Genomic DNA, 115,343 nt, shown 5'->3' with positions numbered 1-115,343 from the left:
GGCTATTCGCTATGGCAAAGGGCTGCTGGGGTGCGCGTTTGTATTCGCCCTCCTGGCCCTGCTGGTCCACTGGATCGGCATCAATACGATTGAACACTACCGCGACGATTTATTGTTTTATTTGCAAGCTCATCTGATTCTCGTCCTCGCTTCCATGCTGGCCGCCCTCCTTGTAGGCATCCCCGCCGGTATTTTGCTCAGCCGACCGAATAGGGTCGCTCGTGCTGAACGCTTCATGCAGATCTTCAACATCGGCAACACCGTTCCACCTCTCGCCGTACTGGCCATCGCCCTGGGGTTTCTCGGGATTGGCAGCGGCCCGGCGATCTTCGCCCTGTTCCTCGCCTCGCTGTTGCCCATCGTGCGCAACACCTACGAAGGCCTGAAAAACGTCCAAGGTTCACTCAAGGAAGCGGCCGTCGGCATCGGCATGACCCCGGGCCAAGTGCTCTGGCGGGTCGAATTGCCCAACGCCATGCCGATCATCATCGGTGGCGTACGAGTCGCACTGGCGATCAACGTCGGTACCGCGCCACTGGCGTTCCTGATCGGTGCCAACAGTCTGGGCAGCCTGATTTTCCCTGGCATTGCCCTGAACAATCAGCCGCAACTGCTCCTCGGCGCGGCTTGCACCGCCCTGCTGGCACTGCTGCTCGACGGCCTGGTGACACTCGCCAGCCGCCTCTGGCTCGAACGCGGTCTGCGCCCGTCTTAAGCCTGAGCAAAGGAATATTTATGAAAAGAACAAGCTTATTACTAGGCTGCATCCTGCTGTTCGCAGGAATTGCCCAAGCCGCTGAAAAACCGCTGATCCGCATCGGCGCTCGGGGTTTCACCGAGCAAACCCTGCTGGCGGAAATCACTTCCCAATACCTGCGCATCAAGGGTTATGACGCCCAGATCACGGGTGGCCTGGGCAGTAGTCTGGCCCGTAGCGCTCAGGAAAGTGGCCAACTGGATCTGATATGGGAATACACCGGCGTTTCGCTGGTGGCTTACAACCACGTCACAGACAAACTCGACAGCGCTCAGTCCTACGCCCGAGTGAAAGATCTCGACGCGCAAAAAGGCCTGGTCTGGCTCACTCCGTCGAAGTTCAGCAATACCTACGCCCTGGCGCTGCCGGAAAACACCGCGAAGGCTTACCCGCAGATCAACACCATCAGCCAGCTGAACAGCGTGCTGCAGGCTGAGGCGAAGACCAATCACCTGCTGGCCCTGGACACCGAGTTCGCCAACCGTTCCGACGGTCTGGACGGCATGGTCAAGCTGTATGACATGAACCTGACCCGCAAAAACATCCGCCAGATGGATGCCGGGCTGGTCTATACCGCCCTGCGCAATGGTCAGGTGTTTGCCGGTCTGGTCTACACCACTGACGGTCGATTGAACGCCTTCAAGCTCAAACTGCTGGAAGACGACATGCATTACTTCCCGGACTACACCGCAGCGCCTGTGGTGCGTCAGGTCTACCTCGATGCGCACCCGAAACTTGCGCAAGAACTCAAGCCGCTGGCCGAACTGTTCGACGACGCAACCATGCGCCAGCTCAATGCGCGGGTCGATGTCGATCACGAAAGCCCTTCATCTGTTGCCGCAGATTTCCTGCGCCAGCATCCCTTGAACTAAGGAGGAGAAGACATGGAATTTCTGAACGCCTTTTCCCACCTGGACTGGCCGCTAGTCCTGCAACTGACGGGGCAGCACATCACCCTGGTCGGGATTGCCGTGACCCTGGCTATTGTTGTTGGCGTGCCGCTGGGCATTTTGATGACACGCTTCCCGACCCTGGCCGGTCCGCTGCAAGCCAGTGCCACAGTGCTGCTGACCGTTCCGTCGATCGCGCTGTTCGGTCTGCTGTTGCCGTTTTACTCGAAATTCGGCCAGGGCCTGGGGCCGATGCCGGCGATCACCGCAGTGTTTCTCTATTCGCTACTGCCGATCATGCGTAACACCTACCTCGCCCTGACCGGCGTCGACCCGGGCATCCGTGAAGCCGCCCGGGGCATCGGCATGACCTTCGGCCAGCGCCTGCGCATGGTCGAACTGCCGATTGCCGTGCCGGTGATTCTTGCCGGGGTGCGCACCGCCGTGGTCATGAACATTGGTGTCATGACCATCGCCGCGACCATCGGCGCCGGTGGCCTCGGTGTACTTATTCTCGCTTCAATCAGCCGCAGCGATATGTCGATGCTGATTGTCGGCGCCGTGCTGGTCAGTCTCCTGGCCATCTTCGCCGACCTGCTTCTGCAATGGCTGCAACGCACGCTGACTCCAAAAGGATTACTCAAATGATCGAACTTCAAAACCTCAGCAAGACCTTCCAAAGCAACGGCAAAGATGTGAAAGCCGTGGATTCGGTGAGCCTGACCGTCAATGAAGGCGAAATCTGCGTGTTCCTCGGACCATCGGGCTGCGGCAAAAGCACCACGCTGAAGATGATCAATCGCCTGATCAAACCGACTTCAGGGAAAATTCTGATCAACGGTGAAGACACCACCGACCTCGACGCCGTGACGTTGCGCCGCAACATCGGCTATGTGATCCAGCAGATCGGTCTGTTCCCGAACATGACCATCGAGGAAAACATCACCATCGTTCCGCGCCTGCTCGGTTGGGACAAGCAGAAATGCCACGACCGCGCCCGCGAACTGATGAGCATGATCAAGCTCGAACCCAAGCAGTACCTGAACCGCTATCCTCGTGAATTGTCCGGTGGCCAGCAACAGCGGATCGGTGTGATTCGTGCCCTGGCGGCCGATGCTCCGCTGTTGTTGATGGATGAACCGTTCGGCGCGGTCGACCCGATCAACCGCGAAATGATTCAGAACGAGTTCTTCGAAATGCAGCGGGCGCTGGGCAAGACCGTGATCATGGTCAGCCACGACATCGACGAAGCGATCAAGCTCGGCGACAAGATCGCGATCTTCCGTGGTGGCAAGCTGATTCAGTTCGATCATCCGGACACGCTGCTGGCACACCCGGCGGATGACTTCGTCAGCAACTTCGTCGGCCAGGACAGCACCCTCAAGCGTCTGCTGCTGGTCAAAGCTGAAGACGCCGCGGACAACGCGCCGTCGGTCAGCCCGGAAACCCCGGTGGCCGAAGCCCTGGAATTGATGGACGAACTGGACCGTCGTCACGTGGTAGTCACCTGCGCCGACAACAAAGCCCTGGGCTACGTGCGCCGCCGCGACCTGCACCGCCAGACCGGCACTTGCGCGCAATACCTGCGTGAATTCAATGCCACCGCGGCGTTCGACGAACATTTGCGCATCCTGCTGTCGCGAATGTACGAGTTCAACTGTTCGTGGTTGCCGGTGATGGATGCCGAGCGGGTGTTCCTCGGTGAGGTGACCCAGGAATCGATTGCCGAGTACCTCAGCTCCGGCCGTTCGCGCGGTGGCAAGACCAGCATTGTTTCGCCGGCCGAGACTGCGGCGGCCTGATCAACTGTTTATCGGGCCGCGTGCTACCCAAGGTCACACGCGACCTGATTACTCTTAAATTCGTCGCCCCCACCAACATCTTATAAAAAACACCCTACTTATTGCGCTTAAATATTTAAAACTGTTATTTCTAACAGTTCCAAAACCTGCTGCTTCCGCACATCATCCACTCGCACTTAGAACCGATTAATTCACAAAAAATCCGAGTGAGAATCAACCATGGAATACGATCCATCTACTTACACCGAGACATCTCGAATAATTCCAGATCAAGGAGCAAAAGTACCAAATGAAGTCAGATTAAGCGTACCTGGCAAATTAATCATAACCAGAGGAAATAATCTCAACACATCTGTCGCAGCAGCCGTACTCGGCCCCAATGGCGCTAGCTATCCCAACGAAGCTGTCGACTGGCTAGTCTCCACCGATCCTGTAAGGTCGGCAGAGATAACCGGAATTCAAATTCAAAATGCAACCGTAAAGGCCGCGAACGTACAGTCCAACTTTACAGTAACTGTGACTGTAACTGTGCGCAGTAATCCAGCACTTCACACAAGCAATCATTTTGATGTCCAAGTCTTTTAATCCACGCAATGCAGAAACAATTCACTAAAAACATCAACCCCAACTTATATCAGCCTTTATCCAAAGGCTGATTGGCGTGGCAAAACGACCCAATGTATCGGGGAAACTTGCTCCGACTTCAAACGTGGGAGAATGCGATCTAGCGGTTGCTATCGAGTTGCCAAGTCAGGTGCCGATTCGCCGGCCGGGGGGGAGCTACATTCGCCACAGAGCGGTTCATATTCCTCTGCAAAAATCCCGATCCGGGGAACATCACACTGTCATGCAGGTCGGTTACATCAGTAGCTGTCCGGGACCGCACGACGGACGCGTGTAAAAACGCGACATTTTTTGTTGATCTCAAGCCTCTCACGTCCTAAAGTTCGCGCCGAACGTCCATGCTGGAAACGATCCATCCGGCTCAAGTACTGACGACGAGACAGCAAGGCCAAGGGAAGCACCGCCTCCCATGACCTTTTTTGCTTTCGGCGACATGCCTTGGGAAGTAGGCGAACCAAAGTGGGGATACGGAGGACGTTCATTTGCACCCATTGATAATTTCAGTTTGCCAGTAGGGAGTTCCCAGCATGTCGATCAAGGTCGAAGATTATTACGCACGCGAAACCTTCGATAAAATGAAGGCCTTCGCCGACAAGCAAGAAACTCCATTCGTGGTCATCGACACCGCGATGATCAGCCAGGCCTACGATGACCTGCGCGCCGGCTTCGACTTCGCCAAGGTTTATTACGCGGTCAAGGCCAACCCGGCCGTTGAAATCATCGACCTGCTCAAAGAAAAAGGCTCGAACTTCGATATCGCTTCGATCTACGAGCTGGATAAAGTGCTGAACCAGGGCGTCAGCGCCGATCGCATCAGCTACGGCAACACCATCAAGAAATCCAGGGACATCCGCTACTTCTACGAGAAGGGCGTGCGTCTGTACTCCACCGACTCGGAAGCCGACCTGCGCAACATCGCCAAGGCCGCGCCAGGTTCTAAAGTCTATGTACGGATCCTCACCGAAGGCTCGACCACGGCTGACTGGCCGTTGTCGCGCAAATTCGGCTGCCAGACCGACATGGCCATGGACCTGCTGATCCTCGCTCGCGACCTGGGCCTGGTGCCTTACGGCATCTCCTTCCACGTCGGTTCGCAACAGCGCGACATCAGCGTCTGGGACGCGGCGATCGCCAAGGTCAAGGTGATCTTTGAACGCCTGAAGGAAGAAGACGGCATCGAGCTGAAACTGATCAACATGGGCGGTGGTTTCCCGGCCAACTACATCACCCGCACCAACAGCCTGGAAACCTACGCAGAAGAAATCATCCGTTTCCTCAAGGAAGACTTCGGTGATGACCTGCCGGAAATCATCCTCGAGCCAGGCCGTTCGTTGATCGCCAACGCCGGGATCCTGGTCAGCGAAGTGGTACTGGTGGCCCGTAAATCCCGTACCGCCGTCGAGCGTTGGGTCTACACCGATGTGGGCAAATTCTCCGGTTTGATCGAAACCATGGACGAAGCCATCAAGTTCCCGATCTGGACCGAGAAGAAAGGCGAGATGGAAGAAGTGGTCATCGCCGGCCCGACCTGCGACAGCGCCGACATCATGTACGAGAACTACAAGTACGGCCTGCCGTTGAACCTGGCCATCGGTGATCGCCTGTACTGGCTGTCCACCGGCGCCTACACCACCAGCTACAGCGCTGTAGAGTTCAATGGTTTCCCGCCGCTGAAGTCGTTCTACCTGTAAACGCTGCTCGCTGAATCAAAAAAGCCCATGACTTGTCATGGGCTTTTTGCATTGTGGTGCTCAATCATTCGGCTTGAAGCATTACCGATCTTCGCGCACGTGCCACAGTCGCAGAATGTAGAGCGTGGAGTTCTGGATCTCGTACCGCATCTCGTAATGACCGACCAGAAGCCGTCGCACGTCTCGAGGCTCGAACTCTTCAAGCCGCTCACCGATACGCGGGTTACTCAACAAGGCTAGTGGAGCCTGAGAAAGTGACTGCACCGTGCGCGCAGCCGCGGGGCGATTTACTACTGCCAGGAATTCGAAGAGTCGAGCCAGATCCGATAACGCTTTACTCGTCCACTTCAACTCCATCAATGCGGCACCGGCAACGGATTGTCGGTACTCAAACTATCTGCCCATGCCTGAACAGCCTGCTGGTCGATCACTCGCCCGGCATCAACATCCGCCATAGCCTCACGAGTAAGTCGGCTTCGCTCCTCTTCCTGATCCACCCAATCAACAAGGGCCTGCTTGACGATCCAGCCACGTGAACGCTCCATTCGAGTCGCCATTTGATCGATTTTGTTGGCGAGAGCCATCGGTACATGAGCTGTAAGTACTTTGGTTTCGGCCATGATTTTCGCCTCTACAAGCAGTTTGCGTCGAAATGATGAGAAGTGATTAAATTTCAATCATAGTGATTTAACCACAGCAGCGAGCTCTGGCGCATCCCGCTTATCGCCCAACTGCTTCGCTCGATAGCGATAATCCCTCGCCAAGCCGCGAATCTCGGGATGAGTGGCATTTAACAGAGTCTTGCAAGCAACCCGCAGGAAATTCAGATTCCCCCCCACCAGCGCTTTGCGCAGCCACACCAACGCCTCTTCAACTCTCCCGTCATCGGCCAGAACAGTCGCATAACTGAACTGCCCGCGAAAATCCCCACCCTCGGCCGAACGCCGATACCACTGGACAGCCGTCACCGGATCAGCCGGACAAAATCGTCCTTCTTCCAGATAACGCCCGAGCAGGTTCATCGATTTCGCATGCCCCAGTGCAGCGGCGCGTTGATAGCAGGCCAGCGCTTGCGCCTGATCTTCGGTGACTCCGCGACCGGTGGCGAGCAGGTTGGCGTAGTTGTACAAGGCCCAATCCAGTCCGGCATCAGCAGCCTGACGATAGTGCGACGCCGCGACAACAGCGTTGGCCGTACACCCCCAAGCATGCTCATGACAACGACCGAGCATGTTGCGCGCCATCTGGTGGCCGCCGTGGGCCGCAATCTCGAACCAGCGCACCGCCAAAGCCTGATCCTTTTCGATCCCCTGCCCTTCGAGCAGGATCTGCCCCAGCAAGGCCTGGGCATCGAGGACACCTTCCTTGGCCGCCAACAGGATCGCCTGGGCCGCGCGGGCCGGACTTTCTTCGAGCATGGCCTTGAGCCGGTCGCCATCGAGGACTTCCTCGCGACGCAAACGCAAGTCCGACACTTACACCTCGACCCAGCGACGCAACAGGTTGTGATAGGTGCCGGTGAGGCGGATCAGCGAAGGGTGATCGGGCATATCACCCGTCAGTTGCTGGATGGCACCGTCCATTTCAAACAGCAGCGCGCGCTGGCTGTCTTCGCGTACCAGGCTTTGCGTCCAGAAGAACGAGGCGTAGCGGGCGCCGCGGGTAACGGGGTTGACCTTGTGCAAGCTGGTGCCCGGGTAGAGCACCATATCGCCCGCCGGCAACTTGACCTGACGGGTGCCGAAGGTGTCCTGGATTTCCAGCTCGCCGCCGTCATATTCGTCCGGGTCGCTGAAGAACAGCGTGGACGACAAATCGGTACGCACGCGTTCGGCGCTGCCGTTGGGCTGGCGCACCGCGTTGTCGATATGAAAATCAAAACTGCCGCCGGCGGTGTAGCAGTTGAGCAGCGGCGGGAAGACTTTGTGCGGTAACGCCGCCGACATGAACAACGGATTTTTCCACAGCCGCTCAAGCATCGCCGTGCCGATTTCCTGCGCCAGCGGGTGCCCTTGGGGCAACTGCAAATTGTGCTTGGCCTTGGCCGACTGGTAGCCGGCGGTGATTTTGCCGTCCGCCCAGTCCGCCTGCTCCAGGGCTTCGCGGACGCGCAACACTTCTTCACGGGAGAACAAGCCGGGAATATGCAGCAGCATGGGAGCGATACCTGAGAGCGAAAGGATCGCAATGGTATTGATTCTTATTGTCTTTGTAAAACCCGGAGACGAATGAGCGAATAAAAACCGTAAAGGCAAATTGTAAAGAATGTAAATTCAGTGCAAATAGCAATAAATCGCAATTGATACAAATACGTGTTTACCCTATATTCCGCGGCCTCAAATCCTTGGGGAGGGGAATTCACATGTCACGCCAACCATCACAGTTACCTGTCAGCTCACCGCGCCTGCTCGCGTCTGCAATTGGCGTGGCCATCACCGCCACCTCCGCAGCCCATATGGCTTACGCGGCGGAAAATACCGACGAAAAGGCCCCGCGTAACGAGATTTCGCTGGATGCCACCAGCGTCGTTGGCGAACAGGACGACACGTCCTACAAGACCGACACCTCCGCCTCCAGGAAATTTACCGCGCCACTGCGTGACACACCCAAAAGCGTCACCGTCATCCCGCAGCAGGTTATCCGCGATACCGGCGCTACCAGCCTGGTCGACGCGCTGCGCACCACTCCGGGCATCACCTTCGGTGCAGGCGAAGGCGGCAACCCGGCCGGTGACCGCCCGATCATCCGCGGCTTCAACGCAGAGAGCGACGTGTTCATCGACGGCATGCGTGACCCCGCTTCGCAAAGCCGGGAAATCTTCAACGTCGAATCGATTGAAGTCAGCAAGGGCCCTGGCTCCGCGTTCACCGGTGCCGGTTCGACCGGTGGCAGCCTGAACCTGGTGACCAAGTCCGCCAAGCTGGGCAACTCGTACAACGGCGGCTTTACCTATGGTTCCGATCAGACCAAGCGCACCACGCTGGACCTGAATCAGCAAATGACCGATACCTCGGCCTTTCGCCTGAACCTGATGAAACACGAAGCCAACGTGGCCGGTCGCGACGATGTCGACGTCAGCCGCTGGGGCGTTGCTCCGTCCTTCGCCTTTGGCCTGGGCACCGATACTCGTCTCACCGTCGGTTACTACCATGTGGAAACCGATGACATGCCGGACTACGGCATCCCGCTGACGCTGAGCCCGAACCGCAGCAAACACGCGGTCGACAAGCCGGTGAACGTGGACCGCGACAACTTCTACGGCCTGAACAGTCGTGACTATCGCGAGTCCACCAATGACAGTGGCACGATCAAGCTCGAGCACGATCTGAATGACAACCTGACCCTGTCCAACAGCTTCCGCATGTCACGCTCGACCCTCGACTACGTCGTCACCAACCCGGACGACAGCAAAGGCAACGTGGCTAATGGCACGGTGCTTCGCAACACCAAAAACCGTAATTCGACCTCCTCCGGCTGGGTCAACCAGACCGACCTGAGCGCCAGGTTCGACACTGGTTTTATCGAGCACAGCCTGGTTACCGGCATTGAGTTTTCCTATTCGGACACGCATAACCGCCCATACGTTGTCACGTCTGCCGCCGGTACCTCGACCACCTGCTCGCCACGATTGCTGGCCAGTGGCGATTGCACCAGCCTGAACAACCCGAGCCCGGGTGACAGTTGGTCGGGCACCATCACCGAAGGCCTGGCCTTTACCGATACCGACACCAAGACCGCCGCGGCCTACGTGTTCGACACGCTGAAGTTCGACGAGCAATGGTCGCTGAATCTCGGCCTGCGGTATGACAACTACAAGACCACCTCCAGTGGTTTCGCCACCCGCGCTCCAGCCGGTAACTTCTCCCGCGAGAACACTAGCGATCTGGTGAACTACCAGGTGGGTCTGGTCTACAAACCACTGCCTAACGGTAGCGTTTATGCCGCGTATTCGACCTCCAGCAATCCTGGCGGTGAAACCAGCGGCAACGGTAGCCTGGAACTGACCGCGGCCAATAGCGATCTCGATCCGGAACGCAACCGCAACTACGAGATCGGCACCAAGTGGGACTTCTTTGGTGACGACCTGTCGCTGACCGCTGCGCTGTTTCGCACCGAGAAAACCAATGCACGGATCGACGACCCGGATGGCGCCACCACTCAAGTGCTTGATGGAGAGCAACAGGTCAACGGCCTGGAGCTGACCTACGCCGGCAAGATCACCCACAACTGGAGGGTCTACGGCGGCTACACCTACATGGAAAGCGAGGTGGTGAAGACCACCCGGCCAATCGATGAAGGCAACCACATGCCAAGCACTCCGAGAAATAACTTCACCTTCTGGTCGACCTATGACCTGATGCCTGAGTTGACCATCGGCGCTGGTGCCACCTTCGTTGACTCGCAGTTCGGCAACGTCGCCAACTCGGTGGAAATTCCTTCCTACTGGCGGTATGACGCGATGGCGACTTACCGCCTGAGCAAAAACATCGACTTGCAGCTCAACGTACAAAACCTGACCGACGAGCGCTACTTCGACCAGGTCCTGCAGAATCATTACGCCCACGTCGCCGCTGGCCGTACCGCATTGCTGAGTACCAACTTCCACTTCTGATAGAGCGCAAGTTCGCCAAGCCCTGCTCATGGTCATGAGTGGGGCTTTTGTGCGTATTGCCAGAGGGATTGATCAGAGGCCGACGATCCCGCGCCCACACACGGCATAATGCGCGCCGTGACGATTATTTTTGAATGAGTAAGGCGGTCGACGTGTTGAAGAAAACACTGTTCCAGCTGCACTGGTTTTTCGGTATCAGTGCCGGGCTGGTCCTGGCCCTGATGGGCATTACCGGCGCCACGGTGTCGTTTCAGGACGAGATCCTGCGGGCGCTCAACCCTTCTGTGCTGCAAGTCGAGAAGCGCGCTGCCGGTGTCCTGCCGCCTGCCGAGTTGGTGGCAAAGGTCGAGGCCGTCGAAGGCAAGCAGGTCTCGATGCTCTGGGTCGAGACCGACAGCGGCAACGCCGCGCGGGTAATTTTCACCCCACCGCCCGGCGAGCGCCGTGGCCAGATGCGCTACTTCGACCCGTACACCGGCGACTTTATGGGTGATGCCACGGGTCAGGATTTCTTCGGCCTGATGCTGCAGCTGCACCGGTTCCTGGCGATCGGCGACAGCGGTCGGCAAATCACCGGCGCCTGCACGCTGCTGCTGATTTTCTTCTGCCTGTCCGGCCTTTATCTGCGCTGGCCGCGTCAGGTCGCCAGCTGGCGCGCCTGGCTGGCCCTGGACTGGGCAAAAAAAGGTCGCAGCTTCAATTGGGACTTGCACTCGGTAGCGGGGACCTGGTGCCTGGTGTTCTATCTGTTGGCGGCGTTGACCGGCTTGTCCTGGTCCTACGAGTGGTACAACAAAGGTCTGAACAAACTGTTATCCGATTCACCCAATAGCCAGATGCGCAAAGGCGGACGTGGCGCGGCACCTTCGGGCCCGGCACCGAGCGCCGATTACCAGGCCATGTGGAGCAGCATCTACAGCAGCGCCGGCCCGGACTTGAGCGCCTACAACATCCGCATGCCGCCAGTGGCCGGGCAACCCGCCACGGTGTTTTACCTGCTGAAAAGCGCAGCCCACGATCGCGCACTGAACCAGATCATGCTCGATCCGCTCAGCGGCATCGTCAGTAAACATGAGCGGTACGCCGACAAGAGCTTCAAGGCGCAACTGTTGACCAGTATTTATGCGCTGCATGTCGGCAGCTACTTCGGGATCGTCGGGCGGATCCTGGTGACCCTCGCGTCGCTGAGCATGCCGCTGTTCTTCATTACCGGCTGGCTGCTGTACCTGGATCGTCGACGCAAAAAGCGCCAGGTGAAAAATGCCCGCAAAGGATTGGTTCAAAGCAGCAACGATACACCGGCATGGCTGATCGGTTTCGCCAGCCAGAGCGGTTTTGCCGAACAGCTGGCATGGCAGACTGCCGGCCAGTTGCAGGCCGCCGGGGTACCGGTGAAAGTCCAGCCGCTGGCGGATGTCAGCGAGCAGGATTTGCGTGAGTCCAACAACGCACTGTTCGTGGTCAGTACCTTCGGCGACGGCGAAGCGCCGGACAGCGCCCGAGGCTTCGAGCGCAAGGTGCTGGGTCGCGTGTTGGCGCTCGAGAGCCTCAACTATGCAGTGTTAGGTCTTGGCGACCGACAGTATCAGCACTTTTGCGGTTTCGCCCGGCGCCTGCACAATTGGCTGGCCGAGCATGGTGGCAAGACCTTGTTCGCCCCGGTGGAAGTCGACAGCGGCGACCCCTATGCCCTTCGACACTGGCAACAGCAACTCGGGCAACTGACCGGGCACGCTCCGGTGGACACCTGGCAAGCGCCGAGCTTCGACAATTGGACACTGAGCCAGCGCACGCTGCTCAACCCCGACAGCAGTGGGTCCGGCGTGTACTTGCTGGGGCTGACAGCGCCGAACACGAGCAGCTGGTTGGCCGGTGATCTGGTAGAAGTGTTGCCACGCAACTGTCCGTGGGCGATCGAGCATTTCCTCGATGGGCTGGGCATACGCGGTGAGACAAAGGTGCAGCTCAATGGCCTGGAAGAAACCCTCGAACAGGCCCTGGCCAGCCGCCAACTGCCCGAAAACCGAACGCACCTGGTGGGCCTGCACGCGCAAGCGCTGGTGGACGCGCTGATACCCTTGGCCATGCGTGAGTATTCCATCGCCTCGATCGCCGCCGACGGCCTGCTGGAGCTGATCGTGCGTCAGGAACAGCGTGCCGACGGCAGCCTCGGCACGGCTTCCGGCTGGCTGACCGAACACACGCCACTGGGTTCGGCCATTAGCCTGCGGGTGCGGCGCAACAGCGGTTTCCATCTGCCCGCAGAGCCCGCACCAATGATCCTGCTGGGCAACGGCACCGGCCTCGCCGGCCTGCGCAGTTTGCTCAAGGCGCGCATTGCCGACGGCCAGCAACGCAACTGGCTGATATTTGGCGAGCGCAATATCGAGTTCGACTTTCACTGCAAGGACGAGCTGCAGGAATGGCTGACCGGCGGTGATCTGGCACGCCTGGACCTGGCGTTTTCACGGGATCAGGCAGAGAAAATCTACGTGCAGGATCGCCTGCGTGAAGCATCCGGCGAGTTGAAGAAATGGTTGGCGGACGGCGCGGCGATTTATATCTGCGGCAGTTTGCAGGGGATGGCGACGGGCGTGGATCAAGTGCTGAGTGAGGTGCTGGGCGCTGATGAGGTTGAGAGACTGATTGAGCAAGGGCGTTATCGGCGGGATGTTTATTGAAGCGTTGATGTGCCCGCTTCATAACGGCTGCGTGTGGAATGCAGCTTTCGCGGGCAAGCCCGGGCTCTTGTAGGAGCGAGCTTGCTCGCGATGGACGTTAACGATAACGCGTGTTATCTGAATAAACGCGCTGCTCTTGAGTCCATCGCGAGCAAGCTCGCTCCTACAGGCTTCAGGCCTTGACTGGCTCCAGGGTCAACTCGACCTCCTCAGTCCGCTTGATCAGCGCATACGTCACCGCGGTCAGCAAACTCCCGGCAACAATCGCCATCAAGTACAAGAATGCATGGTTGATCGCGTTCGGGATCAGCATCACAAACAGCCCACCGTGAGGTGCCATCAGCTTGCAGCCGAAGTACATCGACAATGCGCCAGTCAACGCACCGCCGGCGATACTCGCCGGGATCACCCGCAAGGGGTCCTTGGCGGCAAACGGAATCGCCCCTTCGGAGATAAAGCACAGGCCGAGCACAAACGCCGCCTTGCCGGCTTCACGCTCGGCCTGGGCGAACTTGCGGCGGGCGATGAAGGTGGCGATGCCCATGCCGATCGGTGGGACCATACCGGCGGCCATGGTCGCGGCCATCGGTGCATAACTTTGCGAGGCCAGCAGGCCGACCGAGAAGGCATAGGCGGCTTTGTTGATCGGTCCGCCGAGGTCGACGCACATCATGCCGCCCAGCAGCACCCCGAGCAGGATTGCATTGGTGGTGCCCATGCTGTCGAGGAAGTGGGTCAGGGCTTCAAGCATCCCGGCCACCGGTTTACCCACCACGTAGATCATCACCAGGCCGGTGAACAGGCTCGCCAGCAACGGAATGATCAGGATCGGCTTCAAGGCTTCGAGACTTTGCGGCAGGCGCACCCAGCGATTAATCGCCTGGACTGCGTAACCGGCGATGAAACCGGCAATGATCCCACCGATAAATCCCGCCCCCAGCGTGCTGGCCAGCAAGCCGCCAATCATCCCCGGCGCCAGGCCTGGACGGTCGGCAATCGAGTAGGCGATGTAACCGGCGAGCAATGGCACCATCAGTTTGAACGCGGTCTCGCCACCGATCTGCATCAGTGCCGCCGCCAGCGTGCCAGGTTCCTTGAACGCGGTGATGCCGAAAACGAACGACAGGGCGATCAGCAAACCGCCGGCCACCACCATCGGCAACATGAACGACACACCGGTCAGCAAGTGCTTGTAGACCCCGGTCTTCTCCGGCTTGGCCGGTCCCTGGCCACCAGTCGCAGCAGCGCTTTCCTGTTGACCCTCGGCCAACGCCTTGTTCAGCGTGGCTTCGGCCTGCTTCAAGGCGATGCCGGTGCCGCAGCGGTAAATCTTCTTGCCGGCAAAACGTTCGGTGGCAACTTCGATATCCGCCGCCAGCAACACCACATCGGCATCGGCAATTGCCGTCGCGCTCAAGGGAGTCCGTGCTCCGACCGAGCCCTGGGTTTCCACTTGCAGCTCATAACCCAGGCGCTTGGCCGCTTGCTGCAAGGCCTCGGCTGCCATAAAGGTATGAGCGACACCGGTCGGGCACGCGGTCACGGCCACCAGCCGCGGCGCGCTTTTGCTGACGGCGACCGGCTCGGCAACCACTTCGGGCGCGACATAGATCTGCGCCTCCTCGGCACCACGGCGCAGCACTGCTTCGACATCCTGCAGCGCCTGAGCCGGAGTGCTCTGGAACACCCGTTTGCCGACAAAGCGTGACATATCCAGCGGCGTGCTGCTGACCACCAGCAGCCACTCGGCGGCTTCGATAGTCGCAGCGGACAACTGGCGTTCCGGGTGCGCGGCGTCATGGACTTCGACACTGGTGCTCCAGCCCTGGCGTTGCGCCGCTGCATCAAGCAATCGCGCGCACAGCACACTGGTGACCATGCCGTTCGGGCAGGCAGTAACAATGGCTAGTTTCATTACAAACCCTCTTATTGTTCTGTCAGGGGGTGAACACGCACCCCCTTTTCGAGCTGCGCCAGTTGCGCGGCATCGCTGATTCCGAAACCGATCTGGGTCACCGCCATGGCGGCAATCGCAGTGGCCGTGCGCAAAGTCTGTTCAGGGGTGTGGGCACTGAGCAATCCGTGGAGCATCCCGGCCAGCAAGGAGTCGCCGGCACCGACGGTACTGGCGACGCTGACCCTGGGCGGCAATGCCTGCAAGGCAGTACCCACGCCGAACCAGTTCACCCCGTCGGCACCGTGGGAAATCACCACATGCTCGACGCCTTGAGCCTGTAGCCGGCTCGCCGCTTCGGCTTGTGCCGCAACCGACACCACCGGGCAGTCCAGCGCCTCGGCCAGCTCTTCGGTGTTGGGCTTGATCAGCCATGGACCGGCCGCGAGCCCTGCGCGCAAGGCTTCGCCGCTGGTGTCCAGGGCGACTTTCAAGCCGAGGTTCTTCAGGCGGATCAGCAGCGCTTGAAACCACTGTGGGCTCACTCCCTGCGGCAGGCTCCCAGCGACCACCACGACATCATGCCCGGCGGCGATCTGCTCGAGACGATCAAGCAACGCTTGTTGAGCGGCTTCACTGACCAGCGGCCCCGGCCCGTTCAGGTCGGTGATACGCCCATTGCCCTCGGCCAGTTTGATATTGCTGCGGGTTTCTCCGGGTACTCGAATAAATTCGTCGACAAATCCGCGCCGGGCAAACAGCGCTTCGAAGGCCTGTAGATTGTCTTCACCGAGGAAACCGCTGACGGTCAATTGATGCCCGAGGTCGGCCAGCACCTGCGCCACGTTCACGCCCTTGCCTGCGGCGTGGGTGTGCATGGCGTCGCTACGGTTGACCTGGCCGGGCGCAAGCTGCGTTAACTGGACGGTGAGGTCCAGCGCCGGGTTCAGGGTCAGGGTCAGAATGCTAGCCATTACAGGGCCTCCACAAGAGCGCGTACTTCATCTGCGCTGCCCACGGCCAAGGCCTGCTGAGCGAGTATTTTTGCCTGGCTCAGGCTGAGTTCGCGAACCCGCGCCTTGACCTCGGGAATGCTGCGCGCCGACACACTCAATTCGTCCACCCCCAGACCGACCAGCACCGGAACGGCCAGCGGGTCCGCCGCCAGCTCTCCGCAGACGCCCACCCATTTGCCATGGGCATGGGCCGCGCGCACGGTGATGTCGATTAACATCAAGACCGCCGGGTGCAAGCCATCGGCCTGGGCCGACAGGGTCGGATGACCACGGTCGATGGCCAGGGTGTATTGGGTCAGGTCATTGGTACCGACGCTGAAGAAGTCGACTTCCTTGGCCAGTACCGGGGCTAGCAGCGCCGCCGACGGCACTTCGATCATGATCCCCAGCTGCAGATCGGCCACCGGGATTTCCAGACGCAGGCGTTCGGTCATGTCCCGGGCCTGACGCCATTCATCGACGCTGCCGACCATCGGGAACATGATCCGCAGCGGCCGGTTGTCAGCGGCGCGCAGCAAGGCGCGCAACTGGGCTTCCATGACGTGCGGGCGTTGCAGGGTCAGACGAATGCCGCGAACGCCGAGGAACGGGTTTTCTTCCTTGGCGATCGGCCAGTAAGGCAGCGGCTTGTCACCGCCGACATCCAGGGTACGGACCACCAGAGGTCGCCCGGCCAGGCCATCGAGTACCCGGCGGTATTCGGTTTCCTGGGTCGCTTCATCCGGCGCTTGCGGATGGGCCATGAAAATCAGTTCGGTGCGCAGCAAGCCTATGCCTTCGGCGCCATGCTCCACTGCACTGGTGACACCGGAGCTTTCGCCGATGTTGGCGAACACTTCAACGGCGTGGCCATCGCGGGTCAGCGCCGGTTCATGACGTCGGGCGGCAGCGGCCTGCAAGCGTTGCTCGCGGGTGTCGCGTTCTTCAATGGCACGCTGCAAGGTCGCGGCGTCGGCGTCCACATGCAGGCGACCGCGTTGGCCGTCGAGCAACAGCGGCGTGCCCGGTGCCAGCAGCAATACTGCGGCGCCAGCACCGACCAGCGCCGGAATGCCCAGGGCCCGGGCGACAATCGCGCTGTGGGCAGTGGCACCACCGCGGGCGGTCAGAATCCCGGCAACCCGTGCCGGATCGAGGCGTGCCACGTCCGATGGGCCGACCTCATCCATCACCAGAATGTAGGCTTGTTCAGGTTCGACCGGGGTTTCGACGCCACACAACTGCGCCAGCACCCGACGTCCGACATCCCGCAAGTCCGCGGCACGTTCGGCCAGCAAGGCATCCTGCAGCGACTCCTGTTGCCGGGCCGCGGCCTCGATCACTGCCATCCAGGCCGCCTCGGCGCTTTCGCCCTGTTTGAGGCGGGTGTCGACTTCGTCGGTCAGCTCCGGATCGTCGAGCATTTCCTGGTGGGTGATGAAAATCTCCCGGATAGCCTTGGCCTTGCTCCGCTGAATCAGCCCTTCGATGTCGCTGCGAACTTCAGTCAGCGCTTGCTTCAGACGCTCGCGCTCGATGGCGGCAGATTCGCCACGCAAGGGGTAATCGATTGGCTGCAGCACTTGAATGTGTGCCGGGCCGATGGCGATCCCCGGCGCGGCGGCGACAGCCTGGACCAGGCTGCCCGAGGCCGGAGCCAGCAGCACCTGAGCGACTTCAGCGATGACTTCACGGGATGCACTGACCGCCGGCAACGGCTCGACTTCTTCGCCGAGCCCCTCTTCGATAGCCGCCAGCAAGGCTGGCAAGGCATCCGCGGCAATGCTCGGTTCAGCGATAAACTCAAGCACCTGACCACGATGGGCACCGAGACCGAGCAACTTGCTCAGGCTCTTCACCGACACCGCACTGTCCTGACCGTCGACAACTCGTACGCGAATCTCGCCTTCAAAACTTTTCGCCAGCTGCGCGAGAATCTTCGCCGGGCGCGCATGCAGACCATGGGCGTTGGCCAAGGCGATGCGGGCACTCGGCCAGTCGGCCGGCACTTCGCCGCCGAGCACTTCCAGCACTGCACGACTGCTGGTGGCACGCCCCAGTTCATGCCCGCGTCCTTCAATCAGCAAGGCACAGAGGCGTTCGAGCAAGGCTTGATGGGCCTCCCCCAGACTGGCCAGGCAAAACAGACCGCTGAGCGGTTGGCCGAGGTAGCGGATCGGCTTGTCCGGCGTGACGAACGCCAGGCCCGGACGCTTGACCGTCTGTTCGCTGTGCAACCACCACAGGCCATCACCCAGCGGCAGCGCATCAACCTGCTGCAACACCGCGGAAAAGCCATTGCTGACGCAGTCAGCCTGGCGCAGCAAACGCGCCCCGCGCCAGACCAGCTCTTCGAAATCATCGGCGGACACGCCCAGCCCGATCATCTGCGCGTCCAGCGCCAGCTCTTGCGGCGCACCTTGCAGCAGCTTCAGCAAGGCCTCGGCGGAACTGGCGCGGCGCAGGGCCTGGCCCAGATCGGTTTCACCGAGGGCACGGGTGAGCAATTGCAGCAGACGCAGGTGTTCATCGGATTTGGCGGCAATGCCGATCGCCAGATAGACGATCTGGCCATCGCCCCAGTCCACCCCATCAGGGAACTGAATCAGACGCACGCCGGTGGTGAACACCTTGTCGCGGGTCTCGGGAGTGCCATGGGGGATCGCAATACCTTGACCGAGAAAGGTCGAGCCCTGGGTTTCTCGCGCCTGCAAGCCGCTGAGGTAACCCTCTTCGACCAGGCCATCAGCGACCAGCTTCTCGGCAAGCAGATGGAGTGCCGCGGACTTATCCACAGCCGACTGGCCCATGGATATCTGCTCTATGGTGAGCTCGAGCATGCTTTCTCCTATTTAGCGCAAGGTAGGCGCTAGGTATTGTTTTGAATGAATCAGCTTAGGCTTATTGTCAGAACAGCCTCGGGCGACTTCTTGGCAGAGCCGGCCCAATTCGTTTACCCCCTGAAAATACGCCTGCTGAAACGTTTAATCTATAATATTTGCCACGTTACTCGATTATCGCTCATCCTTGAAGCCCTACCCGTCGATTGCAGTTGTGACAATGGTCCCCTGCCCGGATCGGTTACGATCGGACAAAATGTCGGGGCAAGCTCCAAAACAACAAGGAAATCCCGGGTTGAAACTCAGTGATATCGCCCAACTGGCCGGTGTGTCGGTCACCACCGCCAGCTACGTCATAAACGGCAAGGCCGAACAACAGCGGATCAGTCGCAGCACCGTCGAGCGTGTGCAGGCGGTGGTCGAACTCCATGGCTTCACGCCTAACCCGCAAGCGGCCGGGCTGCGCAGCCGGCATACGCGCACCCTGGGTTTCATTCTGCCGGACCTGGAAAACCCCAGTTACGCGCGAATCGCCAAACTGCTCGAACAAGGTGCCCGCGCCCGCGGTTATCAATTGCTGATCGCCAGCTCCGACGATGCGCCGGACAGCGAGCGGCAATTGCTGCAACTGTTTCGCGCCCGGCGCTGCGACGCGCTGTTCGTCGCCAGCTGCCTGCCGTCCGATGATGACAGCTATCGCCAGTTACAGGCCAAGGGCCTGCCAATCATCGCCATCGACCGGGTGATGGAGCCTGAGCATTTCTGCTCGGTGATCAGCGATGATCAAGAGGCCAGCCTGCAGCTCACCCGCAGCCTGTTGCAGCCTTTGCCGCGGCAGATTGCGCTGATCGGTGCGCGGCCCGAGCTGAGCATCAGCCAGGAGCGTGCCGCCGGCTTCAAGCAGGCCTTGTCCGGGTTCGACGGCGAGATGCTGATCGAGCACGGCGAAGCGTTCAGCCGCGACTGCGGACGGCAATTGATGGAAGAGTTGCTCCAACGCCTCGGCCACTTGCCGGATGCGCTGGTCACTACTTCCTATGTGCTGCTTCAGGGTGTATTCGATGCCCTGCATGACTACCCGCTCAAATCCCGACCGCTGCGCCTCGGCACCTTCGGCGACACCCAGTTGCTGGACTTCCTGCCGCTGCCGGTGAATGCCATGGCCCAGCAACATCAGCTGATTGCCGACAAAGCCTTGCAGCTGGCCCTGGCAGCGATTGAAGAACAGCATTACCAACCCGGCGTACAGGCCATCGCCCGGACCTTCAAGCAGCGCATTCACGAGGCGTGAACGTGGAGCTGATCGACACTCACACCCATCTGGACTTTCCGGACTTCGACGACGATCGCCAGGCGCTGCTGGCGGACTGCCGCGCCCTGGGGGTACGGCGAATAGTGGTGTTGGGGGTTTATCAGCGAAACTGGCAGCGTGTCTGGGATCTGGTGCAGAGCGATCCGGACCTGTATGCCGCATTCGGCTTGCACCCGGTATACGTCGATGAGCATTGCCCCGCACACCTGACTGAACTCGGCGACTGGCTGACGCGCCTGGCCGGCCATCGCCAAGTGTGCGCGGTGGGCGAGATCGGCCTCGATTATTTTCTCGAACACCTCGACCGAGAGCGCCAACAAGCGCTGCTCGAAGCACAGCTGCAACTGGCGGCCGACTTTCAGCTTCCGGCGCTGTTGCATGTCCGTCGCAGTCACGCGGCCACTATCGCCACCCTCAAGCGGTTTCGCCTCAAGCGCGCGGGCATCATCCACGCCTTCGCCGGCAGCCAGGAAGAGGCCCGCGAATACCTCAAGCTCGGTTTCAAACTCGGACTGGGCGGCGCCGCGACCTGGCCGCAGGCGCTGCGCATGCACAGAGTCCTCAAAGACTTACCGTTGGATGCCGTGGTACTGGAAACCGACTCGCCGGATATGGCGCCCGCCATGTACCCCGGCCAACGCAACAGCCCGCAGCATCTGCCGGCGATTTGTGCGGCGCTGGCCGAGATCATGGCCGTCAGCCCAGAGCAACTGGCCACAGCCAGCACTGCCAATGCCTGCGGCGTGTTCAACTGGCCCCTGGGTCAGGACTAAGCTCAAACCCGGAACGTGCTGATCAGCTGCTTCAACTGCACCACCTGCGCCGACAGCTGCCGACTGGCGTTTTCGGTCTGGTGCGCGCCTTCGGCGGTGCGTTCACCGGCGCGGTTGATCTCGACGATGTTTTGATCGATATCATGAGCCACCGCGGTTTGCTGCTCGACCGCCGCAGCAATCTGCTGGTTCTGGTCGACGATCATCCCGACTGCGCCGAGGATGTTTTCCAGCGCTTGCTGAACCTTTTCCGACTGGCTGACCGTACCGCTGGCCATCTGATGACTGACGCCCATGGCTTTTACCGCCGCGCCCACACCGCTGTGCAGCTTGGCAATCATCTGCTCGATTTCTTCAGTCGATTGCTGAGTACGCTTGGCCAGCGTCCGGACCTCGTCGGCCACCACCGCGAAACCGCGCCCCTGCTCACCGGCCCGCGCCGCCTCGATGGCGGCATTGAGCGCCAACAGGTTGGTCTGCTCGGCGATACTTTTGATCACTTCCAGTACCCGACTGATGGACTGGCTATCGCTGGCCAATTGATTGATCACCAGTACTGACTGGTCAATCTCACTGGCCAACTGGGCAATGCTGCCCTGTTGCGACTCCACCAGGCCACGCCCGTTGATGGTTTCGTCGTTGACGCTGTGGGCGCTGCTGACCGCCGCGGCCGCACTGCGGGCGACTTCCTGGGAGGTCGTCGACATCTGATTCATCGCCGTCGCCACCTGCTCGATCTGGCTGCGCTGCCCGGCCACTGCCTGATTGCTCCGGGCCGATACCGATTCCACCTGACCGGCCTGACGCTCGACTTCACTGACGGTCTTGCCCACCCGTTCGATCAGGTCATGGATCTTCACCACGGTGCCATTGAACACGTTGCCCAATTCACCCAGTTCATCGCGACTTTGAGCGGTAAAGGAGACGGTCATGTCCCCCGCCGCGACCTTGTCCATCACCTCACCCAGAGTCTTGAGCGTGGTTCGGGTCGAATAATAGAAACCGCCGTAGAGATAAACGATCAGCAGGAACACCGCCGCCAGGGCCACCACCAGCAACACCATATGCGTGCGGTTCTGGTGCAGCCGTTGCTGCAACTCCACGCCGAGGAAATTCAACGTGGCCTCATTCAGTTGATAAGTCTGCGCCATCAACCCGCTGACCTGATCGTAAAAGGCTGGCCAGGGGGCATCCAGTGTATCGACCATCACCACTTGTTCTTCGAACAGCTCGCTGCCCTGCTTGAGTGTGCTTCTGCTGGCACTGGCCATTGGCTCCAGAGCCGCGCTGGCGGCCTTGCTCGAGCCCAGCGCATCCTGCAGTTTCAAGCCGTACTCGGCCTGGAGCTTCTCAATTTGTTGTAACAGTTCATCGAAGCGAGTGCTCGAGGACGAGTTGAGAAAACCCTGGCCCAGGGAATAGCTGCCGATGGCCCGGCCTTCGCCGAGGATTTGCGTGACTTGCGGGGTGACACTGGTAATCAGTTCACTCAATTGGCGCATGTCGCTTTGGTTATCGCGGCTCAAGCCGGACTGGCTGGCGATGATCTGGCTGAAAATCTGCGCGCTGCCAAGCAACTTGCCGATCAGCGCGCTTTTGCTTTGCAACGAGGTCACGGCTTGCTGAGCCTTGAACGCCGCAATCACTTCATCGCGTTTTTCATCGAAGACGCTGATCTGCTCCGGGTCGATGGTCACTGCCGCCAACCCCTGCATACGCTCCAGAACACTCTGCTCAAGCGCCGCGATCTTCGACTCGACATCCCCGGCCTTGCCGGACTGACCCAGGGCGACGTTGATCTGTACCAGGTTATTCAGGGTCTCCAGATCGCGCCGCAGCGTCAGGCTGCTTCCCAGCAGGTCAAGGCTTTGCAGTTCAACCTGGGTGCCCTGGAACTCGCGATAGGAGTCGCGGACCAGATAGAAATTGGTCACCAGCATCGGCAGGAAAAACAGAACACTGATCAGGCTGAACTTCATACCGAAGCTCAAGCGGTTCATCAGTGCGACGGCGGGATAGAGCAAGCTCTTCACAAGAAGTCTCCCTTACCTATTATTGTTATGGGCAGTCGCACAATAGCAGCAAAAAGCCACTATTTAGCGCTGATGCTTGTATAACTTAAATCGGCAGAGAGTTGTGTAACTTAAGGTTAACCGGGGGGGGGACGGACCCTTAGAGGAGGTATGAGGTCCCTTTGTGGCGAGGGGGCTTGCCCCCGTTCGGCTGCGAAGCAGTCGTAAAACGGGCTAATGCGCTCTGCCAGATAAAACGCGGTTACCGATTTTTAGGACCGCTTCGCGCTCCAGCGGGGGCAAGCCCCCTCGCCACAACAAGCCCCCTTCCCACAACAAACCACCTTCATCACAATGATGTTCACCACCGTGGCGTCAGAACAACACCGTCCACAACGCAAAACCGGCATACCAGAGCACGGCAGCCCGGAGCAGCAGTTCCCACAACCCGTCCAGACTGCTGATGCCATCAGCACCGACCATAGGCGACGGAATCTCGCCGGCCACCAGGCCGACTTTTTCCACCAGCTGCGCGGCGCTGATATTCCAGTTGAGCAACTCATGCAACATCACTCGGCCGACCGCAACAAAGTTGCCGACCAGCGCGAAACTTGCCGCCAGCAACCGTACCGGCAACCAATCGAAGGCATGGCGCATTTGCGCGGCGGTTTCCACCAGCTGCGGATTTTTCCCGTGCTCGGCGGCCAACGCCAGCAAGCGATAGCTCAACGCCGCGACCGGACCCAGCAGGAAGTACCAGAAAATCACCGCAAAAAAGCCCTGATAGGCCTCCCACAGCAAATACCCTTGAACCCGTCCCAGCAACTGCTCGCCGCTGTCGGCGCAAATATCCAGGTCACGCTTGGCGACATGAGCGGCGGCCTGCAGGTCTTCACGACGCCAGGCATCACGAAACGGCCCCAGGCCGCCCAGCAAATCCCCGCGCCCGAGACTGTAGATCACCACCAGCAAATGAATCGGCAAGGCCAACAAGCCATAGAAAACCGGGTCCAGCACTACCAGCAACAACCCCAGTACGGCAACCGGCAGTAGCACCAACAGCGTCAACACCAGCCAGGGCCGGTTTGCCAGTCGGGGACTAGCCTCCAGTTTGGCCAATTCGCGCAGCCATCCGCTGTCGCGCTGGACCCGATGACGCAAGGCCGAGAACTTCTCGACCCAGACCGCCAGCAGTAACACCAGAAAACTCATTGTTCTTCCCCTTTACCCAAGGCTGCGCGAAAGCGTGCCCAGTCGAATGCCGGCCCCGGATCGGTCTTGCGTCCCGGGGCAATATCGCTATGGCCACAGATGCGCTGCGGTGTGATCGCCGTGAAGGCTTCCCGTAATTGCCGGGTCAAGGCAATCAGCGCCTGATACTGAGCCTCGGTGAAGGGTAGTTCGTCAGTGCCTTCCAGTTCGATGCCCAAGGAAAAATCATTACAGCCCTCGCGCTCACCGAAGCGTGAAACGCCCGCGTGCCAGGCACGCTCAAGACAGGAGACAAACTGAGTGATCGTGCCGTCACGTTCGATCAAGAAATGAGCGGACACCCGAAGGTCGGCTATCCCGGCAAAATAGGGATGCTCAGTAACATCCAGGCGATTCTGGAAAAATTCCTGCACTTTGCCTGTCGCGAACCGGGCCGGCGGCAGACTGATGTTATGGATCACCAGCAGAGAAATCTCACCCGTGGGGCGCCCATTGAAGTTTGGCGACGGGCAATGACGTACCCCCTGAAACCAACCGCTAGCGGGGTCCAACTGCATACAGGTTCCTTCCACGACGACTTTGATGGCCCAGTATGCCGCGATCGGCACCCAGGTTGCGATCACTTGCCACGATTGAGTCGGCGCAGGTTGCCGAGGACCGACTCCAGTGCCCGGTCGAACAACAAGGTGTCATCGAGTTTTCGCACAACACCTCGACGGAACTCCAGAGCCAGCTCGATACGGGTTCGCTCAAGCACTTTCATCCCCGTACGGTTGACGAAAACATAGTTGCCCGTTGACTGGATAATCGCCGCCAGCTTGCACCGCAGCGTGTTGTCATGGTCTTCCTGGAACTCGACCCAACACCCGGGACGCAACTGCTCGACCTGAAGCAGGCCGGCGTCATCCGCGGCCAGACGCCCCGCGGCCACTTCAACAGGCCCCTCATCGGCAGTCTTCAGGACAATCTCCTGGCGCACCTCGATCATCGCCGGGAAACGTGCGTCGCATGCACTGGCCGGGCCCCGCTCCAGCGGCTCGAACACCTGCACATGCAACTTTTCCAACTGACTGAAAAACTCGCCGGTGGCAAAAGGATCGAATGCCGCGCCGCTCAAGCCTTCACGGAGTGCCTTGAGCAGGCCTGGCACCAGATTGAGCAGCTGCAGACCCGCCTCTGCGTCCTCGTGGCGCTGCACGCTCCAGATCAACTCATCCATGGTCTGCAAACCGGCTTGCCACTCGGCCGACTGTTCACCGTGCTTGAGGCAGGCCAGCAACAACACCTTGCTCCAGGCCTCCTGCAAAAAAACCACGACGATTTGCGGCAAGACTTTGCCCAACAACCGCTGATTGAGGGCTTGCTCGACGCACTGACGAGCCTGTTGTGTCTTCGCCCGGCCTTCTTCGGCGTCACGCGTGCGCTGCTCCAGCAGCTCGCTGCGACGGCGCTCGGCGCCAGTGAAGGCGAGAAATTCGACCAGCAGTTCCGAGAAGATCGCTGGGTCATCGGCAAAATCATTCAACAGCCGCTGTACCACCTGTTCGATACGCAGGTACAGGCCGTCGCGCTGGTGATCATCGCACTCGCCCCAGCCCAGGGCTGCGGCGGCGATTTCATTGAGCAGGCGGCGGGCGGGATGACTGCAGCGGCTGAAAAAGCTCTTGTCCAGCACCGCGACTTTGAGCATCGGGATCTGCAGGCGACCGATGAGCGCTTTGAGTGAGTCGGGCAGATTTCGATCATCGAGGATGAACTCGAAGAGCATCGCCATCAGGTTGATCACGTCTTCATCAGCCACGCCGACTACCCGGGATCTGCCACTTTTGACGCTGCCCCGGGTCAGCAGTTGTTCGAGCTGATTACGTAGATCGAAATCATCCTGGGCACTGGGTCCGGGAACGTGCTGTTGCAGATGCGAGAGCAGCCGCAGCAGATCCCGGGTCGAAATGGGCTGAGTCTGCGCACAGGCTTCCAGGGTCGGTGCCAGACTGCCCCTGACGTGAAGCAGCAACGCCTGCAACGCGGCGAAGACTTCCTGCACGCCCTCGTCGATCTGCGCATTGCCGGACCTGGCCATGCCGGGTTCGATTTGCCCGGCACCTGCGCTGATGGCTGCTCGATCCGACGCCCGGCGGGCCGGGGCGGCCTTGAGTCGGGGCAATACACCGGTAGCGATCAACAGTTGATTGGCTTGGGTATAGAGTTGATCAGCCTCACTGAGCACGTACTTATCGAACAGTTTGAGAAGGACCAGCTTGACCTTGATCTCTACCCCCAGATTGCGCCCGGCCTGCAAGAAATACTCGCAGAGCATGGCCGGGCCAACAGGGTTGTGCTGATCCTCGAGACGCTTGCCCAGCAACGCGCTCAAGCGTGCGGTCAATTGACCAAGGGCGAAACCGTCGCGACTGAGCACCCTGGTGACCATGGCATCCAGCGCCACGGATCTTTCAAGTTCATCATCGGGATTGTGCACTGATGGGTCGTAGGTCAGGGCCTGGGGCAACGGCGCTTGCGCCTGATCGTATACAGCGAGGCCGGCAAAGGCCTCGAAGAATTGCTCGAGAAAACCACGCTCGATGCTTTTGCGCTTGAGCCGCACGTCGCGCATGGCTTCGAAGAGGGTGTGCTGATCCACACTGTTGTGAGCTCTGTCAGTCATGTCGAACAAGGCGCCGTCGGCGTTATCGAACAACACCTGCAAACCATGCCTGAGCTGCTGTGCGGCCTTGTCGTGAACCTGAAGCAGAATGACAGGCAGGCGGGCGAGCGGCGAAGAGTTCGCCCGATCAGTACCGGCCCTGCGCAAAGGCACTACATTCCCGTCATTGTGCATCCAGGCCTCCGGTAACGGTGAATCAAGACGTCAAAGCCATGACGTCAATTACAAGGCGAATTATCTGCAAAAGATGCCGCTTGTGCCAGCAGACCTGCATTTCATTTTGAAACAGGCTTGAGCTCAGACACTCGCCCGGGCCAAACGACTCGGATGATGCGACCAAATGCAGACTTCAGCGCGAAGTGAAAGTGTTTGCCGCCTTGGGTTAGCTCGCGGCATGGCCCTATAATCGAGCCACTTTGTTTGTGGAGCCCGTTATGCCGAATCTACATCTCGCCGACCTGACCGCCGAAATCGAAGCCAACGTGCGCCGTGCGTTGCTTGAAGACATTGGCAGCGGCGACATCACCGCACAACTGATCCCGGCCGAACGCCTGGCCAAAGCCACCATCATCACCCGCGATGCAGCCGTCATCTGCGGCACCGCCTGGGTCGATTCGGTATTTCGGCAGCTGGACCCGCGGGTTGCGGTGCATTGGCAGGTAGCTGACGGTGAACGAGTCAGCCCCAATCAAGTGCTGTTTCACCTCGAGGGCCCCGCTCGTTCGCTGCTCAGCGGTGAACGCTGCGCACTGAACTTCCTGCAGTTGCTATCCGGGGTTGCCACCCGGGCGCAGTATTACGCCGACTTCGTCGCCGATACCCAGGTCAAACTGCTGGATACGCGCAAAACGCTGCCTGGGCTGCGTCTGGCGCAGAAGTATGCCGTCACCTGCGGTGGCTGCCACAACCATCGCATCGGCCTGTACGACGCCTTCCTGATCAAGGAAAACCATATCGCCGCCTGCGGTGGCGTTGCGCAGGCAATCAGTGCCGCCCACAAGATCGCCCCGGGCAAGCCGGTGGAAGTCGAAGTGGAGAGTCTTGAGGAATTGAAGGAGGCGCTCGCTGCCGGTGCCGACATCATCATGCTCGACGAACTGAGCCTCGACGACATGCGTGAAGCGGTGCGTCTCAACGCTGGCAAGTCCAAGTTGGAGGCAAGCGGCGGGATCAACGAAAGCAGCTTGCGGCCGATTGCCGAAACCGGAGTGGATTACATCTCTATCGGGGCAATGACCAAGGACGTGAAGGCAGTGGATCTGTCGATGCGACTCAGTATCTGAGGAGCAGCTGCAAGCTTCAAGCTGTAAGCCGCAAGCTGGGTTTAGACACGCAGCTTATGGCTTGCAGCTTGAAGTTGCTATCAAACGACCAGGTTGTTCATCTCGCAGTACTCTTCCCACTCGACGCCCAATACCTCTGCCGCTTGCTTGTGCAGAACCAGGCGCTCGGCCTCGAACTCTTCGGGGCTTGTGGTGTACTTGAGGGTCAGCTCCCACGGCTGCAAGCCCTGGGCTTCTGCCTCGTCCTCGAACGCCCACTGGATCTGGTCTTTCTGATCGTCGGCACTCAGGTCCTTGATCTCTTCCATCAAGTCGGGCGTCTCAAGAACGTACTTCTTGAGGGCTTCTTCGTGTCTGGCTTCTTGTGTCAATTCTTTAACAGTCATGTCGTTCTCGCTGATCTGGGGAATGGAAGATGGATCTGGATCATCAAGGATCTCTCTGACGCAAAAAAACCGTTTGAAGCCCGGTTTATCTGGCCTTCAGAACCATTCGGGATCATCTGAAAACAAAGTATCGCTGGTGCCGGAGACAGGAATCGAACCTGCGACCTTCGCGTTACGAGTGCGCTGCTCTACCGACTGAGCTACACCGGCGCTGGGCTAAACCTAGCACTGACTATGGGGTCAGGCAACCGGAGCAAGCGTCTCAATTTCCTTCAGCCTGGCAATAACTCCCCCGTAGCAGCTGGCGAAGCCTGCGTTCGGCTGCGCAACAGCCGTAAATCCTGCCTACGCGGTCTGCCTGAAACACCGCAACGCCTGATTTTACGACTGCTTCGCAGCCGAACGCAGCCTTCGGCAGCTGCTACGCACAACCCAGCGCAGCCTTCGGCAGCTGCTACGCACAGCCGAACAGGTTTCGCCAGTTGCTAGGCGGGCCGCGATCTTTTGATTTTCCCGCACACAGCAAAACGCCCCGAACCAGTCGGGGCGCTTGCTTGATCAACCGCTAAGCGTGGGGGTAATTAAACGCCCGAAGCCTTGGCTGCTGCTACGTCCTTGATGGACAGCTTGATACGGCCGCGGTTGTCCACGTCCAGTACCAGCACTTCCACTTCCTGGCCTTCTTTCAGGATGTCGGTCACTTTCTCTACGCGAGCGTCGCTCAGCATCGAGATGTGAACCAGACCGTCTTTGCCTGGCAGGATGTTGACGAAGGCACCGAAGTCGACGATGCGCTCAACCTTACCGACGTAGATCTTGCCGATTTCGGCTTCAGCGGTGATACCCAGAACGCGCTGACGAGCCGCTTCAGCCGCTTCCTTGGTTTCGCCGAAGATCTTGATCGAACCGTCGTCTTCGATGTCGATCGAAGCCTTGGTCTCTTCACAGATCGCACGAATGGTCGCGCCGCCTTTACCGATGACATCACGGATTTTGTCGGTGTCGATTTTCATCGCGATCATGGTCGGAGCATTTTCCGACAGCTCGGTGCGGGACTGAGCAAGAATCTGGTTCATCTGGCCGAGGATGTTCAGGCGCGCTTCCAGGGCTTGGCCCAGAGCGATTTCCATGATTTCTTCGGTGATGCCCTTGATCTTGATGTCCATCTGCAGCGCGGTAACACCCTTGGCGGTACCGGCTACTTTGAAGTCCATGTCGCCCAGGTGGTCTTCGTCACCCAGGATGTCGGTCAGGACGGCGAATTTCTCGCCTTCTTTGACCAGCCCCATGGCGATACCGGCAACCGGAGCCTTCATCGGCACACCGGCGTCCATCAGCGCCAGGGAAGCACCGCAGACCGAAGCCATGGAGCTCGAACCGTTGGACTCGGTGATTTCCGATACGATACGAATGGTGTACGGGAACACGTCGGCAGCAGGCAGCATGGCCTGAACCGAACGACGGGCCAGACGGCCGTGACCGATTTCGCGACGACCAGCACCACCCATGCGACCACACTCGCCTACCGAGAACGGAGGGAAGTTGTAGTGCAGCATGAACGGGTCTTTTTTCTCGCCTTCCAGGGTATCCAGCAGCTGCGCGTCACGGGCAGTACCCAGAGTCGCGACTACCAGAGCCTGGGTTTCGCCACGGGTGAACAGTGCCGAACCGTGGGTCTTCGGCAGAACGCCGACTTCGATGTTCAGCGGACGTACGGTGCGGGTGTCACGGCCATCGATACGCGGCTTGCCGTTAACGATGTTTTCGCGAACGGTGCGGTATTCGATTTCACCGAAGGCAGCTTTGACTTCAGCGGAAGTCGGCTGGCCTTCTTCGCCCGACAGCTTGGCAACGATCTGCTCGCGCAGTTCGCCCAGACGTGCATAACGCTCGTGCTTGACGGTGAGGGTGTAAGCCTGGGAGATCGCTTCGCCGAACTCGGAACGAATAGCGCCCAGCAGTGCGGTGGCTTCTGGCTGTGGAGCCCAGGCCCAGGTCGGTTTGGCAGCTTCGGCGGCCAGTTCCTTGACAGCATTGATCACAACCTGGAACTCGTCGTGAGCAAACAGTACGGCGCCCAGCATCTGGTCTTCGGTCAGCTCTTTAGCTTCCGATTCAACCATCAATACCGCTTCCGAAGTACCAGCTACTACCATGTCCAGGCTCGAAGCCTTGAGTTGCTCGTAAGTCGGGTTCAGCAGGTAGCCGGTGCTTTCGTGGAACGCAACGCGGGCAGCGCCGATCGGACCATCGAAAGGAATACCGGAGATTGCCAGCGCAGCGGAAGTACCGATCATTGCAGCAACGTCTGGATCAGTCTTTTTGCTGGTGGACAGAACGGTGCAGACAACCTGCACTTCGTTCATGAAACCTTCCGGGAACAGCGGACGGATCGGACGGTCGATCAGTCGCGAAGTCAGGGTTTCTTTCTCGGAAGGACGGCCTTCGCGCTTGAAGAAACCGCCAGGGATCTTACCGGCAGCGTAAGTCTTTTCCTGGTAGTGAACAGACAGAGGAAAGAAGCCCTTGCCTGGATCAGCTTGTTTGGCACCGACTACAGTCACCAACACGCTGACGTCGTCGTCAACGGTGACCAATACTGCGCCGGAGGCCTGACGGGCGATACGGCCGGTCTCGAGGGTAACGGTCGATTGACCGAACTGGAATTTTTTGATTACCGGGTTCACGGTGTCCTACCTTCTTTGTGGCTCTTGGGGAACTTGTCTTCTTGCGAAATTCTTGGGCAATGTCGGGAATCGGCCCAACGCCTGTCCAGGGTAAAACGACTATCCAGATAAAACTTGAGGCTGGGAGCTTGCCATGCGCCTGCGGGAAACCCGCTGACGCACAGCAAACAACCAACCTCTAGCGCAATCGCTTATTAGCGACGCAGACCCAGGCGAGCGATCAGAGCGCTGTAACGGCTCACGTCCTTGCCTTTCAGGTAGTCCAGCAGCTTACGACGCTGGTTTACCATGCGGATCAGACCACGACGCGAGTGGTGATCTTTACCGTTGGTCTTGAAGTGACCTTGCAGTTTGTTGATGTTGTGGGTCAGCAGTGCAACTTGCACTTCTGGCGAACCAGTGTCACCAACAGCTTGCTGGTAGTCAGCTACGATTTGAGCTTTTTCTTGAACGTCGAGAGCCATGAGGCAATCCTTTTATCAGGAAACTGTTTCAGAAAAACAGCTTCAACAGGCCAGGGACAAATCCCTGTATTCAAAAGTGAGTAGTGACCGTGCCTGTTAACAGCCACCCTCGTTCCAGCCTGCTGTTACACAGGCTGGTTCCGGTCATTCTGACCGAATCAGTCGACGCGGCGCGATGCGCCCGTCTTCGCTCACTTCACCGATACCGATGAAACGACCGTTATGATCCTGTACCCGTACCATGCCGAACTTCGGTGCATCCGGGGCTCGTACCGGCTGGCCGTTAAGCCAGTAGAACGAGCTGTGCTCCGAGAACTGCAACAGCGGCCAATCCAGCAAGCCGCTGTCCGATGGCATCAGGAAGCGATCGACCGCTTCGTTGCCGCCTTCGGCATGGACTGCTTCCAACTCTTCCAGCGTGACCGTCTGGGCCAGCGTGAAAGGCCCGGCCTGGGTACGTCGCAATTCTGCCACGTAAGCGCCACAACCGAGTTGCTCACCGATATCCTCCACCAGGGTGCGGATATAGGTGCCTTTGCTGCAATCCACTGCCAGCCGGGCAGTATCACCCTCGAACGCTAGCAATTCCAAGCGCGCAATAGTAACAGAACGCGGTTCGCGCTCCACCACTTCACCTGCACGGGCCAGCTTGTACAGCGGCTGACCATCGCGCTTGAGGGCCGAGTACATCGGCGGTATCTGACTGATTTGACCGCGAAAATTCGGCAAGACAGCTTCAATATCGGCGCGACCGACGGTCACTTCCCGCGTTTGCAAAACCTCACCTTCGGCGTCCGCCGTGGTGGTGGTTTTGCCCAATTGCGCCAAGGTTTCATAAGCCTTGTCCGAATCGAGCAAGTATTGCGAGAACTTGGTAGCTTCACCAAAGCACAACGGCAACACGCCAGTGGCAAGCGGATCAAGGCTGCCGGTATGCCCGGCCTTTTCGGCATTGAGCAGCCAGCGGACCTTCTGCAACGCCGCGTTGGAGGTGAACCCCAACGGTTTGTCGAGCAGGATGATGCCACTGACGTTACGACGGATACGTTTGACCTGAGCCACCGATTACTCCTTGGCGTCTTCTGGTTCAGCCGCGACCGGGTGCTGGTTGTCCTCAGCCACGGCGCGTTCGATCAACGCCGACAGATGGGCACCACGCACGACGCTTTCGTCGTAGTGGAAGTGCAACTGTGGAACGCTGCGCAGCTTCATCTCGCGAGCCAGCTGCATACGCAGGAAGCCGGCGGCCGAATTGAGCACCTTGATGCTCTGGGCGATGTCTTCGGCGTTGTCCTGGCCCATCACGGTGATGAAGATCTTGGCGTGACCGACGTCACGGCTGACTTCAACAGCGGTAATGGTGACCAGACCGACGCGCGGGTCTTTGACTTCACGACGGATCAGTTGTGCCAGCTCGCGCTGCATCTGATCGCCGATACGTTGGGTACGGCTATATTCTTTTGCCATGTATCGTTACCTGTCACTGACCCACGGTGAAACCCGTGTGGTCTGAAAGCGGCAAACGCCCGGCCAGGCAGAAGCCGGACCGGGCGTTGCGTTTAGAGTCCCGAGTGAGCGCAGCGCATTGGCATGCTATGACCCACCATGGCTCTTGGAGCTCGCGACTTAGAGGCTGCGAGCAACCTGGACCTTCTCGAAGACTTCGATCTTGTCACCCGGCTTGACGTCGTTGTAGCTCTTGACGCCGATACCGCATTCCATGCCGGCACGCACTTCGGACATATCGTCCTTGAAGCGGCGCAGGGATTCGAGTTCGCCTTCGAAAATAACGATGTCTTCGCGCAGTACACGGATCGGACGGTTGCGGTGAACCACACCTTCCAGAACCATACAGCCGGCGATCGCACCAAACTTCGGCGAACGGAACACGTCGCGGACTTCAGCGATACCCAGGATGTTCTCCCGGACGTCGCTGCCAAGCATGCCGGTAAGGGCTTTCTTGACGTCTTCGATGATGTCGTAGATCACGTTGTAATAACGCATATCCAGACCTTCCTGCTCGACGATCTTGCGAGCGCCGGCATCGGCACGCACGTTGAAGCCGAACAGTACAGCGTTGGAGGCCAGTGCCAGGTTGGCGTCGCTCTCGGTGATACCACCGACACCGCCACCGACTACGCGCACTTGCACTTCATCGTTACCCAGGCCGCCGAGGGCGCCCTGCAGAGCTTCCAGCGAGCCACGGACGTCGGATTTGAGGACGATGTTAAGCGTCTTCTTCTCTTCCTGGCCCATGTTCTCGAAGATATTTTCCAGCTTGCCGGCGTGAGCACGAGCCAGTTTGACTTCGCGGAACTTGCCTTGACGGAACAGGGCAACTTCACGTGCCTTCTTCTCGTCAGTCATTACGCTCAGCTCGTCGCCAGCTTCCGGCGTACCATCCAGGCCGAGAATCTCGACCGGGATCGATGGACCGGCTTCTTTAATCGGCTTGCCGTTTTCGTCAAGCATCGCCCGGATACGGCCGAAGTTCGAACCGACCAGGACCATGTCGCCTTGACGCAGCGTACCGTCGGAAACCAGAACGGTTGCAACCGGGCCACGACCTTTGTCGAGACGCGATTCAACCACAACGCCACGACCAGGAGCGGACGGGGTTGCTTTGAGTTCGAGAACCTCGGCTTGCAGCAGGACTGCTTCCAGCAGGTCGTCAACGCCAGTACCCATTTTCGCGGAGACTGACACGAACGGAGTATCACCACCCCATTCTTCGGACGTGACACCGTGGACAGACAGTTCGCTACGAATGCGATCGAGATCGGCACCCGGCTTGTCGATTTTGTTCACTGCAACAACCAGCGGAACACCGGCGGCCTTGGCATGCTGAACAGCTTCGATGGTCTGCGGCATTACGCCGTCGTCCGCCGCAACTACCAGGATCACGATGTCGGTCGCCTTGGCACCACGAGCACGCATTGCGGTAAACGCCGCGTGACCCGGGGTGTCGAGGAAGGTGACCATGCCGCGATCGGTTTCAACGTGGTAAGCACCGATGTGCTGGGTGATACCACCGGCTTCGCCAGCAGCTACCTTGGCACGACGGATGTAGTCGAGCAGCGAGGTTTTACCATGGTCAACGTGGCCCATTACGGTCACGACTGGAGCACGGGAGAACGCCTCACCTTCGAACTTCAACGATTCTGCCAGGGAATCTTCCAGGGCGGTGTCGCTGACCAGGGTCACTTTGTGGCCCAGTTCTTCAGCTACCAGCTGAGCAGTTTCCTGATCGAGTACCTGGTTGATGGTCGCCGGAGTGCCCATCTTGAACATGAACTTGATGACTTCAGCAGCCTTGACCGACATCTGCGCGGCCAATTCGCCCACAGTGATGGTCTCGCCGATCTGCACGTCACGAACCACTGGGCCGGTTGGGCTCTGGAAACCGTGGGCGTTACGTTTCTTCAGCTTGGCCTTGCCGCGACCACCACGACGGAAGCTATCGCTTTCTTCGTCGGTAGTACGAGGGGCAACGCGTGGAGCCGGAGCCTTCTCTTTAACGGTTGCACGATGCGGAGCATTGCTTTTGCGCTCGCCATCGCCGCGACGACTGCTGTCGTCACTGCGTGGTTTGTCCGGGCGACGTTGCTCATCACGCTTGCGAGTGTCGGCAGCCGGTGCAGCAGCCACTACAGGAGCGGCTTCATGCACAGGTGCGGCGACAGCAACAGGCGCTACAACAGCGTCATTTGCGGACGATTGCGCAGTAGCAGGCTGGCGACGCGCTTCTTCTTCGGCGCGACGCTTGGATTCTTCTTCAGCCTTCTGACGTGCAGCATTTTCTACTGCGCGACGTTCTTCCAGTTCGCGTTTGCGCTCGGCTTCGATTTCTTCCGGGCTGCGCTGTACGAAGACTTTCTTCTTGCGTACTTCAACGCTGATGCTTTTACTTCCGGCAACACGCAGGGTGCTGGTGGTTTTGCGCTGCAGAGTGATCTTGCGCGGTTCTTCCACTTTCGCCTTGTGACTGCTCTTCAAATGAGTCAGCAGAGCCTGCTTCTCATTATCGGACACGCCTTGCTCGGCGGCGGTGTGCGGCAGACCTGCCTCACGCATCTGCTGCAACAGGCGCTCTACCGGTGTTTTGACCTCATCGGCCAGTTGTTTCACCGTGACTTGCGTCATGCATTTCTCTCCTCAGGCCGCGCCTAATTACTCGAACCAATGGGCTCGGGCGGCCATGATCAACTTGCCGGCACGATCATCGTCAATGCCGTCGATGTCGAGCAGGTCGTCAATAGACTGCTCGGCCAGGTCTTCGCGGGTAATTACGCCGCGCACCGCCAGTTCCATCGCCAAATCCTTGTCCATACCCTCAAGCGAGAGCAGGTCTTCGGCCGGATGGGCGTCTGCCAGCTTTTCCTCAGTAGCGATGGCTTTGGTCAACAAACGATCCTTGGCGCGAGCGCGAAGCTCGTTGACGGTGTCTTCGTCAAAGCCATCGATGTTGAGCATTTCTTCCAGCGGTACGTAGGCAATCTCTTCCAGGCTGGTGAAGCCTTCATCGACCAGTACCTGTGCCAGATCTTCGTCGACTTCCAGCTCGTCGATGAAGTTGCGCAGGATGTCGCCGGTTTCTGCTTGCTGCTTAGCCTGGATGTCCGATTCGGTCATCACGTTCAGGGTCCAGCCAGTCAACTGGCTAGCCAGACGCACGTTCTGACCACCGCGACCGATGGCCTGAGCCAGATTGTCTGCGCCAACGGCGATGTCCATTGCATGGGCATCCTCGTCAACGATAATTGCCGCCACTTCAGCCGGCGACATTGCATTGATCACGAACTGCGCAGGGTTGTCGTCCCACAGGACGATGTCCACACGCTCACCGCCCAACTCACCCGACACTGCCTGGACGCGCGAACCGCGCATACCGATGCAAGCGCCTTGCGGGTCGATGCGTTTATCTTTGGAGCGGACCGCAATCTTGGCGCGCGAACCCGGATCACGGGCTGCTGCCATCACTTCGATCAGGCCTTCAGCGATTTCCGGCACTTCGATGCGGAACAACTCGATCAGCATTTCCGGCGCGGTACGCGACAGGATCAGCTGCGGGCCGCGGTTCTCGGTGCGGATTTCCTTGAGCAGCGCACGAAGACGCACGCCCACCCGGAAAGTCTCGCGGGAGATGATGTCTTCACGAGCCAGCAACGCTTCAGCGTTGTTGCCCAGATCGACGATCACGTTGTCCCGAGTCACTTTTTTCACGGTGCCGGAGATGATTTCTCCCAGACGCTCGCGATAGGCATCAACGACTTGAGCACGCTCGGCTTCGCGGACTTTCTGCACGATGACTTGCTTGGCAGTCTGTGCAGCGATGCGGCCAAACTCGATCGAGTCGATTTTTACTTCGACGATGTCGCCAGCTTTAGCGCCAGGCTGGGCTTCCTGAGCCTGCTCGACCCACATCTCGATAGCCGGATCGTCCAGATCTGCTTCTTCGACTACCGCCCAGCGACGGAAAGTTTCATAGGCACCGGTGTGGCGGTTAATTTCCACACGCAGGTCAACTTCGTCTTCGAAACGTTTTTTGGTAGCAGTGGCCAGAGCCAGCTCCAGCGCTTCAAAAATAACGTTTGCCGGTACGCCCTTTTCATTGGATACCGACTCAACAACCAGCAGTACTTCTTTGCTCATCGTACGCCTCGCCTTTCGCAAGCCATTGGATCCGCGGGATCCGCGTCTCAGTCAAAACTGGGAATAATGTTGGCCTTGTCGATCATATCGATCGGCAACAGGAACTCATGCTCTTCAACCAGCACCACGACGTCCTGCTCTTCTACGCCGCGCAGAAGGCCTTGAAAATTGCGTCGACCTTCGAAAGGTGAACGCAGCTTGATCTTCACTTGTTCACCGGCAAATTTTGCAAACTGCTCAAGAGTGAACAGTGGGCGTTCCATGCCAGGCGAGGAAACTTCAAGGGTGTATTCAACAGCGATCGGATCTTCAACATCCAGAACACCACTGATCTGACGGCTGACGATGGCGCAGTCATCCACCAGAACACCGCCTTCTTTATCGATATAAACGCGCAGCAGTGAGTGGCGACCTTGAGCTGAAAACTCAATACCCCAGCATTCATAGCCAAGGGCCACGACCACCGGGGCCAGCAAGGCCTGCAACTGTTCTAGCTTGCTCGACACCTGAACCCCCTCGTGCATGTTTTTGCATGCTGTATAAATAAAAAAAAATGGGCGAAGCGCCCATCCCTGAAACGCCGTCGAATAACGCCGTTATAAAGTGTCCAGCTAACAAAAAGCCCCTGAAAAGGGGCTCCGCTAAAACTGGTTGCGGGGGCCGGATTTGAACCGACGACCTTCGGGTTATGAGCCCGACGAGCTACCAGACTGCTCCACCCCGCGACAAAGCTGGGGCGGAAGTATACGACCGATCCCTTTCAGGGTCAATCGAACCTCCACCTACAGGAAAGCCCGCAACAGCGGGCTCTCCTGATAATTGGTACCGAGAAGGGGACTCGAACCCCTACACCCTATGGGCACAACCACCTCAAGGTTGCGTGTCTACCAATTCCACCACCTCGGCAATACAACAATACTACCTGAAACCCTTCTTACTTTTGCTCTTGAGCTGGAGGTACGTCAGTCGCATTAGGTGCCGACTTTTGCTCTTGAAGCACCGGGACATCATCAGAAGCCGGTTTTTGCACTGGAACTTCCAACACTGCTGGATTTGGCAAACCTACTTGAGTCAGCTCATGAGCTTTCTCTTTAGCAAAGTAACCTAACCCTAAGCTGGTTATGAAGAAACCTGCGGCAAGTATACCAGTAAACTTACTAAGAAAGGTAGAGGAACCTTGGCTTCCGAACACAGTATTTGAAGCGCCTGCTCCGAAAGACGCACCAGCGTCCGCACCCTTACCCTGCTGCAGCAATACCAGAGCAATTACGCCCAATGCACCCAGCAGATGAAAAACGACTACGACTGTTTCCAGCATTTTTTCAGTTTCCCGCGGCGCGACAGATCGCACCGAACTCATCTGCATTCAGGGAAGCTCCACCAATGAGCCCCCCATCGATATCCGGCATGCCGAACAGTTCGACCGCATTGGCCGCCTTCACGCTGCCGCCGTATAGAAGCCGCACACCTTGTGCGACTTCAGAATTTTCTGCCGCCAACTGCGCGCGAATGGCTGCGTGCACATCCTGCGCCTGTTGCGGTGAAGCAGTCAGCCCGGTACCAATGGCCCAGACCGGCTCGTAAGCGATGACTGCCTTTGCAAGCGCATCGATACCCAACTCTTCGATGATACTACTTAGCTGACGCCCGACAACTTCCAGGGTCTTTCCGGCTTCGCGCTGCTCGAGGGTTTCCCCTATACACAACACCGGAATCAGACCACATGCCTGGGCTGCCGCAAACTTGCGATTGAGCACATCGTCCTGCTCACCCAGAATCAGGCGACGTTCGGAATGCCCAACCAGCACCAGGGAACAGCCTGCATCCACCAACTGACTTGGCGCAATCTCGCCAGTCAAAGCACCTTGCTTGGCTTCCACCGCAGAGTTCTGCGCGCCGACCGAAATCGACTGGCCTTTCAAGCCATCAATCACTTGATTGATAAACAGGCAAGGCGGGAATACCGCAACATCAACACCGCTTGGCAAGGCCAGATGACTCAGGCCATTGATCAGCTCAGCGACGCTGGCGCGGGTACCGTGCATCTTCCAGTTACCAGCTACCATAGGGCGACGCATGCTGTACCTCGTCGGTCAAAGTGGGCGCAGATGTTACCCAACCGCATCAACACTGGCAAGCCGAAATCAGGCAGAAACTTGCGCAACCAGTTTTGCCAGCTCGTCGGCATAACCGCGAACCTGGATTTCGTCATCACCTTCGACCATCACACGAACCAATGGCTCGGTGCCGGATTTGCGCAACAACACCCGCCCACGCCCAGCCATCTGCGTGGTGACACGGGCACAAGCTTCTTTTACCTCTGCGTGCTCGACCGGATTCACGCCGCCCGAGAAGCGCACATTGACCAGCACCTGAGGACACTTGCGCAACGCCTGACGGGACTGCGCAAGGCTCTCGTCACGGCCCTTCAAGGCCATCAACACCTGCAGGGCCGCAATGATCGCGTCACCGGTGGTGGTGTGCTGGAAGCAGACGATATGACCGGAGTTCTCACCACCGACCTGCCAGTTGCGCTCCAGCAGCTCGGCAATCACGTAGCGGTCACCAACATTGGCGCGGATGAATGGAATACCCAGGTCCGCCAGGGCCAATTCCAACCCCAGATTGCTCATTAGCGTGCCAACCACACCACCCTGCAGCTTGTTACGCTCATGCAGATCGCGAGCGATAATAAACAACAATTCATCACCATCGACGATCGCGCCCGTGTGATCGACCATCAACACCCGATCGCCATCGCCATCGAAGGCGATACCCAGATCGGCATGCTCGGCGATTACGGCCGCCTGCAGTTGACTCATATGAGTCGAACCACAGTTGTCATTGATGTTCAAACCATTGGGTTGAGCGGACAGCACGGTGACCTGGGCACCCAACTCGCGAAAGACGCTTGGAGCCACCTTGTAGGTCGCACCGTGGGCACAGTCGAGAACAATCTTCAGACTTGAAAAACTGGTACCGGTCGGCACGCTGCTTTTACAGAATTCGATATACCGACCCGACGCATCGTTGATCCGCGAAACCTTGCCGATCTTGCTCGACTCGACCACCGTCATCGGCGCGTCGAGCAACTCCTCGATCATCAACTCGATGTCGTCCGGCAGCTTGGTACCCTGCCCGGAAAAAAATTTGATGCCATTGTCGTCATGGGGGTTGTGCGAAGCACTGATCACGATACCGGCCTCACCCTGGAAGGTCCGGGTCAGGTAGGCGATAGCCGGTGTCGGCATCGGCCCCAGCAGCATTACATCAGCCCCTGCAGCGGACAGGCCGGCCTCCAGGGCAGACTCGAACATGTAGCCGGAGATCCGCGTGTCCTTGCCCACCAACACTTTACAGGCGCCCTTGCTGCTGCGAAAAGCCATGCCCGCCGCCCAACCGAGCTTGAGCATGAAATCCGGAGTAATAGGAAACTCGCCGACCCGACCACGAATGCCGTCAGTGCCAAAATATTTTTTAGTCATAAGCGCTCCATCATTCTTATTCGGCTGATTCTACTGCTGCGATCATCCGTACCACATCTACTGTTTCGGCCACGTCGTGCACGCGCAAGATCCGCGCGCCCTTGACCATGGCCAGCGCGGCGAGAGCCAGACCGCCATGCAGTCGCTCTCCGACAGGACGATTCAACGCCATGCCTATCATGCTCTTGCGCGAAACCCCGACCAAAAGAGGTCGGCCCAGGGCATGCAGAGCTTCCATATGCTTGAACAGACTCAAATTGTGCTGCAGGCTTTTCGCGAAACCGAAGCCTGGATCGAGAATGATCCGCTCGGCAGGAATGCCCACAGACTCACACTGCACCATACGCTCGGCCAGGAACGCGCCGACTTCGCGGGTCACGTCCTGATAATGCGGATCGTTCTGCATATCTCCCGGCTCGCCGAGCATATGCATCAAACACACCGCAAGACCCGTGGTCGCCGCCGCATCAAGCGCTCCATCGCGGCGCAATGCGCGCACATCGTTGATCAAACCTGCACCCAGTCGCGCAGTTTCACGCATGACCGCGGGCGTCGAGGTATCGACCGAGATGATCACATCCAGTTCGCGATGAATCCGCTCGACAATGGGCGCTACGCGCTCGAGTTCTTCGGTTGGGGAAACCACCCGCGCGCCTGGCCGGGTCGATTCACCACCGACATCGATCAGCGTAGCACCCGCCGCAACCATAGCTTCGGCATGGCGCAAGGCCGCATCGAGCTGGCTGAAACGGCCACCATCGGAGAAGGAATCAGGGGTGACATTAAGAATACCCATCACATGCGTGCGGGCCAAATCAAGAACCCGGTTGCCGCAAGGCAACCGGGTCGAGGACTGTACAGAAGTCATTTCAAACCTTAGACGTCAGCAGCAGGACCGCCGATTGGAGTTTCCGGACGCTCGCCCTGCACCACCGGAGGTGTTCCGGAGTTACCGGTACCGCCCGACCAGTCGCGAGGCTCGCGTGGAGTCCGACCTGCCATGATGTCGTCGATCTGCTCGGCATCAATGGTCTCGTACTTCATCAAGGCATCCGCCATGGCGTCGAGCTTGTCGCGGTTATCGGTAAGGATCTGCTTGGCCGTGCCATAGCACTGGTCAATGATGCCGCGAACCTCGGAGTCGATCAGCTTCGCAGTCTCGCCCGAGAAACTGGCGTGCTGGCTGCCGCCGCGACCCAGGAACATTTCCCCTTCCTCTTCGGCGTACATCAGAGGACCGAGCTTTTCCGACAGGCCCCATTTAGTCACCATGTTCCGCGCAATCTGGCTCGCGCGCATGATGTCGTTGGAAGCGCCCGTGGTGACACCGTCGAAGCCCAGGGTCATCTCTTCAGCGATACGGCCGCCGTACAGCGAGCAGATCTGGCTGATCAACGCACGCTTGGACAGGCTGTAGCGATCCTCTTCCGGCAGGAACATGGTGACACCCAGCGCGCGACCGCGAGGGATGATCGAGACCTTGTAGACCGGGTCATGCTCAGGCACAACGCGTCCGACGATAGCGTGACCCGCTTCGTGGTAGGCGGTGTTCTGCTTCTCTTTCTCGGACATGACCATGGATTTGCGCTCTGCGCCCATCATGATCTTGTCCTTGGCCAGTTCGAACTCTTTCATCTCGACCACGCGTTTGCCCGTACGAGCAGCAAACAGCGAGGCTTCGTTCACCAGGTTGGCCAGGTCGGCACCGGAGAAGCCCGGAGTACCACGTGCGATGACTGCCGGAGCGACGTCATCGCCCATTGGCACTTTACGCATGTGAACTTTCAGGATCTGTTCACGACCACGAATGTCCGGCAGACCTACAACGACCTGACGGTCGAAGCGACCTGGACGCAGCAATGCCGGGTCGAGCACGTCAGGACGGTTGGTTGCGGCGATGACGATGATGCCGTCATTCATCTCGAAACCATCCATCTCTACCAGCAACTGGTTGAGGGTCTGCTCGCGCTCATCGTGACCACCGCCCATGCCGGCGCCACGGTGACGACCGACGGCATCGATTTCATCGATGAAAATGATGCAGGGTGCGTGTTTCTTGGCCTGTTCGAACATGTCGCGAACACGGCTGGCACCGACACCGACGAACATCTCGACGAAATCGGAACCGGAAATGGTGAAGAACGGTACTTTGGCTTCGCCGGCAATAGCCTTGGCTATCAAGGTTTTACCGGTACCCGGAGGGCCGACCATCAGCACGCCGCGCGGAATACGACCGCCCAGGCGCTGGAACTTGCCCGGGTCGCGCAGGAATTCGACCAGCTCGCCCACTTCTTCCTTGGCTTCATCACAGCCGGCAACGTCGCCCAGGGTGGTTTTCACCTGGTCTTCCGACAGCAGGCGCGCCTTGCTCTTGCCGAAGCTCATCGGCCCGCCCTTGCCGCCCGCACCGCCCTGCATCTGGCGCATGAAGAACATGAACACGGCGATGATCACCAGGATCGGGAAGCTGGCGACCAGGAGTTGGGTCCAGATGCTTTGCTGCTCAGGCAGCTTGCCTTCGACAGCCACATTGTTTTCCACCAGGTCGCCGATCAGGCCATTGTCCTGAATCGCCGGACGAATGGTCTTGAAGCTTTCGCCATCGGCGCGCTTGCCGGTAATCACATAGCCATCTACGGCTACGCGCTCGACCTTGCCATCCTTCACTTGCTGGATGAAGTCGGAATAGTTGAGGGTCTGCGGCTCGTTAGGGCTGGAGAAGTTGTTCATCACCGTCACCAGGACCGCCGCGATGATCAACCACAGGATCAGATTCTTTGCCATATCGTTCAATTAACTACCCTCTGAAGCAAGCTCCGCTGTTGGCGCGCGCTTCGCATGATATTCACCGGCCTAACTTACTACATTACCTACAGCTCTGGCAGGCGCTGTCTGTAACCCTTTGTGAAACACTTTCTACACAATATTCGCTAATGCTCACGGGGCGAAATACGAAAAACCTATCGCCCCGGTCGAAAAACCTTTTATTCCTCACTACGCCCGCGGAAACCACGGCCCAGCAAGTACTGTTCACGGGAGCGATCGCGCGACGATTTCGGCTTGCGCGTCGTGACCTTCTCGAACTGTTTGCGAACGCTCTTGTGGTATTCATCGAAGCCTTCACCCTGGAAGACCTTGATCAAAAAATCACCACCTGGCTTCAACACCCGAGTCGCAAGGTCAAGTGCTAACTCGCACAGGAACATCGATCGCGGCATATCTACAGACGCCAATCCACTCATATTGGGGGCCATATCGGAAATCACAAGGTCTACCTCATTTTTTCCGACAGCTTCGAGAATCTGCGCCAGCACGGCATCTTCTGTGAAGTCGCCCTGAATAAAGGTCACGTCAGGGATGCTATCCATTTCCAGAATGTCGGAAGCGATCAACGTACCTTGCCCACCAATCAGACGACTGGTCACCTGGGACCAGCCACCCGGGGCCGCGCCAAGGTCGATCACGCTCATTCCCGGACGGATCAAACGATCCCGTTCCTGGATTTCCAACAACTTGTAGCTGGCACGGGAGCGATACCCGTCTTTTTGCGCCATTTTCACGAATGGGTCGTTGAAATGCTCTTGCAGCCATTTAAGACTTGTCTTGGAACGGGCCACGGGCCACCTCAAAAATAAAACGGGTCGTGATTAACTGGGCGGTCCCGGACTCGCTCGGGTAAACTGGCCGCCGCTTTTTACAAGATCAGACACAGGGGTCAGATTATGCCGCTCACTCAAGAGCAGAAGAAACAGTACAAATCCATTGGCCACCATCTGAAACCAGTATTGACTGTGGCTGACAACGGTTTGACTGAAGGTGTGTTAGCCGAACTGGAACGCGCATTGAGCGATCACGAGCTGATTAAAATCAAGCTCAACATCCTCGAGCGCGAATCGCGCCTGGGTGCCGTTGCCGAGTTGTGCAAGGTCGGCAAGGCGGATCTGGTGCAAGTCATCGGCAAAATGGCGTTGATTTACCGCAAGAACTTCAGCGTCAACAAGCTGCTGTCGAACGTCCATCGCAACAAGTGATCTCAGGGTCAAGGGTGTGCTTCGCGCACCCTGCCGCTCCATCCCGGCACTGGTTGCAACACCAGCACAAGACCGGAAAACCCCAGGACAAGATAGCTGAACAACTGCCAGCGAAGCGCTTGCGGCAAGCCGATGCGCACGGCGAAATACATCCCGCACCCATACAGCGCCATCAGCAACAGTTGCCCGCGAACATCCCGCCACAGACTCGACAGGCCCAGTGCCCGTATCAGCACCAGAACCTGCAGAATCACGCACACTGCCGCAAATCCTACCAGCAGCGCACTCAGCAGATTACCAATCTCTTCGATCAGCAGCGGCGCCAGGCCAATTTGCCCCAGCACCGGTAGCAGACCAATGTGCAGCAGCCACACGCCGCCCACCCACAACATCTGGGTCAGCTGCCAGAGCATGGCGCCCGCGCGTAGCGGGCGCCTCAGTTCAAATGTGACGAACTTCGACAATCTCGTACTCGATAACGCCGCCAGGCGTTTTGACTGCCACCACATCACCCTCTTCCTTGGCAATCAAGGCACGAGCCAGAGGCGAGCCGACCGAAATCTTGCCCTGCTTGAAGTCAGCCTCGTCTTCACCAACGATGTGATAAATCACGCTTTCATCGGTTTCGACGTTGGCGATTTCGACGGTGGTGCCGAAAATCACTTTGCCGGTATGAGGAATGCTCGTGACATCGATGATCACCGCGTTCTGCATGCGGCCTTCGATGTCACGGATCCGCGCCTCGACCATGCCCTGCTGTTCGCGGGCGGCATGGTATTCGGCGTTTTCCTTCAAGTCGCCCAGCTCGCGGGCCGTACCGATGTCCTGGCTAAGCTTCGGACGGACGACCTTGGTCAGATGAGCGTGTTCTTCTTCAAGGGCTTTTGCGCCCTTTACGGTCATTGGGTATTTGATCATGCCTTCAATCCTGCGTGTAGATCCTGCAAGCGGCGCACGGTCTTCTCGGGACCGAACTTGAGCGCTTCGCAGATGGCTTCGCCAGCAGCAATGGTAGTGGTGCAGTAAATCTTGTGCTGCAAGGCATTGCGACGAATGGAGTACGAATCAGCGATCGACTGACGCCCTTCGGTGGTGTTGATGATCAGCGTGACTTCGTCATTCTTGATCATGTCGACCACGTGCGGACGACCTTCGGTCACCTTGTTCACACGGCGCACTTTCAGGCCTGCGGCTTCAATGATCCTGGCAGTACCGGCAGTCGCGACCACTTCGAAACCCAAGTTGATCAGATCACGGGCCACACCTGCAACCAGCGGCTTGTCATCGTCACGCACGCTGATGAACGCAGTACCACCGGTCGGCAGCACTTCACTGGCACCCATCTGGGCCTTGGCAAAGGCTTCGCCGAAGGTATCGCCAACGCCCATCACTTCGCCGGTGGACTTCATCTCAGGGCCGAGGATCGGGTCGACACCAGGGAATTTGGCGAATGGGAACACCGCCTCTTTCACGCTGTAGAAGTTCGGGATGATTTCCTTGGTGAAGCCGATTTCCTTCAGGGTTTTACCGGCCATGACGCGAGCCGCGATCATTGCCAGGGAAACCCCGATGCACTTGGAGACGAATGGCACGGTACGCGAAGCGCGCGGGTTGACTTCGATGACGTAGATGTCTTCGCCTTGCAGCGCCAACTGCACGTTCATCAAACCGACCACACCGAGTTCCAGGGCCATTTTCTTGACCTGCTCGCGCATTTCGTCCTGGATGTGCGCAGGCAACGAGTACGGCGGCAGCGAGCAAGCGGAGTCACCGGAGTGCACGCCTGCCTGTTCGATGTGCTGCATGATCGCGCCGATCACCACGTCGGTGCCGTCGCAGACTGCGTCGACATCCATTTCAATGGCGCAGTTGAGGAAGTGATCCAGCAGCACCGGGCTGTCGTTGGATACTTTCACCGCGTCGCGCAGGTAACGCTTGAGCTCTTCTTCTTCGTAGACGATTTCCATCGCCCGACCGCCCAGTACGTAGGACGGACGCACCACCAGCGGGTAACCGATCTTGCCGGCAGCGCGAATGGCTTCGTCTTCGCTGCGCACGGTAGCGTTCGGCGGCTGACGCAGGTTCAGGCGCTCGACCATCTGCTGGAAACGCTCACGGTCTTCGGCGCGGTCGATGGCGTCAGGGCTGGTACCGATAATCGGCACGCCGGCTTCTTCCAGGGCGCGAGCCAGTTTCAGCGGAGTCTGGCCGCCGTACTGGACAATCACACCTTTGGGCTTCTCGACGCGGACGATTTCCAGCACGTCTTCCAGGGTTACTGGCTCGAAGTACAGGCGATCGGAGGTGTCGTAGTCGGTGGATACGGTTTCCGGGTTGCAGTTGACCATGATGGTCTCGTACCCGTCTTCGCGCAGCGCCAGTGCCGCGTGCACACAGCAGTAGTCGAACTCGATGCCCTGGCCGATGCGGTTCGGACCGCCACCCAGGATCATGATCTTGTCACGGGTCGACGGGTTGGCCTCGCACTCTTCCTCGTAGGTCGAATACATGTAGGCGGTATCGGTCGCGAACTCGGCGGCGCAGGTGTCGACACGCTTGTAGACCGGATAGACCTCAAGCTTGTGACGATGGCGACGCAGGGCCTTCTCGGTCACGCCCAGCAGCTTGGCCAGACGCGCATCGGAGAAGCCTTTGCGCTTGAGGCGGTACATCGCGTCACGGTCGATAGTGGCCAGACCGAGGGTCTTGATCCGCTCTTCTTCCTTGACCAGATCTTCGATCTGCACCAGGAACCAAGGGTCGATCATGTTCATGCCGAAGATGTCTTCGACGGTCATGCCGGCACGGAAGGCATCCGCGACGTACCAGATACGCTCGGCGCCCGGCACGGTCAGCTCGCGCTTGAGCACGCCCATGCTTTCCGGGTTGCTCAGGTCGAGTTTCGGATCCAGACCCGACACGCCCACTTCCAGGCCGCGCAGGGCTTTCTGCAGGGATTCCTGGAAGGTCCGGCCGATGGCCATGACTTCGCCGACCGACTTCATTTGCGTGGTCAGGCGGGCATCGGCCTTAGGGAATTTCTCGAAGGCGAAACGCGGCAGCTTGGTCACGACGTAGTCGATGGACGGCTCGAAGGACGCCGGGGTCTTGCCGCCGGTGATTTCGTTCTGCAGTTCGTCGAGGGTGTAGCCGATCGCCAGCTTGGCCGCGACCCGGGCGATCGGGAAGCCGGTGGCCTTGGAGGCGAGTGCCGAGGAACGCGATACACGCGGGTTCATCTCGATCACAACCATGCGACCGGTGTCCGGGCAAATACCGAACTGCACGTTCGAACCGCCGGTTTCCACGCCGATTTCACGCAGGACCGCCAGGGAGGCGTTCCGCATGATCTGGTATTCTTTGTCGGTCAGGGTCTGAGCCGGCGCGACAGTGATCGAGTCACCGGTGTGCACACCCATCGGGTCAAAGTTTTCGATAGAGCAGACGATGATGCAGTTGTCCTTCTTATCGCGGACAACCTCCATCTCGTACTCTTTCCAGCCGATCAGCGATTCGTCGATCAGCAGCTCTTTGGTCGGCGACAGGTCCAGACCACGGGCGCAGATTTCTTCGAACTCTTCACGGTTGTAAGCGATACCGCCGCCCGTGCCGCCCATGGTGAAGGACGGACGAATGATGCACGGGAAGCCAAGCTTCTCGAGCACTGCGTTGGCTTCTTCCATGCTGTGGGCGATACCCGAGCGCGGGCAGTCCAGACCGATGGATTTCATCGCCTTGTCGAAGCGCGAACGGTCTTCAGCCTTATCGATGGTGTCGGCATTGGCGCCGATCATTTCCACACCGAACTTTTCCAGAACGCCTTCGCGCTCCAGGTCCAGGGCGCAGTTCAGAGCAGTCTGACCACCCATGGTCGGCAGCAGCGCGTCCGGACGCTCCTTCTCGATGATCTTGGCAACGGTCTGCCACTTGATCGGCTCGATGTAGGTGGCGTCGGCCATGTCCGGGTCGGTCATGATGGTCGCCGGGTTGGAGTTCACCAGGATGACGCGATAACCCTCCTCGCGCAGGGCTTTGCAGGCCTGGGCGCCGGAGTAGTCGAATTCACAGGCCTGGCCGATAACGATCGGGCCAGCGCCGAGAATCAGGATGCTTTTTATATCTGTACGTTTTGGCATTAGTTGTCACTCAAATCCGCAGGTCCGACGGCAATCCCGGAGGAGAGGCCGCCTTGAACATTTTCCGAGGTGCCTGAGGGAAATTCGCCGGGGTTACCGGGCTCGCCTCAGGCGCCTTTTCGCTACATTCTCAAGGCGCGATCAGCGGCGCTTGGCCATGGCGTCGATGAAGCGATCGAACAGTGGCGACACGTCATTCGGGCCCGGACTCGCTTCAGGGTGACCCTGGAAGCTGAATGCGTTCTTGTCGGTGAGCTCGATGCCTTGCAGGGTGCCGTCGAACAGCGATTTGTGGATCGCCCGAACGTTGGCTGGCAGGGTCGCTTCGTCCACCGCAAAACCGTGGTTCTGGCTGGTGATCATCACGACACCGGAGTCCGTATCCTGCACCGGGTGGTTGGCGCCGTGGTGGCCGTGACCCATTTTCAGGGTCTTGGCGCCGCAAGCCAGGGCCAGCAACTGGTGACCGAGGCAGATGCCGAACACCGGGATCTCGGTTTTCAGAATGTCCTTGATCGCCTGGATCGCGTAGTCGCAAGGCTCCGGATCACCAGGACCGTTGGACAGGAACACGCCATCCGGCTTGAGTGCCAGGGCTTCGCTGGCCGGGGTTTGCGCCGGCACCACGGTCACGCGGCAACCGCGCTCGACCAGCATGCGCAGGATGTTCACCTTGACGCCGTAGTCGTAGGCAACCACGTGGTACGGCAGCTCGGAGGCGTCGATAGTCGCGTGGCTGTCGGTTTTCAGATCCCAGACCGTGGAGCGCCATTCGTACTGCTCTTTGGTGCTGACGACTTTCGCCAGGTCCATGCCTTTGAGGCCAGGGAAACCACGCGCAGCAGCGATGGCCGCTTCGTCGGAAATGTTGTCGCCGGCCATGATGCAGCCGTTCTGCGCGCCTTTCTCACGCAGGATGCGTGTCAGGCGGCGCGTGTCGATACCGGCGATTGCCACAACGTTGTTGGCTTTAAGGTAATCGGACAGTGGCATCGTGTTACGCCAGTTGCTCGCCACCAGCGGCAGGTCACGAATGACCAGGCCAGCCGACCAGACGCGATCGGACTCGGCATCTTCCGGCGTGGTGCCGGTATTACCGATGTGCGGGTAAGTCAGGGTAACAATCTGTTGGGCGTAGGAAGGATCGGTAAGGATTTCCTGATAGCCCGTCATGGCGGTGTTGAACACCACCTCACCAACGGTTTGACCGTCGGCTCCAATGGCTTCGCCGCGAAAAATGCTGCCATCAGCAAGGGCGAGTATGGCTGGCTTAGTCAAGAAGACCTCCCGTAAATAAAGCCTGAAAGGGCGATCGCAGGTTGCAAAAAAGCGGAATGACGTATAGACACGTCACCCCGCTTCTTCGTCGAATTATCTGCGCGCTTTTAGTGGACACACTAAAGCTGTAGCTTACAGAAAAAGGCTTTTTTGGTCTACCGCTAATGAGCCCTAAAGGCAGCGGAATGCGACAGAACATCGCTTGGCGGGGAAAAACAGGGCTCAACCGCCTGGCCGAGCCCTGTTCTGGTCGTATCTTAACGCAGATCCAGCACATCCTGCATGTCGTATAGACCCGCCTCACGACCATCCAGCCACAACGCAGCCCGTACCGCACCCTTGGCAAAGGTCATGCGACTGGAGGCCTTGTGAGTGATCTCGACGCGCTCACCGTCGGCGGCGAACAGCACCGTGTGATCACCGACGATATCGCCGGCACGAATCGTCGCAAAGCCGATGGTCTGCCGATCGCGCGCGCCGGTCTGGCCCTCACGACCGTAGACCGCCACTTCCTTGAGGTCCCGCCCCAGGGCGTCGGCAATCACTTCGCCCATGCGCACCGCAGTGCCGGACGGCGCGTCGACTTTATGCCGGTGATGCGCTTCGGTGATTTCGATATCGACGTCATCCCCCAGCACCCGGGCAGCGGTGTCGAGCAGCTTCAGGCAAAGATTGACACCTACGCTGAAGTTGGCGGCAAAGACGATTGGAATGTCTTTGCCAGCCTCGGCCAGCAACTGCTTCTCTTCGACAGTGAAGCCGGTGGTGCCGATGACCATGGCCTTGCCGACCTTGCGGCAGAACGCCAGGTTCTTCAGGGTCACCGTCGGGTGAGTGAAGTCGATCAGCACGTCGAACTCATCGACCACCCGGTCCAGATCACCCGACAGCGGTACACCGATTCGACCCAGCGCAGCCAGCTCACCGGCATCAGCGCCGACCAGCGAACTGTCCGGGCGATCCACGGCTGCGGTCAGACCGGCACCCGGCGTTTGCTGCACGGCTTCGATCAAGGTCTTGCCCATGCGCCCTGCAGCGCCCATCACAGCTATACGTCGCATGCCTTGCTCCTTACAAATCGCCGAAGAAACGCTTCACGCCTTCGAACCAGCCGGTGGTTTTCGGTGAATGGCTGTTGTCGTCGGCCAGGGAACTGCGGAACTCTTCCAGCAACTCACGTTGACGACGCCCCAGATTGACCGGGGTCTCGACCGCAACACGGCACATCAAGTCGCCAGCACCGCCACCACGCACCGGCGCGACGCCTTTGCCGCGAACCCGGAATTGCTTGCCGGTTTGCGTGCCTTCAGGAATTTTCAGTTTGACCCGGCCATCCAGGGTCGGAATTTCCAGCTCGCCACCCAGGGCTGCGTCAACGAAGCTGATCGGCACTTCGCAGAACAGATGCTTGCCGTCGCGCTGGAAGATCGCGTGCTCACGCACATTGATCACCACGTACAGGTCGCCGGTCGGCCCACCCTGGGCACCCGCCTCGCCTTCGCCAGACAGACGAATACGGTCGCCGGTATCAACGCCCGCCGGCACTTTTACCGAGAGGGTCTTGGACTCTTCGACGCGACCCTGGCCGTGGCAGGAGTCGCACGGATCGGCAATGATCTTGCCCTGGCCATGGCAGCGCGGGCAGGTTTGCTGCACCGAGAAGAAACCTTGCTGCATGCGCACCTGACCGATACCGCCACAGGTCGGGCAGGTAATAGGCGAGGACCCTTTCTTGGCGCCGGAACCATCGCAAGGCTTGCAGTTGACCAGTGTCGGAACGCGGATATTCACGGTCGTGCCGCGCACCGCTTCTTCCAGGTTCAGCTCCAGGGTGTAACGCAGATCGCTGCCGCGCTGCGCGCCGCCACGAGCACCACCGCGCGCCCCACCGAAGAAGTCACTGAAGACATCACCAAAGATGTCCGAGAAATTCTGACCGCCAAAACCGGCACCGCCGCCACCCATGCTCGGGTCAAGGCCCGCATGACCGTACTGGTCGTAGGCCGCGCGCTTGCTGGAATCGGACAGTACTTCGTAGGCCTCATTGGCCTCTTTGAACATATCTTCCGATGCTTTGTCATCGGGATTACGGTCCGGGTGGTGCTTCATCGCCAGGCGACGGTAAGCCTTCTTCAGGTCCGTCTCGCTGGAGCCGCGCTCCACACCCAACACTTCGTAATAGTCACGCTTTGCCATAAGTCTTTGCACTCTTAAGGACGTTCGGCAAACCCCTCCTGAGCTTCGCCAAACTCGTTGAGCCCCAATACAGGCCCGGACCCAACTCACGTCAATTCAACGATCCTGGTCTTTGATTTGCAGCCAGAAAACTGGCCAGCGGGCGCGATAATTATCGACCGGAAAGCAGGAGCATCCCCGACCGTACCGCCAGCACGCGAGCGTTGTCGCATGCTGTAAAAATTCGCTTACTCCAGACGCGCCAACGCGGGAGCAAGCTCCCGCGCGGCGACATCCTACCAGTCACCGCTTAATCGCAGTCAACCGGCCGACCAACAAGCTAACTTACTTGTGGTCTTTGACTTCTTCGAACTCGGCATCGACAACGTCGTCGGCTTTTTCAGCCGAGTCCGCTGGCTGGGCCGCCGCGTCTGCAGGGTTGGCTTGCTCGGCGTACATTTTCTGAGCAATCGGAGCCGACAGCTTGGACAGTTCTTCAACCTTGGCTTCGATCAGTGCCTTGTCGTCGCCTTTGACAGCAGCTTCAAGGGCAACCAGAGCGGCCTCGATCGAAGTTTTCTCTTCCGCGGTCACTTTGTCGCCAGCGTCTGCGATCATTTTACGAGTCGAGTGAACCAGCGCGTCGCCCTGGTTACGGGCACTGGCCAGCTCTTCGAACTTGCGATCTTCGTCGGCGTTGACTTCAGCATCACGAATCATCTGCTGAATCTCTTCCTCGGACAGACCGGAGTTGGCCTTGATCACGATCGACTGAGTCTTGCCGGTGGCCTTGTCTTTGGCGCCTACGTGCAGGATGCCGTTGGCATCGATGTCGAAGGTCACTTCGATTTGCGGCACGCCACGTGGAGCCGGTGGAATCTCGGCCAGGTCGAACTTGCCCAGGGACTTGTTCTGCGCGGCTTGCTTGCGCTCGCCTTGCAGCACGTGAATGGTCACTGCGCCCTGGTTGTCATCGGCAGTCGAGAACACCTGGGATTTCTTGGTAGGAATCGTGGTGTTTTTCTCGATCAGCGCAGTCATCACGCCGCCCATGGTTTCGATACCCAGAGTCAGCGGGCTGACGTCGAGCAGCAGAACGTCTTTCACATCACCGGCCAGTACCGCGCCCTGGATAGCAGCACCCATGGCAACAGCTTCGTCCGGGTTGACGTCTTTACGCGCTTCTTTACCGAAGAACTCGGTCACCAGCTTCTGAACCAGTGGCATACGGGTCTGACCGCCGACCAGGATCACGTCGTTGATCGCGCCAACGTCGATACCGGAATCCTTGAGCGCAATGCGGCAAGGTTCGATAGTGCGCTGAACCAGGTCTTCAACCAGCGCTTCGAGCTTGGCGCGGGAGATTTTCACGTTCAAGTGCTTTGGACCGGTCGCATCTGCAGTGATGTACGGCAGGTTGACGTCAGTCTGCAGGCTCGAAGACAGCTCGATCTTGGCTTTTTCAGCGGCTTCTTTCAGGCGCTGCATCGCCAGCGGGTCACCCTTGAGGTTCATGCCGCTTTCTTTCTTGAATTCGTCAACCAGGTAGTCGATCAGACGAATGTCGAAGTCTTCACCGCCGAGGAAGGTGTCACCGTTGGTAGACAACACTTCGAACTGGTGCTCGCCATCGACTTCCGCGATTTCGATCACGGAAACGTCGAAGGTACCGCCACCCAGGTCATAAACGATCACGGTGTGATCGCCCTTGGCCTTGTCCATACCGTAAGCCAGAGCGGCTGCGGTCGGTTCGTTGATAATACGTTTCACGTCCAGACCGGCGATGCGACCGGCATCTTTGGTGGCTTGACGCTGGCTGTCGTTGAAGTAGGCCGGAACGGTGATCACCGCTTCGGTCACAGTCTCGCCGAGATAGTCTTCGGCGGTCTTCTTCATTTTCTTGAGAATTTCAGCCGAAATCTGTGGAGGCGACATTTTCTGGCCGTTGACTTCGACCCAGGCGTCACCGTTGTCATTCTTGACGATCTTGTAAGGGACCATCTGGATATCTTTCTGCACGACTTCTTCGTCGAAACGACGACCGATCAAACGCTTCACCGCATACAGGGTGTTGTGCGGATTGGTCACTGCCTGACGTTTGGCCGACTGACCCACCAGGATTTCGCCGTCGTTGGCATAGGCAACGATCGACGGCGTGGTACGCGCGCCTTCTGCGTTTTCAATAACTTTAGCTTTGCCGTTTTCAAGCACGGAGACGCAGGAGTTGGTGGTCCCCAGGTCGATACCGATGATTTTGCCCATGTTAACTCTCCCTAAACTTTTGGATTTGGTTGCCGCAGCAGTGGTGGCTAACTGCGGTAGCACTTAAACGCTTGACTTCTAAATGGGGGTCTTGCTGCTGATTTCAAGCCTGCTCGTCAATCGAAGGCGAAACCGCCGCAGGTGCCTTGCTGACCACAACCATGGCCGGACGCAGCAAGCGACCGTTGAGCTGATAACCCTTCTGAAACACCTTGAGCACGCTGTTCGGCTCAACGTCGGCGCTTTCCTGCATGGCCATCGCCTGATGTTTTGCAGCATTGAAAGGTTCGCCTTCAGGATCGATCGCCTCCAGCTGATAACGCTTGAGGGTGTCCTGGAACATTTTCAGGGTCAGCTCGATCCCTTCGCGCATCGGGCGAATGCTTTCGTCGTCGGGGCTGGACAGCTCCAGACCACGCTCGAGGCTGTCAATAATCGGCAGCAGATCGCCAGCAAATTTTTCCAGCGCGAACTTGTGGGCTTTCTCTACGTCCTGCTCGGCGCGACGGCGGACGTTCTGCAGATCGGCTGCTACACGCAAAGCCTGATCATGGGCGCTAGCCAGTTGCTCTTCGAGCACTTGTACACGAGCCGCCAGTTCATCACCCGAATCCTGGGGAGCCTGATCGGCGTCCAGATTTTGCGTATCCAGCGTCTGTTCGTCAGCCATAGTTTTCTCCTTTCAATTTCGTCCGCGAGCTCTACTCGCACTTCTGTCCCGGTATATGGGGTCGCAATTTTCAGGTTCAAGGGCTGGCGGAGCGGCAAAAGCCTTTAACCTTACAAATCTGCCGGACATCACTATTCCCGAGCGCACTAAAAAATACCGACATCCAAGCAAATCGAGCTAAGGGAAGGCATTGTCAGTCAGAATCAAAACACTGTATAAATAACCAGACCTAACGCCTGGGAGCGGCCTCTATGCTGGTGCACCTGTCTGTACATAACTACGCCATCGTTGAACATCTCGATCTGGAGCTGGATCGCGGGATGAGCGTAATCACAGGCGAAACCGGCGCCGGCAAGTCGATCATGCTCGACGCCCTGGGCCTGACCCTCGGGGATCGCGCCGACAGCGGCGTGGTTCGTCCGGGCGCCGACAAGGCCGACATCCTGGCCACTTTCGATCTGGCGGACATTCCGGAAGCCAGCGCCTGGCTCGCCGAACGCGACCTCGACCACGACGGCCCGTGCATCCTGCGCCGGGTGATCACCGCCGAAGGGCGCTCACGCGGCTATATCAACGGCAGCCCCTGCCCGCTTGGCGACCTGAAAGCCCTCGGCGAACTGCTGATCGACATTCACAGCCAGCATGAACACCAGTCCCTGCTGAAAACCGACACCCATCGTCGCCTGCTCGATGAATACGCCGGCGCCACGGATCTGGCCCGCCAGGTACATCTCGCCGCCCAGCGCTGGCGCCAGACCCGCCAGGAACTGGAGCGACTCTCCAATTCCGGCGATGAACAGCGCGCCCGACACCAATTGCTCAGCTACCAACTCGAAGAGCTGGAAAACCTCGGCCTTGGCGAAAATGAACTGGAACAGTTGGAGCATGAGCACAAGAACCTGACCAATGCCGAAACCCTGTTGGGGATTTGTCGGCAGGTGGTCGAACAGTGCAGCGAAAATGATTCAGGGAATGTACTCAATGCCCTGACGGTCAGCCTCAATCGACTATCGAGCGTGAACAATTCGGTAGGCGCCCTGGGCGAAGCCACCGACCTGCTGACCAGCGCGCAGATTCAGGTCGAAGAAGCCGTGGGCGAGCTTAACCGCTTCCTCGACAACTTTGACGCCGACCCGGCACGCCTTCTGTACCTGGAAGAACGCCTCGATGCGATCTACACCCTGGCCCGCAAACACCGTATCCAGCCCACCGAAGTCGTGGATATGCAGCAAAAGCTGCTGGACGAGATCGAAACACTGAATGCCAACGACGAATCCACCGAGCGCCTGGCTGACGAACTGGCGTCCTATGCCCGGCATTACCAGGAGAAAGCCAGGGCGCTGAGCGATTTGCGCCAACAAGCGGCAGGCCGCCTGGCCAGTGCCGTCGAACTGGAAATCCAGCGTCTGGGCATGCCCGGCGGACGCTTCACCATCGAACTGCGCCCCAATGCGAGCAATGAGCTACTACCCAATGGCCTGGAGCAAGTAGAACTGCTTGTCAGCGCCAACCCTGGGCAACCGCTGAAGGCACTGGCCAAAGTGGCATCCGGCGGTGAACTCTCGCGGATCAGTCTGGCAATCCAGGTCATCACCGCACAAACCTCTCGCGTGCCAACACTGGTGTTCGACGAAGTAGACGTTGGTATCGGCGGTCCGACTGCGGAGATCGTGGGGCAACTACTGCGCCGGCTGGGCGAGCGCGGGCAGGTCCTGACTGTCACCCACTTGCCGCAAGTGGCTGCCCAGGGCCATCAACACCTTTTCGTGCACAAGGTACGCGGCAACGATGCCACCCACACGGCGGTGTCCAAACTGGGCAAGACCAAACGGGTCGAGGAAGTGGCGCGCATGCTGGGCGGCATCGATCTGACCAAAGAGTCCCTGGCGCATGCGAAAAAGATGGTTGTCACCACCAAAATCTAGGTTGGCAGAAAGCACGAAGGCGACCCTGGGGTCGCCTTCGATCACATTGCAGCTTGCTTACTTTTTCTTGCGCACGTACAGCACCAGATTGTGATCAACCATCTCGAAGCCATGCTTCTCGACGATCGCCTTTTGCAGCTTCTCGATTTCTTCGTCGAAGAACTCGATCACTTCACTGGTCTCCACGTTGACCATATGGTCATGGTGCTTGCCGTCATCCAGTTCGAATACCGCGTGACCGCCATCAAAATTATGGCGAACCACCAGCCCAGCGGCTTCAAACTGAGTCAGAACACGGTAAACCGTGGCCAGACCGACATCCTCGCCAGCTTCCATCAGCGCCTTGTAGACATCTTCGGCACTCATGTGTCGCTGCTCAGCGGAATCGAGCATTTGTAGAATTTTGACCCGTGGCAGGGTCACTTTCAGGCCTGCTTTACGTAGTTCGCTATTTTCAACCATGGTCAGCTTTCTCGCGGATGCTGCTTCGCAGCTTCTCTTAATGCGGGTATGATCGGGGTTTACGTTGTCCCAGCCAAGATAGTGGAAGTCGCCCACCGATGCAAAAAACCAAGCTCCTGCTAACCAGTTTCACCTTCGTGGGACTGCTCGCACTCGCCGGTTGTTCATTCCCCGGGGTTTACAAAATCGACATCCAGCAGGGCAATGTCGTCACGCAGGACATGATAGACCAGTTACGCCCGGGAATGACCCGCCGGCAAGTACGGTTTATCATGGGCAACCCTCTGCTGACCGACACATTCCATGCCGATCGCTGGGATTATCTATATAGCCTGCAGCCTGGAGGCGGTGAACGCCAACAGGAACGCATCAGCGTGATCTTCAATTCCAATGATCAACTCGTCAGCCTGTCAGGTGATTTCATGCCTGGCGTAAGCCGTGACGAAGCCATCCTTGGCAAGGAGGCTGGCACGCCTGTGACTGCCCCGGCGGAAAACGTCGAACAGCCGAAGCCAGAGAAACCGGTCAAGCCAGGCTCGCTGCTGGATCAGATCCAGAAGGATGTGGATGGCGTAGAAACCGTTCCGGTCCCGACTCCAGAAGCACTGGAAACCTCGCCGCAATAATTTGCGACACAACAAAAAGCCCGGCATGTCCGGGCTTTTTTGTTGTCTGCGGTTCGATGAAGACTATTGATCTCGTGCTTTGGCTAATGCAGCTTTGGCGGCACGCAATCGGCGAACTTCTTTCGGGTCCGCCAGCAGCGGGCGATATATTTCGATTCGATCACCTGCCTGCACCGCACGACTGTCCGGATCAGTGACCACTTTGCCGAAGATCCCCAGAGGACAGTTCGCCAGATCCAGCTCGGGAAACTGAGCACCAATGCCCGAACTCAACAAGGCCGCACGCAGCGTGGTCCCCACCGCAACACTCGCCTTGAGCAAGACCTGACGGTCGACCGCGGCATACACCACCTCGACCTCAATCAATGACTCAACCATGCAACTGCTTGGCGCGCTGGCAGAAAGCATCGACCAGGGTGTTGGCCGCCTGATTGAACAACGGCCCCAAGGTTGCCCGGACGATCGGTCCAGCATAATCAAAGGCCAGATCCAGACTTATCTTGCAGGCCTTCTCACCCAACGGCTTGAACACCCAGACTCCGTGCAGCTGGTTGAACGGGCCCTCTTCCAGATTCATTTCAATCGAATGCCCCGGGACCAGGGTGTTGCTTGTGACGAAATGCTGGCTGAACCCACCTTTGGCGACCGCGAGGCTGGCGCGCATATGTTCGTCGCTGGCCTCCAGCACTTGCGCAGAAGAGCACCAGGGCAAGAATTCCGGGTAACGCGCCACATCATTGACCAGGTCATAGAGGGCTTGCGCCGGATAAGGCAGCAGGGCCGATCGTTGTATATGTGTCGTCATGTCAGCGTCACTTCCACAGCTGGGCGGCAAACACTACAAGAATGCCGATTGGCGCCACATAGCGCATCAAGAACAAGGTCAGTGCGAACAGCAGCGGACTGCGGATCGACAGCTCATCACGGACAGCCTCGCGTCCCATCACCCACCCGGCAAATACCACGAAACACAAACCACCGAGAGGCAACATGATTCGCGAGGTAAAGAAATCGATTACCCCAAAGAAGTCCAGGCCGCTGGCCGCACCCCATTGATAGAGATGAAAACCTGCGTCATCGTTCACGAAAAACCTGGCTTGCTGCCAGATATTGAACGAAAAAACCGTCCCCAGGCCCACAAACCAGCAGATAAACGCCAGCCAGAACGTCACCCAGCCGCGGCGGATTTTAGTCTGTTCAACCAGATACGCCACCATCGGTTCCAGCAGCGAAATCGCCGAACTCCAGGCGGCGATGGCCACCAGAATGAAGAAAATCACCCCCATCAATTGCCCGAATGCCACATTGCCAAAGGCAAATGGCAAGCTGACGAACATCAGTCCTGGCCCTTCGCTGGGGTTCAAGCCTGCGGCAAACACAATCGGAAACAAAGCCAGCCCCGCCAGCAGCGAGACAAAGGTATCCAGCAGCGCCACACCGACAATAGTCCCGGAAATCGACGAGTTCTTCGGCATATAAGCGCCATAGATCATGATCGAACCGACTCCCACGCTCAGCGAGAAAAACGCGTGGCCCATGGCAGGCAGCAAGCCATCGAGCAACTTGTCCGGATTGAAGTCGAACATGAAATGCACACCTTCCATGAAATGCCCGGTGGTCAGGCTGTAGCCCAACAGGATCACCAGCATCACAAAGAGCAGCGGCATCATGATCCGCAGGCTGCGCTCCAGCCCCGCGACCACACCCTTGGCGATCACCACCGCCGAGAGCAGCATGAAAATCGTATGCCAAAGTGTCAGGCGCCAAGGGTCGGCTATCACTCCACCGAAATACGCTCCGACCTGATCGGCCGTCACCCCCTGGAAATCGCCACGGCCCATATCGATGATGTAGTCCAGCGACCAGCCGCCGACCACACTATAGAAAGACAGGATCAGCAGCGCCGTGATCATCCCGGCGAAAGCGCCCCAGGACCACTTGCCGGAATGTCCTGCCTCCAGCGCCAGCACCTTCAGGGCATTGGCCGGGCTTTGCCGGGCGCGTCGACCGATCAGGGTTTCGGCGAGCATTACCGGCACGCCGATCAGTGCGATACAGGCCAGAAACACCAGTACGAACGCACCGCCGCCGTAGACGCCGACCATATAGGGGAATTTCCAGATACTACCCAGGCCCACGGCCGATCCGGTTGCAGCGAGGATAAAGACCCAGCGGCTAGCCCATCCGCCGTGGACAGAAACCTTGTCTGTCGACATCGTTAACACGCCCAAGCGATCAAAAAAGAGGGCGCATTGTCCGGGATTCACTCAAGGTGCTCAAGCACGCAGCTTCACCGTAGCCGACTGACGTGCAACTCCCTATAATGCCGCCCCTATGGCTAAACAAAAGAAACACCCAACAGGGACCATCGCGCAAAATAAAAAGGCGCGACACGATTACTTCATCGAACACCGTTTCGAGGCTGGTCTGGTCCTGGCCGGCTGGGAAGTAAAAAGTCTGCGGGCAAGCAAGCTACAACTGGTTGACAGTTACGTACTGCTCAAGGATGACGAAGCCTGGCTGCTCGGCAGCCACATTACGCCCCTGATGACCGCCAGCACCCACGTCATCGCGGATCCGACCCGCACCCGAAAACTGCTGCTCAACCGGCGCGAGTTGGAAAAGCTGGCCGCTGCCGTGCAGCAAAAAGGTTATGCCTGCGTGTGTCTGTCCTGGTACTGGAGCAAGCACATGGTCAAGTGCGAGATTGCTCTGGGCAAGGGCAAGAAGGAATACGACAAGCGTGATACCGAACGCGAGCGCGATTCCAATCGCGAGCTGCAGCGTGCGGTGCGCAACAAGGGCAAGGAAGATTAGTCTTCCTGCCGGTTGAATGTGTGGGCTTTTGTGGCGAGGGGGCTTGCCCCCGCTCGGCTGCGCAGCAGTCGTAAAACCGGCTGATGCGTTCTGTCTGAAAAACCGCGATTGCCGATTTTAGGGCCGCTGCGCGACCCAGCGGGGGCAAGCCCCCTCGCCACAGTTGATCGTCCGACAATAGATTTCTGTTAACTGACTGGCATTGGGGCAAGCCCGCTCGCCACAATTGTAACTGCGCTGCTCTCTACATCCCCTTGCGCCGCTCCGCCCGAGCCATGCGCAACCCTTCCTGGCGCACTTCCTCCAGCACTTCCTGCACATACAGAATGTGCCGGCTGGAGACTTCGCGCGCCTGTTCCGCGCGTCCTTCGACAATCGCCTGATACAAATCCCGGTGCTGACTGATCAGCATGTCGCGGGTTTCGGTGCGCTGCTTGTACATGCCGCCGATGTTGGTCACTACGTTGCGCTTGAGCAAATCGAACAGGCCGCGAATGGTGTGCAGCAGCACCGCGTTATGACTGGCCTCGGCAATCGCCAGGTGGAATTTCGCGTCAGCCGCGCCCTCCTCCAGCCGGCTCACCTCATCGGAGCGCGTATAGCAGTCCTGCAATTCATCGAACGCTGCAGTCAACCGCTCGCGATCGACCTCGGTCGCCCGCAATGCCGCGTAATAGGCACAAGACGCTTCGAGGGTATGCCGAAATTCCAGCAGATCGCGTTGCGCTTCAGGGTTGTTTTCCAACAGATAAAGCAACGGATCGCTGAAGGTCGAGCCCAGGGATTCCACCACATAATTGCCGCCACCCTGACGACTGACCAGCAACCCCTTGGCTGCCAGCTTCTGGATCGCCTCGCGCAATGAAGGGCGGGACACGCCGAACTGCTCAGCCAGCGCTCTTTCGGCCGGCAACCGCTCGCCAGCTTTCAGCGTGCCCTCGAGAATCATCCCCTCGAGCCGCTCGACAATATCGTCGGACAAACGGCGCTGATGAATTTGATTAAACCCCATAACTCATTCTCCACGACCCCGACTTCTCGTCGGGGTCTCTATTCTGGCCTATTGGCGCCGCACCAGCACCCTCCAGGCGACAGTCGATTGACTCGATCAGCAGGCATTGGCGCAGGGCATTCGACAAAAGTCGTAGGGTGACAAATTGACACAACACTCATAACGCTTTTAACCTAGCCAACAGCGATTGTAAATTGGTATTACCAATTTACCAAGAGCGCTTAACGGTGCATGACCAACAACAATTAGGGGTCACCCCATATGCAAACCTGGCAACAGCTCTACAGCCCACTCGGCAGTCTCGGCTGGTCCGCTCTCGCGGCCGTCATCCCCATCGTATTTTTCTTCCTGGCCTTGGCCGTGTTCCGCCTCAAAGGACACGTCGCCGGGAGCATTACCCTGGCGCTGTCTATCCTGGTGGCGATCTTTGCCTTCCAGATGCCGGTCGACATGGCGTTCGCGGCTGCCGGCTACGGTTTTGCCTACGGTCTGTGGCCCATCGCCTGGATCATTGTCGCCGCGGTGTTCCTCTACAAACTGACGGTCAAGAGTGGTCAGTTCGAAGTGATCCGCAGCTCGGTGATGTCGATTACCGACGATCAACGCCTGCAGGTCCTGCTGATCGGCTTCTGCTTCGGGGCTTTTCTTGAAGGTGCCGCCGGTTTCGGCGCTCCGGTAGCCATTACCGCTGCACTGTTGGTCGGCCTGGGCTTCAACCCACTGTATGCCGCCGGCCTGTGCCTGATCGCCAACACCGCTCCGGTAGCATTCGGCGCGCTGGGGATTCCAATCATCGTCGCCGGGCAAGTCACCGGCATCGACGCGTTCAAGATCGGTGCCATGACCGGCCGCCAGCTGCCGCTGCTGTCGCTGTTCGTGCCGTTCTGGCTGGTGTTCATGATGGACGGCCTGCGCGGCGTGCGGGAAACCTGGCCGGCGGCACTGGTGGCTGGGCTGAGCTTTGCCGTCACCCAGTACTTCACCTCGAACTTCATCGGCCCGGAACTGCCGGACATCACCTCGGCCCTGGCCAGCCTGATTTCCCTGACGTTGTTCCTGAAAGTCTGGCAGCCAAAGCGCGCCGCAGGCCAACACATCGTCGGTGCCGTCTCGGCTTCCGTGGTGGGCGCCAGTGCCGGCGGTTTCGGCCTGCCACGCAGCACCGTGGCTTCGCCCTACAGTCTCGGTGAAATTTTCAAGGCCTGGTCGCCGTTCCTGATTCTCACCGTACTGGTCACCATCTGGACCCTCAAACCGTTCAAGGCAATGTTTGCCGCCGGCGGCTCGATGTACGGCTGGGTGTTCAACATCGCTATACCGCACCTGGACCAGTTGGTGATCAAAGTCGCGCCGATCGTCGCCGCACCGACGGCGATCCCGGCCGTGTTCAAGCTCGATCCGATCTCGGCGACCGGCACGGCGATTTTTTTCTCCGCGCTGATCTCGATGTGGGTGCTGAACATCCACGTCAAAACTGGTCTGACCACTTTAAAAGAAACCTTCTACGAGTTGCGCTGGCCGATTCTGTCGATCGGGATGGTGCTGGCGTTCGCCTTCGTCACTAACTATTCGGGCATGTCGTCGACCATGGCTCTGGTCCTGGCCGGCACTGGCGCAGCGTTCCCGTTCTTCTCGCCGTTCCTCGGCTGGCTGGGCGTGTTCCTGACCGGTTCGGACACTTCGTCCAACGCGCTCTTCAGCTCACTGCAAGCCACCACCGCGCACCAGATTGGTGTCAGTGATGTCTTGTTGGTAGCGGCGAACACCAGCGGCGGCGTGACTGGCAAGATGATTTCCCCGCAATCGATCGCCGTGGCCTGCGCCGCGACCGGCCTGGTGGGCAAGGAATCCGACCTGTTCCGCTTCACCCTCAAGCACAGCCTGTTCTTTGCCACCATCGTCGGCCTGATCACCCTGGCCCAGGCCTATTGGTTCACCGGCATGCTGGTGCACTAAGTGCCACACTCTTTAGGGTAAAAACCGACGCCGGGCCACGACCCCGGCGTCAGCTATTCACAACCCGGTCTGCAAGGCTGCTGAAAGCTTCACGCTGTATATTTCAGCCGCTGCCGCAGACGGATAACCGGGACCACCCGGAGACACGCCTGATGAGTGAGCTTTTTTACAACGCCGTGCCGAACGCGACCCGCGTCGCACCGCCAATCCCCGAACCGCGCCAGTACCCCAGCGAAAAACCGCAGCGGGTCTACCTGTTCGGTACCTGCGTGGTCGACTTGTTCTACCCCGAAGCCGGGATGGACGCGATTCACCTGCTCGAACGCGAAGGTATTCGTGTCGAGTATCCGCAAGGGCAAAGCTGTTGCGGGCAACCGGCCTACACCTCGGGTTACACCGATCAGGCACGGCAAGTAGCGCGCTCGCAACTGGCGCTGTTCGCCGGGGACTATCCGGTGGTGGTGCCTTCGGGTTCCTGCGCGGGAATGCTGCGCGAACACTACGCCGACTTGTTCAAGGACGAGCCGGACACGCTGCAACAGGTTCAGGCCCTGGCGGCACGGACTTATGAACTCGCCGAGTTCCTGTTGTTTGTCTGCAAGGTGCAGCTCAAGGACAGCGGCCAACCGGTCAAGGTGGCGTTGCACACCTCGTGCTCGGCGCGGCGGGAAATGAACACCCATCTGCACGGGCGTGAGTTGTTGTCGCAACTGAGCAACGTGGAACGGGTAGAACACAGCCACGAAAGCGAATGCTGTGGCTTTGGCGGGACGTTCAGCGTCCGAATGCCGGACATTTCCGGCGCGATGGTCATCGACAAGACCCGCGCGCTGAAGGAGTCCGGCGCGCACCAGGTGCTGAGTGCCGACTGCGGCTGTTTGATGAACATCAATGGCTCGCTGGAAAAACAGCAAGAAGCGTTGCGTGGCCAACATCTGGCCAGCTTCCTCTGGCAGCGTACCGGAGGTGCTCGATGAACACTTCCACGCTGATTCCAACGGTTGCCATTGAAGAAGATTTTCGCGCTCGGGCTCACGAGGCCCTGGCCGACCCGCAACTGCGAAACAATTTTCGCAGCGCGATGGATTCACTGATGAGCAAACGTGCGGCGTCGTTCAGCGATGCCCACGAACGGGAACATTTGCGAACGCTCGGCAATGCGGTCCGCGCTCGTGCGTTATCCAGGCTGCCCGATCTGCTCGAGCAGCTTGAACAGAACCTGACCCGCAACGGTGTGACAGTGCACTGGGCGGAAACGGTGGACGAGGCCAATGGCATCGTCTTATCGATCATCCGCGCTCACGAGGCGCGGCAAGTGATCAAGGGCAAATCGATGGTCAGCGAAGAGATGGAGATGAACCATGTCCTCGAGGCTCAAGGCATTGAATGCCTGGAGTCGGACATGGGCGAATTCATCGTCCAGCTCGACCACGAGAAGCCTTCACACATCATTATGCCGGCGATCCACAAGAATGCCGGTCAGGTCGCGTCCTTGTTCCACGACAAACTTGGCGTGGAGTACACCAAGGACGTTGACCAACTCATTCAGATCGGTCGCAAAGTCTTGCGGCAGAAATTCTTCGAGGCAGACATCGGCGTCTCCGGCGTCAACTTCGCCGTGGCCGAAACCGGCACCCTGCTGCTGGTGGAGAACGAAGGCAACGGCCGCATGTCGACCACCGTGCCGCCGGTGCACATTGCCGTTACCGGGATCGAGAAAGTCGTCGAGAACCTGCGCGACGTTGTACCGCTACTGTCGCTGCTGACACGCTCGGCCCTCGGCCAGCCGATCACCACCTACGTCAACATGATCTCCGGCCCACGCAAGGCCCATGAACTCGACGGTCCGCAAGAAGTGCACCTGGTGCTGCTGGACAACGGTCGCAGTCAGGCCTTTGCCGACAGCGAACTGCGCCAGACCCTGAACTGCATCCGCTGCGGCGCCTGCATGAACCATTGCCCGGTTTACACCCGCATCGGTGGACATGCCTACGGCGAGGTTTACCCCGGCCCGATCGGTAAAATCATCACCCCGCATATGGTCGGCCTGGCGAAAGTCCCGGATCATCCGAGTGCTTCGTCGTTGTGCGGCGCCTGCGGTGAAGTGTGCCCGGTAAAGATTCCGATCCCGGCGTTGCTGCGCCGCCTGCGCGAAGAAAACGTCAAAGCCCCGGACAGCCCCAATCAAGTGATGCGCGGCCAGGGCAGCAAGTACTCGCGCAAGGAACGCTTCATCTGGAATGCCTGGGCCCGGCTCAATGCTTCGCCGACCTTGTATCGGTTGTTCGTCTTCTGCGCCACCCGCCTGCGCGGCTTGACGCCAAGTAACGTCGGCCCCTGGACGCAAAACCACAGCGCGCCGAAGCCTGCCGCCCGTTCACTGCATGACATGGCCCGCGAACACCTGGCCAAACAGGGAGATCGTTGATGAGCGCCAAGCAGAATATCCTCAACAAACTGCGCAACAGCCTGACCGGCACTACGCCGCTGGCCGATAACTTCGACGAAGCGCTGGTCACCGAGCCCTGGACCTATCCACCGGAACAGCGCATCGCCCAATTGCGCAAACTGATGGAAGCGGTCCACACCGAAATCCACCTGACCCGCGAACAGGCCTGGCCGGAACTGCTCGCACAATTGCTGCATGACCGCCAACTGCCCAGCCTGCTGATCGCGCCAACGACGCCACACGGCCAGCGCGTGACCGAGCATTGGGCACAACATCCGACGCTGCCGACGCTCAAGGCCTACGACCGCCCCGTGGAAGAATGGAAAGCCGAGTTGTTCAACGACACCCCGGCCAGCCTCACCACCACCCTCGGCGCCATCGCCGCCACGGGCAGCCTGATTATCTGGCCGACCCGCGAAGAGCCGCGCTTGATGAGCCTGGTGCCACCGGTGCATTTCGCCCTGCTCAAGGCCAGCGAAATCCATGACAACTTTTATCAGGTACAACAGCAATTCAACTGGGCCCAAGGCATGCCGACCAACGCCTTGCTGGTGTCCGGCCCGTCGAAGACTGCCGATATCGAACAAATCCTGGCTTACGGCGCTCACGGCCCGAAAGACCTGGTCGTGCTGATCCTGGAGGACCAATGAGTCTACCGGCCGCTTTTCTGCGTGATGCACAGCAACTGATTCCCCAGGATCGACGTTTTGATGACCCGCTCTCGACCCTCGCGTTTGGCACTGACGCCAGCTTCTATCGGTTGATTCCCAAGCTGGTGATTCGCGTCGAGTCCGAAGACGAAGTGGTTGCCCTGCTCAAGCTGGCGCAACGTGACCAGGTTCCAGTGACCTTCCGCGCCGCCGGCACCAGCCTCTCGGGCCAGGCCATCAGCGACTCGGTGCTGATCGTCCTCGGCGATAACTGGAACGGCCGCGAAGTACGTGGCGAGGGCACGCAGATCCGCCTGCAACCGGGTGTCATCGGCGCTCAGGCAAATGCCTGGCTGGCCCCGTTCGGGCGCAAGATCGGCCCGGACCCGGCCTCGATCAACGCCTGCAAAATCGGCGGCATTGTGGCCAATAACGCCAGCGGCATGTGCTGCGGTACCGCGCAAAACACCTATCACACCCTGGCCGGAATTCGCCTGGTCCTGGCGGACGGCAGCCGCATCGATACAGAAGACCCGGCCAGCGTCGCGGCCTTGCGTGATAGTCATCGGGACTTGCTGGAACGCCTGGCAACCCTCGGTCGCGAGACTCGCGCCAACACCGAACTGGCCGCAAGAATCCGCCATAAATATCGCCTGAAAAACACCACCGGCCTGTCACTCAATGCCCTGGTGGATTTCGACGAACCACTGGATATTCTCAGCCACCTGCTGGTCGGCTCCGAAGGCACTCTCGGTTTTATCAGCGCGGTGACCTACGACACCGTGATCGACCATCCGAACAAAGCTTCGGCGCTGATCGTCTTCCCCGATGTCGAGACCTGCTGCAACGCCGTCAGCGTGCTGAAAAGCCAACCGGTCTCAGCGGTCGAACTGCTGGACCGTCGCAGCATGCGCTCGGTGCAGGACAAACCCGGAATGCCGGCCTTCGTCCAGCAACTGTCGGCCAACGCCTGCGCCTTGCTGATCGAATCCCGCGCCGCCACCTCAAAGCTGCTGCAGGAACAACTGACGCAGATCATGGCTTCGCTGGTCGCGTTCCCGGTGGAAAAACAGGTCGACTTCACCGAAGACCCGGTGGAAAACGCCAGACTCTGGGCGATCCGTAAAGACACCTTCCCCGCGGTCGGCGCGGTGCGCAAAACCGGGACCACGGTGATCATCGAAGACGTGACCTTCCCGGTCGAACAACTGGCCCTCGGCGTAAACCGCCTGATCGAGCTGTTCGACAAGCACCACTACGACGAAGCGATCCTGTTCGGCCATGCCCTGGAAGGCAACCTGCATTTCGTCTTCACCCAAGGCTTCAACAGCGCCGAAGAAGTCGCGCGTTACCAGGCCTTCATGGACGACGTCGCGCAACTGGTGGCAGTGGAATTCGGCGGCTCGCTGAAAGCCGAACACGGCACCGGCCGCAACATGGCGCCTTTCGTGGAACTGGAATGGGGCAGCGACGCGTACCAGTTGATGTGGCAGCTCAAGCGTCTGCTGGATCCAAGGGGGATTCTCAACCCGGACGTGGTCCTCAGCGAAGATCCGCAGATCCACCTCAAACACCTCAAGCCACTGCCCGCCGCCGACGAGATTGTGGATAAGTGCATCGAGTGCGGTTTTTGCGAACCGGTCTGCCCGTCGAAAGGCCTGACCCTCAGCCCACGCCAGCGCATTGTGATCTGGCGCGATATCCAGGCAAAAAAACGCGCCGGCATCGACACCACCGAACTGGAACAAGCCTACGAATATCAAGGCCTCGACACCTGTGCCGCCACCGGACTGTGTGCGCAACGTTGCCCGGTCGGGATCAACACCGGTGAACTGGTGAAGAAACTGCGTGGCCGCACCGCCACTCACATCAAAACCGCTGACTGGCTGGGTATGCACTTTGAAACCGCACTGCAAGGCGCGCGCTTCACCCTGCATGCGGCCAACGGTGCGCGGATGTTGTTGGGCGCGCCACGGCTGGCGAAGATCTCTGCGGCAGTGACCAAGGTGTCCAAAGGTAAAGTCCCGCAATGGACCAACGCCATGCCGCAACCGGAGCGGGCCATTCGCTTCAGCCCGACGGTGACGGACCATCGTCCGCGGGTGGTTTATCTGGCCGCCTGCGTGTCACGAGTCATGGGACCCGCCGCAGGCGACAAGGAGCAGATGTCGCTCTACGACAAAACCCGCGGCCTGCTGGAAAAGGCCGGTTACCAGGTGGTGTTCCCGGACAACCTGGACAGCCTGTGCTGCGGTCAACCATTTGCCTCCAAAGGTTATGCGGAACAAGCCGAACACAAACGCCAGGAAATGATTGGGGCACTCCTGCACGCCAGCCGCGGCGGCCTCGACCCGATCTACTGCGACACCAGCCCCTGCACCCTGCGCCTGGTGCAAGACCTCGGGGAAGTGCGCCTGGATATATACGATCCGGTGCGCTTCATTCGCACCCATTTGATGGACCGGCTGGACTTCACCCCCCAGGAAGAACCGATTGCGGTGCACGTCACCTGCAGCACTCAGCACCTGGGCGAAAGCCAGGCGTTGATCGATCTGGCCCGGCGTTGCAGCAAGAACGTGGTCATCCCGGAAGGTATTCACTGCTGCGGTTTTGCCGGCGACAAAGGTTTCACTACGCCGCAATTGAATGCCCACTCGCTACGCACCTTGAAGGACGCGGTGCAGCATTGCAGCGAAGGCATCTCCACCAGCCGCACCTGCGAAATCGGCCTGAGCCAGCATGGCGGGATCGACTATCACGGGCTGGTCTACCTGGTGGACCGGGTGACTAAAGCACGCACTGTATAAGGGCGATCTGTTAAAAAAGTGGCGTTTTCGCCCCTTTTTTTTGCGCTTTGCTGCGGTATGACCGGCTTTTTCCATTCAATCGGCAAAAAATACCGAATGCCGGCGTGCGGCTATAGTCATTTAGCGAGACCCCATGAATGGGCTTTTAACCACCTCGGCCAGCGGCCCCATCGACCGGCAGCACCGAGCCGTCATGCATAAGGAGATACCCATGAAGCGTTCTGCAATTGCTGGATTGTTCATCACCGCTGCAATGTTGGCCTCACCGGTGTTTGCTGCGGACAAAGATCTTTGTGCGGCAAATATACAAGCCATCGAAGACGCGCTGACCACCGCACCCTCGACATCAGAGACCGCCGTGGACAACGTAAAAGCCTCGCTGGAAAAAGCTAAAAAGGCCCAGGCCGCTGGCGACGACAAGAAATGCATCGACGAAACAAGCTCGACACTGCAAAAAATCCAGACCCGAAACCCGGCCAACAAGTGACGCGCGGACAGGCCAACCTTCGGGTTGGCCTTATGGACCGCGTTGACGTACACTACACGTGCTTGCTGCTTGAATTGATTCACAGAGCAGTGAGTTCGGGGCCGTTTAGGATTCGACGCCGGTTGCGAAACTTTAGGTGCATGCCGAGTTGGTAACAGAACTCGTAAATCCACTGTTGCAACTTTCTATAGTTGCCAATGACGAAACCTACGGGGAATACGCTCTCGCTGCGTAAGCAGCCTTAGCCCTTCCCTCCTGGTACCTTCGGGTCCAGCAATCATCAGGGGATGTCTGTAAACCCAAAGTGATTGTCATATAGAACAGAATCGCCGTGCAGTACGTTGTGGACGAAGCGGCTAAAACTCACACAACTCGCCCAATGCACCCTGCCCGTCGGGTCGCTGAGGGTTAACTTAATAGACACGGCTACGCATGTAGTACCGACAGCGGAGTACTGGCGGACGGGGGTTCAAATCCCCCCGGCTCCACCACTTCATCATCTAAAGACGTCCACGGACGTCTTTTTTTGTGCCTGAAATTCAATGAATACAGGGGGTTCGGCGCCTTTGGGGTCTTTGGAGAGTTTCTGAGTTCCAGGCGCTTTGGTATCCCAGGTGGTATCCCGGACTACCAAATGCTATTTTCAGGATACCAAAACGGTGCTGGAGGTAGCCCCCATGCCTACTAACGCAACCCGCCTCTCCGATCGCCAGCTCAAGGCGGTCAAGGCAACTGGTAAAGACTTCGTCCTCAGCGACGGCGATGGCTTGCAGCTTCGAGTACGCGCCAGCGGCTCGATGATGTGGAATTTCAATTACCGCGAGCCGTTGACCAGAAGCCGTATCAACATGGCGCTTGGTCCTTACCCCGACCTCTCCCTAGCCAACGCCCGGAAGAAAGCCGCAGAGGCGCGTGAGTTGCTCGCTTTGGGCACTGATCCCAAAACCCAGCGTGACGAGGTAAGGCAAGCCAAACTTGCTGAGATTGAACACACTTTCGAGAAGGTGGCCACTGCCTGGTTCGAGCTGAAGAAAGACTCCGTAACCAAAGCCTACGCCGAAGACATTTGGAGATCGCTGACGCTTCATGTTTTCCCAAGCATGAAAACAACGCCGCTCTCTCAAATCACTGCTCCGATGGTTATCAAGATCCTTCGCCCAATCGAGGCCAAAGGGAGCCTCGAAACCGTGAAACGATTGAGCCAACGACTCAACGAGATCATGACCTACGGGGTCAACTCCGGGCTGATATTTGCGAACCCCCTCAATGGAATTCGGGCGGTGTTCAAGAAACCCAAGAAAGAGAACATGGCTGCGCTACCACCTGAGGAGCTTCCCGAGCTCATGATGGAAATCGCGAACGCCAGCATCAAGCGCACGACCCGCTGCCTGATCGAATGGCAGTTGCACACGATGACCCGCCCTGCCGAAGCAGCCACCACACGATGGGCAGATATCGACTTCGACAAGTGCATTTGGACCATTCCGCCAGAGCGCATGAAAAAGCGTCGGCCGCACACAATCCCTCTTACCGATCAGGCACTTTCGTTACTGGAGACGCTCAAGCAACTCAGCGGTAACAGAGAGTACGTGTTCCCCTCAGATAGAAACCCCCGCACCCATGCCAATAGCCAGACCGCCAACATGGCGTTGAAGCGCATGGGCTTTCAGGACCGTCTAGTCAGCCACGGCTTGCGCTCGATGGCGAGCACCATCCTGAATGAGCATGGCTGGGATCCGGAGCTGATCGAGGTCGCGCTGGCGCATGTCGACAAGGACGAAGTTCGTAGCGCCTACAACCGGACCGATTACATCGAACGCCGGCGTCCGATGATGGCCTGGTGGAGTGAACATATCCAGAAGGCGGCCACCGGCAGCCTGTCGGCATCTGCCATCAATCAAACCAGGGACCGTAACGTGGTGCCGATACGCTAAGCATCACCGGCGACAATCCATGCCATCCGTGTCGTGGAGCATGGCGACAGAAATGACGACTATCGCTAAACCTCTCGCATGCCTGCGCTTCTTCGGCCAAGCCCCTGAGTATGGGAAGGCTCCGCGTTCCCATACTCAGGGGCTCACGCTTAAAAGGTCTATCAGGCAACCACGAGTTGCGCCTTTCTGCGGCGGATCAACCCTGCTGTCAATTCGTAGTAGTAGACGGTAGCTGGAGTTGAGCATCGCAGGTAGTGCTCCAGAAACCATCTCACGTGTTTGTCCCTCCAGGACCAAGGAGTTGCGCAACTCCAGCGCTCACGAATTACCTCGTGCATCCTTTCTGCCTGTCTGATGTGCCTTTGCCGCGTGGCATGCGCACCTTTGAGCACGGGGCTCAGAAACAACGCCATGTCAAATTCAAACTTCATCGCCGACCTCCGATGTAGGCACTCACCACATCGATGCGGTTATGCCCCAACTCATGGCTGATCTGCTGTCGTGCACGCTGATCAAGCTCCCGATCTTCTCGATGAACACGACCGCCATTGACGGGGGCAGGGAAGCCGGTCATTTGCTCAAAGCGCTCACAGGCGTAAGCCGCCCGTAGCTCATGAAAACCTTTCAACCCCTGCTCATGCAGGAGGTCCCGTGCCGGCCGCACGACCTTTTGTATGAAGTCTTTGTAGCTTTCGTCGGGCGCCAACAAATTCCGGCTGCCATTGGGTGAGGTCGCGCTGGCCCAATCCAGGGCATCGCGAACTTGATCCGTGACCGTAATCCAACGCGGTGCCGAGGCCCCTGATCGACCACCTTTGGTGCCATCCTGGATGTTGATCTTGCCCAGTTGCCGAACCTCACGTTGCAGTCGGGGCAGATCGGCCAGGATCGCTTCGCGCAGGCGCATACCAGTCTCACGGGCGAGGAGCACAATGGCACTTACCCTCGATTGCTGACGATCTGACAGTGCCCGTGCGATCAACTCGACCTGCGCACGGTCTTGGCCTTGCGGGGCCTCACTACGCACGCTTGAGCGCTGCAAGCCCAGCGCCTTGCTCGGACTGGGGATTTTGACGTACTGATCACCGCGCAGCGCGGCCATCGTTCGGTTCACGCTGGACAGGCGGTTCTGCGCGGTGGCGATGCCAACGTTGCCCTGATCAACCTGCTCGCGCAAATGGAAGGCGTACCGCATAAGGATCTCACGGTCGATCTGTCGCGCGTCGTTGAGTCCTGGTCCTTCCTCGGATCGACACCATTGCACGAAGGCCTGCCAGCGATCGCTATGGGCTTTGACGGTAGCAAAATGGCCGTCGCCGAACAGATCTTTCAGGGCTTGCGGGCCGGCATAGCTGAGCTGACGACCAAAGCCGAAATTGCGCCCCGCTCGCTTACCGACCCGAGCCATTGCTCTGCTCCTGATCGACTGCCGCGAGATCATGCAAGAGGACTTGCCAGTGCGCACTCACGATGGCGAGCTGGGCCCCATCAGTCGGGCGAAAATACAGCGAATTGTTCATGACGAAGAGGATCGCTCCCTCCTCTTCCAACCATTGAATGAGGGCTGTCGTCGAGGTGATAGTTTTACGGGTGGTGGCGACATCGGCGACAGCGGCGACAACCCTTGTCCTGCCTGGTTTTGAGCGTGGCGACAAAGTGGCGACAGTCGCGGCGACAAACCGCGCTTTCGGCTCCTTTTGGCGCTGAGCCAGATGGTGGCGCAGCGCTTCATCAAGATTGAACATGGCGCACCTCGAAGGTGTGGCCATCGGTGATCAGCCACTGATGATCAATCAACTCGACCAACAGCTTGGCGGCATGACGACTGCTCTTACGGGCAAAGCGGGGACCGTTGCGGTTCAGCTCTCGAATACTGAAGCGCTTCCAATCTTTGACCCGCAGCCAGCGCAGCAGCCGGTCCGCCTCCTCCTTTACCCGGCACACCGGTTCCTGTTCGGTCAGGCGCTGGATCTCGGTGAGGTAGTAGCCAACCAAGGCCGAGGCCCGTTGGATATGGTCGACCTCCACTGCACTGCTCTCCTCCACGACGGCCAGGATGCCGGCGACGCGCAGCAGGTTGTCGGCGGCCTTCGATCCGCTGGGGCGCACGCTGGCCAGCTCACCAAACTCACCCAACTGGGCTTCGATGGCATCATGCAGATCAATCCAGCGACGACGAGCCAGTGGACTGAGGCTCAGCGGTGACAGCCGCAAGGCACCGTCAGAGGTAAGTGACCAGGGCTGATGAAACAGCGCCGAAAGGCGGTGGTGATAGCGCTTTAGGGCGGCATCTTTGGACAAGTCGACAGCCTGGTAGCTGCGTTGTCCAGCCAGGCTGGTGGGCCAGGTCATCAGGCAGCGACCGAGAATGCCTTGCCCCTGCAGCAACGGATCACTGAGTAACTGCATGGCCAAGTACGGCTGCAGCATCAGGTGCAGGCTCAAGCGCCGATCATAAGCCCGCAGGCTTTCACCAACCATGGAGCGCGCGCGATCTATCGGGCTGCCATCCCAGAGTGACGATAAGGTCGTGACCGCTTTCAAGCGGTTATCCCGACTCATGGTGCTGCTGCCGAGGAACTGTCCGCCCTCGTCACAGAACAGGCCCATGCTGGGCAAGTCATGGCAGAGCCCTTTGATCAGGGCCTCGATAGTCGGGTCCGTGGTGATCAGCCTAGGGGCTGAGGGCTCTGCTTCGAGCGACACCCCGTTCGCGGACTCAGGATCGGCAGGATTGAGACGCTGCGCCTGTCGCTGTGCGGCGCGGTAGCGGGCAAGCTGTTCACGGTAGCGCTGCCACTGCTCGCGCTCCCATTGCCGTGCTGGCAGTAACGCACATCGATCTGCCGCCGTTTTGCGATCGCCGGACGCGGCCACGGTGATCAGGTACAGCGACAGTGGATAATTTCTTCCGTCGAGTTGTAACCCCGCATGGCCTTGGGTGGCCAGGGCCGAGGCAGCCAACACCGATTGCGCAGCAAGTGCCTGGGGCACGCCGATCACCTCGGCCATGCGCTCCACCGCAGGCCCAAGAATCCCACCCAGTGCCTGCACCGGATAAGGCTGGGCCACTGGATTCGACTCAATCAGCGGTCGAGGCGGTCGTGGGAGTACAAGCTTCGGATCTAACTGCTGCATGGGCCCTCTCCTCGTTCATTGCTGGTTGTCCTCACGTAGTCCCGCCACGGCTGTTGAGTGTTATCAGGGATCAAGGCCCCTGCGGCCTGTGAGGTGTTCACTGACGTGGAACGAACGGCTCCTTCCGACCGGGAGCGAGGGCATGAACCCATGAATCTGGCCTCCTTGGCGCATCCGAAGATGCGGGCGGGCGGAGGCTGTGCCGACTGACGAACTCGGCACCTGGAGATCCTGGGTAGGAGAAGGCAAAGACATGGACACCTGGGGCATGCCTGACTGTCAGTCAGGTGCAGCACTTCCATGGGCTGCGGCACCGGTGCCTGTGTCGTTGCGGATGGCGACGAATCGGATTTGTCAGGTCGATTGTCACGAGGAGAGTTGCGGCAATGCCCTGTACGACGTGGCTTGCAGCAGTGGTACGAGCGCCCGTCTCTTTCCAGAAGAAAGAGACGGGCGTAGTCTGGCGCAGCGAGGTGGGCCAAGGGAGGAGGTTGCTGCAGCGCAGCGAGGAAGGTCCATCGTCTGCCGCAGTGGGCAGATAAGTCGAGTAGGCATCCATCACCCTTGGAGAGTGACCGTGCGAGCCGCCGGACGCTAATCGCACTTCGGGAGAACCACCACGCAAGTGGCGTAGCCTTAAAGGTTCTGACTACCTGGGCAGGTGCTGTCAACGACAGCGATCCGTGCGCCAATTTTTATACCCACTCGAAAAGGCGGTCAAGCGTCACGACCAAGGCGTGAAAAAAGTGGCGACTGTCGCCACTTTTGTCGCCATGCTCCACGCCACGTTCTACGTGCGTTGTCGCCGCTGTCGCCGCTGTCGCCACACCTACATTCATACCCCCACGAAAAGATCCGCTCTGACACTGAAAAGGCGCTGCGCTCGATAGAGATCGCGGGCGATTGCTAAGGGGCAAAGGAAGGCGCTGCGCTAATCAAATCTGAAAGGAGAAAGTGGAACGCGGTAGCTTCGAGAAAAAGCGAGTGAACCCTCCGATCGGCGCGATCAAAGATCGCTGGATCGGAGGGTTTAGCGGGAAAGGCAAAGTTTCATACGTCAATTACAGCCTCAAGCATCGAAACTTGTTGGTCGGGATACCGATGTAGCCCCGAGCAAACCGCCCTGCTAGTCCTTGAACACGCGGTCGGCCCTGGCAATACCTGCATCAGGCTGCCGACCTGTCGATCCGAACACCTCTCATACCGCGTCACGCAGCCAACAAATTCAAACTTGGACACACCAGACGTACCATCTTGTCCGCCTTGCGCCGATAGTTATCGTTGTCGTCCGAGGTCCAGACATAGGCCTTCAGCCAGATCGTCATGTTCAGGTACTGAAATCTGATGCAACTTTCGCCGTCCAGTTTCTTCAGTGATCGCTTCACTTTCCGCTCACGCTCGAACACGGTGGCCACAAGGCCAACCCGGTAGTCCAGTGCCTTATCCTGCAAAGATTTAACCGAGCGGAAATCCCCTTCGGAAAATCGATAAAGGTGACCTCGCTCAAGCTCGAGTTCGGTTTTGATTTCGTCATCTTCGTGGCTGTATGGGTGACTGTGATAATCACCCAGGTAGCAGACCTCAGGAAAAAACGTGTCGATAAAGCCTTGTTTCAGCTCTTGCGCCTCATCGGTATAGGAGACTGAGCCCTGGTCTCTTTCAACGGCTGTGGATGTGTCTGCCCATACCACCCTGTGCATCATGTTTCTGCCAATGAGTGGCTGGCAGTACCCCCACAGGTGCCCGAACGTTTCTACGCCCGCCGCAGAGTCGCCGCAGGTTAAAACATGCTCCAGTTTATAAGCCTCCAATGCTGAAGTGACGATACTGAAAAACGCTTGTTCGGATATTGAAACTACTGAGTCAATCATGACGTTCCTTGGTCATTTAGAGTTACGGGGTGTTCAGGCGGGCTCGGGAACCGGAACATCCTGGGTCAATGATGCGTACACCGACAGTCCATCGACGACTCCCAGTGAGGCTCCACTGGGTGCTATATCGCATTGCGGGAAGGCCTGCTTTACCGCTTCAATCACGTAGGGTTCTAGGGACATGCCGCCGGTCAAGAACAGCACCGAGGTATATTTCTGGACCTCCGTACTTACCTGCGCAAGAAGCTGCTGAAAAGTGCGCATAAAACTCTCGGCTGCCAATGCCAGGTGGGTATGCGATGGCCGGCGGCCCATCTATGAACTCAAGTGCGTTTAACGCTTCGCTTATTCGCAGCGTATGCCGCCAGCTGTTCAAGCGCGTACTGGATTGCATAGGGCGCTGGTCGGTAGGTGGCCGACTCTTTGCTACTCAAGTAGTAACGCATAACCCGGTCAGTGATGCCGAGCGCGGTCGCTGCTGCTTCTTGAGTGATGCCTGCCGTCTCCAGAAGGCCACGCAAGTAGGCCGGGGATGGGTCGTGCAATGAGGCGTCTGGCTTTCGAGGGTACATGTCTTCAGTTCCGTATCCCGGATACACACCAAAATTCGTCACCGGTTCTTTCTCTTTTCGAGCACCTACAACCGGTGCTTATTCCTCAGCTTTCGGGGTGGCAGGGGTGGCAGGGGTAACCGAGGTAATTGCAAAGTAATACTCGTCATCGGCATGCGGATCGAACTTAGGGCGAGCGATGCGGCCTTGATCCAAGGCGTATTGAAGCACGTCGCGCACTTCCAGCCAGCCGCCTGGCTTGACCACGTGCAGTGCTTCAATGGCCTTGACGATTTCTCTCCAGCCAGTGTTTTCTGGCTTGATGGTGTCCAGCAATGTGCTAAGGATCAGCTGCTGGCGCTCGGCTTGATTCATTTTGGTCACCGGCCTCACTTCCTCTTCGGTTGGTGTCACTACTTTTGTGACGGCATCGGTGCCATAGCTGCGAATGAATTCGTAAGCTTCTTCGCGGCTCAGGTTACCCTTGATGATCTCAACGCGGTCACGCATCGGCTTGTCAAAGTGGACGATGGTGACGTCGTATTTACCGCCGCCGACTTGGACAGAAAGCGGTACCCCTGTGCGTTCGCGGGTTTCCCGCACGATGCGAGTCTCTGCAAGCTGTTGCAGTTCTGCCTCGGTCACGACGTCCCACACAGGGCGTTCAAATAGATCCGGGTACACGCGGTGTTTGGTTGAGAAGTAGCGCTTGGACAGCTCGATGCAGCTCTCACGGTTGCAGTTAGGCGTTTTGATCACATAAAGGAACGGTGTCTCTAGGTTCTTTTCGCGCCAGTTGTTGCACTTGCGGAGGCTGGAAAACTCGACGGTTTGAAACAGCTCGCCGTTATAGAACACCTCGAAGCTCAGAAGTGCTTCAGTAGGCTTGGCTTGCTTTTTGATGGTCATGTCGTCCCGCTCCGTCACTGTTGGGTGCCGCTTCGTTTGGCTTGGCGCCATACTAGGAACACTGTTCCTGCCTGACAAGTGCTTTTTTCACGCCCACAAAAATGTATGGCCTGTGTTAAAATTTATGCCACCATGATGGCATTCTGGCCATTTGAAGGCTTGGCAACACTTACGTGTTCGGGAATTGGAATGGACTGGGAAGCCCTTGTTCAAAGCTTGTGGGAAATCATCCACTCACAGGGCTGTGATGCCTTCGAGGCTCATCTGAGGTCTGGTGTATTAGATCAACCTATCGATGGGCTTGTTCAAGCTTTAGATGCCCTTCATAAAGCTGATGCAAGGAATGTCTTCCAAGCTCTGCTTCTCGAGTCACTGAAAAATAGTCCTTTTAGTGATCGAATCAAGCACCGATTGCAGATGTCGCTGCGATTCGAAACCCCGCATGCAGACGGTCATCTAACACTCATCGAAGAACGAACTGTTTTTCTCGAAAAGATAAGTGACTTGGTCACATCCGATCGTTTTGCTGAAGCCATAGATAACATTCACGCGGCTATTGCAATGAAGCAAGACTCCGACCTTCTGGAACTGCTAGGTCGCGTCTATCTGCTCCAATGCTCCCACGAGACCCACATATCCGGAGTGGTCGAAAAGCAAGTCACTACGCACAACGATAGCCCGCAGGAAAGCGACAATTTTGGATCTGAAGGTGATTTCGACCTATTCGTTTGGCAAGACTCTCCCGTCTTCCAAAAATCAACTCATGATAACGAATGCATCGAAGCAGCCGTAGAGATCCAAGCGCTTATCTCCAGTTCAACGCCTGTGGAACCGAAGGCAATCGAGTGGTGTATAGATCTGGATGATGGGGAGCAACGCCTCTCCAGCTCTTTTTCTTCGGAAGCACAGACGTCCGCCTCTGAAAAGCTCGCTCTTGGTGACCTTTCAACGAACGATGTTAGACCCTCAATTGATCTTGATCTGAATGAGGGGCAATCAAGTCTCGAAGTGATGACTCAAGAAGCAAGCAGAAGTTATTTCGATTTCCAACTCCTCAAATTACAGCCAGAGGACAAAGAACTGCTCAGTATTATTCGGGCTAATCCGAAAAGTGACGCCAGTACACTGGCGCGAGCTATGAAAACGCGGCCACCGGATTTGAATCGTACCCTAGGGACACGACTGCGGTATTGGATTGAGCGGGACCGCTTGGGGGGCTTTTCTATAAAGCGGGAACTGCTAAGCCTGCTGTCTGATTCTGCGTTTGAAAGTCACAATCCAGCGGTGGGAAAGAAATCGATAGACCCAATGCCTAAGATGCTCTCCTCCCAAGGCGAAAAAGAGGTTTGGGCGCTGCTGTCTGATATACCTACTTTGCCAGACCAAGCAAAACAAGTGCTTCGCTACTTCATCCAGAATCCAGGACAAAAAACCTATGAGGGTGCGGATGCCCTGAAACTCAATCACATGGCCCTACTTTCCTTGTTGGACGGTTGCCTTGAGAAATATCTGGAAAGGGACCGTGTTTTTGCAGTAAGGCCTCGCCCGCAAGCCAGCTTAGAGGAGGCCGGCGTACCCCTTACGAAACCGACACTGCAATTGCCTGATACTGACGAAATACTCAGCGGAAGCGCAACAATTAAAATTCGGACACAGTTGACCCACGGAACCAAGCAAATTGACCCTCTCGCAGAACCAGTTGTGCATTTAACGATGGATGCCGACGTTACCGTTGCAGATCTTGCCAAAGCTGCTGCAATATCTCGTCTTCCACCGCTCGGCAAGCAGATTCTCGCGCTGCTGGCATCTGCAGGCAAAGGCTATAGCCGAGACCTGGCTCGCAAACTTGAACATGATGTGGACGAAGTCAACAAGATGCTCCTGCACACGCTAAGCGAGCACGTTTCCGTTATTCACAGTGTCTGGCGCTTGAACAATGGCGTGATAGAAGCCCTCAAACTTGCGGCTATTATTTAGTAATTTGCGGGGGTTAATTTGTCTCATGACTGTCTGATCGCTTGGTATAACCATTCAAGGTTTGGATTTGCTTCCTTCAGATCACACTCCCACACTTCAAAGACTCGCCAGCCCGCGGCAATCAGATGGTCTCTGTTCCGAGCATCGCGCATCACATTACCGCGGAACTTCTCAGCCCAGAATTCTACTCTAGTAGCTGGCATTGTGGCGTATCGACAACCCTCATGGCGGTGCCAGAAACAGCCATGTACGAAGATGCATGCCTTGTACTTAGCGAGCACAATATCTGGCTGCCCGACCAACGCCCTTACGTGGAGTCGAAACCTGAAGCCTTGGGCGTGCAGCAATTTTCGAATTTTCAGTTCGGGCCTGGTATTCTTCCCCCCAATCTGGGACATCATGCGTGAGCGGATTTCCTTACTGACTGTATCCATCTTCATCTTCTCCCGCTTATTAGGGGCGAAACTCAGAGTTAGGGCGTCATGAATCGCGTGCAACCAATTCAGATAGTAGACCTTTTCGCAGGGCCAGGAGGCTTGGGTGAGGGGTTCTCATCATACAACCAAGGTAATGATTTCGAGATCATTGTTTCGGCCGAAAAAGATCCAATAGCCCGTAAGACGCTGCGGCTTCGGGCGTTCTACCGCCTATTGAAACGCCACAACCCCGGTGCTCTGGATGACTACTATGACTACTGCAACGGGCATTCCGAACGCCCTTGGTCCTCTCGCAGTGAGGTACAGTGGATCCGGTCTGGGGATGAGGCCAAGTGCATAACACTGGGCTCCAAAGAGGGCGATGATGAGCTAGATGAAATCCTGCGTAACAAGCTGGACAGAACCCGTCCTTGGGTGCTCATCGGAGGTCCACCTTGTCAGGCTTACTCGCTTGTCGGCCGGTCTCGTAACCGCGGGAACACCGACTATCGTCCTGAGGATGACCATCGGCACTTTCTCTATCGCGATTACTTACGAATCATCCAGCACTACCGTCCTGCCATATTTGTTATGGAGAACGTAAAAGGGATTCTTTCCGCCAAAGTAGGGGGTAAGGAAATCTTCCCCGAGATACTTCAAGATTTGTCCGATCCTGATGTAGCACTTAACCACCCAAGCTCTGGCCGTCGATACCGCATCTACTCACTTGTGAGTGATGAATCCTTTGGTGCCGACGATGATGTCTCAGAAGTAGAATCCACCAACTTCATCATACGTGCAGAGCAGCACGGTGTTCCACAGGCCCGTCACAGGGTAATTCTCTTGGGCATCGCGATCGACGCCGCAGGGCAAACCCCAAAGCCCGAACGACTTCCAACTTTCCCGGAAATATCTGCCGGCAGCGTCCTTGGAAAACTACCGCGATTGCGCAGTAGTCTTTCCAGAAGCACTGATAGCCCACAGTCTTGGTATCTTGAACTGATTAATCAACTGGATAACTTGCAGGATGCAGCAGCCGGCTTGCCCAAGAAAGACCCCGGGCTCGAAGCAAACATCAGAATAGTCCGATCGAGCTTCATGACCGGCTCTCTGAATACTGGCGCATTACGCTATCCGCGCAACGCCGGGGACGGCTCTACGCAATCAACTGATCTAGATCACTGGTACAAGGATAACAAGCTGGACGTCTGGCTGAACCATGAAGCTAGAGGCCATATGCCATCAGACCTCAAGCGCTATGTATTCGCATCCATCTTCGCGCGGACACATAAACGCTCCCCCAAAGGTCACCTAGACTTCGGCCTGCCTGGGCTGGCTCCAGAGCATAAGAACTGGGAATCAGGGAAGTTCAGTGATCGCTTCAGAGTTCAGCTCGAGAACTATCCATCAACGACTGTCACCAGTCACATATCCAAGGATGGGCACTACTTCATTCATTACGATCCGTTTCAGTGTCGCAGTTTGACGGTACGTGAGGCGGCACGTCTGCAAACGTTCCCCGATAACTATTTTTTTGAAGGCAACCGGACGCAACAATTCCATCAGGTCGGGAATGCTGTACCCCCTCTGTTGGCATCAAGAATAGCCGCTGTAGTAGCGAATGTTATCACGACGGGCGAATGGTCATCTGTATGGACTGAAAATCACCGAGGAGAAGGTGATGCAGGCTAAATCAAGGCATGCCCCGCCCCGGGCGGGAGCGATGATCGAGGCACTCCGCGGACTAGGTTATAACACTGCTACTGCGCTAGCGGACATCATAGATAACAGTATCGGCGCGGGCGCAGATTTAGTTCATGTAAACTTCGAATGGAAAGAAAATTCCAGCAGAATTTATGTACTCGACAATGGCCGAGGCATGTCGTCAGCGGAGCTGGACAAAGCCATGCGTCTTGGTGAGCGTAATCCACTTGAAGAGCGGGGTTCAAACGACCTAGGGCGTTTTGGACTAGGACTAAAAACCGCCTCGTTTTCTCAATGTAGACGCCTGACAGTTGCGACGATCAACGAAATCGGTTTGGAGTCACTACGTTGGGATCTTGACGTTCTGGCAGCCAGTACCGATCAGGGCTGGCATCTTTTGGAAGGGCCTCACGAGGGCTCCGAGGTTTTTTTACAGCCTCTTGTAGAAGCTGGCAAAGGCACGCTGGTTCTATGGGAAATACTTGATCGCATCGTTACCAACGGATTCAGGGTTCAAGAATTCTTAGACCTAGCGACCCAAGTCAAACAGCACTTGGGAATGGTCTTTCACCGCTATATTTCGAGTAACCGCTTACGTCTTCTGCTTAATGGCAAGCCGATTAAGGCTTGGGACCCTTTCCTCAATGGGCATCCCTCGAAGGCGTGGAGTCCCCCAGTTGCCGTGTGCCCGATAAATCGAACTATCTCTGCGCAGTGCCATGTTCTCCCCCACCGTGATCGCCTAACGGAGAAAGAATACGAAGAAGCGGCCGGCCCGGAAGGATGGGCAGCTCAACAAGGTTTTTACATATACCGTAACGAGCGACTTCTTGTCGCCGGTAGCTGGCTGGGGCTGGGTGCAGGTCGAGCCTGGACCAAGGATGAAGCCCATCGGCTGGCGCGCATCCGCTTGGATATCCCCAACAATGCGGATGTAGATTGGAAAATCGACATTCGTAAATCAACCGCACGCCCACCTATCGCGTTGCGATCCTGGCTCGCGCGTTTAGCGGAGGAAACACGCTCGCGATCGCGACGAGCGTTCGCTCACCGGGGACGCCCTGTTGGAGCAATTCAGGGGCCGCCCATTATCGAAGCATGTAAAACCGACCAGTCCAGCGGCGGCACACGATATCGGATTGATCTGGAACATCCTGCCATGCGAGCAGTCCTCGACGAAGCGGGGGCACTGATGCCTCAGATCAAAGCAATGTTGAGGGTGATCGAAGAGACTGTACCGGTACAACGCATCTGGGTGGATACCGCCGAAGACAAGGAAACTCCCCGGGTGGGATTCGCTGGCGAGCCTGCAGCCGAAGTCGAATCAATCCTTCAGATAATGTACGGCAACCTAATACGCCTCAAAGGATATTCGGCTGCGGCTGGGCGTGAAAAGCTTTTGCACATGGAACCCTTCCATAACTTTCCGGAATTAATAGCCGCTCTTCCCGATCAGCCTTGATTCTAAATGATGAGATGTGAGTAATGACGGACCCCGAAAAGAGCAAAACCAGTGTCATCAAGATTGTGCAGGAGTTGCTGATCGCCCAAAAAGGTGACGCTGACGTAACGCCGTCCATGATTGGAGAAATGATTGATCGCGTTCTATTCATGAACCCTAATTGGGGTAAAGAACTGGATCGGGACGGTGTGACCGACGAGCTTATCCGTCGTTTCAGCATCTGGGTGGGAGAAGATGCAACGCTGATGGATAACGCGGGGCACGTCCCGTGGCTGACCCAGGAAAGAAAAACCGATTGGCGTTACTGGCAGCGCTATCGGGAGTGGCAGGAAGGAAAATTGCCTTGGGCAGCGGTCGAGTCGGTAGACAAATCCACCGACTCCATTCTGTCGATGCTGGAAGATCCAACCCGAGATGGTCCATGGGATCGACGAGGCCTGGTGGTTGGTCACGTACAGTCCGGTAAAACAGGGAACTTTACAGGGCTTGTCTGCAAGGCAGCGGATGCGGGCTACAAGATAATCATTGTATTGGCAGGCCTGCACAACAATCTACGTTCACAGACTCAAATGCGTTTGGACGAGGGCTTCCTGGGCTTCGAGACTGGTCCCACCCCGGGTGCAACCCGCTTGATCGGCGTGGGAAAAATTGATGGTTCCCCGTCTATCCGACCGCACTATGCAACAAATCGCAGTAATAACGGCGATTTCAACATGGGATTCGTCCGCAACCTCGGCATATCCCCGGAAGAGCGGCCATGGCTGTTTGTTGTCAAAAAAAACAAGTCAGTGCTGACACGACTGCTCGTCTGGCTACGCGATCATGTAGCCAATAGTCAGGATAATGAAACCGGTCGAAAACTCATTACTCACCTGCCAGTACTGGTGATTGATGATGAGTCGGACCAAGCCTCTGTCGATACCGGCGAGCAAGTTGTTGGTGCAGACGGTTTACCTGATCTGGAACACGAACCAACCGCCATCAATCGGATGATTCGCCGAATCCTGCATACCTTTACCCGAAGTGCCTACGTAGGCTACACCGCCACCCCATTCGCCAATATTTTCATTCATGACAAAGGTGAGACGGGTGAAGAAGGGCCAGACCTCTTTCCCTCTGCGTTCATCTCTAACTTGGCCGCACCTTCTTCGTATGTAGGGCCGACAAGAGTATTTGGCCTCTCAGCCGAAGAGGGGCGCGAGGGTGGATTACCGCTGGTACGAACAGTCTCGGATTACTGCGACGAGGATGGCCGTACGGGATGGATGCCGCATGGCCATAGGAGCAACTTCCACCCGGTCCATTCAGGGCCACATAGCATGCCGGACTCCTTGGTCGAAGCGATTAACGCCTTCATTTTGAGTTGTGCTACCCGTCAACTCAGAGGCCAAGGTGACGCGCACAACTCAATGCTGGTGCATGTAACTCGATTCAACAGGGTACAAAAGGTCGTGCACGAACAGGTGCAAGCCTATGTGAACAATGTTAAACAGCGACTGTCGCTGGGTATCGATGAAAAGAAATTGCTCTCTGAGTTGAAGACCTTATGGGAAAGAGACTTTGTACCAACCAGCAACGAAGTCAGTGAGTCGCTGGATACCCCCGATGAATGCAAACTTCCAGACTGGGCTGATGTTCGTGCTCAGCTTCTCAATGTACTGGAGAGCTTGGATGTACGAATGATCAACGGCACCGCCAAGGATGCTCTTGATTACGCCGATACACCTACGGGTCTAAAAGTGATTGCCATCGGTGGCGACAAACTCGCTCGGGGACTAACACTTGAGGGACTGAGTGTCAGTTACTTCCTGCGCGCCTCAAAAATGTACGACACGCTCATGCAGATGGGACGCTGGTTTGGTTACCGTCATGGGTATATTGACCTCTGCCGCCTTTACACCACCAGCGATCTGATCGAGTGGTTCGGGCATATTGCGGACGCGTCCGAGGAGCTACGTGACGAATTCGACATGATGTGCGAAAGCGGCGGAAAGCCTATCGATTATGGACTCAAGGTCAAATCCCACTCCGTGCTCATGGTAACTTCACGGCTGAAAATGCGGGCAGCGAAACCTCTATATCTATCATTCAGCGGGCAGATATCTGAAACGGTTGCCTTTTTCAAGGAGAGTGAAGCTCTTAGCAAGAATCTTGCAGCGTTCGAGCGCTTCACGGACAAACTCGGTGGGGCCAATGAGATACCTGCACAGAAACGAACAGGGAAAATTGATAAGTGGCGAGGAGCTCATTGGGCAAACATCGATGCCGAAAAGGTTGCGACTTTCCTCCGAGAATACGAAACCCATCCTGAGTCGCTAAAGGTCAACAGTAAGTTGCTCGCCCGTTTTATTGAAATGATGAGCCTCAACGGGGAGCTAACTCAATGGACAGTGGCAATCGTCTCTGGTGACAGCGAGATCCCGCATCAAGTTGGAGGTAGAACGGTCAATCTGATGAAGCGTACAGGGAAAAATCTTATCGACCGATATGCCATTGGACGCTTGTTATCCCCGCGGGATGAGGCAATGGACCTGGACGATTCCGCATGGAATGCAGCATTGGCGCTGACCCAAGCTGCTTGGCAAGCAGACAAGGGGCGACGAGACAAGAATGAGTTACCAGCAGTCCCGAGTGGAGCCGCAATACGACGGGTACGTGGGCTTGGCGCTGACGGCGTCGCCCCACACCCTGAGACAGGGCTGCTGATTATCTCGTTGCTGGACCCTCAGAAAGCGGAGAAGGAAAACTTCCCACTAGGAACTCCGCCTGTAGTTGCTTTCGCTATTAGTTTCCCGGGCAGTAACTCCAAAACCAAAGTCGAATACATGGTCAACAACGTTCATTGGCAAAGCTGGGAGCAGCAATATGGCGCTTGTGACTGAAGAAGAAATGCAAGCTATCTGGCGCCCTCTGGCAGGTGACAGTCCCGATGAAGGCTGGCGTAGCATTGCAATGGCCGAATGCGGTGGCTGTCGATTGCGCGCCGCACGCAGCTCACCGGGTAATGAGGAAGCGTTGCTGATTGGGTTTCCATCCCTGAAACTACCCGCCATGAATCAATTGCCCAATGGTCACGGTTTCAAGGTGGAAAAGGCGACATTGGGTGAAGTGGGCCGGGGGCTCAATTGGCTGGCGCTGGTCCGCCAGCCTGCTGGCAGCCTAGACCTGTTCAGCAGCATGGTGGTCGATGTACTGAGCACCGTCCAAGCAAGTTCGGATGCAAAGGAAGAACTCCTATTCCAACGCTACCTGGGAAGAATCAGAGCATGGCAGGACTTCATGCGCCGAGGACACGAAGGTCTTTCTGCTGAAGAGGAGCTCGGACTTGTCGGGGAACTGAATGTTCTGAGCAAATTAATAGAAGCAGGAATGCCGTTGTTCAATTCAGTAGACGCTTGGAAAGGACCGCTGGACGGCCTTCATGACTTTGAACTGGGAAGCGGTTCAATCGAGGTCAAGACAACAATTGCAAGCGAAGGATTTCCAGCGTGCATTGACTCACTGGAACAACTTGACGACTCGTTGCGTTACCCGTTCTTTTTGGCGGGAGTCAAGTTGCATCTAAGCGAGGAAGGAAAAAATCTTGTGCAGCATATCGATCTATTGCGCCAAGGATTTTCCTCAGACCCAGCGGCCCTGCGTGCCTTCGACAACTGCCTAGTGCATGGCGGCTACCTAGACACACACCAGAACCGGTACACACGAGCCTTCGCACTTACTGAATTAGTGATTCATCGTGTGGACGAACACTTTCCACGCCTGACTCCCTTCAACACACCACTGGGTGTGCTGCGAGCAAGGTATGAGATAGACCTTGGACTTGTGCAATCTCAAAAAATTAGCCTAGATCAGGCATTGCAGGAATTAGGGGTTTTTTAAAGTGGAACTTGTTGAGTATCTAAAAGAACTACAAGCTGAGATACGTGAGGCAGAGCTATCATTCGATTCACCCGGGGAAAAATATCCCTATCCAGAATTAGTTTTTGCCGAAAAGGTCATGCAACACATGTCCGACATCGGCATGACCAATGAGCCGCAACTGTGCTATTTCGACGATCAACCCGGCGCCTCTACCCTGCGTTTGAGTGGTTATTCGTTCGGTTCTTCAGACGATGACGAAGCTCCGGATCAGCTTGACCTGTTTGTCAGTCTCTACAAGGGGGTTGATGAAATTGAGCCGCTCCCACAAACGGAAATTGTCAAATCCGCCAACCAATGCATGCGTTTTCTCAAGAACTGCGTCAATGGGACGCTTGAGAAGAGCATGGATGAAACAAATGAGGCTTATCCTCTAGTTGTCAGCGTCAGACAGTTCTTCTCTGGCTTGGTCAAACTAAGGGTCTTCGTCATCACCGATTTGTGGTTGAAGAACAAGGGGGGATTTGCCCCCACTGAATTCCAAGGAAAATCCATCCAGCTCGAAGTGATGGATATAGAGCGGTTGTTCAACCATCTCCAGCAGAACCGCCCTAGGGATGAAGTCTTAGTTGACTTCAATGAGATATCGGGAAGCGCTCTGCCTTGTGTATGGGTCCCCGGTGTTGCAGGTGAGTATGATTATGCCTTGACGGCGATTCCAGGTGAGGCTCTAAGATTTATTTACGACAAATATGGCGCGCGAGTTCTTGAAGCCAACGTGCGCTCCTTTTTAAGTGCAACCGGGAAAATCAATAAAGGCATTCGCGACAGCCTGCGCACAGAACCGGAACGATTCATGGCTTACAACAACGGTGTTGTTTTGGTTGCCGATGAAATAGGAATGAACCGAGCAGCAGATGGTTCACCTGGTATCCTTTGGCTGAAAGGAATGCAGATTGTCAATGGAGGACAAACCACTGCATCTCTCTACTTCACCAAGAAAAAATTTCCAAATACGGATTTGTCCAAGGTGCGAGTACCAGCCAAGCTCATCGTATTACGCTCCTCGGAAAGCGAAGAGTTGTTGATTTCCAACATCTCTAAATATGCAAACAGTCAGAACGCCGTAAAAGCATCTGATCTTTCGGCAAACCATCCCTTCCATACGGAAATTGAAGCACTGGCCGCACGAACCTATTGCCCGGATGGAGTCGGACGCTGGTATTACGAGCGGTCTGGCGGTAGCTATAAGGTCATGCTTGAACGAGAAGGTAAAACACCTGCTCGGATCAAAAAGCTGCAAGCAGCTATTCCACCTGCTCGCAAGATCACCAAGACAGACTTTGCAAAGTTCCTGAACGCGTGGGGACAGAACCCCCACATGGCGAGTCTTGGCGGACAAAAGAATTTTGACGCGTTCATGTTGGATGTAGATAACCGCGCAGAAAAGGGCCTGTCAAAAGTACCTGAGTCAACAGAGTTCAAGCGGATGATCGCACAAGTAATTCTCTTCAAAGCTGCTCAGAAGCTTTTACGCCCCCTGTTTCCTGCATTTCAAGGAAATGTGACGATTTATACCCTGTCACTTTTCTCTGCCAAAGTTGGCTCCAATTTCGATCTGGAAATGATCTGGCAAAATCAGAAAATATCACCTGAATTGGCAAAGCAAATTGTTGTTTGGGCAAAAGAAGTCGATGAGGCCTTACATAGCGGAGCACAAGGCAGGATGATCTCTGAGTGGGCAAAAAAGGAAGAATGCTGGACCTACATTAAAAACTACAAATACTCGCCAATGAGCTCAAGCATTCCAGAAAGCAAATTACCTTAGCGAAGGTTTTTGGCGCCATAGCCGAATCAGCTTCGTGACGCCCGCCGAGCGACATCGAAGGCTGGATCATCAGATTTTAGCTCGACGCCATGAACTGTAAGTGCAAGCCCCGTAAATGAAACCGGATTGCTGGTCAGGTCAGACGCGAAACTGGGAGCCGATAGTAAATGTGCCGCTGACCTCGGAGAGCATTTACGGCACTACTATCGGTCCGAATAGCCCGTACGGGGTGATTTCGCGCGCGCAGAGATCGACCAAAAGCCAATCAGCGGCGATAGCCGCATGGCAACTAGGTCCCCACGGCACCGACTAAATGCCGAGGGTCTATGGGTTTAAAATTGAACAGGGGCAGTTGAACACCCGAGTCAGTTTTCGGCCAGCGGCAACAATCGGCATCGCTCTTCTCCTGTTCTCGTCTCAATTACCGGGATATGCCTGCTCAATCTGCTCATCAAACTCCCCGCCCACCCCGCAGTACTCACGGGGAATACGTTCAATATCCTCGGCGATTTGCTCGATCACCTCGCGCAGTTCCAGCTGCGCGAACCAGCGCGCCGGAATGGTCGCGGCGCCGTATTGCACGCCAAGCAGGTGGCCGGTGATCAGGCCAGTGCTGCCGCTGTTGCCGCCGTGGTTTACGGCTGTGATGATGCCGCTTTCCAATGAGTCCGCAAATAACGCGCACCACAGCCCGATGGCCAGCGCTTCTTCGGCGACCCAGCCACCACCCAATTCAGCAATGCGTTGTGGCGTGGGCCGGTAGCCTTCGTAAAAGAAGAACAGCACGCGCTCGATGAAACTGCGGGGTTGTTCCATGCTGGGCTTTTGCCCGTGTTTGGCCAAGCTTTCGCTGATGGAGTGTTCGAGGCTGTCCTGCCAGTCGACCATGCGCTGGAGAATGTCCGCGAAAAGGCCACCGGCCAGGTAGCCCGTCGGGTGCCCATGGGTCAGGCGGCCGGACTGGGTGGCGTAGTCAAAGGCGTTAGCGAAGAATGCACACGGCGCAGCGCGGACCAAGGCGCCACAGTCCTTGCTGTTGTTCTCGGCGACAGCGCCCATCCGCTGGCTGGCCTTCAGCGCCGTGAGGCAGGTGGTGCCCGGGGCTCGGCGGGACCATAGGGCCTGTTGTTCGATCAGCCAGCCATCTTGGCTGACCACTACCGGTGCGGGGTAATCCTGGGTCAGCAGCCAGCGCAACTGGGCATGGTGAATGATGCTGGGTACATGACAATCCCCACCCGCGCTTCCACGCACGAAGGCCCGCAGCAAGCCTTCGGCGGTGAAGAGCATCATCTGGGTGTCATCGGTGATGGCGCCGGTAAGGCCGAATGCGGGGGCGAAGTCGACGATGCCTTGGCAGCCGTACTTGGCTTCGATCACCGGCCATTCAAGGAACTCCACCGGTGCGCCAAGCGCATCACCTACGGCACCACCGAGCAGGCAACCCTTGATCCGTTCAAGTCTGTCCATGTCTATTCCTTTCACGCGGTGGGTACCGAGGCCTGCAGCATCGTCAGTTTTACCTCCAACTCTTCGACTTGGGCTTTTTCTGCCCGCAGGGCCGAGCGCAGTTCGCGGTTTTCCGTTTCCCAGATGCGTGCCCAGCGGGTGAGATCCCGTTCGCCTAACAGCAATTGCCAGATTTCACGCAACCGCAGGTACTGCAGCAACAGCACCAACAGGATGATCCCCATCACCAGCAACGCACCTGTCGAAACCGTATCCAACGTCGTCATATCCAATTCCTTCCGTGAGATCGAGGCACCTCGAAGACATCCACACGATATGTAGCATTTAACGACAGGTCTAGAATGTAGACTTATACAGGTAAATAAATCACACACATTGAAGTGCATGAAACATCTAGCGGGAGCCAACAGGTTTAGGCAAAAAAATGGCTTTTTTCCGTCGCTTTAGAGGGGGCCAGAGCTAGGCAGGGAAGCCCCTCCGAAGCGGAATCACATCCCAGGCACCCGCTGCACCGGGCAAAGGTTTGAACAACGCATCCAGCAACATGTGTCCTTAAACTTTACACATGGAGGTTGCAATGGAAGGCGCCAACTCGAAAGTCGAGTGAAAATTTGAGGATATGTCGCCTTCAACGACAGGTCTTTATTGTAGAGTGATGTGATTCAAGTAACCGCACACAAGGAGGGGAAGTGAAACGCAAGCAAACCATCGAGCAGGTACGCTGGGACCTGGCACTTCGCTACAGGTTGATCGAGACTGTTGCATGGTGGGAAGGCCGTCTGACCACGGGGCATTTGATTCAGAGCTTTGGCATCAGCCGCCAGCAGGCGTCCAAGGACATCAATACCTACATCACTGAGCATGCGCCGAAAAACCTGGCCTATGACAAGCAGCTCAAAGGCTATGTCCCCAGCAAGCATTTCAAGCCAAAGTTCATCGACGACAGCGCCAGCGCTTACCTGCACCTGCTTTACCAAAACAACGAACGCGCCCCACACATCGACGGGCTCGCCTTGGCCTATGCCCACACCAAGGTACTGGAAGTACCGGACAGGCCGATTCACCCAGAGATTTTGCGCCCACTGCTCAAGGCCTGCCGCGACGGCCTGCGCCTGGAAACCGAGTACGTGTCACTCAATACGCCGAACGTGGAAATTCGCCTCATAGCGCCTCACACACTGGTCTATACCGGCATGCGCTGGCATGTGCGGGCATACTGCGAGAAGAACGGCCAATACCGGGACTTTGTGCTCAGCCGCCTGCGCGGCGAGCCGGACTTGCTCGACGCTTCGGAAAATACCCGTGAGCTAGATGAAGACTGGAGCAACGAAATTCCGATCGTCATCGCGCCCGATGGGCGATTGAACCCTGCGCAGAAAGCGATCATTGAAACCGACTTCGGCATGGTTGACGGCCAACTAGTGGTGCCCAGCCGCAAGGCCTTGGTGAAGTATGTATTGCAGCGTTATCAGATCGACCACAGAAACCTGGACCCTAATCCTGAGGCGCAGCAAATCGTGGTGTCTAACCTCAGGGAATTGAGACCGTGGCTGTATGAGTGATTAGTTGGCAAGTCGGTTGATTACCTGACCGCATGTAATCAACCTATCCTCCCAATAGCGCTACAACGACTTAACGATCTTTGCGTCTGGGTAACATTTCCTTCAATCCGGCGCTCATTTTGTGCCTGATTCGCACCGCGGTTATGTAATTGTCGATCTCCCAGATCAAAAGCTGCTGCGCTATGTCTTGGTGATCCGCGAGGATGGCAAGGTTGCGCGGAGTGTTCCCTTCGTTGTTCTTCGCATCAATATCAACGTTGAACATGAAGTGTTTTTCAGAGAAGTGCTTAGCTGCCTTGAAGTGGCCGTTTGCGGCCAACCAGTGGATAGGTGTGTTCCCTCCCACATCACGGTCGTTGAGACTTCCGCCTTCCCGGTATCGCTTTTCCAGCGTCTTTAGCTTCCCCTGCTTACCGGGCAGATGGACGTACTTTTCATTTTCTATGAATGCCAACGCCTCTCGATTCGAGGATTGACTTGTCCCCCACCGCACCGATCACCTCCAGTCGCTCGATCAGGAAAGTTCGGTTCAACCGATAGGCGATGTCCAGTGGAGTGTGCCCTGCAAAATCCCTATCATTTAACGCTAGCGGCTCGAGCGACGACAGATGGTCCGTGTTATCGAGAAGCACTGAGGCGTGCCAGTCGCCCATACCGTGATCAAGCATGTCTCCAACGCAATAGCCTGTCGGGGCCAGAGTTTTCTCAAGCAGCGTGAGTAGTGCGGGTGTGTAAGACATGGCATCCTTCCCTGATTGGATATATGTCAAAAAAATGGACAGCTTAAGAGAGCCACTCGAACTCGTGACGCAATGCGTCACGAGCCGAGAACGGCCCGGAGAGTGCAAGCCATTACTCCAGACGAACGAACTCTGCTTCGATGGTTTCACCGGTCTTGCGCCAGGCATGAAAGCGCTGGCGTTGCTCTTGGCGTTGAGCGATGTTGTCCTGCATCTCTTGCACTGTGCCAAGCAATTCCTGATACGCAGGGAAGAAGCGCAGGATGAAATGCTCACTGTCGAGAAGCTCAATCATCTCTTTACGTTGTTTGTCGAAGTTCTCCACCATTTGCTGCTGGGACTTGCGGAAGGCTTCTTCGCGCTGAACTTGTTGATAGGTGTCCCAGGCCTCCAGGGCGAAACCTAAGACCGCTAAAGCGCCATTGATATTTTTGGCCAGATTGACCGCGCCCCAAGGCTTGAATTTGAGCATCTTGCCCAAGTCCATTCCCAAGGTTTTGGCGACGGCGACGATGCCGTCACGTGTTGCAAGAACCGAGGTATTGTTGATCAGGTTGCTCTTGACGACGTAGTTGACACCCTGTTTGCCAAGTTTGGTCACCGAGCTGTTGAAGTGCTCGATTTCCGAGGCAAAACTCAAGCGCATACTGCTGATCTCTTGGCTCACACCGTTGAGCTGTCGGTCGAACTCGTTCTGCAGCGTTGTCGCCATAACGAAGCCTTCATTGCCGATTTCACGCTCGAAGAATTCACCGCACGTTTCGAGCGTGAGGCCCTTGGCCTGAAGGATGAGATCCGTGAAGTAGTCGAGGACAAAGCTGCGCAGGCTGATGCGTACGTCACTGATGCGGCTATTGGCAGCTTGTAACTGCTCTTGCAGGGTCTTGCCCATGCGCTCCAGGCGACTGACCTCATCACCGATCTTTTCGTCGTTCTCCACGGCCACCGGTACTTCCTTGTGCAGCACGTCGAGGATAACGCTGTTACGCGCCTGGTCGACGATGGCCACCGCACCACCGCTGGTTCTGATTTTTTCTACGGTAGCGCCTTGCAGGTTGGCGATGTGGGACAGTGTCTTGAACTTGTCCAGATTTGCCAGCCAATATTCGGTGCCCATATCGAAGGGGTTGGCGGCTACCGCCACGATCGACAGCGCAGCCAATTGCGCTTCGGTGGCGTCGATGGAGTCGCGTAGACGGCTTTTGACATTGTCACGCTTGATCTTCAGGTTTTCCTGGTAATCCTGCTCATCCTCAACGTCGGCAACTTCGTCGAAACGGCTGAGGACGAATACCGTACGCGGCAGCAAGTCGAGCGTACGGAACAACCAGTTTAGCTCGTCCGCGTGGCTTTCCTTGATCGGGTTGGTGGAGTTCATCACATACAGGATCAGATGTGCCTCGCTGACGTACTTGCGAGTGATGTCCTTATACTTTTCGATAGTCTGGGTATCGGCGTTGTACTGCTCTTTGAAGCCAAAAAGCCCGGGGGTGTCGATCAACACAAAATCGTCACCCACCTCATACACTTTTACTTCGTTGGAAGACTCCTGCTGGCTGATGTTCATGCTGGATTTATCCAGCCGCTCCATCCAGGCCGCCGCTATGGAAGTCTTGCCTTCGGAAAATCCGCCCACCAAGGCGATTTTCAGTTTATCCCCCGCGACTTGATTACGGGATGTGGCGAGCTTGGCCAGCAGCGTTGGATCAATCGTTACACCCAGGTGTTCTCCCTGGCGAAGAAAAGTCTCCAGCCGATCGAGAATATCCAGCGCGCTGGTCTGCTGAGACTGAAATACATCAAGTGTTGTTTCCATCAACGATTACCTTCTGCCTGAATTTCATTGGAAAGCTGAGTCAGCTGAGAAAGGGAGCTTCCCAGGATCTGATTGATGGCCGCGATTTGCGCCACCGGCTCGTTCAAGTCAGCCTGGACTTCAGCAACTTTTTTCTTCAGTTCTGGCAAAGCACTGGCCAAGCTATTGTGAAATGCCTCTTGCAACTGCTCGGCGATTTTTTCGAGGTTTTCATCGACCGACTTGCGCTGTTGCCCTTGCTTGTACTTGGTGTTGAAAGCGCCGTAGAGGGCCTTCCCAAGACTCACCAACAGCGTGATGCCACCCAGCGCCATGATCGCCCAGCCTGCAGGGTTCCAGAACATCAGTGCACCACCAGCCAAGGTGCCAAGCAGGCTAGTCAGATGGATGCCGTTGTCGATCTTGATATCGACCTTGAAAGGCACACTCAGGCCGCCGATACGCAGCTTGCTGTACGTGGAGAGCAAATCCTTTGCATGCGCTTCGAACCGAGCCACCACAGCGGCAATCTGCTTGGCGAAGCTGTTGACTTCAGCCTGCATGATTGAGGGCAATTCGCGCTCAAGCACCTCTTGCTGCCCAGTGATACTGCGCTCCAAAGCGCTGCGGAAGTCGTCATTGCCAATATCATTCTCGATGCGTGCGTAGACTTCTTTCCTGACCGCCGTCTTGAACTTGCGGATGGCCTCTTCGCCCTTGGCGGTCAAACGCGTTTCCAAGGCCTGCAGTGCAATGCCAAGTTGCGCTTGGGAGCTGTTGGTTTCCAGACGCAGTTCCTCTTCCAGCGGTCGGAACTCGAGGCGGCGTAGCGTTGATAGCTGGTGGATGATCTTGCTGACCTCACGCCTGACCTTATGCAGGTTGGAGCGCTTGATCTTCGCCCGATGATCCTTGACCAGATTGCCACTCAAGTGCTCGCAGAACGACGTCAGACCTGATTTATCAAGCATCTGCCCGGCCGGCAGTTTGCTCAGGAACTTGGCCTGATTGTTGGCCGCTGACGATCTTGGTACCAGGCAATCGGCCACCGCCAGGAACGCAGGCCAGGCACTCAGTGATATCGCGTGCTGATAATGCTCCCCCAATTGCTCGCGCATCTTGATGTCCAGGTCCTGAAGGCTGGCCTGTTCGTCCTCGCTGACAAGTTGCGGCTTTTCCAGGAGCATTGGGTTGGTGACGCGTTTGTTGAACAGTGACCAGACTTCCGTCTGGGCCCCCAGGTGGGCCTTGATCTTTTCCAGTGTCCCTTGACGCGCCTCGTCGCCTTTTTGCGGAGCCGTGGGCTTGCTGGTCACATAGAACACCGCGTGAGCCTTTTTGACCGCGCTGTCGATCTCATCTTTAACCTGCTTCTCATCGCCTTCGATTCCGGGCACATCCAGCAACGCGAAACGTTGACCTTCGGCGCAAAAGTCATAACGGTGAGTCTGGCGAGTGAAGTCCGGGCGACCATCACCGATGATGGAGCCATCGGCATCACGGTTCAGTTCGGCCAGCCCTTCCAATGCAGCGTGCTGGCGAGTTTGTTGCTCCGTTTTTTGCGCCTGAAGTTGTACTTTCTGCTGTTCTACGACTGCCATTGCCGCTCGCCGTTGTGCCGTCAATGGCTCGATGCAAGCCTGACGCTCAACGAGCAGCTTTTCTTCCGGCAGTTTGCGCAGCGCATTGAGCAGACGCTGGAACAGATTGGCGTTGTTTTTCTTGTCGGCGATGGTTCGAGTCAATACGTCCAGCTCCGCCGCCATGGCCGCATCCTGCTGATCGAAATCCCGCGCCACCGCCTCCAGGTTGCTCTGCACAGCTGTCAATTGTTCATCCAGAGCCACGATGCTCTCTTCGAGCTGCTGCAGTGCCTCCTCGCTCAACCCCAGACTCGCTTGCAACTGCTGGAAACGCTGGCGTTGTTCGACCTTGGAGGTTTCATCCAGCAAGATCCGCAGTGTCTCGATCAGTGTCGATTTACCGGCACCGGTCTCACCATAAAAGGCCAGGGTGAACGTGTCCCACTCTGCGTGACTTTGCAGATCGGCCATTGCGTCGTTCAACTCTTGCTGCACGCCCTGGAGAATGCCGCGGGCGCTGTCCTGCTGCTTGGCCAGTTTCTGGTCCTGGGACCTGGTTTCCAACGCCTGCAGGATGACCTCGACCTCTCGGCCAACTTTCAGATAGATTTCCTTGGGGGATTGCGACTCGATAATCATGGGGCGGACTCTTTCATCCAAGTTGAAATAAGTGACCGAGGGGGTCTGCCAGGCAGAGGGCTGCGTGTTACATCAGCCCTTCATCGTCGAGTTCCACCCGTGCATAAAACACAATCGCAACCGCAGGTATCAGGGCCGAGTATCCCGGCTTGAGCGCAGTCTTGAAGTTGGTCAACAATCGACTCACGGGCTTCTTTGCAAGCGTACCCAGCAAGCCGGCGACGGCATTGGCATAACCAGCCAAAGCTATTGTCGTGGTTGAGGCCATTGCCGTGCCTGCGGATGGGTCGGTCATATCAACGTCAACCGTCGAGGGCTTGAAGTACGAGGCTACGGTGAGGCGCTCGGCCAGAGCGTCAATGTGCTTGAAATAGACTTCACGGGACATGACCTTCGCAGCGGTCAGTGGAGCGTTGGCCAACGGATGCCCGTCAGGAAAAGCGTGCTGGAAAAATGTCTTGATCAACAGCTCTTCGGTCTCCAAAACGCTGGCGCAGCGATGAGCTTTTGAACCCAACTCATAATGCTCGGCAAGCATTTGCAGTGCGTCCACATAGGTCAGGCCGCGGCGCCTGGCTGCGTTGACCAGACAATGTCCGCCGACCAGCTGAAACTCTCGTGTGAATGAGAAGGCACGATCCTCTTCAGCATCTTTGATGTCTGTCCAACTGCTGGTCTTCAGATGTTTGATGGCTTCTTCGGTCAACTCGACCGGGGATCGTTCGAGGATTCGATAGACAATGGAATCATTGCGCACGAAGTCATCAACAGCCGTGACCGTTCCAAGTCCTTCTGCGAGCTGCTGCCCCTGGTAACCCCTGAATTTTGTCTGGGCCATGACCGCAGGCAGTTTCTTCCAGTAATCGCCGTGCCCAAATTCCGGCATCGAGATATTGTCGAAGTTTTCCACCTCGTTACGGCCCAGACTCGCCTCTCCAAAATTCATGAAAAGCGTCCAATCGTCCCTGGAATAGGCATTGATCAGGCGTCCATTAATACGCGACTCCATCTGGGCGGCATCGGATGGAGTTACTTCGACGGCGGCAGCCATTAGCAGAACATCATCGATGGCCAGTCCGTAGCCAAGCGGATCAGTGCGGCTCTTGAGCGCACTGACAACCAACCTGCCGCCTAACGAGTGACCAATCAAATTGACGGTCGTGACATGGGGGTGCTTTTTGAACAGATACTCCTGCAACTGTTCCATCAGCACCTTGCCCATCTCTTCGGCTCTTGAGCGAATCCGCGCGAAATGAACAGCGCGATCACCCACAAACACCGCCGCTCCCACGGCGACATGCACGCGCGCGCCAGCAGCGAACAGGCTGCGTGAGCTGCTGCCGACACGGGCAAAGTGACCCGAGGGCCAGAAAGCAAAGATATTCACGCAGTTCTGCAGCGATGCCGGGATGCTGCTTACCAATAACCGGCGATCTTGAAGATCATGCCCCGCCGAATATCCATGAATAAAGATATTCGCCACGGTCCCGCAAGCCTTCGGCAAAGTCCTGAACTTGAAATGTGGGTTCATGGGTCAACGTCCGACACTGGAGCGCAACATCTGGGTGCTTGCCCCTTTCGCCCCTTTTTCAGCGGGACTGATGGCGCCACCGAGGACAATCAAAAACGCAACATCACCGACCATTAACCCCATACTTCACCTGGCAGCAATTCGGAAAAAGGCCATTGCATAGGCACAGTTCATCCGAGTCATCTCATGAAATGCGCAGACCGCGCATGTAAGGCCGATTGCAAGAGTTCGTCAGTTATCAAGTGGCCAATTCAAAATCATACGAACTTGAATCTGGCGTGCGAGGGGGCGCCGCAAGCGCTTCCCTGTGCCTGGATCACGTCAAATCTGCTACTGCGACGGCGCATCGATTATGCCCAGCACGATGCCGAATTGCCATCACCCATCCAGAACCGAAGGTCTAATACCCAAGCCAACGCCCGGGCTTCGTTACACGACGCATTCTGACCACCGATCGCCCCATCCTGTCCTCTCCCAAGCGTCAGGACATCTCGCATGCCAACCAGCCCCACTCCATTCGCTCACGATAGCCTGCGTGCTGCCGACACCTGTGCGCTCTCGCTGAAGTGGAGTTTCCAACTGATGCTGGAGCTTGGCGGCCACCGCACTTTCATGGGTCGCCACAGTTTCAATGATGACGAGTTAGCCCGCGAGTTAGGGCTGGCAGAGTGGGTCGATGACCAGGAATACAACGCGGCGCAGGCACTCAAGGCATTGCGCCAGAATGCGCGTGCATTCAAGGTTGATTATCCGCACCCGTCTTACCCCGACCGATTGGCAAGCAACATTCAATCGCTGGCAGCCTTGCTGCAGTTGAGCGACGCAGAGCTGCGCGTGCTGGGCTTTTGTGTGCTGATGCATAACGATCCGGTGCTCAGCGATGCCACCGACCAGTTGGGTGTACTGGGCTACAACCGGGCGCTCAAGTCGTTGTCAGTATTGTTGGGGCTACCGCTGACGGAGGTCCGAACGTGCCTGAGTCGTGACAGCCAACTGGTACGCACGGGGTTGCTGGACCTGGGCACCAGCCACAGCGCATCCTCGATGACCCTGAGTTCACTGCTGTATGTAAGCAACCAGGACCTGCCCGGCCTGTTGCGCTTCAGCCAAGGCTCGCCGCTTGAGTTGTTTGTCTATGCATTCCGCTTGAGCCCACCGGGAAAGCTGAGTCGTGAGCATTTCGTTCATGTGAAGCAACCGCTGGATATTGCCGAACGCTACCTGGCCAAGGCATTGGAACAGGGCCGGGCCGGGGTGAACATTTTGCTCTACGGGCCACCGGGCACCGGCAAGACTCAGTTAAGCCGCTTACTCACCAAGCGTCTGAACAGTGCGCTGTACGAGGTGGCATGCACCGATCGCCATGGCGACCCGCTTTACGCTCACCAGCGATTATGTTCACTGCGTGCGGCTAACAGCGTGTTGCATGTACAGCGAGCCTTGCTGGTAATGGACGAGATCGAAGATATCTTTCAAACTTCCATCTTCGATGTCGGTAGCCGCTCCCAGAAAGCCTGGATCAATCGCATGCTCGAGGAAAACGCGCTGCCTTGCTTCTGGCTGAGTAACAGCATCGAGGCGATCGACGCTGCACATATACGCCGCTTCGATCTGGTGATCGAAATGCCCAATCCGCCGCTGGCGCAGCGCGAAAAACTATTGCGCGATTGTGGCGCGGGCAAGCTGGGCAATGAGTTGGTCGAGCATCTTTGCGCTCACGGGCAAGTCACTCCTGCAGTGCTCGAGCGTGCTGTGCGAGTAGGCCGTAATGTCTCTGCGCGCGCGGGCAAGACCTTGGACAGCACCATCCGTTGCATCGTCGACAACACACTCAAGGCCCAAGGCTTCGCCAAACTGCCACTCAACGACGCCAACGGTTTGCCAGGGTTTTATTCACCGGACTGGATCAACGCCGATCTGCCACTCACCGGTCTGGTCGAGGGTCTGCGCGCCCATCCCCAGGCTCGGCTTTGTTTCTATGGCCCACCCGGCACCGGAAAAACCGCGTTCGGGCGCTGGCTTGCCCAAGAGCTGAACAAGCCTCTGATTGTCAAACGAGTATCGGACCTGGTCTCACCTTATGTAGGCATGACCGAACAGAACCTGGCCAGCGTCTTTGAGCAGGCCCGGCAGGAAGACGCGGTGTTGCTGTTCGATTAAGTAGACAGTTTTCTGCAGGACCGCCGCAAGGCGCGGCAGAGTTGGGAGGTGACCACCGTTAACGAAATGCTCACGCAGATGGAGAGCCACAACGGGCTATTCATTGCCTCCACCAACTTGATCGGCGACCTGGATGAAGCTTCGCTGCGGCGCTTCGATTTGAAAGTGCATTTTGGCTATCTGACGCAGCCCCAGAAGCTCGCGTTGTTTGCTGCGCACTTGAACGCCTTGGGCCTCGAGGATTCGAAACACGTCGCCGGGCAGCGGCTGCGCGGTGAAGAGCGTCTGACTCCGGGAGATTTTGCGGCAGTGGCGCGACGCGCACGTTTCAAGCCGTTCGCGAGTGCCGACGAGTTGGCAACGGCGTTGTTGGCGGAATGTCGGTTGAAATCTGCGGGGCTGCAAAAGCCTATCGGGTTCATCCATTGAACGTACCGAGAACCCATAGTCCCCCATCGATGAGCGCACCATGAAAAACCAAGAGTTGATCATCACCCATCTGAATGAATCGATCCGGGCGCTGCAACGCATCGTGATCTGCCTGGAGACAGGCCACACGTTCGGTACTCGTAAACCGATGCGATATCGCCATGCGCATTTTCGCAGCCACCTGGAGCAAGTCCAGCATCACATCAACTACGCATGGACCCTGCGCAATATGCCCGATACGCAAGCGATCAGCGCTACCGATGAGGATTTTCAACACGCGTCCACACTTCGGATCTCGAGTAGCGACTAGCTGATAAAAACTCACTACCCAAAAGCTTGTTCTACCAGCCTGGGCAGAACCTCTGCTGCCCTGCCGACGAGGCTGAACTCCCGGTTTTCCACCACCAGCTCTGGCTGCACATTGATGTGAACCACCTGCGCGCCGTGCTTCAGTGCGATACGTGGTAACTCGGCTGCTGGCTGCACCAGCCCCGAAGTGCCCACCGACAGCAGCACATCACATTTTTTTACCGCCGCCAGCGCTTTGCGCCAAACGTCATCGGGCAGCGATTCACCAAACCAGACGACGCCCGGCTGCACCTTGCCATTGCAATGCAGGCAGCGTGGCGGCTCGATGCTGCGCCCCTGCTCCGACTCATCAGGTTGATCGTGTTTGATCGCATAGGCTCGTGCGCAGGCAAAGCAGCGCGGCGAGCCTAGGCTGCCGTGCAAATGCAATACCTCAGGGCATCCGGCGCGTTCGAGCAAGTCGTCAACGTTCTGGGTGACTACCGTAAGCGTAGGGACTCGCGTAGCCAGTTTTGCTATCGCCAGGTGGGCGGCATTCGGTTGTGCCGCCAATGCCTTGGCACGCCGCCATTCATACCATCCCCACACCAGGGCGGGGTCATTGCGAAAAGCTTGCGCGGTCGCCAAGGCAGCAGGATCAAAGCGCTCCCATAGCCCGGACAAGGCATCGCGGAACGTGGGGATACCACTCTCTGCGGATAAACCGGCCCCAGAGAAAACAACGACACGAGATGCATCGCGCAACTGTTGAGCCTGGAACTCCATACTGACCTCCCGCGCTCTGCGCCGACCGGATACCTACTGACACTAAGTCGGTCCCTGGCCCTTGCGCAACAGCTCATTTTCCATCTCCATCGCCTTGTAATGCCGATACACCTCGTACCCTTTCTTGACGATGACAAAGGCGCCGACGGTGGCCAGGATATTTTTCAGCACAGTCCTTACTCCCATTGTTGGATGGTTGGAGCATGCTCATGCCCCGCGACAAATTGCGTCGCCCTCGTACGCTTCTATAGATCCAACATTTTAATAAAGTGATAGCCTATCGCCACAACACAGCAACAATCGCACGCCACTACGCGACTGCTCAAACCTGCTGGAAACACTGTGAGCCGATGCCTGTTACCCGGTGCTCAAGTCGTCACTCGCCTCCCGCTTGCTTAAGGAAAAGCCCATGCCGTCCGCCAAATCGCATTCCACTGTCAGCCGCCAATGGGAGCTGCTCAAGCACCTGCCAAAACGTGAGTCCGGTATCACCGTGACCGAGTTGCTGGCGCGACTTGAGTCCTCCGGTTTCAACATCAGCCGGCGCACCGTCGAACGTGACTTGAATGATCTGTCGCTGGTGTTCCCGTTGCAGTGCAGCGAAGGCATTACCCCACAAGCCTGGTATTGGACACCTGGCGTGAATGTGGAGCTGCAAGGTATTACGCTGACCGAAGCCTTGAGCCTGACCCTGGTCGCCGACACGATCCGCCCGTTGTTACCCGCCAGCATGCTAAGCGTGCTGGAACCGCGCTTTGTGCATGCGCGGCAGAAACTCAAGGGATTAGAGGACGATAACCCGGCTGCCCGTTGGCTGGACAAGGTCGCCAGCGTGCGACCGGATCTGAACTTGCAGGCGCCGGATATCGACCCACTCTTGCTGGAAACATTACAGAAAGCGCTGATCAATGAGCGTCAAGTGCAGTGCCAGTATTACTCGGCGCACGCGGACAAACTGAGTGAGTTGACACTCAATCCACTGGCCATGGTGCAGCGCGGGTTGGTGACCTATCTGATCGCCACCGCGCATCCGTATACCGACGTGCGCCAGTTTGCGGTGCATCGTTTTCGCAGCGTCGATCAGCTCAATAAACCCGCTGACGGATTACAGGCCTTTGATTTGAGTGCGTACCTGGCCAGTGACGCCCTGCAGTTCGGCACCCCGGAAAAGATTCGGTTTCAAGCCTGGGTCAGCGAGCATCAGGCGCGGCTGATTCGTGAGACGCCATTGAGCGCGGATATGACGCTGGAGCCGTTGGACGATGGCTTTCGAGTACGTTCGACCCTCAGTAACACGTGGCAGTTGCACTGGTGGATTTTGTCTCAGGGCGACGCAATGGTGGTGGAGCAGCCGCCCGAGTTGCGCGCTCAGATTGGCGAAACACTCCACCGTGCGGCGGCGGCCTACCCGCCAATGGATGCAGTGGCAGATACAACAGCAACACGGGTTTCGCGACAACACCTGGCAGGCACGACACAAACCGTCGCATCAAGTGTGTAGTGTCACGTCACTGACCACTATTTTCGCCCACCGCAAAACCGCTTCAATTTCGCCACGGCCACTTCCAGGGCCGTGGCTTGTTCCATCTGTACATCCTGGCCTCTACAACGCGGGCAAACCTCAGGACAATCGTCGAACTGCAAAACATCACTGAGCGGGATAACCGTTTGGCTCCAGCCACAATCTTTGCAACGCATGGTGAAAGGATGCACTGGCCTGACCATGAAAACGCCTCAATCTGCGGGAAGTGGCTACAGACTACAGGGAGGTGCGACAAGATGAGTCGCTGGCCCGAATCAGATCAGACCCTCAAATATTCGCTGTCTTAGAGATCGTCAATCATGGAGGAATTTTGCTTGGACTCACCTAGCGCCGATTTGAAAACTGCAACGCTGGCTCACAAATTCGTAGGCGATATCGCCGGTGTTTTCAGCGTGCCCGGGTACCAGCGTGGCTACCGTTGGGACACAACGGATGTGAAGCGCCTGCTGGACGACATCTGGCAGGCCTTGCAAACCGCAGATCCGGACCAGCCCTACAACCTGCAACCTGTTGTGGTCAAACAGCACTCACGAGGTTCTACGGCGCAGACGCATCAATGGGAACTGGTCGACGGGCAGCAGCGCTTGACCACGATCTACCTGATACTGCTCTACATGCATAAGTCGGGATTGAACAGGGCTCCTCTGCCCTATTCATTGCACTACGAAACCCGTCCGGGGAGCGCAGAATTCCTCGCAAGGCTCGGCGATGAGGAGCTGGACGACTACGACAGCAACATCGATTACTTCCATTTGCACAGGGCTTATCGCTGTATTGGCCAGTGGTTCGATAAACACGGTGCTCGCACTCAATTCGCGGCCAACAAATTCTACGAAGCGCTGTTCGAGAAAGTCGCGGTGATCTGGTATCAGGCCCCCGAAGACATGGATGCCACGGCCCTGTTCACTCGATTGAACGTCGGCCGGATACCGCTGACGGATGCGGAGTTGGTCAAAGCGTTGCTGCTGTCCAGGATCAAGGTCGAGCATGCCGATCGAGCCGCCGAGGTCGCCAGCCAATGGGACATCATCGAGCGCGATCTCCATGCCCCCGAGCTGTGGGGTTTCATCTGTGGCAATTCGCCGAAGGTTACCGACCGCTACCCGACCAGGATCAGCCTTTTGCTCGATTCGCTGGTATCCGGCAGCCAGTCACGCAAGTCAACCCGCTACCATACCTTCGAGTCTCTGCGGCCGGATATCGAAACAGACCCACTGGCATTCTGGCTGAAGGTTCTCAACCTGCATGACCTGATGCTTGGCTGGTTCAACAACCGCAACCTGTTTCATAAGGTGGGTTATCTGGTACTCACAGGGATGGACTTCGGAGAACTGGCTCGTTTGTCCGCAAACCAGAGCAAACGTCAATTCGAACAGGACCTGGATCACCGCATCCAAGAGTCACTGAGCCTCAAGGCTTCGGACGTGGAAGCGCTCAGCTATGACGATCGAAAGCACTACGACAAGTTGCTGAACCTGCTGTTGCTGGTGAATGTCGAAACCATGCGCCGGGTGCCACACGCCAACCAACGCTTCCCCTTCCACATGCACACCGATACGGCATGGTCGCTGGAGCACATCCATGCGCAGGATGCCGAGAACCTGACCAAGGCCGAACAATGGCAAACCTGGTTAAGGCTGCATTTGACCGCGCTCAGTGAGCTGGCGCCCGATACCGTCCCGCAACAGTCGCAGCTGCTTGAGGAGCTGAAGACAGCGCTTGAGCAAGTCGGCACGGCGCAGAACTTTGGCAACACCTTTCAAGACCTGGCCAGTCGTGTCGTCGCCGCTTTCAATGCGCCCGACGAGCAGACTGCCTCCGCTCATGGCCTGCACTCCATCGCCAACCTAGCCCTGCTGTCGAGGTCGGACAACAGCCTGCTGAGCAACGCGGTGTTCGAGGCCAAGCGGCAAATGCTTCTGGATGTAGACCGAAAGGGAGGCTACATACCGGTGTGCACGCGCAATGTATTCCTCAAGTACTACACCCCGGCGAACGCGCACCAGAACCATTTCTGGGGCCCTCAGGATCGCAATCATTACCTCGATACAATCCTCGAGATCGCCAAGCCCTATTTCCTGAACGAAGAGAAAATGGCATGAACCACACACTCACGTCGTACATTTCACTCTTCGACAATAACTTGCATGCAACTCATGGAATCCGAAGAATCGAAATCCCGCTGATCCAGCGCGACTATGCACAAGGCCGTCATGGCGCATCGGTGGAGCGAATCCGCAAGGACTTCGTCGACGCCTTGCATGATGCCGTCATGCATGACGACCGTCCCATCAGCCTGGATTTCATCTATGGCGATGTCGTGGACGGCACCCTCTATCCCCTGGATGGCCAGCAACGCCTGACCACGCTGTTCCTGCTGCACTGGTACCTGAGCTGGCAGGCCGGCGAGCCCATCGAAGGGCAAGCATGGCGCAACTTCACCTACGCCACCCGCGCCAGTGCCCGACAGTTCTGCGAGGCATTGGCCAACTATCGACCACCCGCCGGCGAGACCGATCTGAAGGGTTGGATTGTCGATCAGCCCTGGTACTTTCACGGGTGGCAACATGACTCCAGTATCCGTGCCATGCTGGTCATGCTGCAGGCGCTGGAACAGCGTTTTGCCAGCGCCAGCAGCGAAGCATTCGCTGCTGCCTGGGAACGTCTTGCCGCGACCGACCATCTGGCAATCAGCTTCCACCTGCTGCCGGTGGTGAAGAACAAGCTCAATGACGACCTCTATATCAAGATGAACTCTCGCGGCAAGCCGCTGACGCCGTTCGAAAACTTCAAAGCGCATTTCGAGACGTTGCTCAAAAGCGCCTGTCCTGCACAAGCCGACGATTTCGCACACAGGGTTGATACCGTGTGGACGGACGTCATCTGGGCTTACAAGGACGCTGATCAGCTTATTGATGATCAATTCATGCGCTACTTCCGTTTTGTGTTTGACCTTTGCGCCTGGCGCGAGGGTAATCGCGCCGACAGCAAGGCCAGCCTCGATCAGTTGGCACAAAGCCTGTTTGCCAGCGACCAAGCGAAGGCGGTCGAGCACCTGAACTACCTGTTCGCAGCCTTCGATATCTGGGTCGACCTGGACACGAGTGATGCCTTCAACACCTGGCTGCGTGCAGCCGACGCTCGATCCCCATCGGCCCTGCTGCTGTTCAATCCTCTGCGCACCCAGCCCGGCCAGAGCCGCATCGACCTCTTCGGTGGTTGCTGCCGGCATTACGGGGATTCCGAGTGGAGTCAGGCTCATAGCCTTCTGCTCTACGCAGTGCTGCTGCATCGCATGCACAACACCGCTGATTTCCCTGAACAGTTACGTATCGTGCGCAACCTGATCGAAGCGTCCGGTGGCGGTGAGATGCGCGCCCAGAACATGCCCGCCTTATTGGAAGATGTACGCCGTGTCATAGTCGACGGAACCCTGGACGGCGTATCGACCTTCAATCAGAAGCAGATCGCGAACGAAAAGGACAAGATCAACCTACTTGCCGCCCACCCGTCGCTGCGAGAAGTGGTCTACCAACTGGAAGACAACAGCGTGCTGCACGGCGCACTGGCCGTGTTCGACCTCGACCCAGCCCAGGACCCTGCAATTTTTGCCCAACGTGCCTTAGCGTTTCTTACCTTGTTCGAAGATGCTCACTGTTGGCCACAGTTGACCGGCGCACTGCTCTCGCTGGGCGATTATTCGCGCAAGCAGGATCGTTATGGCGGCTACCGATTTTTCGATTTCGGCTCGCCGCGCAGTGAAGCAGTCTGGCGGGATCTGCTTGCGAGCAGAAAGAGTCCCGAGTTGGTACATCCCCTTACCCAACTACTCGATCAGGTCGCGCAAAGCGGTAACGATCTCGCCGTACTCAAAGAGATTCAGCAGGCGTTCCTCACCGCGTGCGAACGCGACCACGTGCTGGACTGGCGTTATTACCTGGTCAAGTACCCGCGCATGCGTGAAGGTAACTCGGGCCGCTATGCCATCAGCCAACGTGGCTACAGCATCTGCATGCTGGACAAGACAGTCATGCGCAGTTACTACCGCGACCCCTATCTCTCGGCGGTGGCGACCACGAGCGGCTTGAAGGTTCCAGACAACAACCTCTGGTTTTATGGATACGAAACCCTGCGTCGCGGGCTGGAACGAACGGGTGGTACTGTCACCATCGAAAGTGTCGACGAAGGCTGGAGACTCGAAAACTTACCTGACGACCCTGAACTCGTACGGAATATGGAGGACTTACGTGCAAGCTTCGACATCGGCAGTGACCAGATATATCGAGTGCCACAGGAAAACGGCATAGATGCCACTGACCGGATCATGCTGGGTGCCAAGTTGCTCCATGCACTGGATGAGGTCGGTCTCTAGCGGCAGGATCGGCTCAGGGGTTCGCCGGTTTCTGATTAGTAAGATTGTTGGATGGTTATCCAGATGTCCGCTTGCCAAAAGCAGACAGACCAAGCGGACTTTCCGCACCAGAGATTCATTGGTCAAGTCGGTGCTATAACGCAGCAATGTTGCCAGGGGGCTCCAGACCTATTACTAATGAGGATAGATTGATGACTTGGCCCACGAAGCAACGTACCCTCCGCTGTAGAGCAGCCCTGACTCAATCAGGGGTTGAAATGTAGGTAACGTCATTGCAGAGCTCGCCGTTGCAGCCCTCAGCCAATGGCATTCCAAACAGTATTCCAGTATAAAAACTAATGCTATATTTTCCTTTTAAATCAATAATATAAAACACCAATTCAGATTACCCCGGCCCACCAATTAAGCGTTACAAATCAGGCACTTAGCGTTTATCGCAAGTGCCTTTTTTGTGCCTGAATGGGTGGTTTTGGCTCCGGAATGACAGCTTAATGACAGCATTCCCGGCTATCGCCGGCATCAAGTTCAGGAGAAGGAAGCCATGTTCAATTTGCTGGTGAGCGCCGGTGGTTGGGGGGATAGGCGCGGAACCATGCCCCTTGGTCGAATGCTTAATATGACCGTAGATTCCGCAGTTGATTTCTACAGGCCAAAAGGAGCACTCGACCTGGCTCGGCTCATTCTGTTGCCCGCCCTGATCAGATAACGGTACGAGCGTTCCTTGTCGAGGTGGGTGTTAGCTCGACGATGGCCCCCTCTCAGAGTTGAGAACATCCAGGTTTCTGGTCTGTGGTGACCGGAATCCTCAAAAGGGACGGGGGCAGAAAACGGCCAAAAGCGGTCCTCCGCATTATTTAGGGAAATTGGCAGCGCATCTACCAAATTGGGCGTATGACGGAGCGAACGCCCCACACCAATGGCAGCTACCGCGCTCCATCAAGCGGGGGCTGGAGAAGGAGTGAAAGTGCGGTATGAGGTGGTGTGTGAATCTGCTGCGACCGAGGCTTGCGTCATTATCTGAAACCTGGAGCCCTACAGGCGCACGTCACCGTGCGCCGACAGCATTAATCAATGGTGCTTAGTAACCAACGCCTCGTATGCCACCCGAAGCCCGAATGGATTCGCCTGTTACCCAATGCGAGTCCTCGGACGCCAGGAAGACGGCCAGCGGTGCAATGTCTTCTGGTTCGCCGAATCGGCCTAGCGGCGTGCCCGCTATAAGTTTTTCGCCAAACTCACCGGCGAAGTTGCCATCAGTCGCTGGGGTGTTGGTGTGGCCGGGCAAGATCGAGTTGACCCTGATACCGCGCGGCCCAAGCTCTCTGGCCAAGGCGAACGTCAACGTATCGACCGCGCCCTTGGTGGCAGAGGTGTTGTCGCGCCCTAAAAATCTGTGATTGTCGTCCCTGAAATCGTCTCGGCGAATCCGACGCCAAACACCCGCGCAGGCGTTTCAAAGCCTGGTCGTCGCTCACCGCCCAGCACCCGGCGTGCAGCCTCCACAGCGGCCAACGGTGTGTAGGTGTAGCCGTTGACGGTCTCGATCACTGAGCGCGCACTTGTGCCGTCAGCGCCAATGACTTCAGCCACGGCTCGGGCGCGGTGGGCGTCACGCTGCTCCGCGCTTGGGCCATCGGGAAGTTGTGAGAGATCGCCTTGAGGAAAGGCATCGCCGGTGATGTGCACGAACATGGAAATGTTGGGAATGCCGGTGGAGTGCCAGCCGGTGACCAGGTCACCGAAAGACAGTGGCGCGCACAGTGCCGGGCCGTCGCCAAAATCGAAGTGCTGCGGCTTCGTATCCGGGGTGGCGACCAGCAGTCCGTCCACTCGTGCCAAAAGGCCCGCGCCAATGATCTCGCTGACACTCAACGCTGATCCCCGTGACATGGAGCCTGCGACCTGTAGCGCCACCTTCAGGGCCTGCGGATCCTGCACACGGCGAGCGACATGCATCGCCAGGCAGTCTGTCGGCACCACGTCCCAGCCGACTCCGGGCAGCAGCATGACACCCGCCTCGGTAGCCTGAGCGCCAAGCCGTTCTGCCAACCGATAGACATTGATCTCGGCCGTTATGTCCAGATAGTCGACCCCGGCCTTGATACAGGCCTGCATCAAGGCGTCCGCCGTCTGAGCAAAAGGCCCTGCGAAATTCAGCAGCGCGCCGATGCCATGCAGGGATTCGGCTGCTTGGGCATCAGGGGTGAATACTCGATAAGGCACGCCCAGTTGCGCAGCGAGTGACTCCAGCCTTTCTCCATTGCGGCCAGAGATCACAATGTCCAGCCCCAGCGCTTTGGCATGCTCGGCAGCCATGCGACCGGTATAGCCGGTCGCCCCGTAGATCATTAATTGATTCATTGGGCGTGCTGCCAGTTTTTGTAGACGAATTCGAGGCTGTAACCGTCCGGGTCGAGGACATTGGCGGCGTAATAATTCGGGTCGTAATACAGACGTGCGCCAGGTGCTCCGTTGTCTACAGCGCCATTCTCCATAGCCGCCGCGTAAGCTGCGTTGACCTCGGCCTTGCTGTTCGCCACGAAGCCAACATGAACCGCCCGCCCCTCCACAACACCCTCGCGCAACCAGAAAAACACCCGCCCATTGGCACCGAAGCCCTTGAGGTCCGGGTGGCCTGGCGGACCGTCCTTGCCGTCGTAATCAAGCCTGCCGGTAATGCCAAGCGGGGTCAGTGTCGCCGTGTAGAAACGGATGGAACGATCAACGTCGCTTACCGAGATAAAAATATGATCAAGCATTGCGATTGCCTCGCTTTTCAGATGCTGATTTAGATGCTGATTTAGATGAAATACCCGCCCGCGACTTCGATAGTCTGGGCATTGATCCAGCTTCCTTCTTCGGACAGCAGCATGGCGATAACGCGAGCTACGTCCTCCGGCTCGCCCACCCGGCCAAGGGCTGTTTGCGATGCGAGTAAAGCTTCGAATTCGTCATTCAAGCCGCCACCGAGTTCGGTGCGGATCGCCCCCGGCGAGACGGAGTTGGCACGGATGCGCCGAGGGCCGAACTCCTTGGCCATGTAACGAGTCAACACGTCGAGTCCGCCCTTGAAAGCCGCATAAGGCGCGACGCCTGCCGTGGCCACTCGGGTCGTGGCGCTGGTCAGGTTGACGATGCTGGCGCCCTCTTCCATCAGCGGCAGCAAGGCTTGAGTCAGGAAAAACGGGCCTTTGAGGTGAACGTTCAACAAGCCGTCAAACTGCGCCTCGGTGACCGATTCCAGGGGATGGAACAAGCCATGGCCCGCGTTGTTCACCAGACCGCCGAGCGTTGCCACACCCCAGGTTGTCTGTAAGGTGAGCACCACCGTTTCTCGGAAGTGCTCGAAGCTGCTCACATCAGCAACGTCCAGTTCAAGCGCCACGGCCTTGCCGCCCGATGTCTGGATACGCTGGACAACAGCGGTTGCCGAATCAGCATGGCTTTTGTAGGTGAGGATGACCCCCATGCCGCGTCGAGCACAATGTTCGGCCGTGCTGGCGCCGATGCCCCGGCTGCCACCGGTGATGACGATAACGCTCATGCGCTGCTCCAATGTCACTGAGATGAGTCACCACAGTAACCATCGCCTTCGCAACGAGCGCAGCCGTTCCTACTCGAATCCTGCCTGTTTCTGCTTTTTGCTTGCCTGGGCGTATCAGCCTGGGTTCAGATGTTCCCCCATGACAAACCAACTGAATGAACTTCGCTCGCTGGCTTCCCGTGCCGAAAACCGCCGCACGGAGACGGGCATCCCACGTGTAGCCATGGTCCAGGGCGAAATCCCTGAACACCTGCTGGCCGCCGTTTACGACCCGATGATCAACCTGATCCTGCAAGGCAGTAAATCAATGACCATCGGCGACCGTACGCTTTGCTATGACCCGGCGACTTATTTCGTCATGTCCATCGAGTTGCCTGCGGTCGGTCAAGTACACCCTGCCTCTTCCGGCGAGCCTTACCTGGCGGTCAGCCTGACACTCGACCCGACGGTCCTGGCGACTCTACTGTCCGACCTGCCAAAGCCCATCGGGCAATACGACAAGGATGCAGGCTTTTCGGTAGCCGCCGTGACGCCCGACTTGATGGATGCCTGGGTGCGCATGCTTCGATTGATGACCCGGCCTGAAGAAATTGCGGCCCTGGCGCCTGTATACGAACGGGAGATTTTGTACCGTGTTTTACAAGGCCCACACGGCTGGATGCTGCGGGACATCGCGGCACCCGATAGCGCCATGGCTCGGGTCAGCCTGGCCATTCAGTACATTCGCCGGGAGTTTGCAGAGTCCATCCGGGTGGAGACACTGGCACAACGCGCTGCGATGAGCGTGTCAGCCTTTCACCGTCACTTCAAAGCCGTCACCGCGCTTAGCCCGTTGCAATATCAAAAAAGGGTTCGACTACTTCAGGCTCGTACGTTGCTGGTGGCCAACGCCAAAAGTGTTACTAACGCGGCCTTTGAGGTCGGCTATGAAAGCGCTACCCAGTTCAGCCGCGATTACGCACGGGTATTTGGCTTACCGCCGGCACGAGATGCCGCGAGGATACTTGGGGAAACCCGAGGCGAGAGAAGATAGGAAAAAAATGACTATTAACCCCGTCACGTATTGAGTCGGCTTGGCAGTCGGTCTTTGTCAGGACCAAGCTATAGGGCCAAGAGATCATAGTTTTGATGGAGCGATAGCTGCTCCTTGACGAGAGACAGCAATCGGCCAAAAGCGGCCAATCCAACTGGTACTCAGAACTCCCATGGATAGCCAACGGTTTCCACGGCGTCCGCGCTGGGGCAGCCGGCCTTTTCGCCCAAGCCGCGTATTACGGGACGTCCATCAGCGCAACGATGTCCTCTTTAGGTATAGCCAGTCCATTGCCCGTGAAGGTATGAGTAAGGTGGCACTCACCGTCATCTGATAGTAAATAGGCCCAGAGCGTTGCGCAGTAGTCATCGATGTTCGAGATTTTTCCTTTGAACTTGACTACGACGGGTTTCAGCCGTTCTTCGATGATTCCCCTCAGGTCGACCAACCCTCCGTTCCCACAAAAGCTGGGAGACCACAGATCCTGGATAGCCTCTGGAACCCGATAGCGAACTCCGCTTGGGCTAGAGCTGGCAGCAGTGAAAGTGTTCCATGCGTAGGGGCCACACACCTCGGCTATGGAGCCTTCGTACTCGCTGCGAAGCTTCACGATTTCCCTAGCCGCCTGCTTTGCAACCAGTTGCTTCTCAGGAGGGAGCCATTCGGTGATTTTGTCTAGAAAGCGCCCCACACCTTGCGACGAGCCAAGCAGTCCTTCATCAAACCATGAAGGGCAGCCACCGTAGCTTGTCGAATGGTAGTAACAAGCGTGGGTAATGTCGGCACGAGGGGAAGCTTTCAGCAGGTGGCATACCACAAAGTGGAACCCCGGCGAATCAATTTGAGAATACACCTCTGCGATTTGTAGCACTTCCGAAGCTCGAAGAACTCTGTCGATTTTCTCAGTGGAAACCGCGTAGATTTCAGAGAGAGATCTAATAGCGTCTTCTCTGTGGTCACAGCTCGGGATAAAACTCATCGTAGGCGCCCAGCCTCATCAACGCAATGAAGCCCAGAGCATATCAGGCTGAGCGCGCATAACCAGCTCAGCTTCCAGGCCGTCAGTGACTGAATCGCCTCTGGGTTTGTAGACACCTTCGAGTCACAGCTTCTGGCCGAATGCAGCCCCTTGCGAGCGTCAGCAATAGGTCCAGGCTGTGTGAAAACGTTTTAGAGCTGGTTTGACAGTCAGAACCGCAACGAAAATCGCGTTCCTACACAAATTTCAGGTCTGCTGACCAACCAAACACTGGCAGATTTTACGTAGCAACGCAGACTTCACAACGGTGCATGCGTTTTCACACAGCCTGGGCCGATAGCTGCCCTTCACGAACTGCAGCAATCGGCCAAAAGCGGTCTGACTGCGGAACATAGATTACCCATAAAAATCCACTCGGCATGAGTTGAAAAGCGATGTAGCGGCGTCTTGAACAGGTGGGCCGCTACACCAGGGTTAGCCTGTATCAGACGGTCAAAACCAGCTCAGGGATAGCCTCGAACAAATCTGCCACCAGGCCGTAATCGGCTACTTGGAAGATCGGCGCTTCTTCGTCCTTGTTGATCGCCACGATCACCTTGGAGTCTTTCATACCGGCCAGATGCTGGATCGCGCCGGAGATACCGACCGCGATGTACAGCTGTGGCGCAACGATTTTGCCGGTCTGACCGACCTGCATGTCGTTGGGTACGAAACCTGCGTCGACCGCGGCGCGGGAAGCGCCGACCGCCGCGCCCAGCTTGTCGGCCAGGGCGTACAGGTG

95 protein-coding genes, 3 tRNA genes, 1 other RNA gene and 2 pseudogenes (1 of these 101 running past the window's edge) are annotated in these 115,343 nt (G+C 57.5%); 37 read left to right on the top strand and 64 right to left on the bottom strand.

Translation table 11 applies throughout. The features are described 5' to 3' along the window. The 6 genes from F8N21_RS04875 to F8N21_RS04850 all read left to right on the top strand — a co-directional run. Positions 1 to 715: the 3' portion of an ABC transporter permease gene (locus F8N21_RS04875; RefSeq protein ID WP_150641046.1), read on the top strand. The gene continues 2 nt to the left of window position 1, outside the view; only the last 715 of its 717 coding nucleotides appear in the window; its start codon straddles the left edge of the window (only 1 of its three bases is visible, at position 1); it ends in the stop codon at positions 713 to 715. A gap of 20 nt (positions 716 to 735) precedes the next feature. After that, positions 736 to 1,629: a glycine betaine ABC transporter substrate-binding protein gene (locus tag F8N21_RS04870; RefSeq protein WP_150641045.1), complete on the top strand. Its 894-nt coding sequence runs from the start codon at positions 736 to 738 to the stop codon at positions 1,627 to 1,629. Positions 1,630 to 1,641: 12 nt separating this feature from the next. Beyond that, positions 1,642 to 2,295 (top strand): ABC transporter permease, encoded by a 654-nt coding sequence (locus tag F8N21_RS04865; RefSeq protein WP_150641044.1) that lies wholly within the window; start codon positions 1,642 to 1,644, stop codon positions 2,293 to 2,295. Next, a complete protein-coding gene (locus F8N21_RS04860; protein ID WP_150641043.1) occupies positions 2,292 to 3,449 on the top strand; it encodes a betaine/proline/choline family ABC transporter ATP-binding protein in 1,158 nt (385 codons plus the stop codon). Before F8N21_RS04865 ends, F8N21_RS04860 begins: the two co-directional genes overlap by 4 nt. Before the next feature lie 219 nt (positions 3,450 to 3,668). Next, positions 3,669 to 4,034: a hypothetical protein gene (locus F8N21_RS04855; protein WP_150641042.1), complete on the top strand. Its 366-nt coding sequence runs from the start codon at positions 3,669 to 3,671 to the stop codon at positions 4,032 to 4,034. 566 nt (positions 4,035 to 4,600) lie between these two features. Then, a complete protein-coding gene (locus F8N21_RS04850; protein ID WP_150641041.1) occupies positions 4,601 to 5,764 on the top strand; it encodes a type III PLP-dependent enzyme in 1,164 nt (387 codons plus the stop codon). A gap of 81 nt (positions 5,765 to 5,845) precedes the next feature. Here the strand turns inward: F8N21_RS04850 and F8N21_RS04845 are convergent, their stop codons facing one another. From F8N21_RS04845 to F8N21_RS04830, 4 genes are read right to left on the bottom strand one after another with little or no spacing between them, the layout of a single operon-like run. Next, on the bottom strand, positions 5,846 to 6,121 hold the full coding sequence (locus F8N21_RS04845) for a type II toxin-antitoxin system RelE/ParE family toxin (protein ID WP_150641040.1): 276 nt from the start codon (positions 6,119 to 6,121) through the stop codon (positions 5,846 to 5,848). Then, positions 6,121 to 6,384 (bottom strand): CopG family ribbon-helix-helix protein, encoded by a 264-nt coding sequence (locus F8N21_RS04840; RefSeq protein ID WP_150641039.1) that lies wholly within the window; start codon positions 6,382 to 6,384, stop codon positions 6,121 to 6,123. Before F8N21_RS04840 ends, F8N21_RS04845 begins: the two co-directional genes overlap by 1 nt. A 57-nt stretch (positions 6,385 to 6,441) precedes the next feature. After that, positions 6,442 to 7,182 carry a tetratricopeptide repeat protein gene (locus tag F8N21_RS04835; RefSeq protein ID WP_150641094.1) on the bottom strand — a complete coding sequence of 247 codons (741 nt, stop codon included), beginning with the start codon at positions 7,180 to 7,182 and terminating at the stop codon, positions 6,442 to 6,444. 57 nt (positions 7,183 to 7,239) lie between these two features. Beyond that, positions 7,240 to 7,920, bottom strand: a complete 681-nt coding sequence (locus F8N21_RS04830) for a Fe2+-dependent dioxygenase (protein WP_150641038.1) — start codon at positions 7,918 to 7,920, stop codon at positions 7,240 to 7,242. Positions 7,921 to 8,126: 206 nt separating this feature from the next. Here F8N21_RS04830 and F8N21_RS04825 point away from each other — a divergent pair, with 206 nt between their 5' ends. Together F8N21_RS04825 and F8N21_RS04820 are read left to right on the top strand one after the other, a co-directional pair. Next, the gene (locus F8N21_RS04825; protein WP_150641037.1) at positions 8,127 to 10,376 is read left to right on the top strand and encodes a TonB-dependent receptor; all 2,250 of its coding nucleotides are present in this window, start codon (positions 8,127 to 8,129) and stop codon (positions 10,374 to 10,376) included. Between the two features lie 152 nt (positions 10,377 to 10,528). Further along, positions 10,529 to 13,057 (top strand): PepSY domain-containing protein, encoded by a 2,529-nt coding sequence (locus F8N21_RS04820; protein WP_150641093.1) that lies wholly within the window; start codon positions 10,529 to 10,531, stop codon positions 13,055 to 13,057. Between the two features lie 172 nt (positions 13,058 to 13,229). Here the strand turns inward: F8N21_RS04820 and F8N21_RS04815 are convergent, their stop codons facing one another. The 3 genes from F8N21_RS04815 to ptsP are packed head-to-tail and all read right to left on the bottom strand — an operon-like array spanning position 13,230 to position 18,786. Continuing rightward, positions 13,230 to 14,972 (bottom strand): PTS fructose-like transporter subunit IIB, encoded by a 1,743-nt coding sequence (locus tag F8N21_RS04815; protein ID WP_150641036.1) that lies wholly within the window; start codon positions 14,970 to 14,972, stop codon positions 13,230 to 13,232. 11 nt (positions 14,973 to 14,983) lie between these two features. Beyond that, the gene (gene pfkB / locus F8N21_RS04810) at positions 14,984 to 15,925 is read right to left on the bottom strand and encodes a 1-phosphofructokinase (RefSeq protein ID WP_150641035.1); all 942 of its coding nucleotides are present in this window, start codon (positions 15,923 to 15,925) and stop codon (positions 14,984 to 14,986) included. After that, the gene (gene ptsP, locus F8N21_RS04805) at positions 15,925 to 18,786 is read right to left on the bottom strand and encodes a phosphoenolpyruvate--protein phosphotransferase (RefSeq protein ID WP_150641034.1); all 2,862 of its coding nucleotides are present in this window, start codon (positions 18,784 to 18,786) and stop codon (positions 15,925 to 15,927) included. Before ptsP ends, pfkB begins: the two co-directional genes overlap by 1 nt. A gap of 295 nt (positions 18,787 to 19,081) precedes the next feature. Between ptsP and cra the strand changes: the two genes are divergently transcribed. Next, entirely contained in the window at positions 19,082 to 20,077 is a 996-nt protein-coding gene (cra, locus tag F8N21_RS04800) for a catabolite repressor/activator (RefSeq protein ID WP_150641033.1), read from the top strand. Between the two features lie 2 nt (positions 20,078 to 20,079). After that, positions 20,080 to 20,871: a TatD family hydrolase gene (locus F8N21_RS04795; RefSeq protein WP_150641032.1), complete on the top strand. Its 792-nt coding sequence runs from the start codon at positions 20,080 to 20,082 to the stop codon at positions 20,869 to 20,871. A gap of 2 nt (positions 20,872 to 20,873) precedes the next feature. Here F8N21_RS04795 and F8N21_RS04790 read toward each other — a convergent pair whose 3' ends face one another. From F8N21_RS04790 to F8N21_RS04775, 4 genes are all read right to left on the bottom strand, one after another. Further along, entirely contained in the window at positions 20,874 to 22,904 is a 2,031-nt protein-coding gene (locus tag F8N21_RS04790) for a methyl-accepting chemotaxis protein (protein ID WP_150641031.1), read from the bottom strand. A gap of 354 nt (positions 22,905 to 23,258) precedes the next feature. After that, entirely contained in the window at positions 23,259 to 24,095 is an 837-nt protein-coding gene (ampE, locus tag F8N21_RS04785) for a regulatory signaling modulator protein AmpE (protein WP_150641030.1), read from the bottom strand. Further along, positions 24,092 to 24,652, bottom strand: coding sequence for a 1,6-anhydro-N-acetylmuramyl-L-alanine amidase AmpD (gene ampD, locus F8N21_RS04780; RefSeq protein WP_150641092.1), 561 nt, complete (start codon positions 24,650 to 24,652; stop codon positions 24,092 to 24,094). The genes ampE and ampD overlap by 4 nt, the downstream gene beginning before the upstream one ends. Positions 24,653 to 24,714: 62 nt before the next feature. Next, the gene (locus tag F8N21_RS04775) at positions 24,715 to 26,934 is read right to left on the bottom strand and encodes a DUF1631 domain-containing protein (protein WP_150641029.1); all 2,220 of its coding nucleotides are present in this window, start codon (positions 26,932 to 26,934) and stop codon (positions 24,715 to 24,717) included. Positions 26,935 to 27,194: 260 nt separating this feature from the next. On the opposite strand from F8N21_RS04775, the gene nadC reads away from it, so the two are divergent. Then, a complete protein-coding gene (gene nadC, locus F8N21_RS04770; RefSeq protein ID WP_150641028.1) occupies positions 27,195 to 28,043 on the top strand; it encodes a carboxylating nicotinate-nucleotide diphosphorylase in 849 nt (282 codons plus the stop codon). An 80-nt stretch (positions 28,044 to 28,123) separates the two neighbouring features. Here nadC and F8N21_RS04765 read toward each other — a convergent pair whose 3' ends face one another. The 17 genes from F8N21_RS04765 to rlmE form a co-directional block, all read right to left on the bottom strand. Beyond that, positions 28,124 to 28,429: a DUF6388 family protein gene (locus F8N21_RS04765; RefSeq protein ID WP_150641027.1), complete on the bottom strand. Its 306-nt coding sequence runs from the start codon at positions 28,427 to 28,429 to the stop codon at positions 28,124 to 28,126. Positions 28,430 to 28,563: 134 nt separating this feature from the next. Continuing rightward, a tRNA-Thr gene (locus F8N21_RS04760) sits at positions 28,564 to 28,639 on the bottom strand. A 371-nt stretch (positions 28,640 to 29,010) separates the two neighbouring features. After that, complete coding sequence (pnp, locus tag F8N21_RS04755) at positions 29,011 to 31,116, bottom strand: polyribonucleotide nucleotidyltransferase (RefSeq protein ID WP_150641026.1); 2,106 nt, start codon at positions 31,114 to 31,116, stop codon at positions 29,011 to 29,013. A gap of 194 nt (positions 31,117 to 31,310) precedes the next feature. Further along, entirely contained in the window at positions 31,311 to 31,580 is a 270-nt protein-coding gene (gene rpsO, locus F8N21_RS04750) for a 30S ribosomal protein S15 (protein ID WP_150641025.1), read from the bottom strand. Positions 31,581 to 31,724: 144 nt separating this feature from the next. Continuing rightward, the gene (truB, locus tag F8N21_RS04745; RefSeq protein ID WP_150641024.1) at positions 31,725 to 32,642 is read right to left on the bottom strand and encodes a tRNA pseudouridine(55) synthase TruB; all 918 of its coding nucleotides are present in this window, start codon (positions 32,640 to 32,642) and stop codon (positions 31,725 to 31,727) included. Positions 32,643 to 32,645: 3 nt separating this feature from the next. After that, positions 32,646 to 33,047 carry a 30S ribosome-binding factor RbfA gene (gene rbfA / locus F8N21_RS04740; RefSeq protein ID WP_007942872.1) on the bottom strand — a complete coding sequence of 134 codons (402 nt, stop codon included), beginning with the start codon at positions 33,045 to 33,047 and terminating at the stop codon, positions 32,646 to 32,648. Positions 33,048 to 33,206: 159 nt separating this feature from the next. Further along, the gene (gene infB, locus F8N21_RS04735) at positions 33,207 to 35,723 is read right to left on the bottom strand and encodes a translation initiation factor IF-2 (protein WP_150641023.1); all 2,517 of its coding nucleotides are present in this window, start codon (positions 35,721 to 35,723) and stop codon (positions 33,207 to 33,209) included. Between the two features lie 27 nt (positions 35,724 to 35,750). Next, positions 35,751 to 37,232: a transcription termination factor NusA gene (gene nusA / locus F8N21_RS04730; protein WP_150641022.1), complete on the bottom strand. Its 1,482-nt coding sequence runs from the start codon at positions 37,230 to 37,232 to the stop codon at positions 35,751 to 35,753. A 47-nt stretch (positions 37,233 to 37,279) separates the two neighbouring features. Beyond that, positions 37,280 to 37,738, bottom strand: a complete 459-nt coding sequence (gene rimP / locus F8N21_RS04725) for a ribosome maturation factor RimP (RefSeq protein WP_150641021.1) — start codon at positions 37,736 to 37,738, stop codon at positions 37,280 to 37,282. A gap of 142 nt (positions 37,739 to 37,880) precedes the next feature. Then, positions 37,881 to 37,957 (bottom strand) — tRNA-Met (locus F8N21_RS04720). A 95-nt stretch (positions 37,958 to 38,052) separates the two neighbouring features. After that, a tRNA-Leu gene (locus F8N21_RS04715) sits at positions 38,053 to 38,138 on the bottom strand. A 28-nt stretch (positions 38,139 to 38,166) separates the two neighbouring features. Continuing rightward, positions 38,167 to 38,550, bottom strand: coding sequence for a preprotein translocase subunit SecG (gene secG, locus F8N21_RS04710; protein WP_150641020.1), 384 nt, complete (start codon positions 38,548 to 38,550; stop codon positions 38,167 to 38,169). A gap of 4 nt (positions 38,551 to 38,554) precedes the next feature. Beyond that, positions 38,555 to 39,310 (bottom strand): triose-phosphate isomerase, encoded by a 756-nt coding sequence (tpiA, locus tag F8N21_RS04705; protein ID WP_150641019.1) that lies wholly within the window; start codon positions 39,308 to 39,310, stop codon positions 38,555 to 38,557. Between the two features lie 66 nt (positions 39,311 to 39,376). Further along, entirely contained in the window at positions 39,377 to 40,717 is a 1,341-nt protein-coding gene (gene glmM / locus F8N21_RS04700) for a phosphoglucosamine mutase (protein ID WP_150641018.1), read from the bottom strand. 16 nt (positions 40,718 to 40,733) lie between these two features. Then, positions 40,734 to 41,585: a dihydropteroate synthase gene (gene folP, locus F8N21_RS04695; RefSeq protein ID WP_150641017.1), complete on the bottom strand. Its 852-nt coding sequence runs from the start codon at positions 41,583 to 41,585 to the stop codon at positions 40,734 to 40,736. 8 nt (positions 41,586 to 41,593) lie between these two features. Then, positions 41,594 to 43,501, bottom strand: a complete 1,908-nt coding sequence (gene ftsH, locus F8N21_RS04690; RefSeq protein WP_150641016.1) for an ATP-dependent zinc metalloprotease FtsH — start codon at positions 43,499 to 43,501, stop codon at positions 41,594 to 41,596. A gap of 200 nt (positions 43,502 to 43,701) precedes the next feature. Next, positions 43,702 to 44,334 (bottom strand): 23S rRNA (uridine(2552)-2'-O)-methyltransferase RlmE, encoded by a 633-nt coding sequence (rlmE, locus tag F8N21_RS04685; protein ID WP_003177853.1) that lies wholly within the window; start codon positions 44,332 to 44,334, stop codon positions 43,702 to 43,704. Between the two features lie 105 nt (positions 44,335 to 44,439). Between rlmE and F8N21_RS04680 the strand changes: the two genes are divergently transcribed. After that, entirely contained in the window at positions 44,440 to 44,748 is a 309-nt protein-coding gene (locus tag F8N21_RS04680; RefSeq protein WP_150641015.1) for a YhbY family RNA-binding protein, read from the top strand. Between the two features lie 8 nt (positions 44,749 to 44,756). Here the strand turns inward: F8N21_RS04680 and F8N21_RS04675 are convergent, their stop codons facing one another. The 8 genes from F8N21_RS04675 to grpE all read right to left on the bottom strand — a co-directional run bounded on the left by F8N21_RS04675 (position 44,757) and on the right by grpE (position 55,269). Further along, positions 44,757 to 45,161, bottom strand: coding sequence for an MFS transporter (locus F8N21_RS04675; RefSeq protein ID WP_150641014.1), 405 nt, complete (start codon positions 45,159 to 45,161; stop codon positions 44,757 to 44,759). Between the two features lie 28 nt (positions 45,162 to 45,189). Then, positions 45,190 to 45,666 (bottom strand): transcription elongation factor GreA, encoded by a 477-nt coding sequence (gene greA, locus F8N21_RS04670; RefSeq protein ID WP_150641013.1) that lies wholly within the window; start codon positions 45,664 to 45,666, stop codon positions 45,190 to 45,192. Continuing rightward, positions 45,663 to 48,884 (bottom strand): carbamoyl-phosphate synthase large subunit, encoded by a 3,222-nt coding sequence (carB, locus tag F8N21_RS04665; protein WP_150641012.1) that lies wholly within the window; start codon positions 48,882 to 48,884, stop codon positions 45,663 to 45,665. Before carB ends, greA begins: the two co-directional genes overlap by 4 nt. A gap of 141 nt (positions 48,885 to 49,025) precedes the next feature. Beyond that, positions 49,026 to 50,162: a glutamine-hydrolyzing carbamoyl-phosphate synthase small subunit gene (gene carA, locus F8N21_RS04660; RefSeq protein WP_150641011.1), complete on the bottom strand. Its 1,137-nt coding sequence runs from the start codon at positions 50,160 to 50,162 to the stop codon at positions 49,026 to 49,028. 257 nt (positions 50,163 to 50,419) lie between these two features. After that, positions 50,420 to 51,223 (bottom strand): 4-hydroxy-tetrahydrodipicolinate reductase, encoded by an 804-nt coding sequence (gene dapB, locus F8N21_RS04655; RefSeq protein WP_150641010.1) that lies wholly within the window; start codon positions 51,221 to 51,223, stop codon positions 50,420 to 50,422. 10 nt (positions 51,224 to 51,233) lie between these two features. Next, positions 51,234 to 52,358 (bottom strand): molecular chaperone DnaJ, encoded by a 1,125-nt coding sequence (gene dnaJ, locus F8N21_RS04650; protein ID WP_150641009.1) that lies wholly within the window; start codon positions 52,356 to 52,358, stop codon positions 51,234 to 51,236. A gap of 324 nt (positions 52,359 to 52,682) precedes the next feature. After that, positions 52,683 to 54,599, bottom strand: a complete 1,917-nt coding sequence (dnaK, locus tag F8N21_RS04645) for a molecular chaperone DnaK (RefSeq protein ID WP_150641008.1) — start codon at positions 54,597 to 54,599, stop codon at positions 52,683 to 52,685. A 103-nt stretch (positions 54,600 to 54,702) separates the two neighbouring features. Next, positions 54,703 to 55,269, bottom strand: a complete 567-nt coding sequence (grpE, locus tag F8N21_RS04640; RefSeq protein WP_150641007.1) for a nucleotide exchange factor GrpE — start codon at positions 55,267 to 55,269, stop codon at positions 54,703 to 54,705. A gap of 251 nt (positions 55,270 to 55,520) precedes the next feature. On the opposite strand from grpE, the gene recN reads away from it, so the two are divergent. Beyond that, positions 55,521 to 57,194 (top strand): DNA repair protein RecN, encoded by a 1,674-nt coding sequence (gene recN / locus F8N21_RS04635; RefSeq protein ID WP_150641006.1) that lies wholly within the window; start codon positions 55,521 to 55,523, stop codon positions 57,192 to 57,194. A gap of 57 nt (positions 57,195 to 57,251) precedes the next feature. Here the strand turns inward: recN and fur are convergent, their stop codons facing one another. Further along, positions 57,252 to 57,656: a ferric iron uptake transcriptional regulator gene (gene fur / locus F8N21_RS04630; protein WP_150641005.1), complete on the bottom strand. Its 405-nt coding sequence runs from the start codon at positions 57,654 to 57,656 to the stop codon at positions 57,252 to 57,254. A gap of 98 nt (positions 57,657 to 57,754) precedes the next feature. On the opposite strand from fur, the gene F8N21_RS04625 reads away from it, so the two are divergent. Next, complete coding sequence (locus F8N21_RS04625) at positions 57,755 to 58,282, top strand: outer membrane protein assembly factor BamE (RefSeq protein WP_150641004.1); 528 nt, start codon at positions 57,755 to 57,757, stop codon at positions 58,280 to 58,282. Between the two features lie 63 nt (positions 58,283 to 58,345). Here F8N21_RS04625 and F8N21_RS04620 read toward each other — a convergent pair whose 3' ends face one another. Genes F8N21_RS04620 through F8N21_RS04610 form a run of 3 tightly spaced genes read right to left on the bottom strand, consistent with a single transcriptional unit; the run spans position 58,346 to position 60,498 of the window. Continuing rightward, positions 58,346 to 58,660, bottom strand: coding sequence for an RnfH family protein (locus tag F8N21_RS04620; RefSeq protein WP_150641003.1), 315 nt, complete (start codon positions 58,658 to 58,660; stop codon positions 58,346 to 58,348). Then, the gene (locus tag F8N21_RS04615) at positions 58,653 to 59,087 is read right to left on the bottom strand and encodes a type II toxin-antitoxin system RatA family toxin (RefSeq protein ID WP_150641002.1); all 435 of its coding nucleotides are present in this window, start codon (positions 59,085 to 59,087) and stop codon (positions 58,653 to 58,655) included. Before F8N21_RS04615 ends, F8N21_RS04620 begins: the two co-directional genes overlap by 8 nt. 7 nt (positions 59,088 to 59,094) lie before the next feature. Next, entirely contained in the window at positions 59,095 to 60,498 is a 1,404-nt protein-coding gene (locus F8N21_RS04610; RefSeq protein WP_150641001.1) for a sodium-dependent transporter, read from the bottom strand. A gap of 118 nt (positions 60,499 to 60,616) precedes the next feature. Between F8N21_RS04610 and smpB the strand changes: the two genes are divergently transcribed. Next, positions 60,617 to 61,099, top strand: coding sequence for an SsrA-binding protein SmpB (gene smpB / locus F8N21_RS04605; protein WP_150641000.1), 483 nt, complete (start codon positions 60,617 to 60,619; stop codon positions 61,097 to 61,099). 244 nt (positions 61,100 to 61,343) lie between these two features. Here the strand turns inward: smpB and F8N21_RS04600 are convergent, their stop codons facing one another. Next, entirely contained in the window at positions 61,344 to 62,111 is a 768-nt protein-coding gene (locus F8N21_RS04600; RefSeq protein ID WP_150640999.1) for an FCD domain-containing protein, read from the bottom strand. Positions 62,112 to 62,372: 261 nt separating this feature from the next. Between F8N21_RS04600 and F8N21_RS04595 the strand changes: the two genes are divergently transcribed. The 8 genes from F8N21_RS04595 (at position 62,373) to F8N21_RS04560 (ending at position 72,394) form a co-directional block, all read left to right on the top strand. Next, on the top strand, positions 62,373 to 64,067 hold the full coding sequence (locus F8N21_RS04595; protein WP_150640998.1) for a lactate permease LctP family transporter: 1,695 nt from the start codon (positions 62,373 to 62,375) through the stop codon (positions 64,065 to 64,067). Positions 64,068 to 64,219: 152 nt separating this feature from the next. After that, complete coding sequence (locus F8N21_RS04590) at positions 64,220 to 65,044, top strand: (Fe-S)-binding protein (protein ID WP_150640997.1); 825 nt, start codon at positions 64,220 to 64,222, stop codon at positions 65,042 to 65,044. Further along, positions 65,041 to 66,495 carry a LutB/LldF family L-lactate oxidation iron-sulfur protein gene (locus tag F8N21_RS04585; RefSeq protein ID WP_150640996.1) on the top strand — a complete coding sequence of 485 codons (1,455 nt, stop codon included), beginning with the start codon at positions 65,041 to 65,043 and terminating at the stop codon, positions 66,493 to 66,495. The genes F8N21_RS04590 and F8N21_RS04585 overlap by 4 nt, the downstream gene beginning before the upstream one ends. Next, complete coding sequence (locus F8N21_RS04580) at positions 66,495 to 67,166, top strand: LutC/YkgG family protein (RefSeq protein ID WP_150640995.1); 672 nt, start codon at positions 66,495 to 66,497, stop codon at positions 67,164 to 67,166. The genes F8N21_RS04585 and F8N21_RS04580 overlap by 1 nt, the downstream gene beginning before the upstream one ends. Continuing rightward, positions 67,163 to 69,973: an FAD-binding and (Fe-S)-binding domain-containing protein gene (locus F8N21_RS04575; protein ID WP_150640994.1), complete on the top strand. Its 2,811-nt coding sequence runs from the start codon at positions 67,163 to 67,165 to the stop codon at positions 69,971 to 69,973. Before F8N21_RS04580 ends, F8N21_RS04575 begins: the two co-directional genes overlap by 4 nt. A 211-nt stretch (positions 69,974 to 70,184) precedes the next feature. After that, positions 70,185 to 70,460 (top strand): hypothetical protein, encoded by a 276-nt coding sequence (locus F8N21_RS04570; protein WP_150640993.1) that lies wholly within the window; start codon positions 70,185 to 70,187, stop codon positions 70,458 to 70,460. Between the two features lie 97 nt (positions 70,461 to 70,557). Next, positions 70,558 to 70,951, top strand: a transfer-messenger RNA (tmRNA) gene (gene ssrA, locus F8N21_RS04565). A gap of 186 nt (positions 70,952 to 71,137) precedes the next feature. Next, positions 71,138 to 72,394, top strand: coding sequence for an integrase domain-containing protein (locus F8N21_RS04560; RefSeq protein ID WP_150640992.1), 1,257 nt, complete (start codon positions 71,138 to 71,140; stop codon positions 72,392 to 72,394). Positions 72,395 to 72,555: 161 nt separating this feature from the next. Here the strand turns inward: F8N21_RS04560 and F8N21_RS30750 are convergent, their stop codons facing one another. The 7 genes from F8N21_RS30750 to F8N21_RS04520 form a co-directional block, all read right to left on the bottom strand. Continuing rightward, positions 72,556 to 72,825 (bottom strand): hypothetical protein, encoded by a 270-nt coding sequence (locus tag F8N21_RS30750; protein ID WP_150640991.1) that lies wholly within the window; start codon positions 72,823 to 72,825, stop codon positions 72,556 to 72,558. Then, positions 72,822 to 73,802: an integrase domain-containing protein gene (locus tag F8N21_RS04550; RefSeq protein ID WP_150640990.1), complete on the bottom strand. Its 981-nt coding sequence runs from the start codon at positions 73,800 to 73,802 to the stop codon at positions 72,822 to 72,824. The genes F8N21_RS30750 and F8N21_RS04550 overlap by 4 nt, the downstream gene beginning before the upstream one ends. Continuing rightward, positions 73,786 to 74,139 carry a hypothetical protein gene (locus F8N21_RS04545; protein ID WP_150640989.1) on the bottom strand — a complete coding sequence of 118 codons (354 nt, stop codon included), beginning with the start codon at positions 74,137 to 74,139 and terminating at the stop codon, positions 73,786 to 73,788. Before F8N21_RS04545 ends, F8N21_RS04550 begins: the two co-directional genes overlap by 17 nt. Next, on the bottom strand, positions 74,126 to 75,532 hold the full coding sequence (locus tag F8N21_RS04540) for a YfjI family protein (RefSeq protein WP_150640988.1): 1,407 nt from the start codon (positions 75,530 to 75,532) through the stop codon (positions 74,126 to 74,128). The genes F8N21_RS04545 and F8N21_RS04540 overlap by 14 nt, the downstream gene beginning before the upstream one ends. A 1,208-nt stretch (positions 75,533 to 76,740) precedes the next feature. Next, positions 76,741 to 77,403: a hypothetical protein gene (locus F8N21_RS04535; RefSeq protein ID WP_047296674.1), complete on the bottom strand. Its 663-nt coding sequence runs from the start codon at positions 77,401 to 77,403 to the stop codon at positions 76,741 to 76,743. A gap of 33 nt (positions 77,404 to 77,436) precedes the next feature. Then, positions 77,437 to 77,667: a hypothetical protein gene (locus tag F8N21_RS04530; protein ID WP_150640987.1), complete on the bottom strand. Its 231-nt coding sequence runs from the start codon at positions 77,665 to 77,667 to the stop codon at positions 77,437 to 77,439. A gap of 386 nt (positions 77,668 to 78,053) precedes the next feature. After that, the gene (locus F8N21_RS04520) at positions 78,054 to 78,863 is read right to left on the bottom strand and encodes a hypothetical protein (protein ID WP_150640986.1); all 810 of its coding nucleotides are present in this window, start codon (positions 78,861 to 78,863) and stop codon (positions 78,054 to 78,056) included. 189 nt (positions 78,864 to 79,052) lie between these two features. Between F8N21_RS04520 and F8N21_RS04515 the strand changes: the two genes are divergently transcribed. Further along, positions 79,053 to 80,840, top strand: coding sequence for a hypothetical protein (locus F8N21_RS04515; protein WP_150640985.1), 1,788 nt, complete (start codon positions 79,053 to 79,055; stop codon positions 80,838 to 80,840). Between the two features lie 23 nt (positions 80,841 to 80,863). Here the strand turns inward: F8N21_RS04515 and F8N21_RS04510 are convergent, their stop codons facing one another. Then, complete coding sequence (locus F8N21_RS04510; protein WP_047296720.1) at positions 80,864 to 81,274, bottom strand: very short patch repair endonuclease; 411 nt, start codon at positions 81,272 to 81,274, stop codon at positions 80,864 to 80,866. Positions 81,275 to 81,322: 48 nt separating this feature from the next. Between F8N21_RS04510 and F8N21_RS04505 the strand changes: the two genes are divergently transcribed. The 6 genes and pseudogenes from F8N21_RS04505 to F8N21_RS31400 all read left to right on the top strand — a co-directional run. Further along, positions 81,323 to 82,948, top strand: coding sequence for a DNA cytosine methyltransferase (locus tag F8N21_RS04505; protein WP_150640984.1), 1,626 nt, complete (start codon positions 81,323 to 81,325; stop codon positions 82,946 to 82,948). Positions 82,949 to 82,979: 31 nt separating this feature from the next. Beyond that, on the top strand, positions 82,980 to 84,422 hold the full coding sequence (locus F8N21_RS04500) for an ATP-binding protein (protein ID WP_150640983.1): 1,443 nt from the start codon (positions 82,980 to 82,982) through the stop codon (positions 84,420 to 84,422). 23 nt (positions 84,423 to 84,445) lie between these two features. Then, positions 84,446 to 87,304, top strand: a complete 2,859-nt coding sequence (locus F8N21_RS04495; RefSeq protein WP_150640982.1) for a Z1 domain-containing protein — start codon at positions 84,446 to 84,448, stop codon at positions 87,302 to 87,304. Then, on the top strand, positions 87,288 to 88,301 hold the full coding sequence (locus F8N21_RS04490) for a PD-(D/E)XK motif protein (protein ID WP_150640981.1): 1,014 nt from the start codon (positions 87,288 to 87,290) through the stop codon (positions 88,299 to 88,301). The genes F8N21_RS04495 and F8N21_RS04490 overlap by 17 nt, the downstream gene beginning before the upstream one ends. Position 88,302: 1 nt before the next feature. Beyond that, a complete protein-coding gene (locus tag F8N21_RS04485) occupies positions 88,303 to 90,108 on the top strand; it encodes an AIPR family protein (RefSeq protein ID WP_150640980.1) in 1,806 nt (601 codons plus the stop codon). Between the two features lie 13 nt (positions 90,109 to 90,121). Continuing rightward, positions 90,122 to 90,295, top strand: a pseudogene (locus F8N21_RS31400) (IS3 family transposase); the annotation flags it as partial. A gap of 230 nt (positions 90,296 to 90,525) precedes the next feature. On the opposite strand, the gene F8N21_RS04480 reads toward F8N21_RS31400, so the two are convergent. Both F8N21_RS04480 and F8N21_RS04475 read right to left on the bottom strand, forming a co-directional pair. Continuing rightward, positions 90,526 to 91,578 carry an ADP-ribosylglycohydrolase family protein gene (locus tag F8N21_RS04480; protein WP_150640979.1) on the bottom strand — a complete coding sequence of 351 codons (1,053 nt, stop codon included), beginning with the start codon at positions 91,576 to 91,578 and terminating at the stop codon, positions 90,526 to 90,528. An 11-nt stretch (positions 91,579 to 91,589) separates the two neighbouring features. Continuing rightward, a complete protein-coding gene (locus F8N21_RS04475; protein WP_150640978.1) occupies positions 91,590 to 91,844 on the bottom strand; it encodes a hypothetical protein in 255 nt (84 codons plus the stop codon). Positions 91,845 to 92,267: 423 nt separating this feature from the next. Between F8N21_RS04475 and F8N21_RS04470 the strand changes: the two genes are divergently transcribed. Beyond that, positions 92,268 to 93,140 (top strand): WYL domain-containing protein, encoded by an 873-nt coding sequence (locus F8N21_RS04470; protein ID WP_150640977.1) that lies wholly within the window; start codon positions 92,268 to 92,270, stop codon positions 93,138 to 93,140. Between the two features lie 70 nt (positions 93,141 to 93,210). On the opposite strand, the gene F8N21_RS04465 is transcribed toward F8N21_RS04470, so the two are convergent. The 5 genes from F8N21_RS04465 to F8N21_RS04445 form a co-directional block, all read right to left on the bottom strand. Continuing rightward, entirely contained in the window at positions 93,211 to 93,594 is a 384-nt protein-coding gene (locus tag F8N21_RS04465) for an ankyrin repeat domain-containing protein (RefSeq protein WP_191624191.1), read from the bottom strand. Next, entirely contained in the window at positions 93,575 to 93,880 is a 306-nt protein-coding gene (locus F8N21_RS04460) for a hypothetical protein (RefSeq protein WP_150640975.1), read from the bottom strand. Before F8N21_RS04460 ends, F8N21_RS04465 begins: the two co-directional genes overlap by 20 nt. Positions 93,881 to 93,992: 112 nt before the next feature. Next, complete coding sequence (locus tag F8N21_RS04455) at positions 93,993 to 95,696, bottom strand: LeoA/HP0731 family dynamin-like GTPase (protein ID WP_150640974.1); 1,704 nt, start codon at positions 95,694 to 95,696, stop codon at positions 93,993 to 93,995. Further along, the gene (locus F8N21_RS04450) at positions 95,696 to 97,897 is read right to left on the bottom strand and encodes a hypothetical protein (RefSeq protein ID WP_150640973.1); all 2,202 of its coding nucleotides are present in this window, start codon (positions 97,895 to 97,897) and stop codon (positions 95,696 to 95,698) included. Before F8N21_RS04450 ends, F8N21_RS04455 begins: the two co-directional genes overlap by 1 nt. A 67-nt stretch (positions 97,898 to 97,964) precedes the next feature. After that, positions 97,965 to 99,428 carry a DUF726 domain-containing protein gene (locus tag F8N21_RS04445; RefSeq protein WP_150640972.1) on the bottom strand — a complete coding sequence of 488 codons (1,464 nt, stop codon included), beginning with the start codon at positions 99,426 to 99,428 and terminating at the stop codon, positions 97,965 to 97,967. Positions 99,429 to 99,923: 495 nt separating this feature from the next. Here F8N21_RS04445 and F8N21_RS04440 point away from each other — a divergent pair. Together F8N21_RS04440 and F8N21_RS04435 are read left to right on the top strand one after the other, a co-directional pair. Next, a pseudogene (locus F8N21_RS04440) lies at positions 99,924 to 102,017 on the top strand (AAA family ATPase). A 40-nt stretch (positions 102,018 to 102,057) separates the two neighbouring features. After that, a complete protein-coding gene (locus F8N21_RS04435; protein WP_150640971.1) occupies positions 102,058 to 102,327 on the top strand; it encodes a hypothetical protein in 270 nt (89 codons plus the stop codon). A gap of 14 nt (positions 102,328 to 102,341) precedes the next feature. On the opposite strand, the gene F8N21_RS04430 is transcribed toward F8N21_RS04435, so the two are convergent. Both F8N21_RS04430 and F8N21_RS31255 read right to left on the bottom strand, forming a co-directional pair. Then, positions 102,342 to 103,091, bottom strand: a complete 750-nt coding sequence (locus F8N21_RS04430) for an SIR2 family NAD-dependent protein deacylase (protein WP_150640970.1) — start codon at positions 103,089 to 103,091, stop codon at positions 102,342 to 102,344. Positions 103,092 to 103,133: 42 nt separating this feature from the next. Continuing rightward, positions 103,134 to 103,262: a hypothetical protein gene (locus F8N21_RS31255; protein ID WP_256352328.1), complete on the bottom strand. Its 129-nt coding sequence runs from the start codon at positions 103,260 to 103,262 to the stop codon at positions 103,134 to 103,136. A 238-nt stretch (positions 103,263 to 103,500) separates the two neighbouring features. Here F8N21_RS31255 and F8N21_RS04425 point away from each other — a divergent pair, with 238 nt between their 5' ends. The 3 genes from F8N21_RS04425 to F8N21_RS04415 all read left to right on the top strand — a co-directional run bounded on the left by F8N21_RS04425 (position 103,501) and on the right by F8N21_RS04415 (position 109,006). Beyond that, positions 103,501 to 104,592: a helix-turn-helix transcriptional regulator gene (locus tag F8N21_RS04425; protein ID WP_150640969.1), complete on the top strand. Its 1,092-nt coding sequence runs from the start codon at positions 103,501 to 103,503 to the stop codon at positions 104,590 to 104,592. A 356-nt stretch (positions 104,593 to 104,948) separates the two neighbouring features. Then, the gene (locus F8N21_RS04420) at positions 104,949 to 106,736 is read left to right on the top strand and encodes a DUF262 domain-containing protein (RefSeq protein ID WP_224788159.1); all 1,788 of its coding nucleotides are present in this window, start codon (positions 104,949 to 104,951) and stop codon (positions 106,734 to 106,736) included. Continuing rightward, positions 106,733 to 109,006 carry a DUF262 domain-containing protein gene (locus F8N21_RS04415; RefSeq protein ID WP_150640967.1) on the top strand — a complete coding sequence of 758 codons (2,274 nt, stop codon included), beginning with the start codon at positions 106,733 to 106,735 and terminating at the stop codon, positions 109,004 to 109,006. Before F8N21_RS04420 ends, F8N21_RS04415 begins: the two co-directional genes overlap by 4 nt. Positions 109,007 to 110,084: 1,078 nt before the next feature. Here F8N21_RS04415 and F8N21_RS04410 read toward each other — a convergent pair. Genes F8N21_RS04410 through F8N21_RS04395 form a run of 4 tightly spaced genes read right to left on the bottom strand, consistent with a single transcriptional unit; the run spans position 110,085 to position 112,550 of the window. Continuing rightward, positions 110,085 to 110,432, bottom strand: a complete 348-nt coding sequence (locus tag F8N21_RS04410; protein ID WP_224788165.1) for an SDR family NAD(P)-dependent oxidoreductase — start codon at positions 110,430 to 110,432, stop codon at positions 110,085 to 110,087. Continuing rightward, positions 110,390 to 111,367, bottom strand: coding sequence for a saccharopine dehydrogenase family protein (locus F8N21_RS04405; RefSeq protein WP_150640966.1), 978 nt, complete (start codon positions 111,365 to 111,367; stop codon positions 110,390 to 110,392). Before F8N21_RS04405 ends, F8N21_RS04410 begins: the two co-directional genes overlap by 43 nt. Then, a complete protein-coding gene (locus F8N21_RS04400) occupies positions 111,364 to 111,765 on the bottom strand; it encodes a VOC family protein (RefSeq protein WP_150640965.1) in 402 nt (133 codons plus the stop codon). The genes F8N21_RS04405 and F8N21_RS04400 overlap by 4 nt, the downstream gene beginning before the upstream one ends. A gap of 41 nt (positions 111,766 to 111,806) precedes the next feature. Then, entirely contained in the window at positions 111,807 to 112,550 is a 744-nt protein-coding gene (locus F8N21_RS04395) for an SDR family NAD(P)-dependent oxidoreductase (RefSeq protein WP_150640964.1), read from the bottom strand. Positions 112,551 to 112,689: 139 nt separating this feature from the next. Here F8N21_RS04395 and F8N21_RS04390 point away from each other — a divergent pair, with 139 nt between their 5' ends. Next, positions 112,690 to 113,583, top strand: a complete 894-nt coding sequence (locus F8N21_RS04390; RefSeq protein WP_191624189.1) for an AraC family transcriptional regulator — start codon at positions 112,690 to 112,692, stop codon at positions 113,581 to 113,583. Between the two features lie 238 nt (positions 113,584 to 113,821). Here F8N21_RS04390 and F8N21_RS04385 read toward each other — a convergent pair whose 3' ends face one another. Continuing rightward, positions 113,822 to 114,562 (bottom strand): hypothetical protein, encoded by a 741-nt coding sequence (locus F8N21_RS04385; protein WP_150640963.1) that lies wholly within the window; start codon positions 114,560 to 114,562, stop codon positions 113,822 to 113,824. A 484-nt stretch (positions 114,563 to 115,046) separates the two neighbouring features. Further along, positions 115,047 to 115,343: FAD-binding protein (locus F8N21_RS04380; protein ID WP_224788158.1), on the bottom strand; the 297-nt coding region annotated here is incomplete at its 5' end.

Origin of the sequence: Pseudomonas fluorescens, assembly GCF_902497895.1 — a bacterium.
Classification (GTDB): Bacteria; Pseudomonadota; Gammaproteobacteria; order Pseudomonadales; family Pseudomonadaceae; genus Aquipseudomonas; species Aquipseudomonas fluorescens_BP.
This window is presented reverse-complemented; position numbering and strand designations above follow the sequence as displayed.

Bases quoted from the DNA above. Each gene is read 5' to 3' on its own strand.
- F8N21_RS30750 (WP_150640991.1), bottom strand. From the start codon at position 72,825: ATGAAGTTTGAATTTGACATGGCGTTGTTTCTGAGCCCCGTGCTCAAA.
- F8N21_RS04675 (WP_150641014.1), bottom strand. From the start codon at position 45,161: ATGCTCTGGCAGCTGACCCAGATGTTGTGGGTGGGCGGCGTGTGGCTG.
- F8N21_RS04505 (WP_150640984.1), top strand. From the start codon at position 81,323: ATGAATCGCGTGCAACCAATTCAGATAGTAGACCTTTTCGCAGGGCCA.
- F8N21_RS04455 (WP_150640974.1), bottom strand. From the start codon at position 95,696: ATGGAAACAACACTTGATGTATTTCAGTCTCAGCAGACCAGCGCGCTG.
- F8N21_RS04580 (WP_150640995.1), top strand. From the start codon at position 66,495: ATGAGCGCCAAGCAGAATATCCTCAACAAACTGCGCAACAGCCTGACC.
- F8N21_RS04610 (WP_150641001.1), bottom strand. From the start codon at position 60,498: ATGTCGACAGACAAGGTTTCTGTCCACGGCGGATGGGCTAGCCGCTGG.
- ampE (WP_150641030.1), bottom strand. From the start codon at position 24,095: ATGAGTTTTCTGGTGTTACTGCTGGCGGTCTGGGTCGAGAAGTTCTCG.
- F8N21_RS04460 (WP_150640975.1), bottom strand. From the start codon at position 93,880: ATGTCTTACACACCCGCACTACTCACGCTGCTTGAGAAAACTCTGGCC.
- recN (WP_150641006.1), top strand. From the start codon at position 55,521: ATGCTGGTGCACCTGTCTGTACATAACTACGCCATCGTTGAACATCTC.
- F8N21_RS04500 (WP_150640983.1), top strand. From the start codon at position 82,980: ATGATCGAGGCACTCCGCGGACTAGGTTATAACACTGCTACTGCGCTA.
- F8N21_RS04540 (WP_150640988.1), bottom strand. From the start codon at position 75,532: ATGCAGCAGTTAGATCCGAAGCTTGTACTCCCACGACCGCCTCGACCG.
- folP (WP_150641017.1), bottom strand. From the start codon at position 41,585: ATGACTTCTGTACAGTCCTCGACCCGGTTGCCTTGCGGCAACCGGGTT.
- F8N21_RS04615 (WP_150641002.1), bottom strand. From the start codon at position 59,087: ATGACGACACATATACAACGATCGGCCCTGCTGCCTTATCCGGCGCAA.
- F8N21_RS04495 (WP_150640982.1), top strand. From the start codon at position 84,446: ATGACGGACCCCGAAAAGAGCAAAACCAGTGTCATCAAGATTGTGCAG.
- F8N21_RS04395 (WP_150640964.1), bottom strand. From the start codon at position 112,550: ATGAGCGTTATCGTCATCACCGGTGGCAGCCGGGGCATCGGCGCCAGC.
- F8N21_RS04585 (WP_150640996.1), top strand. From the start codon at position 65,041: ATGAACACTTCCACGCTGATTCCAACGGTTGCCATTGAAGAAGATTTT.
- F8N21_RS04860 (WP_150641043.1), top strand. From the start codon at position 2,292: ATGATCGAACTTCAAAACCTCAGCAAGACCTTCCAAAGCAACGGCAAA.
- greA (WP_150641013.1), bottom strand. From the start codon at position 45,666: ATGATCAAATACCCAATGACCGTAAAGGGCGCAAAAGCCCTTGAAGAA.
- F8N21_RS04560 (WP_150640992.1), top strand. From the start codon at position 71,138: ATGCCTACTAACGCAACCCGCCTCTCCGATCGCCAGCTCAAGGCGGTC.
- F8N21_RS04480 (WP_150640979.1), bottom strand. From the start codon at position 91,578: ATGGACAGACTTGAACGGATCAAGGGTTGCCTGCTCGGTGGTGCCGTA.
- F8N21_RS04425 (WP_150640969.1), top strand. From the start codon at position 103,501: ATGCCGTCCGCCAAATCGCATTCCACTGTCAGCCGCCAATGGGAGCTG.
- F8N21_RS04775 (WP_150641029.1), bottom strand. From the start codon at position 26,934: ATGCACAATGACGGGAATGTAGTGCCTTTGCGCAGGGCCGGTACTGAT.
- F8N21_RS04620 (WP_150641003.1), bottom strand. From the start codon at position 58,660: ATGGTTGAGTCATTGATTGAGGTCGAGGTGGTGTATGCCGCGGTCGAC.
- smpB (WP_150641000.1), top strand. From the start codon at position 60,617: ATGGCTAAACAAAAGAAACACCCAACAGGGACCATCGCGCAAAATAAA.
- F8N21_RS04515 (WP_150640985.1), top strand. From the start codon at position 79,053: ATGGACTGGGAAGCCCTTGTTCAAAGCTTGTGGGAAATCATCCACTCA.
- F8N21_RS04385 (WP_150640963.1), bottom strand. From the start codon at position 114,562: ATGAGTTTTATCCCGAGCTGTGACCACAGAGAAGACGCTATTAGATCT.
- F8N21_RS04445 (WP_150640972.1), bottom strand. From the start codon at position 99,428: ATGAACCCACATTTCAAGTTCAGGACTTTGCCGAAGGCTTGCGGGACC.
- F8N21_RS04570 (WP_150640993.1), top strand. From the start codon at position 70,185: ATGAAGCGTTCTGCAATTGCTGGATTGTTCATCACCGCTGCAATGTTG.
- ftsH (WP_150641016.1), bottom strand. From the start codon at position 43,501: ATGGCAAAGAATCTGATCCTGTGGTTGATCATCGCGGCGGTCCTGGTG.
- pfkB (WP_150641035.1), bottom strand. From the start codon at position 15,925: ATGGCTAGCATTCTGACCCTGACCCTGAACCCGGCGCTGGACCTCACC.
- rbfA (WP_007942872.1), bottom strand. From the start codon at position 33,047: ATGGCAAAAGAATATAGCCGTACCCAACGTATCGGCGATCAGATGCAG.
- carB (WP_150641012.1), bottom strand. From the start codon at position 48,884: ATGCCAAAACGTACAGATATAAAAAGCATCCTGATTCTCGGCGCTGGC.
- F8N21_RS04600 (WP_150640999.1), bottom strand. From the start codon at position 62,111: ATGGGGTTTAATCAAATTCATCAGCGCCGTTTGTCCGACGATATTGTC.
- nusA (WP_150641022.1), bottom strand. From the start codon at position 37,232: ATGAGCAAAGAAGTACTGCTGGTTGTTGAGTCGGTATCCAATGAAAAG.
- F8N21_RS04550 (WP_150640990.1), bottom strand. From the start codon at position 73,802: ATGGCTCGGGTCGGTAAGCGAGCGGGGCGCAATTTCGGCTTTGGTCGT.
- F8N21_RS04415 (WP_150640967.1), top strand. From the start codon at position 106,733: ATGAACCACACACTCACGTCGTACATTTCACTCTTCGACAATAACTTG.
- F8N21_RS04840 (WP_150641039.1), bottom strand. From the start codon at position 6,384: ATGGCCGAAACCAAAGTACTTACAGCTCATGTACCGATGGCTCTCGCC.
- tpiA (WP_150641019.1), bottom strand. From the start codon at position 39,310: ATGCGTCGCCCTATGGTAGCTGGTAACTGGAAGATGCACGGTACCCGC.
- grpE (WP_150641007.1), bottom strand. From the start codon at position 55,269: ATGGCTGACGAACAGACGCTGGATACGCAAAATCTGGACGCCGATCAG.
- infB (WP_150641023.1), bottom strand. From the start codon at position 35,723: ATGACGCAAGTCACGGTGAAACAACTGGCCGATGAGGTCAAAACACCG.
- F8N21_RS04595 (WP_150640998.1), top strand. From the start codon at position 62,373: ATGCAAACCTGGCAACAGCTCTACAGCCCACTCGGCAGTCTCGGCTGG.
- rpsO (WP_150641025.1), bottom strand. From the start codon at position 31,580: ATGGCTCTCGACGTTCAAGAAAAAGCTCAAATCGTAGCTGACTACCAG.
- F8N21_RS04835 (WP_150641094.1), bottom strand. From the start codon at position 7,182: ATGCTCGAAGAAAGTCCGGCCCGCGCGGCCCAGGCGATCCTGTTGGCG.
- F8N21_RS04865 (WP_150641044.1), top strand. From the start codon at position 1,642: ATGGAATTTCTGAACGCCTTTTCCCACCTGGACTGGCCGCTAGTCCTG.
- F8N21_RS04490 (WP_150640981.1), top strand. From the start codon at position 87,288: ATGGCGCTTGTGACTGAAGAAGAAATGCAAGCTATCTGGCGCCCTCTG.
- F8N21_RS04510 (WP_047296720.1), bottom strand. From the start codon at position 81,274: ATGGATACAGTCAGTAAGGAAATCCGCTCACGCATGATGTCCCAGATT.
- F8N21_RS04680 (WP_150641015.1), top strand. From the start codon at position 44,440: ATGCCGCTCACTCAAGAGCAGAAGAAACAGTACAAATCCATTGGCCAC.
- F8N21_RS04845 (WP_150641040.1), bottom strand. From the start codon at position 6,121: ATGGAGTTGAAGTGGACGAGTAAAGCGTTATCGGATCTGGCTCGACTC.
- F8N21_RS04625 (WP_150641004.1), top strand. From the start codon at position 57,755: ATGCAAAAAACCAAGCTCCTGCTAACCAGTTTCACCTTCGTGGGACTG.
- fur (WP_150641005.1), bottom strand. From the start codon at position 57,656: ATGGTTGAAAATAGCGAACTACGTAAAGCAGGCCTGAAAGTGACCCTG.
- F8N21_RS04825 (WP_150641037.1), top strand. From the start codon at position 8,127: ATGTCACGCCAACCATCACAGTTACCTGTCAGCTCACCGCGCCTGCTC.
- secG (WP_150641020.1), bottom strand. From the start codon at position 38,550: ATGCTGGAAACAGTCGTAGTCGTTTTTCATCTGCTGGGTGCATTGGGC.
- F8N21_RS04530 (WP_150640987.1), bottom strand. From the start codon at position 77,667: ATGCGCACTTTTCAGCAGCTTCTTGCGCAGGTAAGTACGGAGGTCCAG.
- F8N21_RS04400 (WP_150640965.1), bottom strand. From the start codon at position 111,765: ATGCTTGATCATATTTTTATCTCGGTAAGCGACGTTGATCGTTCCATC.
- F8N21_RS04870 (WP_150641045.1), top strand. From the start codon at position 736: ATGAAAAGAACAAGCTTATTACTAGGCTGCATCCTGCTGTTCGCAGGA.
- F8N21_RS04405 (WP_150640966.1), bottom strand. From the start codon at position 111,367: ATGAATCAATTAATGATCTACGGGGCGACCGGCTATACCGGTCGCATG.
- F8N21_RS04855 (WP_150641042.1), top strand. From the start codon at position 3,669: ATGGAATACGATCCATCTACTTACACCGAGACATCTCGAATAATTCCA.
- dapB (WP_150641010.1), bottom strand. From the start codon at position 51,223: ATGCGACGTATAGCTGTGATGGGCGCTGCAGGGCGCATGGGCAAGACC.
- F8N21_RS04815 (WP_150641036.1), bottom strand. From the start codon at position 14,972: ATGAAACTAGCCATTGTTACTGCCTGCCCGAACGGCATGGTCACCAGT.
- F8N21_RS04520 (WP_150640986.1), bottom strand. From the start codon at position 78,863: ATGACCATCAAAAAGCAAGCCAAGCCTACTGAAGCACTTCTGAGCTTC.
- F8N21_RS04475 (WP_150640978.1), bottom strand. From the start codon at position 91,844: ATGACGACGTTGGATACGGTTTCGACAGGTGCGTTGCTGGTGATGGGG.
- F8N21_RS04850 (WP_150641041.1), top strand. From the start codon at position 4,601: ATGTCGATCAAGGTCGAAGATTATTACGCACGCGAAACCTTCGATAAA.
- F8N21_RS04435 (WP_150640971.1), top strand. From the start codon at position 102,058: ATGAAAAACCAAGAGTTGATCATCACCCATCTGAATGAATCGATCCGG.
- F8N21_RS04430 (WP_150640970.1), bottom strand. From the start codon at position 103,091: ATGGAGTTCCAGGCTCAACAGTTGCGCGATGCATCTCGTGTCGTTGTT.
- dnaJ (WP_150641009.1), bottom strand. From the start codon at position 52,358: ATGGCAAAGCGTGACTATTACGAAGTGTTGGGTGTGGAGCGCGGCTCC.
- ampD (WP_150641092.1), bottom strand. From the start codon at position 24,652: ATGCAGTTGGACCCCGCTAGCGGTTGGTTTCAGGGGGTACGTCATTGC.
- nadC (WP_150641028.1), top strand. From the start codon at position 27,195: ATGCCGAATCTACATCTCGCCGACCTGACCGCCGAAATCGAAGCCAAC.
- dnaK (WP_150641008.1), bottom strand. From the start codon at position 54,599: ATGGGCAAAATCATCGGTATCGACCTGGGGACCACCAACTCCTGCGTC.
- F8N21_RS04390 (WP_191624189.1), top strand. From the start codon at position 112,690: ATGACAAACCAACTGAATGAACTTCGCTCGCTGGCTTCCCGTGCCGAA.
- F8N21_RS04765 (WP_150641027.1), bottom strand. From the start codon at position 28,429: ATGACTGTTAAAGAATTGACACAAGAAGCCAGACACGAAGAAGCCCTC.
- F8N21_RS04535 (WP_047296674.1), bottom strand. From the start codon at position 77,403: ATGATTGACTCAGTAGTTTCAATATCCGAACAAGCGTTTTTCAGTATC.
- glmM (WP_150641018.1), bottom strand. From the start codon at position 40,717: ATGACTAAAAAATATTTTGGCACTGACGGCATTCGTGGTCGGGTCGGC.
- F8N21_RS04590 (WP_150640997.1), top strand. From the start codon at position 64,220: ATGAGTGAGCTTTTTTACAACGCCGTGCCGAACGCGACCCGCGTCGCA.
- ptsP (WP_150641034.1), bottom strand. From the start codon at position 18,786: ATGCTCGAGCTCACCATAGAGCAGATATCCATGGGCCAGTCGGCTGTG.
- F8N21_RS04545 (WP_150640989.1), bottom strand. From the start codon at position 74,139: ATGTTCAATCTTGATGAAGCGCTGCGCCACCATCTGGCTCAGCGCCAA.
- F8N21_RS04575 (WP_150640994.1), top strand. From the start codon at position 67,163: ATGAGTCTACCGGCCGCTTTTCTGCGTGATGCACAGCAACTGATTCCC.
- F8N21_RS04450 (WP_150640973.1), bottom strand. From the start codon at position 97,897: ATGATTATCGAGTCGCAATCCCCCAAGGAAATCTATCTGAAAGTTGGC.
- F8N21_RS04830 (WP_150641038.1), bottom strand. From the start codon at position 7,920: ATGCTGCTGCATATTCCCGGCTTGTTCTCCCGTGAAGAAGTGTTGCGC.